Genomic DNA, 112,500 nt, shown 5'->3' with positions numbered 1-112,500 from the left:
CTCGTCGACTACCAACTGGCAGCCCAGCCCGCGCCCTGCCCCACGAGGTTCTTTACCTCCGAAGCCGAGGCAATGACTTGGCTCTTGGAACCGGAGCAGCAGGCTATCGATCCGCACCAGGGCCGTGCAGTTGAGTGAGAACTCCGTGACGCTCCATACCTCCAACAGGAGGTGTGGAATCATCGGCGAATGGACCAATATCTGTGGGTGTTGAAACAAGATCAACTTGATTTGATTCGCGAATTGGAGCCAGCAAGACTTGAGCTCCTCGACGAGGAAGGCCTGCTCCAACTCCATAAACGGGTGCGGAAGGCCCGGAACAAATACACCACGAACTATCGACGCAAAGCGGCAGACGAAGTACTCGAAGCCGGTGGTCGCGGAGCCGCAGCCAACAAGTCGGACAAAGCGCGTGCCCGGGCGCTGGTGTTCGAGGAAGCACTCTCCATCGTGAGCACCGAACTCGCCAGGGTGGCTCACGAGGCGGCAGAAGAACTCAAGGATGAGCGACTGGAACGCGCCGGCGCCGACAAGTCCACCGGGCCGAAGAGCTCCGGAACCGGCACCAAATCCACTACCACTTCCGGCCGGACCCGGTCTCACCAGAAGACCACCGGCGGAGTGAAGCGGGACGCTTCCAGCCGTTCGCAAGGTGCCCAGCGCCAAGCCAAAAAGGACGCCCGCTAAGATCCTTTGCCCCGCCGAGGTGGCACTTAATGACAATCGCGACGCGGAACATTGTCATCAAGTGCCACCTCGGCGGGGCGGACTCGACGCGCCGGGATTGAATCTTGAGGGAATCTTGAGATGACCCGGCGTCCTTCTTGAGGACCCCGTCCGATGGTTGAAACATCAGCCAATCAGCTGACGGGAACTTCCAGGAAGGACCACCGAAATGACTGACCAGATCTCCGCCAAGTCCGTGACTGCCGGCGCCGCCCACACGAAGTCCGAAGCCCTGGCAGGCGCCCCGGACGCCGCGGGCCACGCTGGGGAAACCGTTGGCCAGACCCGTGCAGTGGTGACCGTTCGTGAACAGTTCAACCCCCTTGGTGCGGGTCTTCGGAGCATCTGGCCGCAGTCGGTCGTCGGCTTCTAGGGCGCCAGGCTTTCACTAGGGCAGGCACCTCGTTATTCGGGCGAGTACCTGCCCGACGCCGTTTAAGGGACGATGGAGTTCAGCGCGAAAATAAGGAGGCTTGCCATCAAAGAAGAGATGAGGAAGGCCGCTGATGTGGCCGAGGAAGCCTCGAATTCGCAGGCTTTCGCAGCTGTTGCCCGGGCCGGTTATGCCGTGAGCGGGCTCCTGCACCTGCTCATTGGCGTCATCGCGATCCAACTCGCTGTGGGCCGCGGCGGTGAGGCTGATGTCAGCGGCGCGGTGACCGAGTTGGCCAACAAGCCAGCGGCCCCCCTCTTGCTTTGGGCTTGCTTTGGAGCCTGTGCGGCGTTGGCTCTATGGCAGTTGGGAAATGCCATCCTTGGCTATCGCATCCTCCCTGACAACAAACTGACCAAGCGGTTATCGGCTTTAGGTCAGGCGCTGGTGTTTGCTGCCTTGGCGGCAACCATCATGTCCTTCGTCGTCGGGCGGGGCCAGAACAGCCGGGAGTCCAGCAGCGACTTCACCGTCACTCTTATGAAGGCGCCGTTCGGGGTCTTCCTGCTGGTCGCCATCGGCGCCGGCGTCGCGATTACCGGCATCGTCTTCGCGGTGAGGGGTTTCCGTCGGAAGTTCACCAAGGACCTTGCCCTGTCGTCCAGCCAGGGCGTGCACAAGTTCCAACTCTGGGTTGGCGTGGCGGGCTACATCGCAAAGGGGATCGCCCTCTTCCTGGTGGGGCTGCTGGTGGTCATCGCCGCGGTTCGCGCGCAGCCCGAGCAATCAACGGGCCTCGATGGAAGTTTGAAAGCCTTGAAGGAGCAGCCCTATGGTCCGTACCTGTTGGCTGCCGTTGCACTGGGGCTCATCGCCTACGGGTTGTTCCTGATGGTCAAGGCAAGGACGCTCCGGACCTAATCCTGACTGCGTTTAGGAGATCGCGCGGCGGGGTACAGGGCAAAAGTACCGTGGAGTGAATAAAGCACCGTGCCGTGCAATGAAAAGGGGCAGAATCATGACTCAAGGTGATCCGAACCAGACTGACAAGCCGCAAACCGACGGGAACCGCCTCACCTCCGCACCATCAGACCCGCGCCGCGGGTACCACTCGGGCGAATTCCCCCAGCAGGAGCAGGAACAGCCGGGCCTCACCAGACCACTGGATCCGCAACCGGACCATGGCGAGAAGAGTTACGTGGGGCACGGGCGCCTGCAGGGTAAGACCGCGTTGATCACCGGCGGTGACTCCGGCATCGGCGCTGCGGTAGCCATTGCCTACGCGCGCGAGGGCGCCAACGTGGCCATTAGTTATCTTCCGGAGGAAGAGGAAGATGCGCAGTCGACGGCGGATTGGATCCGTGAGTGCGGAGCGCAAGCCCTGCTGTTGCCCGGCGATGCGCGGGATGAAGGCTTCGCGGCCGAGATTGTGGAACGTACAGTGCAGGAGCTTGGCGGGCTCAACGTGGTGGTTTTGAATGCGGCCTACCAGAAGAACCGCGAAGGCCTGGAAACCATACCCACGGAGGAGTTCGACCGTGTCTTCAAAACCAATCTGTACTCGCTGATCTGGACGGCGCAGGCAGCCATTCCGCATCTCCGGCCGGGCGCCTCGATCATTGTCACGGCATCCATCCAGGCGTTCAATCCGTCCGCCCAGTTGATCGACTATGCCATGACCAAAGCGGCCCAGGTGGCCTTCACCAAGGCCATGGCCGAGGAACTCGGGCCCAAGGGGATCCGCGTTAATGCAGTGGCGCCTGGCCCTATCTGGACTCCACTGATCCCAGCCACCGAATGGCCGGACAAGCTCCCCACCTTTGGGCAAGACACACCACTGGGTCGTGCCGGCCAGCCTGCCGAGCTGGCGCCAGCCTTCGTGTTGCTGGCGTCCGATGAAGGCTCCTATATTTCGGGGGCAGTCCTTCCGGTCACGGGCGGGAAGGGACTCTGATCTCTGCCCGGGCGGTTTGTTGAGGTTCAGGTTTAGGGAGTACAACGATGATCGCTGTTTTGGTGATCGACATGCAGAATGCCTACTTCGAGGACCCTGCTCTCAAGGGGCGCCAGGAAGAAATTGTTGCTGCCTGCAATTCGTTGACCAGCGCAGCGCTCCAAGCCGGGACCAAAGTGATCCTGGTAGGAACCGTGCATGAACGGGACAAATCCACGTGGAGCCTGAACATGCTCGACGATGATCAGGGATTTATCTTCAGGGGCAGTGAGCAGGCCGAGTTCGTTCCCGGGCTGCTCACTGCAGATCTTCCCCGGTTGATCAAGACCAGGGACAGCGCCTTTTTCGGAACAGATCTTGCCATGCGCCTGAGGAATTGGGGCGTCGACACCGTCATTCTTGCCGGAATTTCAGCCCATAACTGCATTGCCCAAACGGCCGCTGACGCCTTTGCCCACAACATCAAGGTGATTTATGCGGCCGAGGCCATTGGGACGGAGGACGCGGAAGCCGCAGAGTCCGTACTGCGTGTCCTCACCCGTGAATACCGGCAGAACGTGTTGCCCTTGGATGAAATTCGGCAGCTTCTGGGATCAGCTCCCTCAGCGTAGTTCTTCCCTTTCAATGGGGATCCACAGTTGCCCGCGGCCATGCGTGCCGCCGGGTTCCACCTGGACGCTGAGCATTTCCGGTCCCGGCGCCCACCTGTAGGGGTTGGCAGGAAACCATTCCGTGGCGGCATCAGCCCACATACCCTGCAGGACTTCCGGAAACTTTCCCTCGGCTTCAAAGACCACCCACAGGCCGGCCGGGACCTCCAGGGACTCGAAACCTTCCGGGACCGGTTTGGTAGAGGCCACTGCGTGCCAGTAGTCCAGTTCGCTTCCCTCGTTGCGCTGCTCTTCGATGTTGTCAGTGACTGAGAGCGGGCCGGCGGGATCCATGTCCGCAATCTCCACCAATTGCTTGGTGACAGCGGGGTCCAGTCCTCGCTGGAAGTCGATGATGGCTTGATTGGGTCCCTCGTGGACCAAAGGGACACGGGCTTTCAGGCCTATGAGGCGGAAAGCAGGTTGATCTTCTATGCGGTGCTTCATGTCGGCGTTTCCTTCAACTCGGAGGTGGAACCTCAATTGAGGTTGGGAATGGAGAACCGCGCCCGGCAATCGTGCCTCAGAGGGGCTCAACCCGTGCAGGGCTTTGAACGCGCGGGTGAATGCCTCTGCCGATCCGTACCCATAGCGGACGGCAACGTTCAGCACAGTCCCGCCCTCGAGGATTTCCGCAGTGGCTGCCGTCAGGCGCCGCCTGCGGATGTACTCAGATATGGGCAGGCCAGCCAGGGAGGAAAACATCCGGCGGAAGTGGTACTCGGAGGTCAGGGCAGCACGAGCCAAGGCACCCACCTCGATATCCGAGGTGAGGTCTTGCTCGATGAGCTCTATGGCCCGATTCCAACCCTGCATCATGCCTCCGTCCTGCACCCGGCGCTCCATCCTTTTCATCGACGCTACGCGGACTTCCGAGTCGATGCCCCAACAATCCATGCCCGAAAATATCAGGCCCCACAATGTATGAACCCGCACAACGCAAGAACCCGGAGACTGCATCTGCAGTTCTCCGGGTTCTTGGCTGTATTCAGTTGTTACGGTCGACTGGAGCCTGAAGCTTCTTCGTCCGGTTCGGAGGAGAAGGGCCGGTCCTTAGGGACGTCTTCCGTGTTCTTTTCATCCAGTTCGGCGTCAGCCGAAGGTACCGTCTTCTCGGCGTAGTCACCTTCGGTGTAGTCGCCTCCGGCATCGTCCTTCAGTGTTTCCGGGGACACACCTGTGTCTCCGTAGTCGCCTTCGGAATACTGGCCTTCGAGTTCGTCGCCGTTGGCGTCGCGGTTCTGGTTGTTAGCCATGGTGGGTCCTGCGGTTGGTGACCAGGCCGTAGATCAGCAGCACAATGATGGAGCCGCCGATAGCCAGGAGCCACGTGGTGAGGGAGAAGAATTCCTGCAGGCCCGTGTTAAAGATGAGCCCGCCAATCCAGCCGCCCAGGAGTGCGCCGACGACGCCCAACAGGAGGGTGACCAGCCAGCCGCCACCCTGGCGACCGGGAAGAATAAGCTTTGCGATAGCGCCGGCCAAAAGGCCGAGCAGAAGAAAACCAAAGAAACCCATTTTTGCTCCTACTTTCTTGTTGATGGAAATTCCATGAACGTGATGAAGCGAGTATGTTCATCGGGTGCCTGTTCCAAGGTGTAGGCACCGTAATGGGGCCCCTGAAGGCCCTATGGAATGTGGGGATTGGAACTTTTTATGCAATCCCGATGAATTTATGAAATGCAGCCAATAAAGCACTCCTGCCGATTGGGTCGGACTCGGTACTACACCAGCAACGCTAGCGGCTCCCGAGGCAAGTAGCAAGTAACCTGACTATTAGTCGGCCCTTGCTTGCGGGCTCCGAATGCTGCGGATTCGCGGCCTAGTGGCCCTTGAGGGAGTCTTTGACTCCTTGAGCGGCGTCCTTGACTTTCTCGCCGGACTGCTTGAGGTTTGCCTCAGATTGCTCGCCGACGCCCTCGGCCTGCAGGTTCCTGTCGCCGGTGGTTTCGCCGGTCTTTTCCTTGACCTTGCCGCCTGCTTCTTCGGCGGCATTACTAATCTTGTCACCCAGTCCCATGGTTTCACTCCTCGGGTTTCATGCGGTTACTTCCTGCGGTTATCCGCTGGTTGGCATAACAGTTTAGTCGAATGTTTTATTTCGGCAAATCACTATTAACCGGCCCGCAATCAATGGGCAGGTGACACGGCATGCCCGGCAGGGATAGTGTCGAGGAATAACACCTCGGAAGGAGTGATTGCTGTGAAAGGCAAAGCATTGTTCGCCGTTGGCGTGGCTGTCGGCTACGTATGGGGATCGAAGTCCTGGCCGGAGGTGTACCGGCGGGTCCGCGGAGGCACCGAGAAGCTTTGGAAGAACCCTGAGGTTCAAGAGAACGTGCACCAGGCCACGGAAGCAGTCCAGGAATCCGTGCCGGACATTCTGGACAACCTGTATGAGGCCGGCAAGAAGTTACTGGAAAAGGCAGAAGCGATGTTCCCTGGCATCACTTCCCCCAAGGCGGGTCAGCATGCTGACTCCTCTTCCAGCAGCAAGCCCACCGTCACCACCGTGCCCACTATCAAGTCGGACGTGGTGTCCGATCCTGCCTTGGATGACGCCACGGGAAGTGACTGGACAGGCGAGGGCGGCGCTGCGCCGGAAGGTCCGGCGACCAACACGCCGCCCAAGGCCTGAACTCTCCTCGCTGAGGGCGGCCGCGTCGGGTAAGTGCCGCCGTCGGAGGTCTATTTGGCGCGTTCGACCGCCGTCAGGATCGCCTCGCCCAGCTCTTTGGGTTTGGTGAACTGAGGCCAATGTCCGGTGGGGAGGTCGATGTACTCGACGTCCCGGATCCTGGCGAGTTCTGCCGTGAACGGGTGCCCGGCATCCATCCACTCCTTGAGGAGCGACGACGGGAACTGGCAGGCGATGATCGTGGCCGGTACGTCGTAGCGCCGGACGTCGCTCAGGTGTTGCTGGTCGAAGGAAACGCCCTTGGGCTCCGGGATGGCCCGTGCCCGGAACGCGTCCTTGAGGTCGTCAGTCAGGTCTACGAGGTCTTCTTCCTCGAACAATTCCCATGGCGGCAGCGGGACGTCGTCGCCGTCGTCGGGCAGTTCGTCATTGATGACACCGCCCTCACCGAGCGGACCGCTGTCAACGAAAATGGCGCGGGCCACTCGGTCCGGGCGGGCATCTGCTACGCCATGGATGATGGCGCCGCCACCTGAATGGCCCACCAGGATGACCTTGCCGTCGAGGGAGTCCACTTTCGCCACCACGGCGTCGATGTGCGTGCGAAGGCCGATGCCCGCGCGTGATGCGTCCACCGACTCCAGCCCCGGCAGCGTCAGCGGATGAACTGTGTGGCCGGCTGCTTCCAGCGGCGGCGTCACCTCCTCCCACGACGACGCGTCCAGCCAGAAACCGGGTACAAGGATGATGTCCATGCCGGTACCCTACGGGAGCCCACCGACAGTTTGTAAGAGCAGCTAGCTTCTCACCGCCAGCGTCTCCACCGCCTTCGCCAGGATCTTGGCGCGGGACTCTGTGGAGCGGGCTTTTAGCACCTGCAAAATGATGAGGTAGCGCTCTGTCTTGCCCAGATTTTCGAAGGTTTCCTTGGCGGCCCGGTTTCCGGCGAGTGCGGCCTGCAGGTCCTCCGGAACCTCTGCGTTGGCTTGCGAAACGTAGGCGGCTTCCCAGCGGCCATCAGCTTTGGCTGCATCTATTTCGGCGTACCCGGCAGGTTGCATGCGTCGTGCCCGTATCAGTGCTTCCACTTTGCCCACGTTCACTTGGGACCACGAGCTTCGGGCCCGACGTCGGGAGTACCTTTGCAGGAATGTCTTGTCGTCGTGGCCCTTGCGTTGGCCATCGATCCAGCCGAAGCAGAGGGCGCCGTCCAAGGCGTCCTGTATCTCAATGAGTCCGGCGCCCGAGTTCTTTTTCCCGATGACAAGCCAGGCTTCGGCCTTGGTGCTGTGGTTCGCGGAGAGCCAGTCTTCCCACTCCGCGCCGCTGGCAAATCTCAGCAGCTCCGGCTCACTCTTCTGCTCCATGCTGTTACCTCCCACTGCTCCTGGTTCAAGTACCAGCATCCCCCAAGTAGGTAGCAGCAGAGGCCGTTTTGGACGCTCAAAACGCCCTCAGCTGCTACTTAGTTGGGTTTTGGGGAGGGGGTTGACGCAGATCACGTTTCCGGTCCATAGTTATCGTATACGATTTCGTACTTGATGCAGCTCGAGGAAGAGGAGGCGCCGTGACACTGGAGTTCCGGACCCAGGAAGTCAGCCAGGAGATGCTGGCCCGGACGCGCAAAGTCATTGCGGTCCACATCAACTACCCCAGCCGCGCGGCCCAGCGCGGACGCACTCCCGAGCAGCCTTCGTACTTCCTGAAGCCGTCCTCATCCCTGACGCTCGGCTCCGCGGATGCTCCCGGCACGGTTGAGCGCCCGGCCGGCTGCGAACTGCTCGGCTATGAAGGCGAGATCGCGTTGGTCATCGGCAAGTCGGCCCGGCGCGTGGGGTTGGAGGATGCGTGGAGCCACGTCGAGTGGGTCACCGCGTCCAACGACCTCGGTGTGTACGACCTCCGCTACGCGGACAAGGGATCCAACGTCCGGTCCAAGGGCGGCGACGGCTTCACTCCCGTTGGCCCGGCACTCATTCCTGCCGACGCCGTGGATCCCACCCGGTTGCGGATCCGCACCTGGCACAACGGCTACCTGGTCCAGGACGACATCACCGAGGACCTGCTCTTCCCGTTCGCCCAACTCGTCGCGGACCTCTCCCAGTTGCTCACGCTCGAAGAGGGCGACATCATCCTCACCGGAACCCCCGCCGGTGCCTCCGTTGCCAAGCCCGGTGACGTCGTCGAGATTGAGGTCACCGGCGGTGACTTCAGCAGCGGCCGCCTGGCCACCAAAGTCACGGAAGGCACGACGCCGTTCGCGGACTTTGGTGCCCGTCCCAAGACCGATGACATCCAGCGGGAAGAGGCGTACGGATCGCGTGAGGCGGCTGGTCTGGAGGCTGCAGGACCGGAGGCTGCTTCCGTCCTGACGCCGGAGCTGAAGGCGAAGCTGGAGTCTGTCGCCACCGCCACATTGTCGTCCCAGCTCCGTAAGCGCGGGCTGAACAACGTGAGCATTGACGGCTTGCAGGCCACCCGCCCGGACCGCAAGGTGGTGGGCCTGGCCCGGACCCTGCGCTATGTGCCCAACCGTGAGGACCTCTTCAAGACCCACGGCGGCGGCTTCAATGCCCAAAAACGGGCCATCGACTCCGTGAATGAGGGCGAAATCCTGGTCATGGAAGCCCGCGGCGAGAAGGGCACCGGCACCGTCGGTGACATCCTGGCGCTGCGGGCCCAGGTCCGCGGGGCTGCTGCGATCATCACCGACGGCGGCGTCCGCGACTACTCGGCCGTGGCCGATCTGGAGATGCCCACTTACTTCGCCAACCCGCACCCCGCAGTCCTGGGACGCCGGCACATTCCGTGGGACACCGACATCACCATCGCATGCGGCGGCGCGACCGTTCAGCCGGGCGACATTATCGTGGCCGACTCGGACGGCATCCTGGTGATCCCGCCGGCCATTGCCGAGGAACTGGTGGACGACTGCATTCAGCAGGAGAAGGAAGAGACGTTCATCTTCCAGATGGTCCAGGAAGGGAACAGCGTTGATGGGCTGTACCCGATGAACAAGGAATGGCAGGCGCGGTACGCGGAGTGGTCGGCCAGCCAAAGCCCGGAAGGAGCCTCAGGTGACTGAAACCGCCGTCGGAAGTCCTGCCCTGAAAGCTAATCCCGAAAGCAAGTCCCAACAGGCGTATGCCGCTGTGAAGGCGCGCATCGTTGAGGGGACCTACACTCCGGGGTACCGGCTGGTGCTCGCCAAGATCGCCGAGGACCTGGGCTTCAGCGTGGTCCCGGTCCGCGAAGCGATCCGCCGTCTGGAGGCCGAAGGTCTGGTGAAGTTCGAGCGGAACGTGGGCGCCACGGTGGCCGGAATCGACCCCACCGAATACCTGTACACGATGCAGACCTTGAGCATTGTGGAGGGCGCGGCCACTGCGTTGTCCGCACCGCTGATCGACTCGGTAGCCATTGCCCGGGCCCGCGGGGTCAATGAGGAAATGCGCGAGTGCCTGGAGCACTTTGATCCCGTCCGATTCACCGCTCTTAATCAGGACTTCCACAGCGTCCTGTTTGAGCACTGCCCCAATCCGCACATTCTTGACCTGGTGCATCGGGGATGGAACCGGCTGGCCTCGCTTCGTTCGTCGACTTTCCGGTTCGTTCCCGGCCGCGCGCAGGAGTCGGTGCGCGAACACGAGGCCTTGCTGCAGCTTATTGAGGGCGCTGCAGACGCCGACACCATCGAAAAAGCAGCTCGCCAGCACCGCGCAGCCACCCTGGACGCCTACCTGGCCCAGGCCAAACAGTAATTACCAGCCACTGATCACTAGTTAGGACTTCAACGATGACGACCTCAGTAGAGACCGCCAAGCATTACATTCCCGAGAACCTTCCGTCCCATATCCAGCACTTCATCAACGGCGAGTTTGTTGACTCCCTGTCCGGCAAGACTTTCGATGTCCTGGACCCGGTATCGAACGGCAACTACGCCACGGCTGCTGCGGGACAGAAGGAAGACATCGACCTGGCCGTCGCCGCGGCCCGCGAAGCATTCGTCAATGGTCCGTGGCCGAAGATGAAGCCGCGTGAGCGTGCCCGGGTCTTGAACAAGATCGCCGATGCAGTAGAGGCACAGGAAGCCCGCCTCGCCGAGCTCGAAACCTTCGATACCGGCCTGCCGATTACCCAAGCCAAGGGCCAGGCCCTCCGCGCTGCCGAGAACTTCCGCTTCTTCGCCGACTTGATCGTTGCGCAGTTCGATGACGCCATGAAGGTCCCGGGTTCGCAGATCAACTACGTGAACCGCAAGCCGATCGGCGTCGCTGGCCTGATCACGCCGTGGAACACCCCGTTCATGCTGGAGTCTTGGAAGCTCGCCCCGGCTCTGGCCACCGGCAACACCGTGGTGCTGAAACCGGCCGAGTTCACACCGCTTTCTGCTTCACTGTGGGCGCAGATCTTCAAGGACGCAGGCCTGCCCGACGGCGTGTTCAACCTGGTCAATGGCCTGGGCGAAGAAGCCGGCGATGCCCTGGTGAAACACCCGGACGTTCCGCTGATTTCCTTCACGGGCGAGACCACCACGGGCCAGACGATCTTCCGCAACGCCGCAGCCAACCTCAAGGGCCTGTCCATGGAGCTCGGCGGCAAGTCCCCATGCGTCGTGTTCGCCGATGCAGATCTGGATGCCGCAATTGATTCCGCGCTGTTTGGTGTGTTCTCCCTCAACGGCGAACGCTGCACCGCCGGCTCCCGCATCCTGGTTGAGCGCGCCATCTACGACGAATTCTGCGAAAAGTACGCCGCCAGGGCCAAGAACATCGTGGTGGGCGATCCCCACGATCCCAAGACCCAGGTAGGCGCACTGGTCCACCCCGAGCACTACCGGAAGGTGGCGTCGTACGTGGAGATCGGCAAGTCCGAAGGGCGGCTCCTGGCCGGCGGAGGCCGACCCGCCCACCTGCCCGAAGGCAACTACATAGCACCCACGGTGTTTGCCGACGTCGCCCCTGACGCGCGGATCTTCCAGGAGGAAATCTTCGGTCCCGTCGTGGCCATCACGCCTTTCGAGAACGACGACGAAGCCCTCGCCTTGGCGAACAACACCAAGTACGGCCTGGCGGCCTACATCTGGACCCAGAACCTGACCAGGGCGCACAACTTCTCCCAGAACGTGGAGGCCGGCATGGTGTGGCTCAACAGCCACAACGTCCGCGATCTGCGTACTCCGTTCGGGGGCGTCAAGGCCTCCGGTCTTGGTCATGAGGGCGGCTACCGTTCCATCGACTTCTACACCGATCAGCAAGCCGTGCACATCACGCTCGGCTCCGTCCACACGCCCAAGTTCGGCGCCTAGTACCCGACTAGGTCGCAATAGTGCGCGTTTTGAGTCTCCAAAACGGCATCTACTGCTACTCAGTTGGGTTCCCACACCACCCTTTCAACGAAGAGAGAATCCCATGAGCAACTTCACCGGCCCCATCCCCACTCCCGCAGTCCCGGCTCCGGACATTGTCCGCTGCGCCTACCTGGAACTCGTGGTCACGGATCTGGCCAAATCCCGCGCGTTCTATGTGGACCTTCTGGGCCTGCACGTCACCGAGGAAGATGAGAACACCATCTACCTGCGCTCCTTCGAGGAGTTCATCCACCACAACCTGGTCCTCCGCAAAGGCCCGGTCGCGGCAGCCGCAGCGTTCGCGTACCGTGTGAAGTCCCCGGCCGAGGTGGACGCCGCTGAGGCGTACTACCGCGAGTTGGGCTGCCGGGTTGAGCGCCGCAAGGAAGGCTTCACCAAAGGTGTGGGCGACTCCGTCCGCGTGGAAGACCCGCTGGGCTTCCCGTACGAGTTCTTCTACGACGTTGAGCACGTCGAACGCCTCACCCAGCGCTACGACCTCTACTCCGCCGGAGAACTCGTCCGCCTGGACCACTTCAACCAGGTGACCCCTGACGTCCCGCGCGGCCGCAAGTACCTGGAGGACCTCGGCTTCCGCGTCTCGGAAGACATCAAGGATTCCGACGGCGTCACGTACGCCGCGTGGATGCACCGCAAGCAGACTGTGCACGACACCGCGCTGACCGGTGGCAACGGACCCCGCCTGCACCACATCGCGTTCTCCACGCACGAGAAGCACAACATCATCCAGATCTGCGACAAGATGGGCGCCCTGCGCATCTCCGACCGCATCGAACGCGGCCCCGGACGCCACGGTGTGTCCAACGCTTTCTACCTCTACATCCTTGATCCCGACGGCCACCGCGTAGAGATCTACACCCAGGACTACTACACGGGTGATCCGGACAACCCCACCGTCACCTGGGACGTCCACGACAACCAACGCCGCGACTGGTGGGGCAACCCGGTGGTTCCGTCCTGGTACACCGAAGCCTCCCTGGTCCTGGACCTCGACGGCAACCCGCAACCCGTGATCGAGCGTACCGACGCCTCGGAAATGGCTGTCACCGTGGGCGCCGACGGATTCTCCTACACTCGTCCGGACGGCGCCTCCGGCGAGGCTGCCGAGGGTTTCAAACTGGGAGCGCAGGTCTAAAGCCATGCTGGACGCGAAAACGATCGAAGCCATTGCCGACGAATTGCTCGAGGCCGGACGCAACCGCAAGCCGGTACCGCGCCTCACCGCCCGCTACCCAGACATGACGGTGGAGGATTCCTACTCCGTGCAGCAGTTGTGGATGCGGCGGAACGAGGAAGCGGGGCGCACGTTGGTGGGGCGTAAGATCGGCCTCACGTCCAAGGCCATGCAGGCCGCCACGGGCATCACGGAGCCGGACTACGGCGCCATTTTTGATGACATGGTCTTGGAGACCGGATGCTCCGTGGAATGGGACAAGTACACCCATCCCCGGGTTGAGGTGGAGCTGGCATTCGTGCTCAAGTCAGGTCTCAAAGGACCGGGCTGCACCATTTTCGATGTCCTCAACGCCACCGACTACGTGGTTCCGGCCCTCGAAATCCTGGACTCCAGGATTGAGATGGAGGGCCGGACCATCGTGGACACCATCTCGGACAACGCCGCGATGGGCGCCATGGTGGTGGGCGGACGTCCGGTGCGACCCGACGCCGTCGACCTCCGCTGGGTATCCGCCATCCTGTACAAAAACCAGACCGTGGAGGAGACCGGAGTGGCTGCCGGAGTGCTCGATCACCCGGCCAACGGAGTGCATTGGCTGGCCAACAAGATCGCTGCACACGGGGACTCAATGAAAGCTGGAGATATCATCCTCGCGGGCTCGTTTACACGCCCCTTATGGGTGTACAAAGGTGATACCGTACACGCGGACTACGGACCGTTGGGAGTTGTGACATGTCACTTCAGCTGAGCCCCACCTTCTATTCGGCCCTTGGTGACGCGGGGCGTCCGCTGGCCGGCATGTGGGTGTGTTCCGGAAGTCCGCTGGTTGCAGAGATCTGTGCCGGCTCGGGTTTGGACTGGCTGCTGATTGACGCAGAGCATAGCCCGAACGGCCTGGAATCCATCGTGGCACAGCTTCATGCCGTGAGCGGCTACCCTCTGCAGGTCATGGTCCGGCCGCCCGTGAATGACACAGTGGTAATTAAGCAGTATTTGGACCTCGGCGTGCAGAACCTGCTGATCCCCATGGTGAACTCAGCCTTTGAGGCAGCCACCGCCGTTGCCGCTGTTCGTTATCCGCCGCTTGGCGTCCGTGGTGTTGGCTCGGCACTTGCCCGAGCCTCGCGTTGGAACCGCGTCCCGGACTACTTGGCCAACGCCTCCGACTCGATCAGCCTCACCGTTCAGATTGAGTCCGAGGCTGCGGCATCCTCCGTTGAGGAGATCCTTGCCGTCGATGGCGTTGACGGCATCTTCCTTGGTCCCTCGGACCTCGCCGCTTCCATGGGCCTGCTGGGACAGCAGGAGAATCCTTTGGTGAGGGCCGTCGTCGAGCATTGCCTTGCAGCCGCGAAAGCAGCCGGAAAACCGGCTGGCGTAAACGCCTTCAACGAGGCAACTGCCCGCGCATACCTCGACGCCGGTGCCTCCTTTGTACTGGTTGGCGCCGATGTCGCTGTGCTTGCCCGCGCTTCCGAGGGCTTCGCATCAACGTTCATTCCGGTGCCTGAAACGGCTGAGCGCGAAAGCTACTGAGCCAGTTGCGCGGGCTAGCTGGCCGATGACTTCTTGCGGGCCATGTACCACTCCGTGAATTCGCGGGCGCGACCGTCCTCGGCGAAACGGATAACCCAGAGGTTGTCATAGGTGGGCTCGCCATTCAGGTACGTGGTGAGGCCCTGGACGAACACGGTGTCACCATCCTGTCCGAGCAGCGTCCATTCGAAGGTCCAGTCCTCGGGCTTGTCGCCGGCGTCTGCCCAGGCTTTGACGATCTCGTCGTGGCCGTTCCATTGTTTTTCGGTGTTCGGCCGATCGGAATAGACGGCATCTTCAGTAAAGAGGGCGCGGATATCGTCGGGGTCATTCGAGGTCCACGCGCGTACGTACTGATCCATCCAAGAGTTCACGTCGTTGGTCATTTATCCGTTCTACCCTCCGATTGCTTGGGGTTCAACGGTGGCCTGCGCTGTTTGCCCATCGTTCCTGATTGATTGGCGGGCTGGTTACACGCCGCCAAGCTGCGGGAACGCACGACGCCGGTTGGTTTAGTCCTCGTCCAAGGTTTCCGTGAGGTGGTGCGTGGGAATGCGGTCGCGATCGTACGTAATCTCCGTGTAACCGTGCGGCTGGGGGCGGCCATCGGCGCCGAGATTCACGAAGACGATTTCCTCGATGGTGAGGATCGCCTCCCGGGTGATCATATTGCGGACCTCGGCCCGCATGGTCAGGGACGTGCGTCCGAAGCGTTTCGCCGTCAGGCCCATCTCCACCAAGTCGCCCTGGACCGCGGAGCTCACAAAGTTGATCTCGGAAATGTACTTGGTGACGGCGCGGCCGTTGCCCAGTTGGAGGATGGCGTAGATCGCAGCCTCTTCATCGATCCACTTCAGCAGGCTGCCACCAAAGAGTGTGCCGTTGGCGTTAAGGTCCTCGGGCCGCACCCATTTGCGGGTGCGAAAGGTGATGTCTGCTTTTTCCATAATCCGAGATTATCGAACCGGCGCAACCTTCGCTTGATATTGCGCCCGTGACCTAGGCCATTGCAGTGTGCGACGCGCTGTGTGAGTCGATCCGCTTGGAATAGCAATACGACTCGCTAACGCCAACGTAGGGACCAAAATTTGGCACGGCGGCAAACCCCGCACTTTCATAGAAACTCCGCCCATCCGACTGGGCCGATCCTGCCTCAGCCGCGATCACACTGAACCCATGGGAATGAGCCTGCGCTTCGAGCGCTGCGAGGATCGAACTCGCCACTCCCGAGCCCCGGGCATAGGGGACAACGTAAAGCCGCTTGATCTCGGCGGTCTTCTCATCCAGCATTCTCAGGCCGCCGCAGCCGAGAGGTTGGCCGGAGCACTTCTCGTAGGCCACAACGAATACTGCGGTGTCGGCCTCCGACGGCGGGGGACCGGGCTCGTGATCAGTGGTTCCGAACCTGGCATCGAGTTCTGCCTGCTGTGCGGCGCGGAGGTCTGCGCCCACGGGGTTCGCCCAAGTTACCTGCCGGATGTTGAGCCGTGGGTTGGTCTGCATCTTGCCTCATTTCGCCGGGTTTCGGGGAGGTGTCTATGCGTCTTAAGCCTAGGGAACTGTGGTTACCGCGGTGTTTCCTGCGCGTAAGCGTCGGGAGAAATGCAGGCAGTTCTGGCGTTGCGGGGCCTGCTCTGCGCCCTCCGGAGTGGGTTTTGCGTGCAAAGCAGGCCCCGCAACGTACCGGAGCCCTGCAACATCCCTGAATCGCGCAACGTCGCTGAATGGGCCCAGTCTGGATCAGGGCTGAAGTGCCTCGCCCGTGGGATCCTCGGCGGTTTGGTCTGCCAGCGCCATGCCTCCAACCGGGATCTGGTCCCAATGCAGTACGCGCCATCCGCCTTCGGGATCGCCCTCCAAGGCCACAATCCCGGTGTTGGGGAGTTGATGGGTTTCTGCGAACACCGTATCTATGTCCGTTGCCCTGCGTCCTGCCCAGCAGCGGATTGCGGCACCGTGGCTGACGATTGCCGCTGTGGAGTGTCCAGCTTGGGCAACTTTCCGTACTGAAGCATCAAACCTGGCGAAGAAGTCGTGGCCGCTGAATGCTCCGGGCATGCGCACATCCAAGTCGCCGTCTGTCCAAGCGAAGACTGTGCTCATGTAGCGGAGGTGGGATTCGTGGTCGGTTTTCTTCTCCAGAGCCCCTGCCTCAATTTCATGGACGCCGTCCAGAATTGTCGGCTCCAATCCGGTGGCCTTCGCCAAAGGCGCGACGGTCCGGTGGGTGCGCAGCAACGTCGAGGTGTACAGGGCTTCAATGGCTTCGTCAGCCAAGGCCTCAGGCAGTGCGGCCGCTTGTCGTTCGCCGAGCTCGGTGAGCCCTGGCCCCGGGAACGCTGTGTCCAACTGGCCTGCGACGTTGCCGGGTGTCTGTCCGTGCCTGATCAACAGGAGCTTCATGCGTGCTCCGCTCCTTACGTTGGTAACTGTTCCGCGATTTGTGGTGGAAACACAATTCTGTTCACCAGCTTAAACGCCGACGGCGGACCGAGGCACTCAGCCCCGGCCCGCCGTCGTCGAGCATTCTGTCCTACCTGCAGGTGATCCTTACTGAAGGTGGTCCACCAGTTTGTCCGCGATGCCCGTGTACTTGCCCGGGGTAAGGGCGAGCAGGCGTGCCTCGGCGTCGGGGGAGAGGCCAAGACCCTGGACGAATTCCTGCATCCGGGCGCCGTCCACGCGCTGGCCGCGGGTCAGGTCCTTGAGGCGTTCGTACGGGTTTTCCATACCTTCGACGCCGGCGATGGCTTCGGCGCGCATGACCATCTGGATTGCTTCGCCCAGGACTTCCCAGTTGGTGTTGAGGTCACCGGCGAGGACTTCCTCCGCGACGTCCAGGGCCTTCAGGCCCTTGGCTACGTTGGAGATCGCGAGCAGCGAGTGGCCGAAGGCAACGCCGATGTTCCGCTGCGAGGAGGAGTCCGTGAGGTCGCGCTGCCAACGGGAGGTGACCAGTGTGGCGCCCAAGGTGTCCAGGAGGCCGTTGGAAATTTCCAGGTTGGCTTCGGCGTTCTCGAAGCGGATCGGGTTGACCTTGTGCGGCATCGTGGAGGAACCCGTGGCCCCGGCGACCGGGATCTGGCGGAAGTAACCGATTGAGATGTAGCTCCAGATGTCCGTGCACACGTTGTGCAGGATGCGGTTGAAGCGTGCGATGTCGGCGTAAAGCTCTGCCTGCCAGTCGTGGCTTTCGATCTGCGTGGTGAGCGGGTTCCAGGTGAGGCCCAGGCCTTCCACGAATGTCTTGGCGACAGCTTCCCAGTCAGCACTAGGGACGGAAGCGACGTGCGCGGCGTAGGTGCCGGTGGCGCCGTTGATCTTACCGAGGTATTCAGTCTTTGCAATGCGAGCCAGTTGGCGGTTCAAGCGGTGCGCTATGACAGCAAGTTCCTTGCCAAGCGTGGTGGGCGTTGCAGGCTGGCCGTGGGTGCGGGACAGCATGGGCACGGAGCGGTTCGCTTCGGCCATGGCTTCGATCTGCTTCACGAGGGCGGTGGCGTTGGGCAGCCACACGTTCTCCACGGCACCCTTGATACCCACAGCGTAGGAGAGGTTGTTGATGTCCTCGGAGGTGCACCCGAAATGCACCATGGCGGTGAGGTTCTCGATGCCAATGGCCGGCAGTCGGCGGCCGATGTAGTACTCAACAGCCTTGACGTCGTGGACGGTGACGGCTTCGATCTCGGCGAGTTCGTTGACAGAGGCGGCATCGAATTCGTTAACGATGGCACGCAGCTGGGCCACCTGCTCGTCGGACAGCGGCCCCGCGCCGGGCAATACGGACTGGCTGGTCAGGTGGATGAGCCATTCAACTTCGACGTGAACGCGATCGCGGTTAAGCGCAGCCTCGGACAAGTAGTCAACGAGGGGCGCGACGGCGGCACGGTAGCGGCCGTCAAGGGCGCCAAGGGCGAGAGGTTCGGAAGCGAGGGACACTCGGGTGGATTCAGCCATGTCGCCTATTCTTTCATGCTCCGTGCAGGGGTCGGGAGTCGATGACGAGCCTATGTGGACGGCCGATCGGGTTATCCACATAGCCGACGGCGGCCCTTCCGTTGGGTTTGGCCGCTGCGTAGCGTCGACCCTACCGATCAGCAGAACAATCAACGGAGTACACAGACAATGAGCGTCGGCTTGATGCCTGCACCCAGCCCGCCTACTTTTGATCCCTTGGAGTGTGCTTCCCGAAGCCACGAAGTCCAAAGGCTCGCGTGGCGGATGCAAGCGTGCGTAGACCAAGTGGACCAGGTTCTCACGTCCCTGCGGAGAGCACAGGTGGATGACTGGCTCTCTCCCGCGGGACGGGCCTACCGGACCACGCTTGCCCTGAATGCTTCAGCGCTGATGCGTGCACGTGAGTCGGTGGAAGCCTCCGTTGCCATGGTGCTCCGACACTCTCAAAACGTCTCCGTCTCAGGCGAACGGGGTCCGTAATGGCAGATGCAGCTCCCGTCGGGGCCGGCGCAGCACCACAGCCCTCTCGCCCAGCCAGTGACGGAATCCTCACTATTAGGGGAGGGGTGGGAGGAATGTCTTTTCAGCTCGAGGAGCTCCTGAGGGGTGCGGGCACGCTTGACGAACTGGTCCAGCAGCTCCTGGACATCGAAGAAGAAGCGCGGCAGGTTCAAGACTGCCTGGAACCCTTTCTCTACGATTCCTATGACACTGGCTGTAGCGCCCTCAACGCTGTGGCCGAGAGCCGGAAGGAAGTGGGAAAGGTTCGCCAGGAATTGGTGGAGATCAGTGGAAGTGTGCGGGCCAGCCACAGGGACTATGTGGAAGCGGAGGCCAAGAACGCTCTCCCGCGACTCCCGACCTTTGACGAGATGAAATTGGCCTGGCCGCCGACGCGGGACATGAGCCATTACCTGGCGGGTGCAGTTTTTCCTTATTGGACGAGTTCAGGGGGCGTCGCTCGCGGCGTCCTTGAATCGCCTCTCCGTCCGGACCTGCGGCCAAGACCCGTGAGCGTTGAAAGAGTGGACGAATCGGTGGCGGACGTGGATCCGTCCATGGCGGAAAGCCTCCGTCGTCTCGAGAGGCTCCACGCCCGCAACAGCGGAGAAATTGAAGTGATTCGCTTTGACAACAACGGCTCTGCTTCATGGATGGTGCTGATCCCTGGAACCCAGCCGGATTCACCCCCTACCAATCCTTTCGACATTCAAGGAATAGGTGAAGCACTGGGCTACGACTCCGAAGAAGTTGTCCCGGCTGTTGGCGCGGCACTGCGTGAAGCCGGGGCTGAAGCGGGCGATCAAGTGGTGGCAGTGGGACACAGTCAGGGAGGTGTCCACGCCATGAACCTCAGCCGGGACAAGGCGTTTCTCAGCGAATTCGATCTCAAGTATGTGCTGACGGCCGGGGCACCTGTCGGCGGCATCACCGCGGAGCCCGGCATCAGTTCACTCCACTTGGAGCAGGTTCAAGACTGGGTTCCAGGAGCAGACGGCCGGGTCAACGCCGATACTAAGGACAGGGTGACGGTCACGCTGACCAATGAAGTCAAGACACCCGAAGGCGAAGATCCCGGCATCGGCCCTGGACACGATCAGGAAAACTACGCGGCCGGTGCAGAACTCGTTGAGGCAAGCCGTGACGAGTCACTAGCGGCATCGACTGCCGCGTTTGCGGGTGTTGTCGGGGCTGGCGGGGTGGCCAAGGTGACGCGGTTCAAGCTGGAAAGAGCGCCGATCCCGGCTCTCCGTCCCGGAACGCCAGCCACTTCCGGATACGAGGGCTGGAGCCGGAACAAGGTAAAGCCCTGAACAAGGTAAGGCCCTGAAGAAGGAGACGACGAGTATTCGGAGCTGCTAGCGCTTCCTTGCACCCGGAATCAGGCCCGCCACCATGGAGATGATGCTGATGATGATCGAGGCCAGGATTGCCGTCCAGAAGAAGGAATCGATAGTGAGGTGCACGGGCGTGAAGGTGCTCAGCCATGCCGTCAGGTACAGCATCGCTGCGTTGATCACGATGGTGAACAAGCCAAGCGTCAGGATGGTCACAGGGAGGGACAACAGCCTGACCAGCGGACGGACAAAGGCGTTCACCACTCCAAAGATCAGGCCGATGAACAAATACGCCAGAATGATGCCGGCGGTGTCTGCCCCCTGCGTAAGTCCTGCGTTGGCTGCGGCCGACTCTGTGGCACTTGTGGAGATGTCCATGCCTTGCAGGAGCCAGGTTGCAACCCACAGGGCAAGCCCGTTGATCAGGACACGAATGATGAAGGAACCCATGGGCCCATGCTTTCACACGCGCCTGTTAAAGAGCTCGGCGGAAGCCGTAGATGGGCAAGTAGGCTTGAAGCCATGACTACTACTGACAACGTACCGGAGGGCGTACTCCCTCGTCCGGTCGTAGACAGGCTCCCCAAGTATGCGGCTGGAAAACCCCCTGCTGCGATTGAGGGCCTCACCAGCTACAAATTGTCGTCCAACGAAAACCCTCTGCCTCCGATTCCTGCAGTGTTGCAGGCAATTGCGGACCAGACAGACATCAATCGATACCCGGACCCCCTGGCCACGAAGCTACGGAACGCTTTGGCCGGCTTCCTGGATGTTCCCGCTGACGATGTCGTCACCGGCGCCGGGAGCCTTGGGGCGCTGAACCAGATTTTGGCCACGTTTGCCGGCCAGAATGAGGACGGCAAGCAGGACGAAGTGATCTACGCCTGGCGGTCCTTTGAGGCCTACCCCATCTGCGTTGGGCTCGCAGGGGCAGCCAGTGTGCAAATCCCCCTGTTGCCGGACGGGCGCCACGACCTCGAGACCATGGCTGCCGCAGTCACCGTACGCACCAAAGTGATTCTCCTGTGCACGCCCAATAATCCCACCGGACCGATCCTCACGGCTGAGGAAACGGAGCAGTTCATCCAAGCCGTGCCGCCCAATGTTGTGGTGGTCATCGATGAGGCCTACCAGGAATTTGTGCGGGACGCGGAGGCCGTGGACGGCATCAAGCTCTACCGCAAATACCCCAATGTGGTTGTGTTGAGGACCTTCTCCAAGGCGCACGGCCTGGCTGGCCTGCGCGTTGGCTACAGTGTCTCCGGCCCTTTGCTTACCCAGCACCTCCGGGTCACGGCCACTCCTTTTGCCGTTTCCCAAATTGCAGAACGTGCCGCCGTTACTTCACTCGAGAATTTCGATCAGGTTGTGGAAAGGGTACAAAGCCTGGTGGACGAACGGGATCGCGTGACGGCTGGCCTGAGGGAACTGGGCTGGTTCGTTCCCGAGGCTCAAGGCAACTTCGTCTGGTTGAATCTCGGGGAGCATAGCGGGGAGTTTGCTGCCTTGGCGGCAGGACAGGCCTTGTCTGTTCGTGCCTTTGGAAATGAAGGTGTTCGGGTCAGCATCGGCGAGGTGGAAGCCAACACCCGGTTCTTGGATCTCTGTGCAGGTTATACAAAGGCTCCGCAAGGTTCCTAGCGGTTAACAAATGCGCCATCGCTACTTACTGCCGATAAAGTAAGGGACGAAAGCCAAAATATATGCCTGTTCCGGAATGCATTCCGGAACAGGCATATATCCCAGCGACAGACATTGCCCGGCGCCTCGCCACGGCAAGCAAGGAGACGGAATGGGCTCGACACAACTGCCCCCCGGGACGGAAGAAAGTCTCGCGGCAACCACCGCGGCAGCAGCCGCACCAGGCGAACCAGTGGAAATGGTGCAGTTGCTCGGGCCCGACGGGAAACTGGGATCCGATCCCGTCTTCTCGGACTACGCCAAGCGGATCGATCCGGAGAAGCTCCGTGTTTTCTACACGGATATGGCGAGGATCCGTCGCTTTGACCAGGAGGCCACCGCGCTGCAGCGCCAAGGCGAGCTTGCGTTGTGGGTGCCGCTGACTGGCCAGGAGGCCGCGCAGATCGGCTCGGGCCACGCAAGTCAGGCCCAGGACTACATCTTCCCCACCTACCGCGAACACGGCGTCGCGCTGGTCCGCAATGTAGACCTCGCCGAGCTGCTCAAGCAATTCCGCGGTGTGTCCAACGGTGGCTGGGATCCGCGGGAGAACAACTTTCACCTCTATACATTGGTGCTCGCAGCCCAGACGCTTCACGCTGTTGGCTACGCCATGGGCATCCAAAGGGATCAGAAGCTCGCCTCGGCCTCCACAGACCCCAAAGCTGCAGTCATCGCTTACTTCGGTGACGGCGCCAGCTCCGAAGGCGACGTCCACGAGTCGATGGTTTTTGCAGCGTCGTACAACGCTCCGGTTGTTTTCTTCTGCCAGAACAACCATTGGGCCATTTCCGTGCCTACCGAAGTCCAGACGAAGGTTCCGCTGGCGAACCGCGCCAAGGGCTATGGCTTCCCGGGAATCCGGGTGGACGGCAACGACGTCATCGCCGTCCATGCCGTTACTGAGTGGGCACTCGAACACGCCCGGGAGGGCCGCGGCCCTGTGCTCATCGAGGCGTACACATACCGGGTGGGCGCACACACCACTGCCGACGACCCCACCAAGTACCGGGAATCCGCCGAAGAAGCTGCCTGGCGGGAGAAAGATCCACTGGACCGCCTGGAGAAGTACCTGCGCGCGGAGGGTTTGGCGGATGAAGCGTTCTTCGACCAGGTCAAGGCCGACGGCGATGAGCTCGCCAAGTACGTCCGCAGCACAACACATGGCCTTGAGGTCCCGGATATCCGCGAAGCCTTCGCCAGTGTCTACGCCGAACAACACCCGCTGATCGCGGAGGAACTGGCCTGGTTCGAGGAATACTCTGCCGGCTTCGAGAGCGACCAGGAGGCAGCTAACTGATGGCAACAATGACCATTGCGAAGGCCATCAACGAGGGTCTGCGGGCATCGCTGACGAACAACCCCAAGTCCTTGCTGATGGGCGAGGACATCGGACATCTGGGCGGTGTTTACCGTGTCACGGATGGCCTGATTAAGGAGTTCGGCGACGAACGCGTCGTGGACACCCCCTTGGCTGAATCCGGCATCATCGGAACCGCCATAGGCTTGGCGCTTCGCGGATACTCACCAGTGTGCGAAATCCAATTCGACGGCTTTGTTTACCCTGCCTTTAACCAGATCACCACCCAGCTGGCCAAGATCCACTCCCGCAGCCTCGGTAAGCTGACCGTTCCGGTGGTCATCCGCATCCCGTATGGCGGCGGCATTGGCTCCATCGAGCATCACTCAGAGTCGCCCGAAGCGCTGTTCGCCCACACCGCGGGCTTGCGCATCATTTCCCCTTCCAACGCCCATGACGCCTATTGGATGATCCAAAAGGCCATCGAATGCCAGGACCCCGTCATCTTCTTCGAACCCAAGCGCCGTTACTGGCTCAAGGGTGAGGTCGACGTCGAGAATGCAGGTCTTTCCGAGGACCCCTTCAAAGCTCACGTTGTCCGTGAAGGAACGGACGCGACCATCGTGGCCTATGGCCCGCTGGTGCCGGTTGCGCTGGCGGCCGCCAACGCTGCCACTGAAGACGGACGGAGCATTGAAGTCATTGACCTCCGTTCCATCTCGCCTTTGGACTTTGACACCGTGGAAGCATCGGTCAAGAAGACGGGCCGCCTGATCGTAGCCCACGAAGCCCCTACCTTTGGTGGCATCGGCGGCGAGATCGCCGCGCGCATCAGCGAGCGGGCATTCCTGCACTTGGAGGCACCCGTCATTCGCGTTGGCGGGTTCCATATGCCATACCCGGTGGCCAAGGTGGAAGAGGACTACTTGCCGGACATCGACAAGATCCTTGAGGCGCTCGACCGCTCCTTGTCCTACTAAACCGTCCTACCAACCGCCCTGATCCAGCCCGGCTTCGCTGCCGGGTGACCGGAAATCGAGGACCACTGTGACTGTAAAGAAATTCAACCTGCCGGACGTTGGCGAAGGCCTGACCGAGGCCGAGGTAGTGGCTTGGAAGGTCAAGCCAGGTGACGTCGTCGCCATTAACGACGTCTTGTGCGAGATCGAGACCGCCAAGTCCCTCGTCGAACTCCCTTCTCCTTTTGCGGGTACTGTCACGGAGCTGCTGGTTGAGGAAGGCATCACGGTTGAAGTCGGCACGGCGATCATCGCTGTTTCGGAAGGCCAGGAGGGTGAAGCTGCGCTGGTGACGCCTGCTGCGCCCAAGGCACCCGCCGTCGAGATGCCCCTGTATGGCAAGCTACCCGCCGACGATGACACCGACGACAACCGTCCGGCTGGCGGTCCGCTGGTCGGTTCAGGGCCCAAGGCCGACGCCGTGAAGCGTCGGGCGCGCAAACGTCCGGCCGGGGCAGTGGTTGAGGCAGCTACGGTCGCCGAGAGTGCCGAAGGTACTGTCCAGGACCACCAAGCAGCGGTGGAAGCCAAGGCAGCCGAATCGCCGGTTTCACACCGCACGACGGCGGGCCCCGCCGTCGTCGCACCCCTCACCCCTGCGACTGCCACCCCAGCGCAGTCCGTCGCGCCTCAACCCCAGGCGCCGCAAGCGGCGGCCTCCCGCGGTGCGGCGATCAGCGGAACCATCAGTGGATTGGTCAACAAGGTCCTGGCAAAGCCTCCGGTCCGCAAGTTTGCCCGTGACCTCGGCATCGATCTCGCTGACGTCGTAGCTACCGGTGAGCGCGGTGAAGTGACTCGCGAGGACTTGGTGAGCTACCAAGCCCAGCGCGACGCCGAGCATGACCAAGCAGATAGTTTTTGGGGTGCCTCGAAGAAACCGCAGGATCAGCGCGTGGAACGGATGCCCGTCAAGGGCGTTCGTAAGGCGACCGCCAAGGCCATGGTTGATTCAGCTTTCTCGGCTCCCCACGTCAGCATTTTCGTGGACGTGGATGCCAGCCGCACCATGGAGTTCGTGAAGCGGCTGAAGGTCTCCCGCGACTTTGAAGGCATCAAGGTATCGCCGCTGCTCATCCTTGCAAAGGCAGTGATCTGGGCTGCTGCCCGGAACCCCAGCGTCAACGCAACGTGGGTGGAGAACGCTGACGGTAAGGGCGGCGCGGAGATCCTGGTGAAGCACTACATGAACCTTGGCATCGCCGCCGCAACCCCGCGCGGACTCATGGTGCCCAACATCAAGGACGCCCAGGACCTTTCCCTCAAGGAACTGGCCCTTGCGCTTAATGAGTTGGCAACCAAAGCCCGGGCAGGGAAGACGCAGCCGGCTGAGATGCAGGGTGGAAGCCTGACCATCACCAACATCGGCGCGCTTGGCATTGATACCGGAACCCCTATTATCAACCCGGGTGAGGTAGCCATCATTGCCTTCGGAACCATCAAGCAGAAGCCGTGGGTGCTGGACGGCGAAGTCATCCCGCGCTGGATTACGACACTCGGTGGTTCTTTCGACCACCGCGTGGTTGACGGGGATTTGTCCGCACGCTTCATGGCGGACGTCGCATCAATTCTCGAAGAACCGGCGCTGCTGCTTGACTGACGAGCAAGCCGACCCAGGCGCTGGCCGTAACACGGAGACGATAACTGAGGAGCCGGGCCATGTGCCCCCTCAGTTGTTGACGGGGCCATGGCGCACGGTTGCCCGGGTGCTGACGGAAGTCTTCCAGCCACCGGTTGTTGTTCTTGTCCTGCTGCTGATCAGCCCTGCCATTGAACCCGGGTTCCCGGGAACCATGTGGTTTGGGCTGCTCGCGGCGATGTTCGTCTGCGTCCTGCCGCTGGCCTACGTGCTGGTGATGGTGAAGCTGGGCAGGATCACGGATCACCATGTCAGCGATCGACGCCAGCGGCCCGTTTTGCTTCTGATGACGTTGGCGTCAGTGCTGGTTGGCCTGCTCGTCCTGCATCTGCTCAGTGGTCCGGTGAGTGTCACGGTGATGGTCATCGCGCTCATCGGAGGAATTGGAGTTCTGGCCGTAGTCAGTGCCTTCTGGAAAATGAGCGGGCATGCATCGGCTCTTGCCGCGGCCGTCGTTATCTCCGTGATGATGTTCGGGCCGGAGTGGCTTCCCCTGCTGCTCCTCGTGCCGGCGGTTGGCTGGTCACGATTGGTATTGCGCGCCCACACCCTTCCTCAGGTTATTGCAGGCTCATTATTTGGAGGCATTGTCATCGCCGGCCTGTGGTGGCTGCTGCGGGAGTGGATGCTCTAGCAGCTAGAACGCCGGGTAACTGACCAGCAGCGCCTGCAGTTCCGTCGTCGACATGTGGTTTGCCATCTCCACACTGATACCCATCGCGACGGCGGCCACGGTGACCATGGCAACACATGCCACGGAAAGGAAGCGCCAATCCTTGCGGAATACGCTGCCCAAAGTTTCGGGCATTTCCAGGCGGGGGGCGATCATGTTGGGGGCGCTGTCCCAGGAGCCGTCGTCGAGCATGGCGATGACGCGGTCGTTGGTTCGGTCGTAGCGCATGGTGCTGATGTGGTTGCCGTGGCGGGCAAGAAGAATATCGTGTCCCACGCGCTGGCGCGGCTGCAAAGTAAGCACGTAAATGATCCCCTGAAGTCAGTAAGTGGAGGTGGCGCGCGCCATTGCGAGCATATCAATTTTATAACGATGACTTCAGGCAGCCGGCCCAAAAGACGCCAAACGCCGGGTGAGGCTCCCCACCCGGCGGCGTGATTCAGCTCGCGTTACGGCTGGTCGGTCTTGGCGATGTAGACGTCGCAGGGCGCGGTGTGCGCTACGGTGTTGGCCACGCTTCCAAGAACGCGACCCAAGCCCTGCATGCGACGGTTGCCCACCACGATCAAGCGGGCATCCTGCACCTCAGCCTCTTTGACCAAGGCTTCACCCGGTTTGCCGCGCGCAGCAGAGTAGGTAACCTCGAGCCGGTCATCCATCAGGCGCTCCGCCACGGCGCGAGCCACAGCTTCAGCTTCCGCGGCGTCGGAGACGATCCACTTGTCGGTGCCTATCTCAACCACCTCTGTCCGGTTGCTGTCGAAGGCACTGACCACGCGAAGGCTGGCTCCGAGGCCGATCGCCAACTGCTGGGCGGCCTGTGCTGCCCTCATTGCGGTCTCGCTGCCGTCTACTCCGACGATCACAACTCCGGTCATTGTGGTGCTCCTTCATTGGTAGCTTCAATGGCATCCGCCAGGACAGGGGCCAGGCGGCGGACACCTTCAGCTATCGTATCCGGCGGTACGGCGCTGAAAGCGAGACGGAGCTTGTTGGAAGGTCCGTCAGCCGGGGAGAAGGCGGCGCCCGGGATGAAGACGACCCCCGCGTCTATCGCCTTTCCGAGCAGGGGATAGGTATCCACGCCTTCGGGCAGCGTGACCCACACGAAGAAGCCGCCGTCCGGGCGTGTCCAGGTGAGGCCTGCCGGCATGTACTCGTCGAGTGCGGACAACAGGGCCCGGCAGCGTTCCGCGTAGAGCGCCCGGTAGGTTTCGATCTGCCCTTCCCAGTCGTACTCACGGAGGTATGCCGAGACGAGCATTTGATTCAGGGGAGGCGGGCAGAGTGTCACTGCCTCGGAGGCGAGGTAGAAACGACGCTGTAAGTGCGTGGGAACCAGGGCCCAGCCGATGCGCAGGCCGGGGGCAAAAATTTTCGAGAACGAGCCCAGATAGATGACGTCATCCGGGTTGGCCGCCCGCATCGGGGCGATCGGGTGGCCATCGAACCGCAGGAGTCCGTAGGGATTGTCCTCGAGGACAATAATATTAGCGCTACGGCATATATCGACGATTTGCTGCCTGCGTTCCGCGGCCAGCGTGATGCCTGAGGGGTTGTTGAAGTTGGGGATCGTGTAGAGGAACTTGATGTTCTTGCCCTCTGCCTGAAGTGCCGCGATTCTGGCCTCAAGAAGCTCGGGTACCAACCCGTCGTCGTCCATTTCGATGGGTTCCACCTGGACTTGGTACGCCTCAAATGTGTTCAGGGCGCCCACGTAGGTGGGGTTCTCCACCAGAACAACATCGCCCGGGTTGCAGAAGACCTTGGTGGCAACATCCTGCGCGGACTGCGATCCCGCAGTGATCACGATGTTCTCCGGGGCGGCGTCAACGATTCCCTCGGCGGCCATGATGGTGCAGATCTGCGCGCGGAGTTCTTCCGTGCCTTGGCCGCCGCCGTACTGCAGGGCGGTCATACCCTCTTCGGCGATGATGCGGGCCGCGGTTTGGCCCAGCTTCTCCAGAGGTAGCGACTGCAGGTACGGGTTGCCGCCGGCAAGGGAGACAAGGCCTGGCTGCATCGAGATGTCGAAGACGTCCCGGACAGCGGACTGTTTGATGTTGGCAGCCCGCGCGGAGAACAATTCCTCGTGCGGGTGAGCGGCCGTGGCGGCCCGCTCAATGGCGTCGATGGCTTCAGCGGGCAACGTTGCGCCGGCATCCAATGTTTCGTGGGTCACAGTGACAGGATACTCCTCGATGTTGCTAAAGAGGCAACAGTTGTTTTCGGATCACTTCATTTTCGCAGGCTATCCTTTACGCCGCGATCGTGAAGGGCTGGAATGTAGCTATGACAGCGCACAGGGGATCCGTGACCAAAGCAGAACTCTTCCATAAACTCCACGACGCCGGGCCAACGCCGCTTGTGCTCGTGAACGTGTGGGACGCAGCTTCCGCCCGCGTTGTGGAGGAGGCGGGTGCGACGGCGATTGCCACCTCAAGCTCGGCTGTCTCCTGGAGCCTGGGGTTCCGGGACGGAGACCACGTGCCGTGGGGCCTGGCAATGGCTGCACTGGGCCGAGTTGCCGGGGCAACCCGGTTGCCGGTTTCGGCGGACATCGAGACGGGCTACGGGCGCACCGACGACGAACTTCGTGCCACTGTCCACGCCGTCCTGGACGAGGGAGCCGTGGGCATCAACATTGAGGATTCCGCCACTGAGCCGCTCACGGACATCAACGAACAGTCGCGCCGGATTGCCTTGATCCGCGCAGTTGCTGACGATCGTGGAATACCCCTGTTCATCAATGCCCGCACCGACACCTACCTGTCGGGCCAGTTCGCGGACACTGCCTATGACGAAACCCTGCGCCGTGCCGAGGCCTACCTCACTGCGGGTGCGGACGGAATCTTCGTGCCCGGCGTCGTGGATCTACACGTTCTCCATGAGCTGTCCAGCAGGATTCCTGCACCGCTCAACGCGTTGGCGGGCGTCGGGGCGCCGTCGCCCCTGGAGCTCCACGATGCAGGGGTCCGTCGCGTCAGCATTGGCGGCAATACGGCCAAAGCAGCGTATGCCAAGGTGGCGCGGGTGGCGAAGGAAATCCTTGGTGACGGAAATTGGGCGGGGCTGGCTGGCACGCGCAGCCACGACGAAATGGACTCCCTCTTCGCGCCAGGGCCCAAATACAGCCTTTGAACGCGGTCCTTGCCAGCGGGCTGAAGGCACGACGCCGGCACCCGGCTTTAATGTCAGACCTCGCCGTTAGCGTGGGTCATGGAAAACGAGGGGAGGATCCATGGCACGGCGCAGTGTACAGTTCTGGCGGATCGAGCAGCTGAACGGGGACGAGCTCAGCCGGCCATTTCCAGCGCGCCGTCTGGCCGAGGTGCTGAAGAAGGCCCAGGACTCAGGGGTGAACCGGCACTTCACAAGTGCGGACGGGACTGTGCTGCTCGCCCAGGCTGTGGCATCGTCGCCCCTTCCCGTGCTGCTTTTGGACCGGGTGCGGGACACTAATCTTCCCAGCGTCGGCGATGCCCTCGGGCGGCGCAAGCCCCTGCCGTTGGCTCCGGGTGACCATTTGCTGGAGACCACCTACTTCGCCTTCTTGAAGAGGAATGTCATAGCGGTGCTGACCAGTGGCAATGGACCCCGCGCATCCAGGATGGGTGAGTACCTCGAAGGAATGCTGGGGCTTGAGCCAATCCTGGTGCCGGTTGTGCGCGAGGACATCGAAGAAATCCTTACCCGGCTGGAGGTGAGCCGTTTCGAGTTCGCGCTTCCTGCCGAACGTCTGTCCGGGAAGCTTATGGAGGGGGAGTGGGCTGACGTTCTGGACAGCGCCTCGCGGCTCATGAATGAGGGTACGTTCAGGATTTCCCTGAGCGTTGGCAGATCGGGCAAGGCCGAGGATAAGCAGCGGATTCGGGACCGGATCCAGCAACTGATCGATCTCTTCCGCAGGGCCGGGTCCGTGGAGCATTTCGATTATGTGGTGGCTGAGGGCAAGGACTCCCTGACGGGCGACCGTGAGGTGGTGGACCTGCTGAAGGAGCGGTTCATCTCGCATATCGAGGTGGATCCGGATGTCTTCAACGACCCCCAAAAGTCCACCACCGAGGCGATCGCCATCCTCAATAGACAGGCCAGGGACAACGAGGCATTTTTTGCCAAGACACTGCCGGACATCAAGGGTTCGGCTGATTCCGCGTTGGTTCCGGACATCGTTGCGGGCGGAATGGCCACTGTTCGGGCAGCCATGGCCGCGGCCGTGGAGAGCGCTGACAAGGCCGGTCAAGCATCCGAGGAGAATCAAGGCGGCGCAGATCATGAGCTTGTACGGGGTTGACGTTGAGCGAACCGGGCGCCGCAGGACTCTGTGGCGTTGGTTTCTGTTGCATCCCAGCGCAGACTTCGGATGGGCTGCGCTTGTCGTCCTGATCTGGCTGGGAATCGGGCTGCTTTCGCGTCAACCGCTGATGCTGGAAAGCGTGGACCCTGGTGCACGGCGAACCCTGTTCCAGACTCTCGCCACGCTGGCCGGCGCCACGGCTGGCCTGACGCTGACCAGTGTGTCCATGCTGATCAACGTGCTGGGAAAGAAGGCTGCCCCGGGTCAACGGGAACTTCCCTTGGAGAGACTCTCCGCCACTCATCGGCGCCAAATCGGCGAAGTCTTCCTTTTTGCCATCCCTGGGCTGGGCCTTTTGGTGGTTGCCGCCTTGGCCACGGTGGTCCTGGAAGGAGATGCCGTCACGGGCCTGTGGATCCCTGAAGCACTGGCCTTCGTGCTGACCTTCGCCTCAGTCCTTGCCCTGTTGCGTGTGGCTTGGGCACTTCGGAGGGTGCTGGCGATCGCAACGGCATGAACAGGCAAAGCCGCTACCCCGTGCCTGGTAACGCGCGCAGCAGGCCCCGCAATCACCGTACGCTCAGGGCCTCCGTAAGTGTCCGGCCGTTCACATAGATTTCGGCTCTCGATGCACCACTGGCGGACACGATTGTCTGCGTCAGTTGCGCCTGGATCCGTGGGATGTCGCACACGCCCCCGGGCCGCAGGGAGCCACTGAGGTTAACCACCACCGTCGCACCGCTCATGTAGCCCGAGAGGTAGCGCAGCGACGAATCAGCCAGGGAGTCGTAGAGGGCCGCATCACTGTCCACTGGCATTCCGGCCTCCAGCAGGCGCCCGAGTGCCACGGACAGCGGGTCGCCGGGCACGGCAACGCCCCTGATGGGTACCAGGCTGTCGTTGCAGCCGAACCGCACGCCGCGGGCGCCGCCGTCGTCGATTGCCACGTAGTAGACCGCCGGTCCGGAGTTTTCCGAATCCACGGGAATGACTGTTGCGGTGGCTGTTGGTTCCGGCGCGCTGGTGCCCGGTTGGGGTGAAGGCTCGACGACGGCCGCCGGCGGGGTGGGCGTGGCTACGGAGGAAGCGGGAGTGCTCTCGGACGGTGCTGGAGCCGGTATTGCTGCCGGGGGCGACGCGGCGGGGACGGCAACGGACGGAGTGCCCGGGCTCGAAGGCGCAGGAGTCGAGGCGGATGGCACGGGAGCAATAGGCGAAGCTGTAGGGGCAGGCGAAGTCATGGAAACTATGGGCAAGGGGCCTGCGGCCCCTGATTCGGAGGGTTCGGCCGGGACAGTAGTGCAGCCAGCCATCCACAGGCCGAAGATGAGGCAGGCAGCCGTGATCGCCGTCGTACTTTTTGGTCCCCGTCCGGCATGCATGACAGCCCAGCGCTCCTGTCCGTCCACCTGTATCTCCAACGTTAGGACGGGACGGCGGAACGCAACATGCCGTTACGGTGACGGTTCGGACAAGAGTTGGTCACGCCCCGTCCGCAGCGGCAGGAATGCGAATGCCCCCGCCCCGCGGAATGCGGAACGGGGGCAGCGAAAAGCGAGGAGGCTAGGCTGCTGCTTCTTCGTCCTGAACGGCGGTCAGGGGCTCGAAGATGCCCTTGATCTGCTCAACAACCTCGGCGTCGTCCTTCGGGTGCAGTTCAGCGAAACGGATCATGGAACCCGGGACGGCCAGCTTTACGTCTTCAAGTACCTTGGCGCCGGCGATGCCGGCAGCCTTGCGGGCTTCGTCCTGGGCCCATACTCCACCGAACTGGCCAAAAGCAGTTCCGACGACGGCGGTCGGCTTGCCGGACAGGGCGCCTGCACCGAACGGGCGGGACAGCCAGTCGATGGCGTTCTTCAGGGAGGCGGGCATGGTGCCGTTGTGCTCGGGTGTGACGAGCAGGATGGTGTCGGCGTCGGCTGCTGCAGCGCGGAGGGCGGCGGCTTCGGCGGGGACCTGGCCTTCGACGTCGATGTCTTCGTTGTAGAAGGGAATGCTGCCCAGGGAGCCGTGGATCTGCACATCAACATTCTCGGGTGCGTTCAGCTGGATGGCTTCGGCGAGCTTCTTGTTGTGGGAATCGGCGCGCAGGCTGCCGACGAGGGTAAGAACGGTGCTCTTTGACATGGTGTCTCCTTTTGTCTGGCCGGGTGAGGTGCCGGCCGTTCGATGTCTGGGCTTGGAGCCTTCATCGATATTAAACGGACTATGGTCCGCTTTCTATTCCCGGGGTCTAGAATATTTCTGTGAGCTCGATCCCCATTCGGCCGGACGTGCCCCTAGGCGCGCCCCACGAGCGCAGTGACGCAGCGAGGAATCGCGAGCGATTGCTCAATGCTGCCCGGGATCTGGTGGCCGAGTTCGGCGCCGAAGCGCTGACCATGGACGCGCTCGCCTGCAAGGCCAAGGTTGGCAAGGGGACAGTCTTCCGCCGCTTCGGTAGCCGCGCCGGGCTCATGATGACCCTGTTGAGCGACTCGGAGTCTGAGTTCCAGCACGGTTTCATGTTCGGGCCGCCTCCGCTGGGTCCAGGAGCCGCGCCAAAAGATCGATTGGTGGCCTTCGGCGAGGGGCGCATTTACTTCGTCCTGGAAAACGGCGAACTTTTGAAAGCGGCGGGCGCCGCTACCCGCAACCGGTTTGATGTTCCGGCAACCAAGCTTTCGCATCGACATATGGAAGTCCTGCTGAGGGAGGCGGGAATCGCTGATCCGTGGGTGATGGCGATGTCACTGACCTACGCCCTGGACCCCGAGCGAATAGTGGACGATGTCCGCGTTCGCGGCATTTCACCCACGCGGCTGGTGGACTCCTGGCGCGAGCTGGTCACCCGCCTCCTGGGCGCCGACTGAGTCGCGCCGCTACATCAGCCGCAACCAGCGCAGCCCAGGCAGGAAACCGCTGTTAGCGCCCTCATTCCCGGCGCAGTAGGCGCGACAGGGCTGCCGACGTCGTAAACATGACGCAACCTGCACATAACGATCTGGCTGCAGGCGCGAAACCGGACGCCTCGAAGCAAAACGTGAAGCAGTTATTGTGGTAGTTTCCTCTTGAATGTGACGCATGCCATACAGGGCTGGTGATCACTGAAGGGGTGCGGGGGGCCCAAGAACCCGCTGCGCCAATTCGTAGCTGACGCCGGCCACAGCCGGGAACCGCGGAAGGACGAGCATTGAGTTTTGCCACGATTCGGGGCAGCCGCCCGACATGCTGAAATATCTGATGAAGCGGTCGGGCATCTACCTGATCATGATCTTCCTGACCACGAGTGCGGGTTACTTCCTTGCGGTCTCGTCGTTAAAACCCGCAGTGCTCGAGCAGGAAAAGATCCCGAGGCCAACCCCCGAACAAGTAGCTGCTTCTTTCCGGGGACTCGGGCTGGATCCGGATTTGAACCCTTGGGAACGGTACATTCAGTGGCTATGGGGCATCGTCACCCGCTGGGACTGGGGCCGCAGCCCGAACGGCGCGTTCGTCAACGCCGAATTCGCGGACCGCGTGATGGTCTCCACCCGGCTGTTCATCGCCTCGATCATCCTCACCCTGGTCATCGGCGTAGCCCTCGGTGTCTACTCCGCCGCCCGCCAGTACAAGTTCCAGGACCGCGCCATCACGTCCTACAGCTACCTGGTGCACATCCTCCCTGCACCCATCGCGTACTTCCTGGTGCAGCTCGGTGCCATCAGCATCAACGAGGCGGTCGGTGAGCGCATCTTCTTCGTCACGGGAATTTCGACGCCGGGAATTGAGCCGGGCTGGCCGGCTTTCGTTGACCTGGTGGCCCACTACGCCGTGCCAACTTTCGCGATGACCATCTTCGGTTGGGCCGGTTACCAGATCGCGCAGCGGCAGTACCTCCTGGACAACGTGAATGCCGACTTCGTCCGCACTGCCCGCGCCAAGGGTCTGACGCGAAACCAAGCCATCAGGAAGCACGCCCTGCGCGTCTCCTTCATTCCGGTGGCGCAGAGTATCGCCTTCACCATCCCGGCCATCTTCACGGGTGGCTTCTTCGCGGAGGCCATCTTCGCCTGGCCCGGCATCGGTCTCTGGAGCATCCAGGCCATCAGCCTCCAGGACGTCAACGTCGCCACCGCCACGCTGGCCTATGGCTCAGTGATCTTCGCGATCGGCGCCATCCTTGCCGACTTCGCCACCACGCTGGTCGATCCACGAGTGAGGGTCCAGTAATGACCAACATCATTGATCCCATTGCGGAAATCGACGAGGCCCGGGTAGCTGACCAGGACGTCGTCATCGGGAAGTCACGGATCATCTTCCGTCGCTTCATGCGGAACCGGACCGCCGTCGCCGGCTTGTTCATCTTCCTTGCGCTGTTCCTCTTCTCGATCTTTGGCGGGTTCCTGACTTCGTGGGACAAAGACACCCTTGATCCGTTGAACATCGGCATGCCACCGTCGCCAGACCACTTGCTGGGGACCACCCAGGCCGGCATCGACCTCATGGCGCTCATTGTGGACGGCACCCGGACGTCCATTCTTATCGGCCTGATCGTGGGCGGCGTTTCCGTCCTCATTTCGGCGGTATACGGCTGCACCATGGCGTTCTTCGGGGGCAAGGTGGACGCCACTATGCTGTTCATCCTTGAAGCGCTCATCATGATGCCCGCCATCCTGGTGGTCGCCGTCGCCACCAGCGGAAGCGGCGGCCTGAAAGATCTCCCCAGTTGGCTCCTGCTGATCGTCGTGTTGCTCTTCTTCAGCTGGATGGGTACCGCCCGCCTGGTGCGCTCACTGTCCATGTCCCTGATGCAGCGTGATTACGTCAAGGCCGCCAAGTACATGGGTGTCCCGTCCCGGCGCATCGTGTGGCGCCACCTCGTCCCGAATATCGGCTCGCTGCTGGTCCTCGACTTCACCCGTGGCATCACCGGTGCGATCCTCGCCGAAGTCGCGTTCTCCTTCATCGGAATCGGCATCAAGCTCCCGGACGTCAGCCTTGGTGTCCTGATCGGCCAAGCGACGGGCCAGGTGTCCTCCTTCCCTTGGATGTTCTGGGTTCCGCTGACCGTCATGTTCCTGTTGACCGGTTCGCTGGCCATGATGAACGACGGACTCCGTGACGCTTTCGACCCAAGCTCCAGTTCAATTGGCCGGGCGAAGCAGGCCAAGCCCCAGACTGCGAAGAAGATCAACAAATGAGCACCAACATCACTCCCGTCGAGCGGCTCCGCGACGCTGGACTCTACGCTCCCGGCGACGCCGTCCTCAGCATTCGCGACCTCAACGTCCGCTTCAACTCCGAAAACGGTGTGGTCCATGCTGTCCGCGGCGTCGACTTCGACCTCATGCCTGGCAAGACCTTAGGCATTGTGGGTGAGTCCGGTTCCGGCAAGTCCGTCACGTCCATGGCCATCATGGGTCTCCTCCCGGAAACCGCGGACATCACCGGCTCCGTGCGCTTCAAGGGCAAGGAACTCCTTGGCCTCAGCGACAAAGCGATGTGCAAGCACCGCGGCAGTGACATCGCCATGGTGTTCCAGGACCCGCTGTCCTCGCTGACACCCGTCTACACGGTGGGCAACCAGATCATCGAGGCGCTGACGGTCCACAACCCCACGATGAGCAAGCAGGCCAAAGAAGCCCGCGCCGTCGACCTTTTGCGCATGGTGGGCATCCCGAGCCCCAAGGACCGCCTGAAAGCATTCCCGCACGAGTTCTCCGGCGGCATGCGCCAGCGCGTCATGATCGCCATCGCCATCGCCAACGATCCGCGGGTACTCATCGCGGATGAACCCACGACGGCGCTGGACGTCACCATCCAGGCGCAGGTGCTGGAAGTCCTGCACACCGCGCAGGAGGAGACCGGCGCCGCCGTCGTCATGATCACGCACGACCTCGGAGTCGTAGCCGGCATGGCTGACGACATCATGGTCATGTACGCCGGTAAGCCGGTGGAAACCGGAACTGTGGAGGACATCTACTACAACCCGCGGATGCCGTACACGCTGGGCTTGCTTGGTGCGGTTCCGCGCGTGGACACTGCCACCCGGCAGTCGCTGGTTCCCATCGAGGGAACACCGCCCAACCTGGCGTTGCCGGTGACTGGATGTTCGTTCGCGGCCCGCTGCCCGCTGGTCAGCGACGCCTGCCTGCACGGCGAGCCGGAGCTCGTCACCGTCCCCGGTGTTGAGGGCCAGACGCTGGGGCACAAGGCCGCCTGCATCAAAGCTAATGAACTGTCCGGCAACGCTGACGCCCACAAGATTTTCCACGCACCGCCCAAGCCGGTTTCAAAGTTCGACGGCGTCGCTCGCGTCGAGCGCGAAAAGGTCCTGGAACTCAAAGACGTGAAAAAGCACTTCCCGCTGCTCAAGGGTGCCTTGATCAAGCGACGGATCGGCACGGTGAAGGCCGTGGATGGCTTGAGCTTCGATATCCGCGAAGGCGAGTGCGTTTCGATTGTGGGGGAGTCCGGTTGCGGCAAGACCACCACACTCCTGGAAATCATGGAGTTCCACCCGGACCAGGTGGGCGAAGTGGTCATTGGCGGCGTCAGCAACAAAGTCGCCACGGACCATAAGACCAAGATGGCCATGCGCAAGGAAATGCAGATGGTGTTCCAAGACCCCACGGGTGCTTTGGATCCGCGTTTCACTGTGTACGAGGTCCTTGCTGAGCCGCTGGAAAACCTCGGGATGCCCAAGGCCGCCATCAGGAAACGCATCATGGAACTCATGAAGCTTGTGGGCCTGCAGCCTGACCACGTCAACCGCTTCCCCAACCAGTTCTCCGGCGGGCAGCGGCAGCGCATCGGTATCGCCCGGGCACTCGCGGTCAATCCGAAGCTCGTGGTGCTGGACGAACCGGTCTCTGCGCTGGACGTGTCCGTGCAGGCCGGAGTCATCAACCTGCTGGACAAGCTCCGCGCTGAGTTGGGCTTGAGCTACCTGATGGTGGCCCACGACCTCTCCGTTGTCCGCCACATCTCAGACCGTGTCGCCGTGATGTACCTCGGAAAAATCGTGGAAACCGGCGCTGTGGACGACGTCTTCGACAACCCGCGCCACCCTTACACGCGGGCCTTGCTGTCAGCGATCCCGGTTCCGGACCCCAATCTGGAACGGACCCGCGAACGCATCATCCTGCAGGGCGACCTACCCAGCCCGCTTGATGCTCCCAAGGGATGTAATTTTGCGACCCGTTGTCCCGTGTTTGCCGCATTACCTGCCGCAAAGCAGGAGAAGTGCCTTACTCTGGAGCCGCCACTGGCTTCGGAGAAGGGGGACACGCAGGACTTCGCATGCTTCTTCCCGGACGGAGAGATTGATGCCGACATGCTGGTGGTGCATGCCTGACGACATATGACGCATCGATTGAAACCCTGTTATTCAACTCGCAAAGATTTCCAGTCGTAAACATGAAGGGCAAACCATGAAGAAATACACGACGATCGGTGGCGTAGCGCTCGCAGCAGCGCTTACGCTGACCGCTTGCGGCGGGGGAACGCCGTCGGGTCCGGCCTCGCAGAAGGCCGAAGAAGCAGGCGGTGACATCAGCAAGCTGATCAGCGTCAACGCCAAGGAAGTGAAAGACCTGGAGCCGGGCGGCACCGTCACGCTGGCGGTGGGCAGCATCGGACCGGATTTTAATGGCTTCTCCAACGTGGGTAACAGCGCGGATACCTCAGCTGTCCTGACTCCGGTCAACACTGCTGCTATTAACAGTGGCGGCATCGGCGGTTGCTGGAAGCTGGATTTCAACGGCAAGGCGGAGCCCAACAAGGACTTCTGTGAAGAGGTCAAGAGCGAAGTCAAGGACGGCAAGCAGACCATCACCATCAAGGTCAACGAGAAGGCGGCCTGGAACGATGGGACGCCCATCGACGTCAAGACTTTCGAAAACACCTGGAACATGCTCAAGGGTGAAGACAAGTCCATCGACATCGTCACCGCCGGCAACTATGTTTTCGTAGATTCCGTGAAGGCTGGTGCCAACGACAAAGAAGTCATCATTACCACCACCCAGCCCATCTACCCGCTGGAATCGCTCTTCTTCGGCCTGATCCACCCTGCTATTAACAATGCTGAAACCTTCAACACCGGTTTCGCCGGCAACATGCATCCCGAATGGATGGCAGGGCCGTTCAAGGTGGAGAACTACGACACCACCGCCAAGACCGTCACCATGGTTCCCAATGACAAGTGGTGGGGCCAGAAGCCGGTCCTCGAAAAGGTCATCTGGCGCCAAATGGAACCGAGTGCAACGATCGCGGCCTTCAAGAACGGCGAAATTGATGCAATCGATGCTCGCACCCTCAGCCGCTACAAGCAGGTTGAAGGAACCAAGGACGCCGATGTTCGACGCGGCCAGCGCTTGTTCGCCGGTGGTTTGAACATCAACGCAAAGAAGCCTGCACTAACTGATGTTGCCGTCCGCAAGGCGGTCTTCGCCGCCGTCGACCGCAAGGCCATCCGCGACGTCCGCTTCAACGGCCTGAACTGGTCCGAGGAGAGCTCGGGCTCCATGATGCTCATGCCGTTCTCCGAGTACTACCAGGACAACTACCCCGTGAAGGAAACCGGCGCCGAGGCTGCCAAGAAGGTCCTGACGGACGCCGGTTACACGGCCAACGACAAGGGCATCATGGCAAAGGACGGCGTTCCCGTGTCCTTCAAGGTCACGTACTTCGGTGACGACCCCACCCAGGCTGCCACCGCCCAAACCCTGCAGAAGCAGCTTCAGGCCGCAGGCATGGACGTCGCTATCGACCAGCGAGGTGACGCAGACTTTGGCAAGGTTGTTGGAACCCGCGACTTTGACCTGACCATCTCCGGTTACACCGTAGGTGCTGATGCCACTGACGCTGTGAAGCAGTTCTACGATTCCACCACCAACGAGAATGGTCTGGGCGACGCTGAGCTCGACGCCGAGATCAAGCGTCTCTCCACTATTGCCGATGACACCGAACGCAACAAGGCCGCCATGGAGGTGGAGAAGAAGCACATGGAGAAGTACTACTCCATGGGAGTCCTTCTGAACGGCCCTGAGATCCAGTTCGTGCACAAGGGCCTGGCCAACTACGGCCCGTCCCTGTTCAAGAGCCTCTCGAACGTTCCGGACTGGACCACCCTCGGCTGGGAAAAGGGCGCCAAGAAGTAGCCCCTCAGCAGTAGTTTCCTGAAGTGTAGTTTCCTGAAGGCCGGGAACTTCCTTGAACCTGGAATGGGTTCGGGAGGTTCCCGGCCTTCGCCGTCCCCGACGCTCGCTCACCTCCCGCGTGTTTCACCCCGACGCTCGCTCACCTCCCGCGTGTTTCACCCCAACGCTCGCTCACCTCCCGGGTGTTTCACCCCGACGCTCGCTCACCCGGTGATAGGGGGTTGGCGTGAAAGGGCTATTACGTGAGAGAGGATCGGTAGCCTAGGGTCATGACTTCCCAGCCGATCCGTACCGCCGTTGCAGGTTTTGGCCTCTCCGGCAGCGTCTTCCACGCGCCCTTCATCGCCAGCAACCCCGCGTACGAGCTAGCCGTCATCGCAACTTCGGACGAGGCGCGCCAGACGAAGGCGAAAGAGCGCTACCCGGCAACGCAGATCGTCAACACCCCTCAAGACATCCTGGCGCGGGCCGACCAACTGGATCTCGTCGTCCTGGGCACCCCGCCCGCAACCCACTTCCCCCTGGCGAAAGCTGCGCTGGAAGCCGGGCTCGACGTCGTCGTCGATAAACCGTTCACGGTCCGCAGTGCCGAGGGCGAGGAGCTGATTCAGCTGGCTGCGAAGCTGGGCCGCGTCCTCACCGTGTACCAAAACCGGCGCTGGGACGGTGACTCGCTCACCGTGAAAAAACTGCTCGACGCCGGAACGCTGGGTACCGTGACCAGGTTTGAGGTGGGCATGGAGCGCTGGGCGCCGGAGATCGCCAAGGCCTGGAAAGCCAGTGCCACGGCGGAAGACGGCGGTGGTGTCCTGTTCGATCTCGGCACCCACGTCCTCGATCTCACTCTCCGGTTCTTTGGGCCGGCCACCGTCACCTTCGCAGAAATCACGGCCCGCCGCCCACAGGAAAGCGCCGACGACGACGTCTTCCTGGCACTCCAGCATGAGTCGGGCGTGGTCAGCCACGTCACCATCAACCTCAACAGCCACCTTCATGGCCCGCGCTTCCGCGTCCTCGGCACGGAAGGTGGCTTCGTGAAGTTCGGCACCGACCCACAGGAGCCCTACGTGCTGGGCGGTGGGTTGCCTACAGACGCGGAGTACGGCGTCGAGCCTCCAGAAAACCACGGTACGTTTGAAGCGAACGGGCAGCGCACCACCATCCCCACGGAGCGAGGCGCCTACCCCGAGTTCTACCGCATGCTGGCGGAAAAGCTCGACGGCGGCGGCACCGCCTCCGCACTTCCGGTACCGGTGGATCCGGCCGACTCCGTTGCGGTGCTGAAGCTGATTGAGCAGGCTAGGGCGCTGGCGTAACGTCCGCGCTGGCAACCAGCGAATAGATGGCCTTGAGATCGCCATTGTCTTCAATCGGCTGACAACTCCCGGTCAGCTGGACGACATCAGCTGCGGCGTCTTGGTGGACCACCGTGACGGCTGTGAACTGCGCCAGCGAACCTGCCTGTGGGTGCGTGTAGCGTGCCTCGCGCACGTGCCAATCCCGGCCATTGATAACCACTGGCTCCGTGGCGAGCAGGACGGCGTCCGGCAGGGCGTCCAGGAACGAGTCCACGGATGCCGCGATATCCCGCAGCTGGTAGCCAGGCAAGCGGCGGGACACGGAGATCACCACATTTGCCGTGTAGCGACCTTCGGCGGCCGGGGCCATCAGGGCACCCAAGGCATCGGGGACCACTTGATGTGTCCAACCGGATGGTGGATTGAGTTTGATGGTGGGGTAGGCGGGGAAAGATGCGGACGGGAAAACCTGTTGCGACATTGGAGCCTTTCCGGCGGTGGTGTGGTGGCGAAGGTCAGTTGTTCAGGAAGTCGACGAATCCGGTCACGGAATCCACTAGTCCTTTGGGGCTGAGGGTGATCTGGCCACCCGCACCCAGTCCCAGTTCGGCGGTGAGCTTGGCTCCCGCGCCCAGAGTGAGCCCGTCTTCATCCACGGAAGCCGTAAAGAAGTGCCCCTCACCCGCTCCGGCGGCCACCGTCGCGTTGAACGTCAGTGTTTGGCCCAGGACTTCGACATACCGGCTCCCTGTCAGCTCCGCACCCGCTCCTGCGCTGAACGCAGTGCCTGAGACATCGCGGCCTTTGACGCTGATTTCGCCTTCGCCGGCGCTGGCCCAGGCCCCGGCGCGGAATTCTCCACCTTGCCCCAAGGCGAACAGCCCGCCAGCGAACTCGGTCTTGTTGTCCACGGTGAGTTTTTGACCCGCGAAGCCTTCACCACCAGCCGAAAACAGAAAGGGGCTGCTCGCGTTGGCGTGTGCGCTCGCCTCGACTCCAGTCATTGCACGCGTAGTGGAGGTGTTGCTGACCCAGCCGTCAAAGAAGTCGGATCGTATTGTGGTGACGTTTTCCGCGCCAGCGAATGCTTCACCGTTAACGTGGGCATTGGGAAGTCCGAGTCCGAATGGCACACTGGCCTCGAACTCGCCATCCGCGCGAGCGCCGACGAACGTTTCGTTGGTGATAGTTGTCGTGCCGGGCCCGAACCCGGTCTCTGCCGTCCAGGTCATTTCACCTCCGGTGGACGCCTTGCCGGATCCTCCGAACGCGATGCCGCCGGGACCAACGGAGCCGTGGGTTTCGCCCGTTGCTTGACTGTCGATTGAACCGCTGCCTTCCACGGTGACAGGGCCGTAGCTGGTGGGATCAAAAGTAAACCCGGGTGCCCCAGGGGTGCTCTTTCCCTGCCCTGTGGAAGGTCCCCCCTTGAGCCCTCCTCCGGGGCTGCCCGTGGAGGCTTGTTCCTGCTGCTCGGCGTTGAGTTTCAGGGCGCGGGCGTTGGTCCGGAGGCAAGCAGCTGCTGCTCCCAATCGTCCCTGCAGGTCGCTCTGCCACCGGCTTCTGAACTGGTCGGCGTCATTCCCCCGCCAGAAGTTGCCGTTCTGAATCAGCGCATTGAGCTGTTGTTGAAGCTTGGTGATCTTCTCCGCCTCGGAGTCCATCACGGCCGAAAGTCGTCGGAGATCTCCGACGTCCGCGCCCACCAATCCCTGTCCCACTAGGTACCCAACCCCATACGTATCCCCTGACGTAGTGATATGTCGATCGCCGGGCATCCATCGGGCCAGGCGTTTCCTGAGCATAGTTGGCTACGTCGGACGCGGCCATGGGGACCTCTAACCAGTGTGGATAAAGAGCAGCACGCCAAAGCCCTGAAAAAGAATTTTGGACAACGCGTAACCTCACCGACGCCGCGAACGATGTAAGGGGAGTGCGGGCCACGTCCGCACGCTGATCATCCGGTCGCGACCCAACCGCGGCCGGGGCAATCCCAAAATCGTTTGTCGGAGGGTTTCATGTCCTTGTTCACTATCCTTGCCACCAGCAAAGTCGCCGCGGGCGTCCTGGCTGCCGGAGCTGTAGCTGCCGGTGGAACCGGCGTCGCTGCCTTCAATGGCGCGCTTCCCACCGGAATCCAGCAATCCGCGCATGACCTCGTTGGCGCACCGGCCCCTGTTGCTGAGAAGGCCGCTGAAGCAGCCGATGCAGCCGAAACCGCCAAGACCAAGGCAACTGACGCCGTCGAGACCGCGCAGGCAACTGCAACCGAGGCTGCTGAAGCCGGCCAGGCCAAGGCCGCCGACGCCGTGTCCGATGCCACAGCAACGGTGGAAGACGCCACCTCCCCGGAGGCTTTTGGCCTCTGCACCGCACTCCTCAATGGCGGCCTGAAGTCTGACGCCAAGGTCCCCGGCTTCGAGTCCTTGACCATTGCTGCCGGTGGCGAGGCCAAGGTGGAGGCGCACTGCGAGGCTGTGGTGGAGGCGGGTAAGGCTGCCGGCCTGAAGGCTGACGGCTCGGCGACGGCAGAGGCCGACGTCGATGCTGCCGTGACGTCCGAACTGCCGGCAACGCCTGCTGTTCCTGCAGTGCCCGCTGTGCCGGGAGTTCCTGCCGTCCCCGCGACGCCCGCTGTCCCCGCAGTGCCTGCCGTCCCCGCGACCCCTGAGCTGCCGACACAGGTACCCACCGACGTTCCGGCTGCACCCCTCGATTCTGTCCGCTAAGCAAGCAGCGGTTACGGTTTAAGGGCGGGGCTCCTTGGCTTAGGACAGGGAGCCCCGCTACGTAGTGTGTGGGACGGAGGCATCCACGGGTGCTTGACCCTTTGGCTGATGAATATGTGCAGGCGGATCAGGACGATCCCGCCCTGCTCTTCACGGCTGCCTACAATAACTTCGCCGGACCGGTGTTTGGCTACCTCCGGGCACGGGGCGTGGACGACCCGGAGGCCGTGACGCAGGACGTCTTCCTCGCCCTGTATCCGAAGCTGGAAGCGCTCCACGGCGGGCTGCAAGGGGCAAAAACCCTGTTGTTCTCCATCGCGCATGCGCGGATGGTGGATCACTATCGCAAACGCGAACGAACGCCCGACGCGACGCCGTATGAACCGGACCTGGACGCGCGGCGGTCGCCATCGGCCGAAGACCAGGCCTTCGGACGGGTTGCAGGCCTGGGCGTCACTGAAATTTTGGACGACCTCCCCGACGATTATCGGGAGGTTCTGGCCCTCCGGGTCGTCGCCGACGTGTCGGTGGAAGATACGGCGGCGATCATGGGCAAGTCCCAGGGAGCCGTCAAGCAGCTACAGCGCAGGGCATTGAGTGCACTGAAGAAGCGTGCACTACTAAGGAACGGCACATCATGAGCGAACAACATACGCCTCGCGGACGTCATGACCAGCAGGCAATCGACTTCCTGTTGGCCGACGCCGGCCTCACAGGCGACGCCGACCTCCGCACTGAACTCCTCGAGCTCCGTTCCCTGGCGAACACTGCCCCTTTGCCGTCCGCAGCAGTCCGCGCGCTCATGGTCAGCAGCCCGTCCGCAGCCACCCAGCAGAGTACTGCCACCCAGCAGATCACAGCCACTCAGAGGATCACGACGGCGGACGGTCCGGCGGCGTCAGGGGGTGCACCGACGGCGGTACTCGCCACGGTTGCTGCGGAATCCGCTCCTGCGAACGACCTGCCTGTGAACGACCTGCCTGTTGACGAACTTGCCGCCCGGCGTCGGAAGAAGCGTCGGACGGCCATCGCAGGCCTCGCCGTAGCTGTGTCCTTGGCTGGCGGCGCGACCGCTGCCGTCGCTTCCGAGGGCGGCCTGCCGGGTGCTTTCCAGCACCTCGGGGCAGCCATCGGTTCGGTGGTCTCGCAACTAAACCCCGGTTCCGGCAGTGCCCCCCAGCCCGATGCCCCAGCCGGTACCAGCCCAGAGCCCTTGCCTGTCGGGGAAGAGCCGCAGCAAGCTCCTGCGACGGTCGTACCCCAGCCGACGCCCGCCGCGCCGGGCATCCCGGTGGTTCCCGCTCCTGAGCCGCAGCCCGGTGGAGCGTCGCCGCACACACCTAAGGCTCCGTCGCACAGGGAGCCCGGCAACGGCGTCATCCCCACACCGCCCGGGTTGCCTGTGACCCCACCGGAGATCGACCCTTCCAAGATTGATCCCTCAAAGCTCGGCCCTTCGGGCGTCCCCGTCCCGGTTCCCTCGGAGCTGATCCCGTCGCTCCCCGGAAAGCCCTAGTCTCCAGGCCCCAAACCTCCCCGCGAGATGGCACATAATGCCAATGTTCTTCGCGAACATTGGCGTTAAGTGCCATCTCGGCGCGTTAAACCACGACGGCGGGGTGCGGCTTCGCGTGGAAGCCGCACCCCGCCGTCGAGCTTGAAGCTATGCGGAGACCAGCGTGTGCCAGTCGTTGACGAGGGGCAGGTTGTGCGCCTCGGAAACGGAGTGGTGCGCCACGTGGCCTGCGGCGATATTGAGGCCGGCAGCCAGGGCGGGGTCGCGGTCGAAGGCGGCCTTGACGCCCAAGTTGGCCAGTGCCACGGCGTAGCGCAGGGTGACGTTGGTCAGTGCGTATGTGGAGGTGTTCGGAACAGCGCCAGGCATGTTGGCAACGCAGTAGAAGATCGAGTTGTGGACCTTGTACGTCGGTTCCTGGTGGGTGGTGGGGTGCGTGTCCTCGAAGCAGCCGCCCTGGTCAACAGCGATGTCCACCAGAACCGAGCCGGGCTTCATGCGGGCAACCAGTTCGTTGGTGACCAGCTTGGGAGCCTTGGCGCCCGGGATCAGGACGGAGCCGATCACCAGATCTGCGTCGATAACTGACTTCTCGATCTCGTAGGCGTTGGAGGCAACGGTCTTCAGGCGGCCCTGGTAGAGGGCGTCCAGTTCGCGCAGCCGGTTGATGTTGATGTCCATGATGGTGACATCAGCACCGAGGCCCAGCGCCATGGCGGCAGCGTTGGTTCCCGCAACGCCTGCGCCAAGGACAACAACCTTTGCCGGGCGCACGCCCGGTACCCCGCCGAGGAGGACGCCCTTGCCGCCGGCCGGAGCCATCAGCGAGGAAGCGCCAACCACGACGGACAGGCGGCCTGCGACCTCGGACATTGGGGCGAGCAGCGGAAGGTTGCGGCCTTCCTGAACGGTTTCGTAAGCGATGGCCGTGACGCCGGAGTTGATGAGCTCGGCGGTGAGCTCGGGCTCTGCGGCGAGGTGGAGGTAGGTGAAGAGGATGAGGCCCTTGCGGAAGCGGTGGTACTCGGCCGCGATGGGTTCCTTGACCTTCATGACCATGTCCGCGCGGGCCCAGACGTCATCTGCTTCGTTGACGATTTCGGCGCCGGCGATCGAGTATTCCTCGTCGGTGATGCCCGAGCCGAGGCCTGCGCCGCGTTCAACCAGAACGGTGTGTCCGTGGGTGCGGAACTCGTGGACACCGGCTGCCGTGATGGCTACGCGGAACTCGTTGTTCTTGATTTCTTTGGGGACACCGATGATCATGTGTGGGCTCCATCGTTAGCGGCCTCTTCGGCCGAAAAATGTGTTGCGGGCTGTGATTCCAGAATAGATCCGGCTGTGAGGCAGGCGACATGGACCCGGGGCCGCCCTCATGCGGAAAGTCCGGAAATCCAGGGATCTTTTGCCAGCCAGCTCGACATTTGTCGAGCACTGGAGCGTCAAGTGTCGCCTGCTGTTGGTACGCTTTACAGATGCTGCAGGACGTGGAACAGATCGTTGAACGCGTTGCCTTGAAGCTGGGCCGCGGACTGTCCCTGGAAGATCTCGACGGCGTTCTTCTCGCCTATAGCTCCAACCAGTCCCACGCCGACCGCGTTCGCGTGAACTTCCTCCTCAGCAAGCGGGTCCCCGGCGACGTCAGCGCCTGGCAACTCGCTCATGGCATCGCCACGGCGGTGCGACCCGTCGTCGTTCCTGCCAACGACGAACTCGGCATGCTGGGCCGCGTCTGCGTGCCACTTTTGGTCCGCGGTTTCCGTGTGGGGTACTTGTGGGTGCAGCTGGACCTTGAAGAGCAGAGTGCGACGGCGATACTCGCCGAACTGCCCGGCGTGCGGGACGAGCTGGACCTGTTGGCGGGCTTGCTCCTTGATTCCAATACGGCCGAATCGGAGTTCCGGCGAAGGCGTGAACAGGAGTTTCTGTCAGCCTGCGGGGGCGAATCGAACGCTGTGGCCGCCGTCGCGGGTTGGAAGGAAATCCAGGGGCGCGGTCCGTGGCAGTTGGTCACCATACTCGACCCGGATGGTGCGAGGTCCGACGTCGATCCTATTGCCGCTACCCTGACGCATCGATCAGCGGCGCTGCAGTCCACTATCGGCGTCAACGCCGCCTTGTTCAGCGCCGGAACGGAGACGCATTCGGTGGTCCTGTTCCGCGAGTCGGGCGGCCGGGCAGACCATGCCCAGGTGCTGGTGCATTATCAACTGGAGCTTGCGAAGCGCGCTGGCCGCAAGGTGGACAGGGTGATCCTGGGCATCAGTGAACCCTTCCAAGTCATCCGGCAGCTATCGGACGCTTACCGTCAATCGAAGGTTGCTGCGCAGGCGGCCGCCGTGGACCTCCCGCTAGGTGAGCTCGTGGACAGCCGGACCGTTGGTGTCTATCAACTTTTCGATCGTCTGGTGGCACCCGGAGGCTGGGATGACACAGGATCGGTGCATTTTCAGGCCCTTGAGGACCAGGACAAAAACGGCGAACTCCTGCCTGTCCTGGAACTGCTCTATGACAATGACGGCTCGGTGCAGGACGTCGCCGCCAAACTTCACCTCCACCGGAGCAGCATCTACAACCGGCTCGGCCGGATCCGCCAACTCATCGGTGCTGATCCGTTGAGTGGCGCGATCCGGCTCGAGTTACATGCGGCCTTGAAGGCGCGGCGCTGGGCCGGGCGGCCGCGGATCTGAGCCTACGAGCGCCGCAAACGCTGGCAGCTCCAACGTCCCATCCGGCGACGGAAAGCGGCAGTCCTGCTGCTGCTGCAGTACCGGCTATGCCACCCCGCGTGAGTGGAGGTACGGGGCAGGCGGGTGCTCAACCGAGGACCTTCTGGGCTGCGTCCAGGATGTCTTGAAGCGCAGATTCGCTGGGCTGGGGAGCCGAGGCGGCCTGCGGCTTGCTCGGCCGGGGCTTGGACGTCGGGGTTGCAGTTTCCGTTGGTGTGGGCGTCGGCGTCGGCGTTGGTGTGACCGTCGGGGTCGGTGAGGTTGTGGGCGTCGGAGTCGTGGGCGGTGTGGTGACCGTGTCCGACGGCACCTCGCTCGGCGCGGGAGCTGGCTGGGTGGGGGCTGGGCTTGTCACCCCAGGGACGGCCGGGACTGAGGAGGGGACAGCCGATGGAACCCAAACCGGGTTGGCAAGGGACACCTTCGGGGTCGGAGCCGGCGACGACGACCCGGCCGTGGGTGCCTCGGCTAATGTCGCGGGCTGGCCGGCTTCCGAGGACGCTGTGGCAAGTGACGAGGCTGATGGCGACGACGCTGATGGTGCGGAAGCCGTGGAATACGAGGCACTGGGTGCAGGGGCTGCGGAGCCCGAATTCCTGTCGGCACCGCTGGCTTCATGCGCAGGAGTTTCCTGACCGAAGAACGGAAGCTCAAGGGCTTGCCCGAGCGTCCCGGCCGTCAGTACTAGTCCAAGCGCGCCCGCAACCACGGCCATGCGCTGGCTCATGTGCTTCACCGACGCTGCTTTCCGAAGGGCGGCGTGGGGTTCGCGGCCGAAGGAAGAGGTGGACCCCACGCTGGACCTGGCCCCGGAGGGTGCCGCAGCGGGTGCGGCAGCCTGCCGGCGAACATCCTTGCGGCTTGCCAGTGCTGCCGACGCCGTTGCCGCGGCAGCAAGCTGCGCCTGAGACTTACCCCGAGGTGACTCGGTTTGCAGGGACTCGGTGCGGGGCGAGTCGTTGCTCGGTGACTCGGCGGCTTCGGGGGTGCTCGTGGATGCTTCGCGGGAAGGCACTACCGGAATGGCCGTCGTGGCAGGTTCCGGCGTTGAAGCCTGCACCACTGGAATTGCTGCGGTTGCGGGCTCCTGGGCGCTCAGCTCCTGAGGATCCGGCTCCACACCAGCAGGAGGCGCAATGGCAGGGGGCGCACTTGCCGGGGCCACAATGGGGATCGCCGCGGTAGGGGGTCCCGGTGTGGTCGACCTCCGAGCCGCTGGCTGAACAGTAGGTATCGCGGCAGTCATGGGTTCCGCCTGCTCGGACGGTTCGGGCGACGGCTGTGGGGCCGAGGCCTCAGGCGCAATCACGGCAAGGGCTGCACGCTCCCGCTCGGCTGCACGAATTTCCGCACGAGTGGCAGGCGCCGCCGTGGTGGGCATGGCCGCGGTGGCGGGTTCCGGCGTCGTGCCTGTGATAACCGTGCCTGTAACAGCAGCTTCAGTGTTAGTCGCGCCAGTGTCATCTGGGTTTCCGGTGGGGAATCCGCTGGCTTGGGCCCGACGGCGTCCGGTTGGCTTGGTGCGCTCGCCTTCAGTGTGGGCGCGGCGCGGCTGATCCATGGTTGGGGACATGGTGGTTGCCTCTCAACGCCTTCGAGGTTAGCTGTCGGGTTCGGACGAGGCCGTCCGGCCGCCTAAGCGGCTTCACCCCGAGGACTTGGATACCAAGCCCGGGAACTGTGGGTCCCCCGCCTCTGCCGCGGGTCTGGCGGATCCCGGATTGCGGCAGAGCTCGGCGTCAATCCGGAAGCGGCCCAGCGGACATACGGGTCGCTCTACGACGGTACATGAGCCGGAAAGTAAAGTCACATTAATGTAACGGGCGGTAGGGCCTGCCCAACCGAGGGGTTTCTATGACTTAGGCTTCGGTGCCGGTGAGGGAGTCGGCAACTCATGCTGGATCCTCTGGATCGAGCGAGATATCCATGGCCTAACACTAGCTTCGCGGTGCACCGGCAGGTAGACATTGTCTATGGACCTGCCTGTGATGCCACCCGTCTCGCCCATGCTCGCCAAATCCGTTCCGACCATCCCGGATGTTGGGCACTACGAACCCAAGTGGGACGGATTCCGGACCATCGTCTTCAAGGATGGCGACGAGATCATCCTGGGCAGCCGCAACGAGAAGCCAATGACCCGCTACTTCCCCGAAGTGGTGGAGGCTCTCAGGAAGAACCTGCCGGACAAATGCGTGATCGACGGCGAGATCGTGCTGATCGAGGGCAAGAGGCTCGAATTCGAGGTACTCCAGCAAAGGATCCATCCCGCCGACAGCCGCGTGAGGATGCTCGCCGAGAAGACTCCGGCTTCCATGATTGCGTTCGACATCCTGGCGCTGGGCGACGAGAACCTCATGGACAAGCCGTTCTCCGAGCGCCGCGCCATCTTGGAGCGTGCGCTCGCCAAGGCCGAGCCGCCTGTCTATGTGACCCCCGCAGTGACGGATCTCGAGCGGGCGCAGGAATGGTTCGTGCAATTGGAAGGCGCGGGACTGGACGGGGTGCTGTCCAAGCCGTTGACCGGGGCCTATCAACCCAACAAGCGCGTGATGTTCAAAACCAAACACGAGCGCACGGCGGATTGTGTGGTGGCCGGATTCCGCTGGCACAAGACCGCGAAGGTTGTTGGCTCGATGCTGCTCGGCCTTCACGATGACACTGGCCGCCTGCATCACGTGGGAGTGGTGGCATCGTTCCCCATGGCCCGGAGGGAGGCCCTGGTGGCCGAGCTTGAGCCGTATCAAGTCGAACTCAGCGAGCATCCCTGGGGTGAGTGGGCCAACCAGGACGAAGCTGCCGGGGGTTCACGCATGCCCGGCGCGCAAAGCCGGTGGAGCGGGGGCAAGGATTTCTCGTTCGTGCCCCTGCGCCCCGAACTCGTGATCGAAGTGAAGTACGACTACATGGAAGGCGATAGGTTCCGGCACACCACGCAGTTCCGTAGGTGGCGGCCGGACAGGACCCCCGAGAGCTGCACGTACTCGCAACTGGAGGAGCCCGCTGAATACGATCTCGGGGAGATCCTGCAGCTGCCGAACAGCTAGGACGTTGCCAACCCGCTGCTATGTCGCTGGGTACCAACGGAGCCGCGGGTTGGCGACTGTGTTACTCCTCGTGGCCTTGATCGCTGCTCATGCTGCCCTCGGCCGGCGGGGTTTCTCCGGGAGGGACTCCGCCGCCCGGCTCCAGGCCAGTGACGTTGCCGTCGAGGGGATCGGGGTTGGCGGATGCGGCGGGGTCCTCGTCCTCATCCTGGCGCATGTCGGGATCCTCGTGGATGCTGTCGGCATCGGACGTAGTGTCGTACGGTCCCGTAGCGCCGGTGGCGCCGAAGCCCTGGGTTTCCTCATTCGAGTCTTTGTCGGTCACGATCAGCCCTTTCGTAAGCAAACTTACTAATGTGCATGCTCCGCCAGCCTAACCGGGACCGGCTAACCCAACAAGATGAGCCAACAAACCGAGCCCGCAACCCAACCCAACAAGGGACCCCAACTCAGGGGCCGGCGTCGTGCCTCAGTGCTCAACGGTGGGCCGTCGTGGCGGTGACAAAGCTCCGGATGGCATCCGCCACAGCCTTGGGGCGCATGTGCTGCGCCACGTGCCCGACCCCCGGAATCTCCACCAAACGCCCCTGCGCGACTGCCCTTGATAGCCGCAGCGCCCAGTCCGGTCCTGCCACATGGTCGCGGCTGCCCCGCAGAATCAGCACTGGCACGTGGACGCCGGCGAGCCGTTTCTCCGTGGGGTAGCTCATCATGACCGGCAATTCGGTGAGGTACCAGCGCGGGCCGCAACGGATGTAGTCGGAGATGACTATCAAGTTGGACGTGGGGCTTTCGCGGAGTACTCCGTCGAGGGACAGGGCAAGCGACTGCCGCCACACATTCTTGTGCCGTGAATCGACCACCGGCCCCATCAGCACCAACTGCCGGACCTGCTCCGGGGCATGCAAGGCCGCTTCTATGGCGAATTGGGCGCCCATCGAGTGGCCCACCAGCACATAGGAATCGATGCCGCAGCTTTTGAGTGCCTCGGCAATGAAAGCGCCGTAATCCTCCACGGACAGCTGGCGGCCGGGCTTGGGTGTGCCGCCAAAACCGGGCAGGTCCAACGAATAGGTAGGCGCGTTCGAGGCCAGGACTCCATGCAAGCGCGCCAGGTACCGATGCGACACGCCAATGCCGTGAATCAAGATGTATGCCGGCTCATTCCGGGGCTCTGCGCCCTGTTCCGGCAGAGGCGTGCCCTCGGTCCAGAGAATCCGTCCGGTCAGGCCCATCACGTCGACGTCGGCGGACAGGAGTGTTGCCGCTTTGGAGCGCGCCTTGCCCAGCGCGTTCACTGGTTCTCCAAGCGCTGCAGGAACACGGGAGCCCCTGGCCCGCTCACTTCGTGGGCTCCGATGGGCCGACCGGAGACGGCTAACAGCAGGGCCAGGGCGGAGCCTTCAACAACCGGACCGTTGCCATGGCGGAATGACGTGTCAGTTGCTACCAAGCGCCAGCCCTCAGCGATTTCCTTACCGCCACCCATTTTGGTGGCGGTCTTCACTTGGTAGCTAAGGGCGGTGGCCACGTGCTCGGCGGGGTAGTCGCGGTGGATCCCCAAAGGGCGCCGGATATCCTCTCCGTGGACGAACGCCTCAACCAGCCGGGTAGCCAAGCTTGCCGGCGGGCCCGAGGTCCGCGAAAGCACCGCGCGCAGCCCGTTCAACGTCTGCGCAGGTTCTCGTGTCTTTTCGCGCTCCACACCTACGGCGTTATCACGGTCAAAGTCCATTCGGGAGGCAATCAGCCGGCGGATGAAGTTCAACCTCGTCGTCTTGGCGCTGTCGATTACATGAGCAAGGACGTCGTGCACGTTCCAACCGGCACACAACGACGGCGTCTGCCATTGTGCTGCCGGAAGCGGATCCAAATCCTGCAACAGGGCACGGCGTTCATGGTGCACCACGGGCCAGACGGTGGAAGGTTTGCTTGAAGCCATACCGCTATTGAACAGCATGCTGGCGACTCGGGGCGGCTAGCCGTGGGAATCGGTGGATTCGTCAGCTCCTGCGCTCGCCTCGGCCTGCTGCCTCTTCTTCTGCGTTTCCAGCCAAGCCATGATGGCAGCCTGCCGGATCCGACGATGCGTTCCCCGGTACTCCACGGGGATCTCGCCGCGGTCGGTCATGTTGCGCAGATAGGTGTGAGAGATGCCCGCGAGCTCTGCGGCCTGCGATGTGGTGAGCATTTCCTCGACGCTGCTCACCGTCACCGTTTCGCCGCGGCTCAGTCTCGCGAGGAGATCGACGACGGCGTCCCTCGCCTGGGTCGGTAGGCGGTGGACCGTGCCATCCACGAACACGGTGATGTCGTTGCTGTCCTCAAGGGAGCGCGCCAGATTCCGGGCGTCATCGGCGGGGAGGCCAGCCGTGACGCGGGGAGCTATCAATGCCATGGCAGAAGCCTAGCCTGTGCGGGTGGGCTGCCCATTTCGGGGGTTCCCTGCGGGCAGTGCCGTGCGCACGGCACTATTGGCAGGGAACCATCGAAACGGCCGCCCGGCAAAAACTACTCCGCGTCCAGGTCCGTCTCCAGCAGCTTCACCAGTGCGTCCAGCGCAGCGTCGGCTCCGTCGCCCTCGGCCCGCAGCACAACGACGTCGCCCTTAGCGGCGCCGAGGGTCATGAGCGAAAGGATGCTGGCGGCGTCGAGCGCGTCATCGGCAGGTTCGCCTTGCATGGCAATGGTGACCTCCACGGGCTGCTCGCCGGCGGCTTCCGCGAACAGGGCGGCAGGCCGGGCGTGCAGGCCGGAGCGGCTGGCGATGGTGGCTGTGCGTTCGGGCATGGTTTCTCCTTCGACGGAAACAAACAGAGGTTAGAGGCCGAGTTCTTCGAGGACGGGGAGCTTGGCGCGGACCCAGTCGCGGGCTTCGAGGGCACTCGGCGCAGACAAAGCGAGCTGTGCGAGTTCCTGCGCCTGCTCAAGGGTGACGGTTTTCAGCACAGTCCCGACGGCGGCCAAGGAGCGCGCGGTCATCGACAGTGTGGTGACGCCCAGGCCGGTCAGTACGACGGCGAGGGCCGGGTCGGCGGCTGCCTCACCGCAGACACCCACGGGCTTGGCAGTACCTTCGCGACCAGAGCTTTCCTGCTCCGCACCTTCGACGGTGAGCTGCACGAGCCGAAGCACGGCAGGCTGCCACGGAGTGTTGAGTTCGGCGAGGGGGCCGAGTTGGCGGTCGGCGGCCATGGCGTACTGGGTGAGGTCGTTGGTGCCCAAAGAGGCGAAACCGACTTCGCGCAGCACGGTGGCGGCGGTCAGCGCGGCAGAGGGAACTTCCACCATGACACCCGGCGTTTGGATTCCGGCGGCGGCACACAGGGAGGCGAACCGTCCGGCTTCGGCGGCCGTGGAGATCATGGGGGCCATGACCCAAACGTCTGCCTCGGACTCCCCGGCTGCCCGGGCGATGGCCTCGAGCTGCCGCTCCAGGACGCCTGGCGTGGTGAAATCGGTGCGATAGCCGCGGACACCCAGTGCTGGGTTGGGCTCGGTGGCATCCGTGAGGAAGGGGAGTGGCTTGTCGGCGCCCGCGTCAAGCGTGCGGAGGACCACCTTCTTGCCCGGGAACGCGTCGAAGACGGCTTTGTAGGCTGCGGCTTGCTCGTCCACGGAGGGTTCGGTGTCGCGCTCCAGGAAGCAGAACTCCGTGCGGAACAGGCCCACTCCCTGGGCACCCAAAGCGGCAGCTGCCACGGCGTCCTTGGCTCCACCGACGTTGGCGAGGAGCGGCACCAAGTGGCCGTCCGCCGTCGTGCCGTTTCCGTCGAATTCGGCGAGGGTGGCGGAGGTTTCCGCCCAGGCCGTAGCGGCCGCACGGTGCTCGTCGGTGGGCGAAACGGCAATGAAGCCAGCCGCGCCGTCCACGTACACTTCGGTTCCATCCGCGATGTCGTCAACACCATGGGCTGCAACCACGGCGGGCAGGCCGAGCGAACGCGCAATGATGGCCGTGTGGGACTGTGGGCCGCCGCCTGAGGTCACCAGCGCCTGAACCACCGCGGGATTCAGTGTTGCGGTGTCGGCGGGAGCGAGGTCCTCGGCCACCAGGATGAAGGGCGTGTCGGAGGCAGGAATGCCGGGAGCGGGAACGCCGCGAAGTTCGGCCACGATGCGGGCGCGGACATCGAGCACGTCGGTGGCACGCTCGGCCATGTAGCCGCCCAGGTTGTGCAGCATTTCGGAGACGGACGCGCCGGCTTCCCAGATGGCCCTCTCTGCAGAGGAGCCGGCGTTGATGAGCTTGCTCGCGGATTTCAGGAGCATGGTGTCTTTGGCCATGAGGGCTGTGGCTTCGAGGACGGCCTTGCCGTCGCCGGAAGCGCTGTCCGCACGTCCCTTGAGTTCGTCATGGACGGCTTGCGCAGCCGCTTTCAAGCCCGCGACGGCGTCTTCCGGGCTCACGTCCGCAGCCAATCGATCTCCCGACGGCGGCTCACTCACCGGCTTGGGCATCTGGCGGACGGAACCAATGATACGGCCAGGGCTTACCCCTACTCCTTGGAAATTCTGCACTGAATCCTCTGTTCCTGCTTGTTGGTTCAGGCCCTCCGGCGACGGCACCGGGAGCCTCGAAAACTAGCCTACAAAATTCCTTTGTGAGCCACTTCATATAGCAACGCTATAGGTGCTAGGGTAGCGGTTATGAGTTTCGATGACCAGCTTCCGCCTAAAATTCGGTTGCTTCGCGCAGCTGCCGAATTGCTGGCGAATTCGGAGGGGTCAGCAGTCTCGACGCGCCAGATCACCAAGCTTGCCGGGGTTACGGCGCCAACGCTCTACCACCACTTTGGCGACAAAGAAGGCCTGTTCGACGCCGTCGTATCAGCCGGATTTGAAGAGTATGTGGCGGGGGAGCGGGATTTTGCGCCGTCCGGGGAGCCCTTGGAAGACGTCCGGCGAATGTGGGATAACCACGTTCAGTTCGGGCTGAGCCAACCCCATCTTTACCTGGTCATGTTCGGCAACATCAGGCCGGAGAGTCGCCCGGCAATCGTGGCCGATGCTGAAGCGCTTCTGGAGGAGATGCTGAACAAGGCCGCCATCGCCGGTCAGATCAACGTGCCGCCCCGGGAAGCAGCGCGGAGCATCCTTGCGGCCAACGTGGGCGTCACGCTCATGCTGATCGCTGAACCGGTGGAGGAACGGAATCTCGAGCTCTCAACCATGACCCGGGATTCCATGATTTTTGCCGTCTCCACGGACACCGCCCGTGGCGCCGCAGCGGAGGACTCCGGTAAGTCCTCGGTAGTTGTTGCGGCAATCGCCCTGAATGCGGCACTGCAGGCCTCGCATTCGGACCAACTTTCCAGCTCTGAACTGAAGCTCTTCCTTGAATGGCTTCACCGCATTTCCAGCAGCTCCTAAGGCTGCGCTCTCTCGATCTATATCGACTGACCCCGCGCCGCCGCGGGACACACGTTAGGAATTCACATGGCAACAGAGACAGTTGCGAAGCCCCGCACCAGCGTGCGCGTTGGTGTCCAAAAGTTCGGAACATTCCTGTCCGGCATGATCATGCCCAACATCGGCGCCTTCATAGCCTGGGGCCTCATCACGGCCCTGTTCATCGAGAAGGGCTGGATTCCAGTCGCGGAACTGGGCGGTTTCGGCACGAACGCCGAGGGTGATCCCAACGTGGGCATTGTCGGTCCAATGGTCACGTACCTCCTTCCGATCCTGATCGCCTACACAGGCGGCCGGATGGTTTACGACGTCCGGGGCGGCGTGGTCGGTGCCATCGCAACCATGGGCGTCATCGCAGGTACTGACGCGCCGATGTTCATCGGGGCCATGATCATGGGCCCGCTGGGTGCCTGGACCATGAAGAAGATCGATGCCCTGTGGGACGGCAAGATCCGCCCCGGTTTCGAGATGCTGGTCAACAACTTCTCTGCCGGCATATGGGGCGCGTTGTTGGCTTTGGGCGGCTTCTACGGCCTTTCCTGGGTAGTCCAGCGCTTCACTGACGGCGCCGGTGCCGTTGTGGGGTTCCTGGTCAACAACGGTCTGCTGCCACTGACCAGCATTTTCATCGAGCCGGCCAAGGTCCTCTTCCTCAACAACGCCATCAACCACGGCGTGCTCACTCCACTTGGCATCCAGCAGTCGCTGGAACAGGGCAAGTCCATCCTGTTCCTGCTCGAAGCCAACCCCGGGCCCGGCATGGGCATCCTGCTGGCCTACATGTTCTTCGGCCGCGGCGCCGCGAAGGCGTCGGCTCCCGGTGCTGCGATCATCCACTTCCTCGGTGGTATCCACGAGATCTACTTCCCGTATGTCCTGATGAAGCCCATCCTGATCCTCGCTGCCATTGGTGGTGGCATGACAGGCATCGCGACCCTGGCCATCACCAATTCCGGCCTGGTTGCTCCTGCCGCGCCGGGTTCCATCATCGCGGTGCTGGCCCAGACGTCACGTGACAGCTACGTTGGTGTGATTCTTGCCGTCATCCTGGCCACGGCCGTGTCCTTCCTCATTGCCGCAGTCATCCTGCGCACGTCCAAGAACAAGGGTGAGGACGACCTCTCCGCAGCTACGTCCCGCATGGAGGCCATGAAGGGCAAGAAGAGCTCCGTCTCCTCGGCACTTACCGGTAACAACGCTGGTGCCCAGGCCGGTACCGTCCTCACTCGCCCCGTCCAGAACATCGTGTTCGCTTGCGACGCCGGGATGGGTTCCAGTGCCATGGGCGCCTCGGTCCTGCGCAATAAGATCAAGGCGGCCGGCTTCCCGGAGGTCAAGGTCACCAACTCGGCCATCGCCAACCTCAACGACAGCTACGACGTTGTGGTCACGCATCAGGACCTGACCGAACGGGCGCAGCCGAGGACGGCCAGCGCCGTTCACTTCTCGGTGGACAACTTCATGAACAGCCCCAAGTACGACGACATTGTTGAGCTGGTTCGGAGCAGCAACAGTGAAGGCGCTGCAGCTGAAACAGGCACGACGGCGGAATCCACCGCCGGAGCCCAGCCCACCGCCGCCGCCACTTCAGTAGCCGCCGGCCACGGTGCGCATGTCGCCGAGCCGGTTGCCGCCGTCGAAGGTCAAGCCGCCGAAGGTAAAGGTGTCCTGCTCCGCGAAAGCGTGGTCCTGAACGGCTCTGCAACCGACCGTGATGCAGCGATCGACGAGGCCGGCAAGCTCCTGCTGGATCGCGGTGCCGTTGATGTCAGCTACGTCCACGCGATGCACGAGCGCGAAGAATCCGTGTCCACGTACATGGGCAGCTTCCTGGCGATCCCGCACGGCACCAACGATGCCAAGGAGCACATCAACCACTCGGCGGTGTCCATCATCCGTTACCCGGAGGGCATCGACTGGGGCGGCAAGCAAGTGAAGTTCGTGGTCGGCGTGGCTGGCCTCAACAATGAGCACCTCCACATCCTGTCCTCGATTGCGAAGATCTTCACCAGCAAGGCACAGGTGGCCCAGTTGGAGGAAGCGACCACGGTTGATGAAGTTTTGGAGCTGTTCGGAAAGGTCAACGCATAGTGAAGGCAGTTCATTTTGGGGCAGGCAACATCGGGCGTGGCTTCGTGGGGCTGCTGCTTCACGAGGCCGGCTATGAGGTGGTGTTCGCGGATGTTGCGGACGCGCTGATCAGCCAGCTCGCCTCGGCAAGCAGCTACGACGTCCACGAGGTGGGCGAGAACCCGGCGGTCAAGACCGTTAGCGGCTTCCGTGCCTTCAATTCCGCTTCGCAGGAAGCTGCTGTTGTGGAGGAAATCTCGACGGCGGATGTGCTCACCACTGCTGTGGGGCCGCACATCCTGAAGTTCGTGGCACCGGTGATCGCCCGCGGGCTGGCCGCCCGGCCCGCGGACTTGCCACCCCTTCAGGTCATGGCCTGCGAGAACGCCATCAACGCCACGGACCTCCTCCACACGGAGATCCGGGCGGCCTGGGACGACTCCGCCGGCGAGCTGGACACCGTCGCGGTTTTTGCCAACACCGCAGTGGACCGCATCGTCCCTAACCAAGCACCGGGCCAGGGCCTGGACGTCACGGTGGAGACGTTCTACGAGTGGGTCATCGACCGTACGCCGTTCGGTGGCAACGCGCCGAACATCCCCGGAGCCACCTTCGTGGATGAGCTGGGCCCGTACATCGAACGCAAGCTGTTCACGGTCAACACCGGTCACGCGTCGGCGGCGTATTTCGGTTACCAGGCCGGGCTGGCGAAGATCTCCGATGCCATGGCGGATCCGACTGTTGCCGCGAAGGTCCGGGCGGTGCTGGAGGAAACCAAGGAACTGCTGGTGGCCAAGCACGGGTTCGTTGAGGCCGAGCAGGAGGCCTATGTGCAGAAGATCCTGTCCCGTTTCACCAACCCGCACCTGCCGGACACCGTAAATCGAGTGGGCCGGGCGCCCTTGCGGAAGCTCAGCCGACACGAGCGGTTCATCGGTCCCGCCGCGGAGTTGGCCGAGCGTGGCGTGACGCCGGTGGCCCTGCTCGAGGCGATGTCCGCGGCCCTTCGTTTCGACGACGGCAACGACGACGAAGCCGTGGAGCTCGCCAACATGCTGACCGACTTGGACCCGGCTGCCGCCGTCGAGCGCATCACGGAACTTACGCCGTCGCACCCGCTGTTCCCGGCCGTCCAAAAGCTCGTGGAGGATCGTCAGGCCGAAGCGTAAGCGCCACCCGAAAGTAACAAAGGCTCTCCGGCGGGAGAAAAACAAGTGAGTTCCGTCACTTTTGCTCGCTGGAGAGCCTTTCGGTTTTGAAGTTAGCCTCACCTTACTAATAGAGTCAAAAAGCAATTAGGCAACACATCTATGACTTATTAGTGAGTGGAGTACTGGCGTGAAAAAGAGGCTGTCGAGCTACATTGGGGCACTGGCTGCAGGCGCAGCCCTGCTGACCGTTACGGCGTGTGGCGGCGGGGCCACCGCATCCTCGCAGACCGAGGAAGCCAACACCATCACCATTGAGCACGCCCAAGGCTCCACGTCCAACGTTCCTGTGAACCCGGCCAAGGTTGTCACGTTCGACCTCGGCGTTCTGGACACCATGAACGCGCTCGGGGTCGAGCCCACCGGTGTTCCCGAAGCAAGGTACCCGGAAGCGCTCAAGAAGTTCTCCGAGGCCAAGTACACCAAGGTGGGCTCGCTCAAGGAGCCGGACTTCGAGGCCGTCAGCTCCGCCGCGCCGGATCTCATCATCGTCTCCGGCCGCACCGCCGGCGCCTATGAGGAATTGAGCAAGATCGCACCTACGATCGACCTCTCCGTGGATGCCGCCAAGCCCTTGGAAAGCTTCAAGGCACAGACGGAGAAGCTCGGCAGGATCTTCAAGAAGGAAGACGAGGTCGCCTCCAAGCTCGCAGAGGTGGACAAGACCGTTGCGGACACCAAGACCAAGGCGGCCTCGGCTGGCAAGGGCTTGATCGTCCTCACTTCCGGCGGCGAAGTTACCGCATACGGCGCTGGTTCCCGCTTCGGCATCATCCACGACGTCCTGGGCGTCCCCGCCGCTGCCGACGTCAAGTCGGAGGGCTCCCACGGCGAGGCTGTTTCCTTTGAATACATCAAGGAGACCAACCCGGACATCCTCTACGTCATCAACCGCGACACCGCGATCGGCACCGCAGGCTCCACCGCCAACCCGATCCTGGACAACGAGCTCGTGAAGTCCACCAACGCGGCCAAGAACAACAAGATCGTCAACCTGGATCCCGCCGGCTGGTACATCGTTGGCTACGGCTTGAACAACGTTCAGGCCATGGTCACGGCAGTGGCCGATTCGGTCGCCTGATACCGCCTCACCTGAAATCCTGACGTGACAACTACAGCCGTGCGCCCCACGGCACCAGCAAGCCGCAACCGGACTGGCGAGACCGCCCGCCTGGTTGCGGCTGCTGCCGTTGTGCTGGTGATCGCGGTCGGAAGTATCTTCGTTGGGGTCAGTGATGTCTCGCTGTCCGCATTGCTGGCGAACGACGCCGGTGCTTGGGAAATCTTCTGGGTCTCCCGGGTGCCGCGCACCTTGGCCGTGGTCCTGGCCGGGATGGCCGTCGCTGTTGCCGGGCTAATCATGCAGCTCATGGCCCGGAACCGCTTCGTTGAGCCGTCCACCGTGGGCACCGTTGAGTCAGCGACGCTCGGGATCCTGGTGGTCACTGTGTTCGCTCCGGACACTCCGATTCTCACCAAGATGCTGGTGGCTTCTGTGTTCGCCGTGCTGGGCACGGCGCTCTTCCTGGCCATTCTCCGCAGACTGCCCGCCCGCAACACCCTGCTGATTCCGCTGGTAGGCATCATGCTGGGCGGCATCATTGCTGCCGTCACCACGTTCTTCGCCTACCGCTTCGATCTCCTCCAGACCCTGAGTAACTGGATGATCGGCGACTTCTCCGGCGTGCTCCGTGGACGGTATGAACTGCTGTGGATCGTGGCTGTGCTGGTTCTGGTGGGCCTGTTTGCTGCCGACCGGTTCACCGTGGCCGGCATGGGGCAGGACTTCACCACCAACCTCGGCCTGAACTACGCCCGCACCATGCGGCTCGGCCTGATGATCGTCTCGTTGATTTCGGCTGTTGTGGTCACCACCGTGGGGGCCGTGCCGTTCCTCGGCCTGGTGGTTCCCAACATCGTCTCCCTGCTGTTCGGCGACAACCTCCGCCGTGCGGTTCCTTGGACAGCCCTTTTTGGAGCGGCATTCGTGTTGGTCTGCGACATTATCGGCCGGACCATCCGCTTCCCCTACGAGGTTCCCGTGGGCATGGTCATGTCCGTCCTGGGTGCCATCCTCTTCCTCTTCCTGCTTTTGAGGAAACGCAATGCCTGAAACGCTCCTGGCCACACCCCGCCTCTCCGCCCGCACCCGAATGCGCGACGCCATCCGAAGTACCCCGCCGGGACTGGTGATCGCCGTTTTGGCGATTGCCGCCGTCGTGCTCGTTGCCGTTTTCCTGACGATCGACCTCAAAGGCAACATCGCCTACATCCTGCCGCGGCGGGCCATCAAGGTGTCAGCGATGCTGCTGGTGGCTGTTGCGGTGGGTGTTTCCACGCTGCTCTTCCAGACCGTGACGGCCAACCGGATCCTGACGCCTTCCATCATGGGCTTCGATTCCCTGTACATCCTGGTGCAGACCGCCCTGGCGTTCGTTGCCGGTGCCGCGACGCTGGCGACCGCTCCTTCCACGCTCAAGTTCGGGTTGGAGATCCTGCTGATGGTGGGGTTCAGCGCATTCCTGTACCGGTGGATGTTCACGGGTGCCACGCGATCGCTGCACCTGCTGTTGCTCGTGGGAATCGTGCTCGGTACCTTGTTCCGTGGTTTCTCCTCGCTCCTGCAGCGGCTGATGGAACCGAGCGAATTCATCATCCTGCAGGACTTGTTCTTCGCCAGCTTCAACAACGTGGATCCAGGGTTGCTGGGGGTTTCCGCTGTGCTGATTGCCCTTGTGTGCGTTGCTGTGTGGCGCATGCGGCACACTTTGGACGTGCTGGCGCTCGGCCGCGAAGTGGCCATCAACGTGGGCGTCGACCACAAGCGTGTAGTGATGCGCGTCCTGTTGGCGTGCTCCCTGCTGGTAGCGATATCCACGGCCCTGGTGGGGCCGGTGACGTTCTTCGGACTCCTGGTGGTCAGCCTTGGCTACCAGCTGTGCCGCGGCTTCCGGCATGCGTGGCTGCTACCGATGGTGGTGCTCATTGGTGCCATTGCGTTGGTGGGCGGCCAGTTGTTACTGGAACGGGTGTTCGGTTTCGCCACTGCCTTGAGCGTCATCATCGAGTTCACCGGCGGCATCCTCTTCCTTTACCTGCTGCTGAAAGGCTCGTTGAAATGACAGCTGACATGACTGCTCACATGACGAAGGTCCGTCCATGATTACCGTCCGCAACGTGACCAAGCGCTTCGGCGGCACCACCGTGCTGGATGACGTGTCCTGCGATATTCCACGCGGCGGCATCACGTCCATCATCGGTCCCAACGGGGCCGGCAAGTCCACGTTGCTCTCACTGATTAGCCGGCTGCAGCCCATGGACGCCGGGGGAGTGTCCGTTGCCGGCTTGGACGTCACCGCGACGCCCAGCAAGGAACTCGCCAAGACCATGGCCATCCTCCGGCAGGAAAACCACCTCACGATGCGGCTCACGGTCCGCGACCTCGTGGCATTCGGGCGCTTTCCGCACAGCGGCGGGCGGCCAACGGTTGAGGATCTTGAGCACGTTGACGAGGCCATCCGCCAGCTGGACCTCACATCCATGGCTGACAAGTTTGTAGACGAGCTCTCCGGCGGACAGCGTCAGCGTGCCTACATCGCCATGGTCCTGGCCCAGGACACGGAATACCTGTTGCTGGACGAGCCGCTCAACAACCTGGACATGAAGCACTCCGTGGAAATGATGCGGCTGCTGCGGCGTTTGTCCGATGAGCTCGGAAAGACCATCGTGCTGGTGGTGCACGACATCAACTTTGCATCCTGCTACTCGGACACCATCCTGGCCATGAAAAGCGGGCGCCTCATCCATCAGGGCACGCCCGCGGACATCATGCGTGCGGGGATGCTGCGCGACGTCTACGACATCGATATCCGCATAGAGGAAATCGACGGCAACCGCATCGGCGTGTACTTCGCCTGACGCTCCTGCCTACAGAAGAAAGCGCGACGTCGGCACCCAAGCCCGGGTGCCGACGTCGTCAATTCTGCTTGCTTCAGCGTTAGCGCGCTGCCGCGGTTTCGCCTTCGGACATTGCTTTCCACTCGGCCACGCGGGCCTGATGCAGGGGCGACTTGCGGACCACAGCGTAGGCAACGCCGAGGATGGCGAACCAGATTGGCGTCACCAGCAGCGCGGTGAGCGTATCCGGCTGCGTGGTCAGTGCCCACACGAGGAACGCGAAGAACGCGAACACCACCCACACCATGGGGATGCCGCCGGGCATCTTGAACGGTGAGGCCGCGTGCTGCTCGGGACGGCGTTTGCGGTACACGAGGTAGCTGGCCAGGATGATCGACCAGACGAACATGAAGCAGACGGCGGACACGGTAGTCACCATGTCGAATGCCACGCCAACGTCCTTGCCTGCGTACAGAAGTGCGACGCCGGCCAGCAGCAGGACGCAGGAGAGGAACAGTGCGTTCTGGGGTACTTTGCGGCTGGAGAGGCGGCCGAAGAGCTTGGGTGCGTCGCCGTCGTGGGCCAGGCCGTACACCATGCGGGACGTGGAGTAGATGCCCGAGTTGGCCGACGACATAGCCGAGGTGAGCACTACGAGGTTGACCACGGTAGCTGCCATGCCAAGGCCGGCGAGCGAGAACATGGCGATGAACGGGCTCTGGCCCGCCTTGAATTCTGTCCATGGGGTGACGGACATGAGGATGATAAGGGCGCCTACGTAGAAGAGCATGACGCGCAGGGGAATGGCGTTGATGGCGCGGGGGAGGTTGTGCTCCGGGTTCTTCGTTTCAGCGGCGGCGGTGCCCACCAATTCGATGCCCACGAACGCGAAGACGGCAATCTGGAAGCCGGCCACGAAGCCCATGAATTCCTTGGGGAAGAAGCCACCGTGGCTCCAGAGGTTGGTGAAGCTCGCGGTTCCTGCGTTGGACTGGAAGCCGGTGAAGATCATCACCAGGCCCACCACGATCAGCGCCACAATGGCCACGATCTTGATGAGGGCGAACCAGAATTCGGTCTCACCGAAGGCCTTCACGGTGGGCAGGTTCAGGAGCAGCAGGATGATGATGGTGGCGATACCCGGGATCCAGAGTTGGATTCCCGGCCACAGTTCGTTGGCGTAGCCAGCAATCGCAATGACGTCTGCCACGCCGGTGACTACCCAGCAGAACCAGTAGGTCCACCCGGTGAAGAAGCCTGCCCAGGGACCCAGGAGATCGCCTGCGAAGTCGCTGAAGGACTTGTAGTTCAGGTTGGACAGCAGCAGCTGGCCCATGGCCCGCATGACGAAGAACAGCATGAATCCGATGATCATGTACACAAAGATCACGGAGGGGCCGGCGACGGAGATGGTTTTGCCGGAGCCCATGAAGAGGCCGGTTCCGATGGCGCCGCCGATGGCAAGGAGCTGGATGTGGCGGTTGCTGAGCGAGCGTGACAGGTGGGGCTCGCTGTCCCTGCTGGAGACGTGGAGCTTCCCCTGTGTTGTCTGATCGGACATTAGTTCAAGAACCCTTCGAAGGACCCGTCAAAATGGTGACGGCCGTTACAAATCTGTTCGATAACGCTATAGCTAATGCCTGGCTCATGGCGAATCGGTCTGCATGGCGAAAGCTCCCGCCCTGGTTGGAGGGGGAGCTTAGGCCGTGATCAGCGCCGTATTTTGGCTGCGGCGGCTAGGCGATCTGGCGCTTGTAGGCAGCTGTGGCAAAGGCGTAAGAGACGATGAGGATCCCCACGCACCAAGCCAGGGCCACCCAAATATCGCCACCCACCGGGCGTTGGGCGAACAGGTCCTGGATGGTGTTCACGATTGACGTTACCGGCTGGTTTTCGGCGAACCAGCGGACCGGGCCGGGCATGGTCTCCGTCGGAACAAAGGCCGAGCTGATGAAGGGCAGGAAGATCAGCGGATAGGAGAACCCGCCGGCGCCATCCACCGATTTCGCTGAGAGGCCCGCGATGATCGCAATCCACGTGAGCGCCAAGGTGAAGAGTGCCAGGATGCCTGCGACGGCCAGCCAGTCCAGCACGTTGGCCGAAGTGCGGAAGCCCATGAGGAGTGCCACCAGGACGATGATCACCAGCGAGAGTCCGTTGGCCACCAGCGACGTCAGCACGTGCGCCCAGAGAACCGAAGAGCGTGCGATCGGCATCGACTGGAACCGCTCGAAGATGCCGCTCTGCATGTCCGTGAACAGCCGGACTGCCGTGTAAGCGATGCCGGAGGCGATCGCGATCAACATAATGCCCGGGAGCAGGTAGTTTACGTAGTTCTCGGTGTCGGTCCTGATGGCTCCGCCGAACACGTAAACGAACAGCAGCATCAGGGCGATCGGGGTGATCGCAGTGGTGATGATGGTGTCAACGCTCCGGAAGATGTGCCGCATGGAACGGCCCAGCAGGACCGAGGTGTCTGCGAAGAAATGGGTGTTCATGACCTGTCCTTTACTGACTCGTTGGTACCTGTTCCCACCAGGGCCAGGAAGATGTCCTCCAGGCTCGGCTGCTTCTCCACGTACTCCACCTTGGCCGGTGGCAGCAGCTGCTTGAGCTCGGAGAGGGTGCCATTGGCGATGATGCGTCCGGCGTGCAGGATGGCAATCCGGTCCGCAAGCTGCTCGGCTTCGTCCAGATACTGCGTGGTGAGCAGGACCGTGGTTCCTTGCTTGGCGAGATTCTTGACAATCTGCCATACCTCCAGCCGGGCCTCCGGGTCGAGGCCGGTAGTGGGTTCGTCCAGGAAGATCACCTTCGGGTCGCCGATCAGGCTCATGGCAATGTCCAGGCGCCGACGCATACCGCCGGAGTACGTCGCCACCTTTCGGGACCCTGCCTCGGTGAGGCTGAACTGCGCCAGCAGCTCGTCCGCGATTCCGCCCGGGTTCTTCAGGTGACGCAGCTTGGCCACCAGGACCAGGTTCTCCTTGCCGGTCAGGACTTCATCCACGGCCGCGAACTGCCCAGTGAGACTGATGGACTGTCTCACCCGAAGCGACTCGGAGGCGACATCAAAGCCCTCGACGGCGGCCGAGCCGGCATCCGCTTTGAGCAGTGTGGACAGGATCTTCACCATGGTGGTCTTGCCCGCTCCATTGGAGCCCAGCAAGGCAAAGATACTGCCGGAGGCTACCTCAAAGTCCACACCCCGGAGCACGTGGAGATCCTTGTAGGACTTCTCAATGCCCTCTACGCGGATTGATGCAGCGGTCATGATTCCGCCTCCTTCGCTTTATCGATTGCCTTGGTAAGGCGCTCGCGTTCCTTGTCGATCCAGCGCTTACCGCCGTAGGCCTGGGCGAAGCTCTCGGCGAATTCGATGGGATCTCCGCCCACGATTTCGCCCACGGGCGTACCGTCGATTGCGGCCCGTTCCCATAGGTCAGCCAGGTCGGTAAACATCTGCACCATGGTGTCGCCCTCAGTGACGCCGCCGTAGTACATCAGGTACCGGTTGAAGGCGGTGGCCACGGTCAGATAGGGCTCAGGCAGGGCATTCATCCTTGCCTTGGCTTGCTTGTACTGCTTCTTCTGTTCGAGTGATCCGGTGACCAGTTCGATCCATTTCGCTGCCATGCTATTTTCCTTCCTTGCGGAGCTCTTCAATCCGTCCGGACAAGAAGCTCCATGTGTTCCAGAATTCGTTCAGTTCCTTTTCGCCCTGTGTATTGAGCGTGTACACCTTGCGGGGCGGCCCTTTTTCGGACGGACGCTTCTCAACGTCCACCAGCCCCTTTTGCTCGATCCTGACCAGCAGCGCATACACGGTGCCTTCAGCGATCTCAGTAAATCCCTGCTCCCGGAGCAGCGTGGTGATCTCGTATCCGTACGCTGCCTTCCCGGTCAGGAGGGCCAGAACGATGCCCTCCAATGTGCCTTTGAGCATCTCCGTCATTTGCTTGCCCATCGGACACCTCCCTCGCTACTCAGTATTACTAGCTACCACTACATAGTAGAACTAAGTACCGGTACTTAGCAATACTGAGTTCTGGGTTTGTTCTGTCGGATGGCAGGCTGGGGTGGTGACTTCTCAATCCGGTGCCGTGCCCGCTTTGTTTACCGCCGCCGTCGAACGTGGAACCTTCACCCTCAGGCGTGCACGGAAAGGCGACCTGCCGCGGATCCTCGCGTTACTGGCCGACGATCAGCTGGGCGCTACCCGCGAAAGTGCCGACAATTTAGTGCCGTACGAGCGGGCTTTTGGCGCGATCGACGCCGACCCCGCACACCTTTTGGTGGTGGGCGAACTCGACGGCGATGTTGTGGCTACCTTCCAGCTCAGCTACATCCCGGGCCTCTCGCGCAAGGGGTCCTGGCGGGCGCAGATCGAGGCGGTTAGGGTTTCTGAGGTGTTGCGGGGGCAGGGCGTGGGTGCGCTCATGATTCAGTGGGCTATTGACCAGGCCCGGGAGCGGGGCTGTTCGCTGGTGCAGCTCACCACGGATAAGTCCCGCGTTTCGGCTCATCGTTTCTATGAGCGGCTGGGCTTTGTCGCGAGCCACGAGGGCATGAAGCTCACGCTGTAGGAGAGTGGCTTGTCCCTGTTTTCCACATAGGGAAATTCCCGCCTTACCGTGCCCCTGACCCCGCTGGAAGGGTTGGGCCATGGAGACGATTCAGGAGCAGCAAGCGATTGATTCGGCCGCAGTTGCCCGCGGGGAGAGGGCTGGGTCTGATGGTGACTCCGTACCTTGCGTTTCTCAACTCAGCACCCTCCTGGGCGCTGTCCCTCTCGGCGTCGGCAGCGGAGAGCTGATCGACCAAATCCGTGGGCTCGAAGACTTGAAGTGGGCCGTTACCGGCCTGCAGGCCCGTGCTGCGGTGGCTTTGGATCTTGCGCAACGGCGTGAGCAGACAGTTGCTGGTGTTCCCGCTTCGGAGCAGGGGCAAGGTGTCGCCGCTCAGCTTGCGTTGGCCCGTCGTGAATCGCCGAACCGCGGCTCCCGTCTCCTTGGACTCGCGAAGGCGTTGGTCACCGAGATGCCACGCACCCTGGCCGCGTTGGAATCGGGCCAGCTCAGTGAATGGCGCGCAAACTTGCTCGTAAGAGAGACGGCTGGCCTTTCCGCGGAAGATCGGTGCGCCGTGGACGAGGAACTTGCACCTGATGCGGGCACCTTCGAGGGCGCCGGTGACAAGGCAATCATCGCCGCCGCGAAAGCCGCCGCCTACCGGCGCGATCCCCGTTCCGTTGCCCAGCGTGCCAGTCATGCCGCCACGGAGCGAACAGTGACCCTGCGCCCGGCGCCGGACGCTATGACTTACCTGACTGCACTGCTTCCTGTAGCCCAAGGGGTTGCCGTCTATGCCGCGCTGACCCGCAAGGCAGACTCTGCACGTTCCGGTGGGGACTCCCGGACCCGCGGACAAGTCATGGCAGATACCTTCGTCGAACGCATCACCGGGAGGCGCGGCGGGATCAGCGGTGTCGACCTGGAGGTCATCATGACGGACCGCACGCTATTGCAGGGGGACGCCGAGCCGGCCCGGATCAAGGGCTACGGGATAGTCCCGGCGGCGTGGGCAAGAGGCCTTGTTGGCGCTGGAGGAGCTGCTGCGACGGGCGGTGGTCCGGCGCCAAAGCAGGACGAGGAGTTCGCCGTGTGGCTTCGCCGACTCTATACAGCGCCGTCCACGGGGGACCTCATCACCATGGACTCCAAGGCGCGACTCTTCCCGCCGAGGTTGAGGCGTTTTATCGAAGTCCGGGACGACACCTGCCGCACGCCCTACTGCGACGCGCCCATCAGGCATATCGATCATGTCGTCCCGTGGCGTTCAGGTGGCACCACAACCGTTGACAACAGCGCAGGACTCTGCGAAGCATGCAATCAGACCAAGGAAAACCCAGGCTGGACGGCGAAGCAGGTGGTCGAAGATGTCCACACGCTGGAGGTCGGCACGCCAACAGGGCATAGCTACCGATCGTCCGCACCGCCCCTGCCCGGGCATGTGCGCAGACCACCTTCACCAGTCGGAACTTGACTATTAGGTACCCTAACTATTAGGGTACCTAAATATGAGCTCTTTTGATCCGCGGCTACTTGATCTCGCACAGGAATTTCGTGAGTCACTACGACTCGGCGTGTACATGTTCCGTCGCCTTGATCCTGAAGGTGACCTTACCGCCGCGCAACTCAGCCTGCTGTCCATGATTTCCGACGGCGGCCTCCGCGTGGGCGATATCGCCAAGAACCTGGGCATTAAAGTCCCCAGCGCTACAGAGCAAATCATCAAGCTAGAGCGTGCAGGCCTGGTCACCCGCAAGCAGGATCCCGACGATTCGCGAGCTGTCCAAGTGGTCATCACCGAAGTCGGGACGGCCGCCGTCGCCTCTGCCAACCAGCGGCGCAACGCCATGGTGGCTGAGCTGCTGCAGGACCTCAGCCAAGACGAAATTGAACATCTCGCAGCCGCCTTGCCCGTGATCGCCAAGCTCAACAGCTCGTTCCAAAACTAAGAAACCAGCACGACTAAGAAAACCCGCACCGACAAGGAGCCAAAGAATGTCACGCCAGTTGGCTGACGCTTCAGCAAGCGCCGAAACAACCACTGAAACTGTCTTGGAAGCTGAGAAAGCTTCCTTCCTCAAACAGCCCAAGGCGGTGTGGGCCACTGCGCTCGCGGCCGTTTTCGCCTTCATGGGCATCGGGCTCGTCGATCCGATTCTTCCGGCTATCGCTAAGAACCTTGAGGCATCCACAAGTGAAGTCTCGCTGCTTTTCACCAGCTACTTCCTGGTGACGGCGATTGCTATGTTGATCAGTGGATTCGTGTCCTCAAGGATCGGTGGAAAGAAGACCCTGTTGATCGGGTTGGCGATCATCGTAGTGTTCGCGTCGTTGTCGGGCCTTTCCGGCAGCGTTGAACAACTGGTGGGGTTCCGGGCAGGCTGGGGTCTTGGTAACGCATTGTTCGTTGCAACTGCCTTGGCAGTGATCGTGGGGGTGGCCAGTGGTGGCACCGGGACGGCCATCATCCTTTACGAGGCAGCACTGGGTTTGGGCATCTCGCTCGGCCCGCTGCTAGGGGCCCTCTTGGGTGGCTGGCAGTGGCGCGCACCCTTCTTCGGCACCGCAGTGCTGATGGCTGCGGCCTTCATTGCACTTCTCGCATTGTTGCCTAAGACAGCCGCTCCCGCCAAGAAGTCCCGCCTCAGGGATCCGCTGCTGGCGCTCGGGCATAGGGGCCTCCGCACTACTGCCGCCAGCGCGTTGTTCTACAACTACGGCTTCTTCACCATCCTCGCCTTTACTCCCTTCATCCTCGGCATGGATGCCTATGGCATCGGGGCAGTCTTCTTCGGTTGGGGTGTTGCCGTGGCCGTGTTCTCGGTGTTCGTGGCGCCGGTGCTCCAGGAGCGGTTCGGGGCCGTCAAAGTCCTGACCGGAACACTAGCGGCGCTGATGCTCGACTTGATCGGCTTGGGAGTGGCCGCTGGGCACTCGGTGACAGCCGTCGTCGTGCTTGTCATTGCGGCAGGTGCCCTTCTGGGCATCAACAACACGGTTTACACGGAACTGGCCATGGGTGTCTCTGATTCACCGCGCCCCGTTGCATCCGCCGGCTACAACTTTGTGCGCTGGATGGGTGGCGCGCTTGCACCATTCGCAGCAGCCCAGCTGGGTGAGCACTTTGGCCCGCAGGTGCCGTTCTTCGCGGGTGCCGCTGCCATGGTTATAGCTATCCTGGTCGCTTTCGGAGGACGCGGCTACCTAATATCCCACGAACCACACTTGGTGTGATCCTCCCGTGAACCACAAAAAGCCCGGCGAATTGGACCAGTTCCAATCCGCCGGGCTTTTCCTGCGCTACTTTGCTTCGTCGGAGGGCACGGGCAGCGGTGCTACGGGTGCGCCTTTCGGAACGAACAGCGTTTCGGCCTGTTCCAGGGACATGCCGTTCGTTTCGGGCACCTTGAACATGACAAAGAAGAACGACGCCGCAGCGAAGGCTGCGTACATGGCGTACGTCAGCGGCAGCGATCCTGCCGCCATGATGGGGAAGCTAAGCGTGATGGCAAAGTTCGCGATCCATTGCGCTGCGGCTGCGAGGCCAAGGGCCCGGGCCCGGATGCGCGACGGGAAGATCTCTCCCAGCAGCACCCACACGAGCGGACCCCATGAGGCACCAAAGCTGATGACGAAGACGTTGGCAGCCACGAGGGCCACAGGACCCCAAGCGCCTGGAAGACTGATTTCGGAGCCGGTACCAACAGCGGAGGAGAAGGCCAGCGCCATGACGCCGAGGGACGCGGCCATGCCGATGGAGCCGGTCAGAAGGATGGGGCGGCGGCCGATCCGGTCCACCAAAGCGATGGCCACCAGGGTCACCAGGATGTTCGTGACGGACGTGGCGACGGAGATCGTCAGGGAGTCCTTTTCCTGGAACCCGACTGCCTTCCACAGTGTGGTGGAGTAGTAGAAGATCACGTTGATGCCAACAAACTGCTGCAGCACAGACAGGATGATGCCGATCCAGACCACTGGCAGCAGGCCGAACCTGTTACCACGCAGCGAGCCCTTCTTGGTGGAGAGCTTTTCCTGTTGGATGGATTCCTGGATCTCGCGGATGTGGCGTTCGATGTCATCGCCGGGGATCAGTTTATTGAAGATGGTGCGGGCTTGGTCTTCTTTGCCGTTGAGCACGAGGAAGTGTGGGGACTCCGGCAGGCGGAAAGCGATCCAGCCGTACACCGCGGCGGGCAAGGCACAAGCGATGAACATCCAGCGCCAGGCTTCAATGCCCAGCCACAACGTGCCGTCCGCACCACCAGCCGAATTAGCGAGCACCGCGTCGGAAAGCAGGGCTGCGAAGATACCCGTCGTGATGGCGAGCTGCTGAAGCGATGCCAAACGGCCACGTACGTGCCGTGGTGAAATTTCCGAGATGTAAGCCGGGGCAATAACCGAGGCAAGCCCAATGCCCAGGCCGCCCACCAGGCGCCAGAAAATGAGGTCCCAAACGCCGAACGCAAGCCCGGTTCCCACTGCGCTCACCAGGAAGAGCAGTGCGCCGATTTTCATGGCGGGAATGCGGCCGTACCTGTCCGCGATCTTGCCGGCGAAGTAGGCGCCGGCGGCGCAGCCCAACAGGGCAACGGCGACGGCGAAGCCTGTTAGTGCCTCGCTCATGACGAACTCGTCCGCCATCGCATCCACGGCACCGTTGACCACGGACGAATCGAAGCCGAAGAGGAACCCGCCCACGGCACCGGCGACGGCCAGGCCGATCACCTTCCGTGAAACAGGGGGCGCGCCTTCGGGGCTGGAACTGGACATGGGTCTCCCTTGGGGAATGGGGTTTGGTAAGCGAAGTGCGGGTCGTCGTCGGCTGTCCGACGGGGACGCCGGTGCACTCGCGCTACACAGTGTGGCACGTCATATCCGCCAAGTTCCAGTCAAGTGACGGACGTGACATGCATTCAGATCATTAACGCAGTACCGCCTGTCTGGTGGCTGGGAGTTAACTGTAAGCGTCTGTAACGCGCTCTGAGTCCGGTATGCAGGTGCTTGAGTCCAACAATTGAACACAAAGCACGACGGCGGTCGGTGACTCATGTAGCCAAGCGGGGTGCCGCCGTCGTCAGGCTGCGGGCGCTGAAGGTGCGGCTAGGAGAACTCCTTGAGTGCTGCAGTCAGAAGGTCTCCAGGTGCGCCGAGGCGCGTGTGCAGTCCGTAGGAAGCAATCAATTCACCGGCGATGACTACCTGCGTTACATCGCTGGCCGTCGCACTGAAAGCCAATTGCAGGGGACGGGAACCGGCAGTCCGGGTGGACGCGGGATCGACAACCATGAGGTCGCAGATCGCGCCGACCCTTAGTGCGGACGAGGCGACCGGTGTAGCCATGGAGCGCGCTGCTCCTTCCGTTGCGGCCAGCAGCAGTTCCCTCGGTGAGAACCTTCCACGCTGACCGCTGCCTAGCCGCTCTCCGTGTTCCAAAGTGCGCATTTCAATCCAAGGATCGATCACCGCGTGCTGGTCGGTGCCCAAGGCGATAGTGGCTCCGGCGTCGGAAAGTTCACGGGCGGGCCCGATCCCGTCCGCAAGGTCGGCTTCCGTGCTGGGGCACATCACAACGGTGGTTGATGCTGCGCCGAGCATGGAAATATCCTGCTGAGTCAGATGCGTGGAATGGACTGCTGAAAGCCTGGGAGACAGGAGGCCGTGGCGTTCCAAAAGACCCGCTGGAGTGGTGCCGTAGGCCTCCAAGCAGGCTTCGTTTTCGGCAGGCTGTTCGCTCAGGTGAATGTGAAGGGGAATGTCGCGAGGTAGCTGCTTGGCAACAACCTTCAGTGCTTCTTCGGGCACGGCGCGGACGGAATGCAGGGCAGCTCCTACGGACACCTTCTCGGGCGGAAACTCCTGCGCTATGGCGGTCCGGAGGGAACGCAAGCGGTCCAGCCACGCTTCCACATCCGTGTCCCCGAACCTTGCCTGCCCGGGACTGAGCGAGGTGCCTATTCCGCCGGACAAATACAGGGTGTCCAGAAGTGTCAGGCGGATCCCTGCCGACATTGCTGCGCGGGCAAGGGCCAACTCCATGGCGTGCGGCTCTGGGTACGCCGCACCACCGGGTTGGTGGTGGACGTAGTGGAACTCGGCCACGCTGCTGAAACCTGTCACCACCATCTCAGCGAACACTGCAGCGGCGAGCTTCTCGTACTTCTCAGGAGTCAGCTCCGACGCGCTCCGGTACATCTGCTCCCGCCACACCCAGAAATCTCCGCGTCCGTCGTGCGTTCTTCCGCGGAGGATCCTGTGGAAGGCGTGCGAGTGTGCGTTGGCAGCCGCAGGGAAGACGACGCCCATCAGTTTCGTGTCGCCGGGTTGGGACTGCGCGCCGCTTTCCATGGCGGAGATTCGGCCATCGATAGTTTCCACGCGCACGCCCGTAGCTACCTCCGAAAGGCCAGTGTCGTCGTCGCCACCGCCCGCGATAACGGCGGTCTCGCACCAGAACGTGCTCATAGGAGTCCCTCCAGAACATCTGCCAACGCAACAGCACCCGCGGAGGCGTCCTCATCGGCTACGTACTCCTCGGGAGAGTGTGAGATGCCGCTCGGGTTGCGGACAAAGAGCATCGCCGAGGGGACGTGGCCAGCGAGTACACCGGCATCATGCCCTGCGCCCGTTGCCAGTACTGGAGCTCCCGGCAGAAGGTTGGTCAGGCGACGGCTGAGGTTGGCATCAAAGTGCACAGTGTCGCTGTAGGACTCTTCAGTGAGGGTCGCGGTGCAACCTTCCGCCGCGGCGACGCCCTGGGCTGCACGGTAGATCGCTTCGATGAGTTGGGCGGTCACGGCGTCGTCGGGGTGGCGGGCGTCCAACCAAAGGTCCACGCGCGAGGCGATCACATTGGTCCCGCCCGGAACGGGCGTCAAGCGCCCCACTGTTGCACGGGCGTCGGGTTGCTTGGCAGCTGTTTCCCGAACGGCCAAGACGATCTGTGCGGCTGCAACCATCGGATCGGCGCGGTCTGCCATGAGCGTGGTGCCCGCGTGGTTGCCTTGGCCGTTGACGCTGATCTTCCAGCGGCCGTGGCCCAGGATCGAACTTCCTACGGCGATGGCAGGACCGTCTTGCCCCAGGCCCTTTCCCTGTTCGACGTGCAGTTCAACGAAGTCGCCGATGCGCGCCATGGCTTCCGGATCCGGGCCTATATGGCGGGGATCCAGCCCATTGGAGCTGGCGACGTCAGCGAAGGAGTCGCCGTTGATATCGCGCAAGTTCAGGGCCTTCCCGACGTCGATCGCGCCGGTGAGGAGCCGCGAACCCAGGCACGCCACGCCAAAGCGCGACCCTTCTTCCTCCGGAAAGACGGTGACTGCCAGCGATCGTGGCGGCTGGACTCCGCGGGCTTTAAGGATGTCGACGGCGGCCAGCGCGGAAGCGACGCCGAGCGGACCGTCGAATGCGCCCCCGCCGGGCACCGAATCGAGGTGGCTCCCGGTGACGAGGGCGCCGTCATGGGGCTTGCCCCACCATGCCCAGATAATGCCGTTCCTGTCCGTTTGGACATCGAGGCCGCGTTGCTGGGCTTGCTCGACGAACCACTCCCTGAGATCGAGTTCGGGTGTTGTATAGACGGGCCTGGAGTAGCCTCCGCGCACCGCGTCGCGGCCCACATCCTGGATTGAGGCAAGGAGCTGATTGACGGTTTCCACGTTTTTCCTCCGATTGAAGACTGCCACCCAGTAAAAACCAGATGCCGCCACATGACAAGGGCTTCGGCGACTATTTACGTGGTGGAAACATGCCCGGCTCCATTTGAGGAAACCACAACGTCTTATAACTGGAACTTCCCGCCAATTTCAGAAAACTCTTGCCATTTGGTGAAAAGTGATTTTTACTAAGTGGCAAGACATGGTGATGTAGACCACTTGAAAGCAGGTCAGGCAGTGGCAGCTGATTCTTCCACCCGAACAGTCGAGAGGGCCCTGGCCCTCCTCAGTGCGGTCTGTACTGACGGCTCCATCAGCCTCAGTGACGCAGCGCGGGTGGTAGACCTGTCGGCCAGTACCGCGCTCCGCCTCCTCCGCACCTTGGAAGGCAGCGGCTTTGTGACGCGGGATCCCGGGGGCAACTTTCGCCCGGGCGCAAGCGTCATTCAGCTGGGAGCGCTGGCATTAGGCCAGGAATCCTTGGTGTCGCTTTGCACGCCGCATATGAAGCGGCTTGTGGCTGAGACTGGCGAGTCCTGCTACTTGAGTATTCCCGGTCCTGGGGAAACCGGAATCTACATAGCCATCGTCGAAGGTACCCGCTCTGTCCGGCACACCAGTTGGGTCGGCAGGAGCATCCCGCTGGACGGGTCCGCCGCTGGCAAGGTGCTGACAGGCGGACAAAACGGCCGCGGTTACGCCATCGTGCGCAGTGGCGTTGAAGACGACATAACGGCCGTCGCCGCACCCATTGTGATCGGCGGCCGAACAGTGGCAGCCCTCAGCATCGTGGTGCCCAGCTACCGCTTGGACGAGGCGAAGGCCCACACATTTGGCGAGGAACTGGTGAAGGTAGCCGACACCATCCTCGTGGAACCCGACGAAAACCATGAAGTGCCCCAGGAAAGCATGGAAAAGTAAATGATCAAATTTGAAAATGTCACCAAGGCCTACCCTGACGGGACGGTGGCAGTCGATGGCCTCAACCTGGAAGCCCCCACCGGAAAGCTGACCATCCTTGTTGGTCCTTCCGGCTGCGGCAAGACCACCTCCCTGAGGATGATCAACCGCCTCATCGAACCCACCAGCGGCACCATCTACCTGGATGATCAGCCCACCTCCGGCATGGACGCAGCGTTGCTCCGCCGCAGGATCGGATACGTCATTCAGCACGCAGGACTCTTCCCGCACAAGACCATCGTGGACAACGTCTCCACCATGCCGCTACTGCTCGGGGAAAGCCGGCAGAAGGCCCGGACCAAGGCGCTCGAACTGATGGAGCGTGTTGGGCTGCCCACGAGCTTCGCCAAACGTTATCCCTGGCAGCTTTCCGGTGGCCAGCAGCAGCGTGTGGGTGTTGCCCGCGCGCTCGCATCTGACCCGGCGTTCATGCTGATGGATGAGCCTTTCAGTGCCGTTGATCCTGTAGTACGCGCCCAGCTTCAGGAGGAGTTCCTGCGCCTGCAGCGCGAAATCGGCAAAACCATCATCATGGTTACCCACGACATCGACGAAGCCCTCAAGCTCGGGGACCAGGTTGCCGTGATGCGCGTGGGCGGCAAGCTTGCACAGATGGCGTCCCCCTCAGAGCTACTCACTGCGCCCGCAGACGAGTTCGTGGCCGATTTCGTGGGCCGTGACCGCGGTTACCGCTCCCTCGGCTTTACGAAAACCGCTGGCGCCGTGGCTATCGGCGAAGAAGCCGTGGTTCACCTGGGTGCTTCTGCGGATGAGGCTCGCGCCAAGGCGCTGGGTGCTTGGGTGTTGGTGGTCGACGGCGGCCGGAAGCCTCTCGGTTGGGCTCAGACACAGCTTCTCAATGGTGAAGTGAAGCGGGAGAACCTGAATCTCAGCGGGATCCCCGCAGCAGCATCAGGAACCATGCGGCAGCTGCTCGACGCTGCCCTCTCCTCACCTAGCCGCCGCGGCGTGGTTGTCAACGAGCATGGCGAATTGATTGGGACCGTGTCTGCAACGGACGTGGTCAAGGCTATCGAGGCCGAACCACACATGGAGACGATCTGATGAACTTCGAGTGGCTGGGCCGCCAGTTCGACAACATTGTGTTCCTGCTGGGCTGGCACGTTCTGCTGGCCGTCACCCCGCTGATCCTGGGGCTGCTCATCGCACTGCCCCTTGGCTGGTGGGCGCACCGCAGCCGGCGGATCTACCCGCTCTTGGTGGGTGTTGCCGGGCTGCTCTACACAGTCCCCTCCCTGGCGCTCTTCGTGCTCCTTCCCCTGGTCCTGGGTACCAAGATCCTGGACCCTCTCAACATTGTGGCCGCACTGACCATCTACACCGTGGCTCTGCTGGTCCGTGTGGTGGCAGATGCCCTCGATTCCGTTCCGGAGGATACCGTCCAAGCCGCCAAGGCCATGGGTTATCGCGGATACCAGAGCCTTCTGAAAGTTGAACTTCCCGTGGGTGTCCCGGTGATTTGCGCAGGCTTGCGCGTCGCCGCCGTCTCCAACGTCAGCCTCGTATCTGTCGCCGCCCTGCTGGGTATACCGCAGCTCGGCTCCCTCTTCACACAGGGCTTCCAGCTCCGTTTCTACACTCCGATCATCGCCGGCATTGTGCTTTGCGTGGTCCTCGCCATGATCCTTGACGGGCTGATTATCCTCATCAACCGGTGGCTGACACCGTGGACCCCCAAGGTGGTGGCATCGTGAATTACTTGTTCGACCCCGCACACTGGAGCGGCGCAGACGGCATTCCAACGTTGATCGCTGAGCATCTCCTGTACTCCCTTATTGCCTTGGCAATTGCCGCCATCATTGCCGTGCCGCTGGGTATCTACATCGGTGTGACCGGCAAAGGTGTGTTCATGATCGCCGGCCTTGCCAACGCGCTCCGGGCACTTCCCAGCGTTGGCTTGTTGATCTTGCTGGTCCTGCTCATTTCGCCAGCTTTCCCATCCCGCATGGGCTACATACTTCCAAGTCTCATCGTGCTGGTTCTTCTGGCAGTTCCGCCCATCCTGACCAACACCTACGCCGGCGTGCGCGCTGTGGATGCTGCCGCCGTCGACGCCGCAAAAGGCATGGGGTTCCGCACCATGAAGATCCTCACGGACGTCCAGCTGCCCTGCTCTCTTCCGCTGGTTTTGTCCGGTGTCCGCAGCGCACTGTTGCAAATCATCTCGACCGCGACCATCGCCGCATACATTTCGCTTGGCGGTCTGGGCCGCCTCCTCATCGACGGCAAGGCCCAGAACGACTACGGACAAATGGTCGCCGGCGCCGTTCTGGTCGCCCTGCTGGCACTGTTCTTCGACCAGCTTCTCGCTTTCATCACCCGCCGCGTTGTCTCACCCGGATTGACCCGGCGCACCATCAAGTCGGCCACTGTGGCCGAACCCGTGAAGACCCCCGTCACGGTCTAACCAACACCGGCGCCGGTGGTTCGGCGCACAAGATTCACCTCCACCCACCCCAACCTGGCCGCTGCATGCCTTGCAGCACCCATTTCAGGAGAGTTGACATGAAGAAGTACCTCACTGGATTCACCTTGGCGGCCGTCGCTGCCATCACCCTGAGCGCCTGTGGCGGCGGGGACCCCATGAGCTCATCCAACACAGCCGCAGCAGGGGGTTCGGGCGAGAGCATCATCGTAGGTTCCGCGGACTTTCCCGAGAGCCAGCTGATCGCCAAGATCTACGCCGAAGCCTTGAAGGCCAAGGGCGTCGAGGTAACTGAGAAGCCGAGCATCGGCAGCCGTGAAGTCACCATCCCTGCGCTCAAGGACGGTTCCATCGACCTCATGCCGGAATACGGCGGCGCGCTCCTGCAGTACCTCGACTCCGCCACCAAGGCAGTGTCGTCCGAGGACGTTGCCAAGGAATTGACCACAAAGATCCCGGCCGGCCTGACCGCACTGACTGCTTCCGAAGCGGAGGACAAGGATGTCCTCACCGTCAAGAAGGAAATCGCTGACCAGTACAAACTGAAGACCATCGAAGACCTCCAGCCCGTTGCCAAGGAACTTGTGTTGGGCGGCCCGCCGGAGTGGAAGACCCGCCTCAACGGCGTTGCCGGCCTGAAGTCCGTCTACAACCTTGAGTTCAAGGAATTTTCAGCGCTCGACGCCGGTGGGCCGCTCACGCTGAACGCCCTCCTTTCCGGTCAGGTACAGGTAGCCGACCTCTTCAGTACCGATCCTGCGTTGGCTGAGAACAACCTCGTGGCGCTTGAGGACAACAAGAACCTCTTCCTTTCCGAGAACATCGTGCCGGTCATCAATGAGAAGAAGTCCACGGACACCGTCAAGGAGACACTGGACAAGGTCTCTGCTGCGCTCACCACTGAGGACCTGATCAAGATGAACGGTCGTGTGGCCAAGTTCGAGGACATCGGCGAAATCGCCAAGGAATGGCTCAAGACCAAGAACCTGGGCTAAATCCCTGCTGGTTCATTTAGCTGGCTGCTCTAGAGGAGTAAAGAATGACTGCCGATTTCACTACTGGTGCCCGTCCGGTTAAGGCCGCGCGGGGTACTGAGCTTACTGCCAAGTCGTGGCAGACCGAGGCGCCGTTGCGCATGTTGATGAATAACCTGGATCCGGAGGTTGCTGAGCGTCCGGATGATCTGGTGGTTTACGGCGGCACGGGTCGTGCTGTCCGTTCGTGGGCTGCGTTTGATGCGATTACCCGGACCCTGGAGACGATGGAGAAGGACGAAACGCTCCTGGTGCAGTCGGGCAAGCCGGTGGGTGTGTTCCGCACCCATGAGTGGGCTCCGCGGGTGTTGCTGGCCAACTCGAACCTGGTGGGGGATTGGGCGACGTGGCCTGAGTTCCGCCGTCTCGAGGCCGAGGGTTTGATGATGTACGGGCAGATGACGGCCGGGTCGTGGATTTACATCGGCACGCAGGGCATCCTGCAGGGCACGTATGAAACCTTCGCCGCGGTGGGGAACAAGCTCGCTGCGGAGGGCCGGCACCCGGCACCCGCCGCGGAGGGTTCCACGGAGGGCCCGTTGGCCGGGACGCTGACGTTGACCGGTGGTTGTGGTGGCATGGGCGGGGCGCAGCCGCTGGCGGTGACGTTGAACGACGGTGCGTGCCTGATTGTCGACGTCGACGAAACCCGCCTGCGTCGCCGGGCCGGTAAGCGGTACCTGGACGAGGTCGAAACCGATCTGGATGCTGCGATCAAGAAGGTCCAAGCCGCGAAGGACGAGCGCCGCGGCTGGTCCGTGGGGTATGTGGGCAACGCCGCTGAGGTTTTCCCGGAACTGCTGCGTCGGCATAAGGCCGGGGAGGTGACCTTTGATGTGGTCACGGACCAGACCAGTGCCCATGATCCTCTGTCCTATCTGCCGGAGGGTATTACCGTGGCGGAGTGGCATGTTGAGGCCGCGGCGGATCCGGAAGGGTTCACCAAGAAGGCCCAGGCCTCGATGGCACGGCAGGTCCAGGCGATGGTGGAGTTCCAGGACGCTGGTGCTGAGGTGTTCGATTACGGTAACTCGATCCGTGACGAGGCCCGCACGGGCGGGTACGAGCGTGCGTTTGAGTTCCCCGGCTTCGTTCCGGCCTACATTCGGCCGTTGTTCTGCGAGGGCCTTGGCCCGTTCCGCTGGGTCGCGCTCTCCGGGGACCCGGAAGACATCGCCGTCACGGACAAGGCCATCAAGGAGTTGTTCCCGGAGAACAAGCACCTGCACAAGTGGTTGGACGCTGCGGCGGACCGGGTGGAGTTCGAGGGCTTGCCGGCGCGTATTTGCTGGCTTGGGTACGGCGAACGCGCCAAGGCCGGGCTGCTGTTCAACCAGCTCGTGAAGGAGGGCAAGGTCAAGGCCCCGATCGTGATCGGCCGTGACCACCTGGACTCCGGCTCGGTGGCGTCCCCGTACCGGGAGACCGAGTCCATGGCCGATGGTTCGGACGCGGTTGCTGACTGGCCGTTGCTGAACGCCCTGATCAACACCTCTTCGGGTGCTACCTGGGTGTCGATCCATCACGGCGGCGGTGTCGGTATCGGCCGGTCGCTGCACGCCGGGCAGGTCTCCGTCGCTGACGGCACGGACCTGGCCGCGGAAAAGCTCGAACGGCTCCTGACCAACGACCCCGGCATGGGCGTCATCCGCCACGTCGACGCCGGCTACGACCGCGCCGTCGAGGTCGCCAACGAACGCGGCGTCCGCATCCCCATGAACGAGACCGCAAGCACGCGCTAACTGCATCTCGAAGGACATCCCGGGACGGCTATGCAACGCATTCTTGCCTGGCCGTCCTGGGGCAACCTAGGCATCAGTTCGAATAACAAACGATCAGCACACGCATCGGAGAGCGAGGAAACGCACCATGGACAGGGAAAGCCCGGGAACGTGGGCATCAGTCGCTATCGGAACACGGGTGACAATGACAAAAGGTGGCCACAATCCGTTTCGGGGGACTGTGGACGATAGAACCGCGGATGGCACAATTCTCTGGATCCTTTCCAGGACAGGGATTCGGAAGCTCTTTCACACTGAGGACGGGTTTCAGTTGACCCCTGGTGAACGATGACGGCACAACTCTCCCCACTGGCCTTCCAGCCTGACATCCGAGATAGTGCAGGTGTCGAACAAAACCAGTTGTCTTGTCCGGAGGACTGCTTCTACTGCGCTGCCCCGGAAACGGATTAGTGCCGGAAACTGACTGGAAAGGACCGGTTTATGGTCACGATTGATGGCTTGACGCTGGACTTGGCCGATGTCGTCGCAGTAGCCGACGGCGAAGACGTCGCGCTGGCTCCGGAAGCTTTGGTCCGAATGGACGAATCACGGAAGTCTGCTGAAGCTACGGCATTGCGGCGTCCGGTCTACGGCCGATCGACCGGCGTTGGAGCGAACCGCACCGTGTCGCTGACGGCAGCCGAGGGCCGGGATACTCACGGGCTGAAGCTTCTGCGCAGCCACGCTGTGGATGCGGGCAGAGCACTGGATCGCAGGACCGTTCGTGCGATGTTGGTTGTCAGGCTCAGCCAATTGGCGGCCGGCGGATCTGGGATCAACCCCTCCATTGCCGAACAATTGGTGGAACTCATCAATAGCGATGTCGTTCCGGAAATCCGGGAGTTCGGTGGCATCGGAACTGCGGACCTGCAGGCATTGGCCGGTACGGCGCTCACTTTGCTGGGCGAACGCCAGCCATTGGGTGGCGGTAACGTTCCCGTTCGCCTAACGGCGTGGGCAACTGCCGATGCCCTTCCGTTCATCAGCTCCAGTGCGCTGACTATTGGTCAAGCAATCCTGGCTCAGCAAAAACTGTCGAGTCTCTTGGACAACGCAGCGTCATCGGCTGCACTGTCCTTCATTGCGATGTCCGGCAACTCCGAAGCCCTGAGCCCCGCAGTAGCGGCGGCTGCGGATACCCAAGAGGTGGCCTCGGCCGCAACGATGTTCCATGGCATGGTTCACGGCAGCGGCGAGCCTGCCCGCATTCAGGATCCATACTGCTTGCGGACCTTGCCGCAGATTTTTGGCTCCCAAGCCGAGGAACTCGCGGGCTTGCATGCTCTGCTGAGCCGTCTTGTCATAGTGGGCAATGAGAATCCGCTCGTTCACGGCTCGCCGTCCGATGGCACGAACGACGTCGCTCACCACGGGCTCTTCCAGATGACTAACCTTGCCCGCCGCGTGGATACGTTGCAGCTGGCCATCGGCGCGGCGTGCGCCACTCACCTTCGGAGGATCGACCTCCTTTGCGACCCGAAATACACGGGCCTGCACCCCTTCCTGGCTGAGGACGGTTCAGGTCAGTCAGGGGTGATGATGCTCGAATATGTGGCTGCTGCCGCCGTCGGCCGGATTCGGGCCAACGCCCAGCCGGCAAGCCTGCAAACTGTGGTGCTGTCACTCGGGGCTGAGGAGGATGCAAGCTTCGCAAGCGTGGCCACCGCCCAGTTGGAATCGACGGCGGACGCACTGGCTACCGTTGCCGCCGTCGAGCTTGTTTGCGCTTCCCGTGCCCTGCGGCTGCAGGGGCGGCGACCCGAAGAGTTCGCCAGCGCACGGCTGCGCGCGATGATGCGGGCAGGTTTCACGCTGCCGTCCGATGTGGAGGATCGAGACCTTCGCGGTGACCTGGAGATGGCCATCGAGCTCATGAAGGGTTCGTACTGGAAGTAAAAGGTCCGTACTAGAAGCTGTCGACCGAATGACACCGATGACAATGACCCAAAGGAAAACGGCAGGCGGTCCGGAGACTGCCTGCCGTTCTCTACGAACCAGCTATTAATGAGCCGTTTGTCTATGAACTGGGTCTTTAGTAGCCGGCTCAATCTGTCCAGGTATCAGTGCGCCGGAACGGATTCCTTAGCTGCTGTCTTGGGATCCGTCAGCTTCTTGTTGGGCAAGGCAAAGCTGATCAGGAAGGCAATCAGCATGAGCCCCGCAGCCGTGAGCATGACGATATCGATCGCTTGGGCAAAGCCTTCAGTGATGGGCCGTGTCAGTGTGCTGTTGGCCGTGTGAAGCCAGCTGGTGTCGTTCAGCGATTCGTTGTTGGCGCCATTCTTGAAGAAGTCGAAGAGCTTGGCGTTTGCCGGGTCCGATGCCACAGCCGGGTCCGTCATCACGGCTTGGTAGTCAGGGCTGGAAGCGGCGGTCTTCATGCCTTCGGCGATCTTGTCGGCCGCCGTGCTGAACAACATGGAAATGAACACCGCCGTTCCCACAGCCCCGCCCATGGAACGGAAGAACGCCGCGGTGGAAGTGCCTACGCCCATGTCCTTGGGCGGGACGGACACCTGCATGGCGAGCGTGAGCGGCTGCATGCAGAAGCCCAATCCGACGCCGAAGAACACTGCTATCAGGCCGGGAACCCACAGGCCGGTATCGACGCCGAGCACCAAACCCATGACGGTGGCTGAAGCGGTCAGGATGGCCGTGCCCAGAATCGGGAAGATCCGGTATACGCCGGATGAGGAGATGGTTCGGCCGGCAGAGATCGACCCGAAGAGGATGCCCACGGTAAAAGTGATCATCATCAGGCCAGCCTCGGTAGGAGTCAGCCCCTTCACGAGCTGCAGGTACATAGGCAGCATTGCGATTGCGCCGAACATGCCGATGCCGATGATGAAGTTCAGCAGCGAGGACAACCCGAAAGTGGTGTTCTTGAAAAGGCGCAGCGGGATCAATGCGTAGTCCCCGGCACGCTTCTCAGCGAGCAGGAACGCCACAATGCCGATCACACCAAGTCCATAGCAGAGCCAGGATGCGCCGGAGGCCCAACCCCAAACGCGGCCCTGTTCTGCAACCAGCAGCAGGGGCACAATCGCCAGCGTGATTGCCGCCGCACCCCAGTAGTCGATCTTTTGCTTCACGTGCCGTGCCGGCAGGTGAAGGTACATGAAGACAACTACAAGGGCGGCGAGCCCGATGGGGAGGTTGATGAAGAAGACCCAGCGCCAACCTTCGAAGCCCAGGATGTTGGCCGAGCCAGCGAAGGCCCCGCCGATGACCGGGCCGAGGACGGATGAAATACCGAAGACTGACATGAAGTAGCCCTGGTACTTCGCCCTGTCCTTCAGCGCCACGATGTCACCGATGATGGTCAGCGCCAATGCCAGTAGGCCACCGGCGCCGAGGCCTTGGATGCCGCGGGCAATGGCGAGCTCCGTCATGGAGTGGACCGAGCCCGCGTAAAGGGAGCCAATCAGGAAGATCACAATGGCCACCAGGTAGAGCGGGCGGCGGCCGAATATGTCGCTGAGCTTGCCGTAGAGCGGGGTGCTTACCGTCGATGTGATGAGGTACGCCGTGGTGGCCCACGCCTGGAGGGACAGGCCATCGAGATCATTGGCAATGGTGTAGATGGACGTGGACACGATGGTTTGATCCAGCGAGGACAGGAACATGCCGAGCATGAGCCCCACCATGACGGTGAGTGTCTGACGATGCGTCAGGACCTCACCGGCGGCCCGTGAGGGCGCAGTTTTGGACATATCTTCTCCAGAGGTGGCAGAAAAGTGGGATAAGCAGGATAGTTGCTTTCAGTAACTATCTTACGACCCGATTGATTCCCGCCGAGAGAATGTTTCTTCGACTTTTCTTCCAAGTCGGCGCCTTCAAAAGGTTTAGCGCTCCACCAAAATGCCGTCCGTGTCGCAGAAAATCATCACGCCGGGCTGGATCCGCACGCGGTCGATCACCAGTTGAACGTCCACCTCACCCACTCCTGTCTTGGCACTCTTTTTTGGGTTGCTGCCCAGAGCTTTGACACCCAGGGGCAGGCGGGCGATGGCCTCGCGGTCGCGAATGGCTCCGTTGATTACTACTCCGGCCCAGCCGTTTGCTACGGCACTTTCCGCGATCATGTCACCCATAAGTGCAGTCCTCAGCGACCCTTGGCCGTCAATGACCAGAACGGCTCCGTCCCCGGGAGTGCTCAGGACGGTCTTCACCAAGGCGTTGTCCTCGAAGCATCGAATAGTGCGGACAGGCCCACTGAAGTGTGTGTGGCCACCCAAATTCTGAAACTGAACAGCGATGGACTCCAGTTCCTCGCCGCGTTCGTCGTAGAGATCGGCGGTATTTACTTGCTCGCTCATAGTGCTGCTCCTCTGTCGGTTTGAGGCCACACTAACGCGTGCGTCACGGCTGCCGCAGGAGATGTTTCGGCCTATGTGGAAAAAGGCGTGACGGCGGTTCAGTGTCGCTCCACCGCGCTAGGCTGAGTCCAAACATTGAAATGAGGGGGAACCTGCTATGAGCTTGTCCGATCTACCGGGCCCGGTGCCGGATCCAGCCGTAGTCCGCGGAGGTACGGCAACGGCACTGGCTGAACCTGTTACCCGGGTTCGGCCGATCTGGGTCACCGGCGTTGTGCTGGTCAACCTTGGTATCAACGCAGCGTTCTTTGGCCCCCTCCAAGTTCTTCTCGGACAGCAGGCGGCCCACTTCGATGAAGGCCAAAAGGAAGCAATCCTTGCTTTGGTCACTGGCTGCGGTGCCGCTGTTTCCATGGTTGCGAATCCCTTGTTTGGCGCCTTCAGCGATCGCACGACGTCGCGATTTGGACGCCGTGTCCCTTGGGTCCTGATGGGCGCCATTCTGGGGGCGGTGGCCCTAGTTGCCTTGGCCGGCGCTCCCAACGTCGCAGCCATGACGGTGCTTTGGTGTCTGGTGCAGGCGGGAGCGAACGCCATGTACGCGGCGATCTTCGCTGCTATACCGGACCGTGTTCCCGTGCCGCAGCGCGGAACTGTGGGCGGCCTGGCAGCCATGGGTCAGACCGTGGGCATCCTTGTTGGAGCAATAATTGCTGCCGTCGTAGCCGGAGACTTTGCCGCCGGTTACTGGGTATGCGCCGCGGCGCTGCTGGCCGGCGTCGTGCTTTACCTGCTGAAAAGCGACGATCAGCCCCTGCCGCCCGGCGAGCGTCCCGCTTTCAAAATGGTGAGTTTCCTCCAGGGCTTCTGGGTTTCGCCTAAGCGCTACCCGGATTTCGCTTGGGCCTGGCTGACCAGATTCCTGGTCAGCACGGGCAATCACATGGTGACGATCTACTTGCTCTACTTTCTCAGCGACGCAGTCCGGCTCAAGGAAACGGAGGGAATTGAGCCGGAGTTCGGGGTCTTGGTCGTCACAGGGCTGTATGCCGTCACTGTCATCATCACCAGCGTCCTGGGTGGGCGGCTGAGCGACAGGATGGGCAAGCGAAAACCCTTGGTTATCGCCTCGTCCGCCATCATCGCTGCGGCCTCGCTGATTCTTGCTTTTGCGCCTACCTGGATCGGTGCGATTGCAGGAGCAACGGTGCTGGGGATTGGATTCGGAGCCTACTTGGCTGTGGACTTCGCCCTGATCACGGAGGTCCTGCCCGCCGCCATGGATCGAGGAAGGCACCTTGGGGTCATCAATATCGCCAACTCACTGCCGCAGGTTTTGGCTCCAGCCATCGCCTTTCTCTTTGTCAAGAACTTGGGCGGCTACGTCTCGCTCTACGTAGCCGCCGCAGTGATTGGTCTTTTGGGAGCAGTGTTCGTGGTGAAGATCAAGAGCGTCGCATAGACCTAGAACAGGTCCGTGAACCCGCCCCAGCCCCAGCCCACCACTTCAGCGCCGGCCCAGCCGGCATGGCCGTTGCCGTAGTAGGCGCGCAGTTGGCCTGAGCCGTCCACGGCAAAGACATCGAGGCTGCCGTCGGCGTTGATGTCGCCTGCGCTGCCGATCTTGCTCATGCCGTTCCAGCCTTGACCAACAACGGTCATGCCGTTCCAGCCACCGATTCCGTTTCCGCTGTAGAGCCTCAGGTAGCCGGAAGCATCGCGTGCCAGGACGTCAACGTTTGTGTCGCCGTCGAAGTCGCCGGGGGTGATGATCGCGTTCAGTGCGTTCCAGCCTTGGCCGGCCACGGACCTTGGCAGCCATCCGCCCTCCCCGTCCCCGGGGTAGAGGTAAAGAATTCCGTTGGCATCGCGGGCCAGGATGTCGTTGGTGCCATCGCTGTTGAAGTCCCCGGGGGCCACCAACGACGTGAAGATGTTCCAACCGGTGCCGACTTTCCTAGGACCGTTCCAGCCGCCTGAACCATCGCCGCTGTACAGGTAAAGGCCGCCGGCCGAGTCCCGTCCCAGGACGTCGTTGCTGCCGTCGCCGTCGAAGTCGCCGGGGGAGAGCACTGTGGGGAAGATGTTCCAACCGGTGCCGACGGTCCGAGCCGGTTCCCAGCTGTTGAACACGCGCGGGTACATCACCAAGGCGCCGTCGCTGCGGCGGGCCAGGAGCTCGAATGCGCCGCGGCTGGTGAAGCCATTGGGGCGGTTCGAAGCGGAAATCGGCGCAGTTTCCTCGCTGGCAACTTCCAGGCCCTCGCAGGGATGGTTTGCCACCAGGTGCGCTGCGATGGTTTTGCCGCGGTCTTCTTCGCCGAGGAGGTAGTGGGGCCAGGTTGTATGGTCGGCGGCCAACTCGCCGTCGCGAGTCCAGTAGATGCGTGTATCGGGCCCGGACGCCTGGGCGCAGCCCTTATAGGCCATAGGATCCCATGAAACCGTCAGCGTGGAACCAACATAAGGAGCGCCTGTAATTACTGGAGGTTCAGGGTCCATGTTGGCCATAGCGGGAGCGGGGGCAAGTACTACTGCTGCAAAGATCGCAGCCGCTACTCCGGCAATTGCCCGGCGCATGCCGGACGTAGGGCGTGATGAAGCAAACATTGTGTCCTCCCCAGACTTTATGCGGTTAATGGTACCGCGTCTGGGATTTTCCTAGAAGATTGCTGTGAACCATCCAAAGCCTGCGCCTACAACCTCGGTGCCCTTCCAGCCGGTCTTTCCGTCGCTGTAGTAGGCAAGCAAGCGGCCTTGCTGGTCCACCCCGTAAACATCGGGGAAGCCGTCCCCGTTGAAGTCGCCGGCGCCGCCTATGAACCTGAGCGCGTTCCATCCGACGCCGATCATCCAGGACCGTGACCAGCCGCCTGCACCGTTGCCTCCGTAAAAGAACAGGTACCCACTGCGGTCACGCGCCAGGATGTCTACATTGCCGTCGCCATTGAAGTCGCCAGGGGTTGCCAATGCGTCCATAACGTTCCAGCCGGTCCCGACGGCGGTTCGAGCCAACCATCCGCCGGCGCCATTGCCCGGGTAGAGGTAAAGGGCGCCGCCGGGTTCCCTTGCCAGGACGTCGTTGTGGCCATCACCGTTGAAGTCGCCCGGGCCGATGATGGAGTCGAACACGTTCCATCCATTGCCGATTGACTTGGCCGGCTTCCATCCCCCGGCCCCGTCTCCGCCGAAGAGGTAGAGCCCGCCGACGGAGTCGCGCACGATCACGTCGCTTTTGCCGTCGCCGTCGAAGTCGCCCGGGGAGAAGGCCGTGTTGAAGATGTTGAAGCCATACCCCACTGTTCGTGCAGGGTCCCAGGTACTGCCATTTCGCCCGTAGAGCAACAGCGAGCCGTCATTGGCGCGGGTTAAGAGTTCGAAGCTGCGTCCCGTGAATCCTGCCGCCCGGTTCACGGCGCCAACAGGCTTGGTTTCGTTGCTATGTAGGGACTCTCCGCCGCAGGCCGTTCTGCTGGCCGTGACGTGGGCGGCCATCCGGGCGCCTGTGTCATCGGGCTCAAGGAGGTAGCTCCGGGTTGTTTCGCCGGCCACGAGGAAGCCATCCCGGGTCCAGTACACCGTGAAGTCCGGGCCTTTGCCACCCCCGCAGCCATAAAAAGTGTAGGCACCTATGTCAGCGGTCAGCTTTTTGCCCACAAACGCTTCGCCGTTGAGTATGGGGTCTGGTCCGTTGCTGGGCGCGGCCGACGCCGGCAGGGGACAAAGGGCCATGGCCGCCACAGTGGCGGTCAGCAGCGCGGCTGCAATCCGACGTCGTAATGTCCCCATGCGTGTTCCTCCCGGTGCGCCATCAAACCTGCATGAAGTGTATGTGTCTGCAGGGTCGATAGCCGGGAGCGGCGTGGCTCATGGGCGCAAAGGGAGCTCTCAGCAAACGGTCATTTTGCTCCCGTATCATTGATGCGATCGGCCAGCCGCGGTCCTTGACCCAGCCGGCCGTTTCCTTGTCAGCCTGCCAAGAGATCGCCGGAAATGCCCGCATCAAACTCACTGGAACCCTACTCCCTTGACCTGACCACGGGGCTGCCCCGTATGGCTGCCGCACCCACCACGCCGCGGCAGCAGCTGCGCTATGCCCGCATCCTGAAGACTGCCGAAGGATTTGCCCAGCGGCAATTCGATACCTTGAGCTTGTCTGACGTTGCTGCCCGCGCTGACATTCCACTTGGCACGCTCTATCGCTACTTTCCCTCTACGGCCCACCTCATGCTGGCCGTCTATCGGCAGCAGCTGCGGGAACTTCGCGACGGCGTCCGACTGCGGGAAGGCAAAGGCCACGCCCTCGCGGGTTTGATGATGGAGATCTTCCATCTGAGGGTCATGCAGCCGGGAGTGGAACACTGCCTCATCCGGCCCGCGGGCAAGGACAACGACACTGCACAGCTACTGCGGGAAATAGATGCCCTGTCCGAGGAAGTGGTTGGGTCGCTGAGCAGGGACCCTGGGAAGGACGCCGTCAGGGCCCGGATCCTGTTGCACCTGGTGAGCGGGTTGGTACAAGCCGTCCGCTGTCGCAGGCTGTCTCTGTTTGAGGCCGAGAAGGATCTCAAGAAAGCGTGCACGCTCCTCACTGGCGAGGAGTGAAATGCTGCTGGTCTAGACCGGCAAGGCGTAAGAACACGTTTTTGGAATGACGTAGATCACATTTGCTGGTGGTTGAACGTTTTACTCTCGAATCGTCTCTCTTGGTATTGAATCTTGTACCCTCGGCGCTTCCCTAGGCTGGAAACACCGAAGCGGCTAGCAGCCCCCTATCTGCAGAAGCAATGCCGGACCAGTCACCCTTGGTCCGCACCAGCAGTTCTGTTCCTGCCCGAATCGTGCCGTGGGTTCACGGCTAGCCTGAGGAGACAAAGACGTGTCCATTGAGACAATTGCAACTGATAACGACGCCCTGGTACTGAGCGAAGAAGAGATCTTCGCGGCACACGAAGGCGGCAAGCTGACCATCTCCAGCACCGTTCCGCTCAATAACAAGCGGGACCTTTCCATCGCATACACCCCGGGCGTCGCCCAGGTCAGCCGCGCGATCCACGCCAACCCCGAACTTGCCCGCACGCACACTTGGGCTGAACGCCTGGTTGTTGTGGTCAGCGATGGCACTGCCGTTCTGGGTCTTGGCAACATTGGCCCCAGCGCCTCATTGCCGGTCATGGAGGGAAAGTCGGCCCTGTTCAAGTCCTTCGGCGATCTCGACTCCATCCCGCTGGTGCTCAACACCACCGACGTGGACGAGATCATCGAGACCCTGGTCCGTCTCCGCCCGAGCTTCGGCGCCGTGAACCTTGAGGACATCTCGGCTCCGCGCTGCTTCGAACTCGAAGAGCGCCTGATCGAAGCCTTGGACTGCCCGGTCATGCACGATGACCAGCACGGCACCGCCGTGGTGGTTCTTGCCGCCCTGACCAATGCTGCCAAGGTGACTCAGCGCGAACTCTCCGGCCTTAAGGTTGTTGTATCGGGCGCAGGTGCCGCAGGCATCGCCATTGCCGAGATTCTCCTTGCTGTTGGCATCAAGGACGTCATCCTGCTCGACTCCAAGGGTGTGGTCAACGCTGACCGTGCCGACCTCGTGGCCGACCCCGGAAGCGTCAAGGCCCGTATGGCCCAGCGGACGAACCCGCGCGGCATCACCGGTGGTCCGGGTGAAGGTCTGACGGGAGCCGACGTCTTTGTGGGCGTCTCCTCTTCCAAGTTGGACGAAGAACACCTGAAGCTCATGAACGACCAGTCGATCGTGTTCGCCCTGTCCAACCCGGACCCGGAAGTTCTTCCCGAGGTTGCCCGGAAGTATGCAGCAGTAGTTGCCACCGGCCGCAGCGACTTCCCGAACCAGATCAACAACGTGCTGGCCTTCCCCGGCATCTTCCGCGGCGCACTCGACGCCAAGGCCCGCCGCATCACGCCGGCCATGAAGATCGCCGCAGCCAACGCCATCGCTGAACTGGCCGCAGAAGACCTCTCGGCGGACTACATCGTGCCGAGCCCGCTGGACGCCCGAGTGGCGCCGGCCGTCACAGCGGCAGTCGCTGCCGCAGTGACTGAATAGCGGTTACCGACTTCGAACCAACGACGGCGACGCTTCCCCTGCTGGGGAGCGTCGCCGTCGTTTGTGGTTAAGCCGGTCTGGCTGCGCCGCTGGCCGGCCAAGGGGCCCATAGACTTGGGGCCATGAATGCCGAACTTATCGTGACCATCCTGTGCGGCCTGGCTATTGCGGTAGGTGTCGCCGGAACCATCATTCCCGTACTTCCCGGGAGCATCCTCATTGGTGCGAGCCTGCTGGCTTGGGCCATCTGGGGAGGTGCAGGTCCGCTCGGCTGGGTGATCTTCGCCGTCGGAATGGTGTTCGTGGTGGCGGGAATGGCGGCCAGTGCCGTGCTCACCGGAAGGAAACTGAAACAGCACGGTATCCCCAACAGGTCTGTGCTGATCGGCGTGGTCCTGGGTGTTGTGGGAATGTTCGTCATTCCCGTGGTGGGGCTCTTTGTTGGGTTCGCCGTCGGACTTCTCCTCAGTGAAGTCCAGCGGACCCGTGACTTCCGTGCAGCTGTGCGTTCGAGCGGCGCTGCGCTGAAAGCGACCGGCATCGGCATCCTGGTGGAGTTCGGACTCGCCTGTGCTGCGGCCAGTACGTGGATCATCGGCGTCTGGATCAACGCCGTGAACGGCTAAACCCCAAAAAACCTGCGTCGAGATGGCAGCTCACCCCCATGTTGCCATTCAACATGGGGGTGAAGTGCCATCTCGGCGGGAGGGCTAGTGGTGCGCGGGGACGTGGACCTGCGCGGGGCGGAAGCTTGCGCCGGCTCCCGGGAACAGTGGAACCTCGATTCGCGCGTGGGTGTGGATTTCCTGCACGGTGTCCTTGGTGTGCTGCGCAATCTCAGCCAGCGTGGTGACCCACATGCCGTCCAGCTCCTTGACCCTCTCGATCAGCTGCTCCAAGGCGACGGCACGGGACGGTCGGCCTGAAATGAACGGGTGGTTGGTCAGGACGAAGCAGCTGCCCTGGGAGTGGTGAGCCTGAGCTTCGAGGGTCCACATTTCCAGCGCCTTGGCCGGGCTCTCGATGACCCCGCTGCCGGTGACTCCCGGGTAGAACCCGTACTGCTCCCAGTCATCCAATGCCCAGTCCACGGGGATCTCCACGATGTCCCGGGAATCGCCTTCGGCGACCGCCATGCGGTAGGGGGCATCGCCGTCGAGCAGGCTTGAATCATAAAGGAAGCCACGGTCCGCAAGCAGGGCCGGCGACTGCCAATTCAACTCCCACCAAGGTGCCCGATAACCAACCGGCCGGATCCCCGCGACGTTGGCCAGAGCCTCGAGTCCCCGGTCCAGGTAACTGGCCTCGGTTGCCGTGTCGATGCCCTGCATTGGCTCGTGAAGGTAGCCGTGGTGGGCGATTTCGTGCCCTGCATCAGCGATCCTGCGGACGACATCCGGATAGCTTTCAGCCGTGAAGCCCGGAACGAAGAACGTCCCCTTGATGTCCTGGCGGTCCAGGATCTGAAGCAAGCGCGGCACCGCGATCTTGGGGCCATACGACTGGTGGCTCATGAGGGACATGCGCCGGGTGCTGGAAGGATCGTGCGCGATGGTGCAGGACTCTGCGTCGACGTCGAAAGTGAAGGACGCTGCAGCTTGGTAGCCCTGCGGCCACGTGATCGGGTGGAGCGAATCAGCGAAAGCGGGCTGGTTCATGCTGTGGTCCTTTCGGAAACCACGGGTGCGGGTGCGGCCGGCTGCGTGACAGAGACGTGGTTCGAATCCGCTAGAAGGTATTTCTTGTGTGCCCGCGGGCCGAGGACTGCGTAACTCGCAGCGCTGGTGAGGCCACCAGCCAGCCACGAGAGGTCCCAGCCGCCGAGGGCCACGGCGATGGGGCCTTGCATGGCAGGAACCAGCCCGTACATGAACAGCCAGGTGGAAAAGATCCCCACCAGGAGGGACACGATTCCGGCCCAGTTGATGACGGGCAGGCGGTGCGTTCCCACGGCATCGAAGAGACGGTCAACCTTGGCGGGCCAGCGCTTTTCCAGCCAGAAGTAGTGCACCAGCATGACGCCACCCCAGGCGGCCACCCAGGCGACCAGCCCGATCAGCCAGGCGTCGAGCACCGCGGCGAAGTCCTCCTGGAAGATGAAGAATACGACGGCAATCAGCGAGAAGACGCCGACGAACAGGTTGAGTTTGCGGCGACTGATCTTGATGTCCAGGGCTTGGGTGGCCACAGAGAAGGTGTAGATGTTCAGGATGTTGGTAGCGATGGGGCCGTGCAGCACCATGAGGAGGACGGGGAGGGCCAGGACGCCGAAGTTCTGGACAATCAGTTTTCCGGGGTCGATCTCGCCGCTGTTGGTGGCCAGGCTTGCGCCGAGGACGCCCAACCACACTACGGGGATGAACTGGCCGAGAACCGAGGCGAGGTAGACCCTGCGCTTGGGAACCGAAGTGCTGACGAAGCGGGAGTAGTCGGCGGCGTACGTGAACCAGGTAATGCCCCAGCCGATGCCGATGGCGGTCATCACTGCGCTCATGGCGGCGATGCGCTCGGACCCCTCGAGGATGTTGCCTGCGGGTCCTGCATAGCCCCAGTCGATCTTCATGCCGAACCATGCCACGCAAGACATGACGGCCAGAATGATGATGGTGGGCGGGACCGTCCACTTCTCAAAGGCTGCAATGGCCTTGTAGCCGAACCAGGCGATGGCAACCTGCGCTGCCATGATGGCCGTGGCTACGCCGATCTTCCAAGCGTAGTTCTTGGCCTCGGGATCCACCCAGCCAAGGGTTCCGAACAGGGCCATGACCAGGTCCAGGATGATCCAGGTGTTGACTGCGCACCAACCGATCACCAGCAGGGCTTGGATGGCGGCCGGGAGGTAGTTGCCTTGACGACCGAAAGCGGCGCGGGCGAGCACCATGCCAGTGGCGCCGGTCTTCTGGCCAAGGAGAACGAAGCAGCCGAACAGCAGCATGCCGATCAGGTTACCCAGGACCAGGACGATCACTGTGTCAGCGAAACCGAGGCCGAGGTGGATGCCAAGGGCGCCGAGCACCCAGTTGATAGGTGCGAGGTTGGCGCCCGCCCAGATCCAGAACTGTCCGGAGACTTTCCGGGTACGGTCTGCTTCGGGAATGGGCTGAAGCCACGCTTCGCTGTCATGACCCGGCGCCTTTGCCGGACCTGACTGCGATGGGCTTGAAGGCGCAGGGGAGAGGTTGTCTTGCATGGGGAGAGCCTCCGTGTTTGAAAGGGACTCTTTCAGCGTATGTGCCCCGCATCACAGCAACAAGATACGATGTGTATAAGCAAATGCTGAGCAACCATACGGAGTGTCATGTCCATAGAGTTGGGTGCGGCTTTGGAGTACCAAAGTCTCATATCCGCAGAACCCCGGTTCCTTAATAACGTGCCGGAAGCGCTGAACCGGCCCGTCCGTTGGGTGCACTCCAGCGAGGTATTGGACATCGCACCGCTCCTCAGTGGCGGCGAGTTGTTGCTGAGTGGAGGCCAGGCTCTCGCCGGCGTCACTGGAGAGCGGCAGGCCCACTACGTTCGTGAACTCGCAGCACGAGGGATCGCGGCATTGGCCCTGGAGACTGGTCCGGCACTGCCGGAAGTTCCGGCGAGCATGCTGGGGGTTGCCGAGACCGCCGGCTTGCCGGTCATAGAGCTACGCCAGGTGGTCCCGTTCGTTGGAATCATGCAGGAGATCAATTCGCTCTTGGTGAGCGAATCCGTGGAGCACCTTCAGCGCGGTGACCAGGCAAGCCACGCGATGGCCGCTGAACTTGCCCACGGGGGCGGGCTCGACCAACTCCTGGCTGTCTTATCCGAAAGGACAGGTGCCAGCGCCCGGCTCGTCTCGCCGTCGGGCCTCACCCTGGGCGCCGCCGGATCGTTCGACGACCGTGGCACCGTCACCACGGTGGATGTGCCGGTGCGCGGCGTCCTCGCCGCGAGACTTGAACTGCACATGCCCGACGACGGCGATGGCGGCCTCGCGCGGGTGGCGGGTGAACGTTCCGTGGACATCCTCGGGCTGGCGTTGCTGCAACGCATGCCGCCCGGGCTGAAGGAGTTGGCGGGCATCGAGCTCATGCGTGCCATCAATTCCGGGACCCAGCAGTGGCAGCTGCAGCAGCTCGGACCGGCCTCGGGATTCCCAGTCAAGGGCGCGGTGGCGGCGGTAGTGATTCGGTCAACCGGCGCCGGGCATCTTCGTCCGGCAGTGGACGCGCTGCTTCGAGAAGGTGTGCCGCACAGCGCCAGCTACGCCAACAATGCGGAACTGATCGCACTCGCGTCGTTGGCCGGAGGTGCGGCGGGGGATGGGGCGGCCACCCGGCGTGCGCTCATGGAATCACTGCGTCAGCTGGACGTTCCCGCCGGGTCCTTGGTAGCCGTCGGGCCGTTGGGGAGCGGTATTGGAGATGCGCCGTGGTCCTTGGCTGAGGCGCGTCGCGCGCTGGATTTGCCCTCGGGCGGCGGCGGTGTTGTGGACGCTGACACGCTGGCCGTGGAGCTCCTTGCCCAAGAGTCGCTGGACCCGGCCACGCGTGAAGGGTTCGTACAGCGGCAGCTGGGTGCCGTCGTCGAGCATGATCGCTTGAAGAAGTCCGAACTGATGCGGACCCTGGCCGTCTGGCTGGATACCGGGTGCAACACTGCCCAGGCTGCGAGAGAACTGCACCTGGAAAGGCAGTCCCTGCATCACCGGCTCCAACGGATCTTTGAACTGTGTGGCGGGGATCCGCGGGGAACCGGCCGGCTGGCTGCGCTGCATCTGGCAACGCGACTGGCTCGGTTGTAGGTCCTTAAACGCCAATTCGATGGTTCCCTGCACACACCGCCGTTCGCAACAGCGTCTGCGCAAGGAACCATCGAAATGGGTGCTTGCAGGGCCCTACTTCAGCACGATCGTCCTGTTCCCATTCAGGATGATCCGCCCCTCGCAGTGCCAGCGAACGGCGTTGCTGAGGGCCTTGCATTCGGTGTCCCGGCCGGCGGCTACGAGATCGTCCGGCCCGAACGTGTGGTCCACTTCCACTACCTGCTGGGCGATGATGGGACCTTCGTCCAACTCGCCGTTGACGTAGTGGGCGGTGGCGCCCACAGTTTTCACTCCACGCGCGTACGCCTGGTGGTAGGGCTTGGCGCCCTTGAAGCTAGGCAGGAACGAGTGGTGGATGTTGATGGCGCGGCCATCCAGCTTTCGTGCCAGATCGTCGCTGAGCACCTGCATGTACCGGGCCAGGACAATGAGTTCCACGTCCAGTTCGTCGATGATCTCCAGCAGGCGGCCCTCGGCCGCGGGCTTGGTGGCAGCCGTGACAGGGACATGGAAGAACGGGATCCCGTGCCACTCCGCCAAACCCTGGTGGTCCGTGTGGTTGGAGACGACGCCCACCACATCGATGGGAAGCTCTCCGATCCGTGCGCGGAACAAGAGGTCATTCAGGCAGTGCCCGAACTTGGAGACCATGATCAGCACGCGGCGCTTGTAGCCCTGTTGCTCCAGTTGCCAGTTCATGCCGTACTTCTCGCCAACGGGAGAAAACGCAGAACGAAGCTCGTCAACAGTGGATTCATCACCGGTCGACGCGAAGTGGACCCGCATGAAGAAGTGGCCCTCAGCGCGATCACCGAACTGCTTGTTGTCGATGATGTCGCAGCCGTGTTCCAGCAGGAAGCCGGACACAGCGTGAACGATTCCGGGACCTTCGGGACAGTCGAGGGTGAGCACGTGCTCCACCGTGGTTTCAGGAGAGGAATCGACGGTTGTTTCAGTTTGGATGGCAGTCATGGCTAGCACTCCACTACGTTGACGGCGAGGCCTCCACGGGAGGTCTCCTTGTATTTGGATTTCATGTCTGCGCCTGTTTCGCGCATGGTCTTGATGGCTTTGTCCAGGGACACTTTGTGGCTGCCGTCGCCGTGCAGGGCAAGGCGGGCGGCGTTGATGGCCTTGACGCTGGCGATCGCGTTGCGCTCGATGCAAGGGATTTGCACCAGCCCGCCCACGGGATCGCAGGTGAGGCCCAGATTGTGCTCGATGCCCACTTCGGCGGCATTCTCCACTTGTGCGGGCGTTCCGCCAAGGACTTCGCAGAGACCGGCGGCGGCCATGGAGCAGGCGGAACCCACCTCACCTTGGCAGCCCACCTCGGCGCCTGAAATGGACGCGTTGATTTTGAACAGGATTCCGACGGCGGCCGCCGCCAGCAGGAAGCGCACGACACCGTCGTCGTTGGCTCCTGGAACAAACTTTGTGTAATAGTGCAGCACTGCCGGGACAATTCCGGCGGCACCATTGGTGGGTGCTGTGACGATCCTGCCGCCTGCGGCGTTCTCCTCGTTCACAGCCAGGGCAAACAGGTTCACCCATTCCATTGCGAGGAGTGGATCGGCAGAGTGCGCACCGTTCAGGTCTGCGTCAGTTTCGGAGAGCTTCTTGAACAACGACGGCGCCCGTCGCCGGACCTTCAGGCCTCCCGGCAGGATTCCCTCGGCAGAGCAGCCGTTGTCAACGCATTCCTGCATGACGGCCCAGATGCCCAGCAGCCGTTCGCGGAGCTCTTCCTCAGAACGCCATACGAGTTCGTTGGCCAGCATGATGTCCGAGATCGACTTGCCTTCCCGGAGGCAGATGGCCAGCAGTTCGTCGGCAGTGGTGAAGGGGTAGGGCAGGACGGTGTCATCGGCTACCACTTTGTCTGCTCCGGAGACGTCCCCGTCCACCACGAAGCCGCCCCCAATGGAGTAGTAGCTGCGTTCCCGCAGCACGGTGCCCGTGTGGTCCAGAGCGCGGAACGTCATGCCGTTGGGGTGTGCCGGCAAAGACTTGCGGCGGTGCAGGACCACGTCCTCGTCCCAGTTGAAGTCCACCCGGTGGTTGCCGCCCAATCGAAGTTCCGCGTCGAGCGCTGCGGCTGCCACCTGGTCATCCGCGGTGTGGGTATTCACGGTTTCCGGGGAGTGGCCTTGCAGCCCCAGTACCACAGCCTTGTCTGAGCCGTGGCCCCGGCCGGTGGCGCCCAGGGAGCCGAAAAGCTCAGCCTGGACGCGCACCGTAGCCGGGAGCTGGCCGGACGATTCGAGACCGTCCGTGAACTGCTTTGCCGCACGCATGGGGCCTACCGTGTGTGAAGACGACGGCCCGATGCCAACAGAAAACAGGTCAAGCACACTTAGTGCCATTAGGGGACCTCTGGTGAGGCGTACTCCCGCATGGCGTCGAGGAGCCAGCGTCCCAGGAAGTCGGCAAACGAGGCCCTGGGAAAGATCCGGTAGGAATCGTCCGAGGTCTTCCAGAGCATCACCGGAATGTGCGCGAGCTCTGTGGAGACAGCGGTGCCGGCCTTGAAGACGCGAGGGTGGAGGTCTAATGCGCAGGTCTTTTCCAGCACTGCGCGGGCGTGGCTACCGGAGAGCTCGAACGTGGTGCGGTTGGCGGACAAGTCCACCACCTGGCCGGCGTCATTGCCCAGGGCGGTGGTCAGATCGCTGACCAAGGATCCGCCCAGCGAATCGTGGGCTTCCTCCGGGGCCACCACCATGAACTCGGTGGGGCCCAGCCATAGGGTGTTCACGGAACCCGTCCCCGCCACGTCACCGCAAGTGGCAGGCAAGCCGCCGGTCACGGACGCAACGCGGGCACCGGCGTCGGACGTTCGGTCAACCCGAATGCCCACCATGGCCTGGTACGGGATTTCGGTGAGCGTCACCGTGCCCGGCACGGAGCCGGAGGTGAAGGCCTCAGCCAGGTGTTCGGCCGGGCTGCGGCGGGCGCCCCGTACGCGGTTGACTGTTTCTGATGGTGTTGCTGTTTCAGCCATCTTTGCGGGTCCCTTCAGCATCGAAAAGTACGGTTTCGCCGACAACCACGTCCACCAGTTGGTCTCCCAACGAGGCCACCAGGGTCTCGCCGATGCGGTTGCGGCCGTTTTGAATGAGTGCCAGGGCGAAGGAACGGCCCAATGCGGCGCTGTGGTAGCTGGAGGTCACGAAGCCCTCCATGGGAACGGGTCCATAAGCCGGGTTGACCGGAATGCCCTTTTCCACGAGTTGCGTGCCTTCCGGCAACCTCAGCGAGTGGTCCACGGGAAGCACGCTGACCAGGTGCTTGCGGTCCTCACGGCTTGCGTCCTGGCGGAGGTAGGAGCGCTTGCCGATGAAGTCCTTGGCCTTGGAAACGATCCAGTCCATGCCGGCGTCCTGCGGTGTGACCGTGCCATCGGTATCCTGCCCGACAATCGGGTAGCCCTTCTCGGCGCGGAGAACGTGCATGGTTTCAGTGCCGTAAGGGGTGATGTTGAACTCGGCGCCTGCGGCAGCGACGGCTTCCCACGTGTTGAGCCCATACCAGGACGGGATGTTGATTTCGTACGCCAGTTCGCCGGAGAAGGAGATGCGGCAAACACGAGCCTGCACTCCGGAGGCCAGCGTGGTCTCGCGGAATGTCATGAACGGGAAGGCTTCAGCATCCAGGCCACCGTTTTCGGCTAGCTGGGGAGCAACCTTGGCGATCACGGCGCGGGACTTCGGGCCAACAACGGCGATGGTGCTCCACTGTTCCGTGACGGACGTGCAGACCACATCGAGGTCCGGCCACTCCGTCTGGTGCCACTCTTCCAGCCAGTCCAGCACCTTGGCTGCGCCGCCGGTGGTGGTGGTCATGAAGTAGCGGTCATCGTCCAGGCGGAGAGTCACGCCGTCGTCGAAGATCATGCCGTCCGGGGTGCACATGACACCGTAGCGGGCGGACCCCGGTGCGAGCTTCTTGAACGCGTTGGTGTACACGCGGTTCAGGAATTCGCCGGCATCCTTGCCACGGATTTCGATCTTGCCCAGCGTGGTGGCGTCCATGAAGCCCACGGAATCGCGGACGGCGGCGCATTCGCGCAGGACAGCCGTGTCCATGTCTTCCCCGGCCTGCGGGTAGTACCAAGGGCGCTTCCATTGTCCAACGTCTTCGAACAGTGCGCCTTGGGCAACGTGCCACGGGTGGATGGAGGTCACTCGGGCGGGATCAAACAGCTCGCCTCGCTGGCGGCCGGCCAATGCTGCGAAAGCCACGGGCGTGAAGGGAGCACGGTAAGCGGTGGTTCCGATCTCACCGACGCCCGGAATGTTCTCGGCTCCGCCGAACTTCAACGCTGCGGCGATGACGCCGATCGCGTTGACGCCGGACGTCTTGCCCTGATCGTTGGCCGTGCTGATGGAGGTGTACCGCTTGACGTGTTCCACGGACCGCATGCCTGCTCCAGTGGAGCGGAGGACATCGGCCACGGACTGGTCGCGCTGGAAGTCGACGAAGTGATGGTGCCACTCGCCCGGTTCGCCGGTCTGGCCAGGAACCAGCCAGAGCTGGCGGCTCGGTGCGCTGGCCACGGGTGCCTGCAGCTCTACGGGAGTGGTGGCGGATTCGAAACCGGCCGCGATGGACGCTGCTGCTCCCGCCGAGATGCCCTCTGCCAGGCAATCCTGGAGTTCGAAGCTGCCACGGCCTGCGCCCACAACGTGCTGGTCCCTTACAGGAGCGGTGGGAATGAACGCTGCGAGCTCGTCATCCCAACGCAGCTTGCCCTGGCGCTGGCTGTGGAGGTGAACCACCGGGCTCCAGCCGCCGGAAACTGCAAGCAGGTCGGCAGCCAGCTGTTCGACGCCCGAGGTGAGTTCGCCGTCGTCGTTGATACTGCGGATGGTGACGCCATCCAGGCGGCCGTTTCCGTCAGCGGAAGTGTCAGCCACGGCACTGCCGATGAGGACCCGGATACCGGACTCGACGGCGGCGGCAGCCTTCGCGCTGATCTGCGGACGGGCATCGACGACGGCGGCAACCGCCACGCCTGCCGCCTTCAGGTCCGAGGCAAGAGCGTAAGCGGAGTCGTTGGTGGTGCTGATGACCACTCGCGAACCGGCTGCCACGGCGTAACGGTTCAGGTAGGTGCGGGCGGCCGAGGCGAGCATGATCCCCGGACGGTCATTGTTCTCGAACACCAGGGGACGCTCGTGGGCGCCCGGTGCCAGGACAACCTGCTTGGCACGGATGTGCCAAATACGCTGGCGGGAGACACCCGAAGCTGCCGGAACGCTCAAGTGGTCCGTGCGGTTCTGGGCTGCAATGAAGTAGTTGGAGTCATAGGAGCCGAATGCGGTGGTGCGGTTCAGCACCGTGCATTCGCCGGCGGAAACCAGCTCGGCTTCCACGTCGGCAACCCATTCCAGGGCCGGCTTGCCTTCGATCTGTTCGGCCAATTCCGGGGCGGTGGAACCGGAGAGCAGTGCGCCGCCAAGTTCGGGCTGGTCGTCGATCAGGATGACGCGGGCGCCGGTGCGGACTGCTTCGCGTGCTGCAGCCAGGCCGGCGATACCGCCGCCGACCACCAGGACGTCGGTGTGGACGTACTTCTTGTCGTACTCGGCCTTGTCCTCGTTGGGATCCAGTTTGCCCAGGCCGGACAGGAGCTCAATGTTCATGCCGTCCACCAAGGACACTGCGGTGGCGGGAAGCATGGACTCGGCGACATGTCCGCGGAAGCGGGGAGCGATCTTGACCAAGGCGTTGGACTCTTCCACGCCGGCCGCCATGATGCCGCGGGGTCGGTCCTCATAGAGTGAGTTGCCGGCGTTGATGTGGCCGTTGGCCAGCAGCGCCGATGCGATGGTGTCGCCCGGGTGACCAGTGAATTCCTGACCGTCCACGGTGAAGCGCCAAGAGATGCTGCGATCAATGCGTCCGCCGGTGGCGAGGCGTGCGTTCTTGCTGGTCACTTCTAGACTCCTTCCGAGGAGGTGGGTGCTGTGGCGCCTGTTGTTGCGGTGCCGGGTGCGAGGCCTGGTCCGCCGGCCTGGCCGAAGTCCCCGCTTTGGGTGAACTCGCCCGGCTGGGCCGGTCCGTTCTTCGGGCTTCCGCCTGTTCCTGCCGCCGTGCTCTTTGCGAGCTCGGGACGGGGCTGGCCCATTGCGTAGATGGAGTGGATTTCGTAGCTCACGGTGTCGCGGAGCATGTTGAACCACTGGCGGCAGCCGGTGCTGTGGACCCAGCGCTCGGCGAAGGTGCCCTTGGTGTTCTCCCGGTAGAACAGGTACTCAGCCCATTCGCGGTCCGTGAGGTCGTTGGGGTTCTCCGGGTAAGCGATGTGTGCCTGGCCGCCGTAGTGGAATTCGGTTTCGTCGCGGGGCCCGCAGTTGGGGCATGAAATGAGGAGCATGTCTTTCCTGTCCTGTCCTGGCTAGTGGGCCACGGCTGCGGCGCCGTGTTCGTCGATCAAGGCGCCTGTTTCGAAGCGTTCCAAAGCGAAGGGCTTGTTCAGCTTGTGCGGTTCGCCCGTGGCAATGGTGTGCGCGAAGGTCAGGCCCGCTGCAGGAGTGCCCTTGAAGCCGCCCGTTCCCCAACCACAGTTGACGAACATGTTCTCCACCGGGGAAAGACCAACGATCGGCGAGGCATCCAACGTGGTGTCCACAATGCCGCCCCAAGTCCGGAGCACGTGGGCCCTTGCGAAGATCGGGAAGAGCTCCACGGCTGCTGCCATCTGCTCCTCGATGACGTGGAACGAACCGCGCTGGCCGTAGCCGTTGTAGGAGTCCACGCCGGCGCCCATCACCAGTTCGCCCTTGTGTGCCTGGGAGACGTACACATGCACGTGGTTGGACATGACCACCGTGGGGTGGACCGGCTCGTGCAGTTCGGACACCAAGGCCTGGAGCGGGTGCGACTGGATCGGCAGCCGGAAGCCTGCCATTTCTGCCAGTACCGAGCTGTGGCCAGCGGCGCAGAGGCCCACCTTTTCGGTGTTGATATTGCCGCGGCTGGTCTTGACGCCGGTGACCCGGTTGCCGTCCTTGATGAAGCCGGTGACTTCACAGTTCTGGATGATGTCGACGCCGAGTTCATCGCATTTGCGGGCGAAGGCCCAGGCCACGTGGTCGTGCTTGGCGATGCCTGCGCGCGGCTGGTAGGTGGCGCCCATGACGGGGTAGCGGATGTTGTCGCTGATGTTCAGGATGGGGCAGAGTTCCTTGACCTGCTGCGGGTCCAGCCATTCTGCGTCTACGCCGTTGAGCCTGTTGGCACCTACGCGGCGGACACTCTCGCGGACATCGCCCAGCGTGTGGGCCAGGTTCATGACGCCACGCTGGCTGAACAGGAAGTCGTATTCCAGCTCTTCCGGGAGGATCTCCCAGAGCTTGAGGGCGTGCTCATAAATGGCGGCGCTCTCGTCCCAGAGGTAGTTGGAGCGGATGATGGTGGTGTTGCGGGCCATGTTTCCACCGGCCAGCCAGCCCTTTTCCAGGATGGCGATGTTGGTCATGCCGTGGTTCTTCGCCAGGAAGTACGCGGTGGCCAGGCCGTGCCCGCCGCCGCCCACAATAACGGCGTCGTAGCTCTTCTTCGGTTCCGGGTTGCGCCAGAGGAAGTCCGGGTGTTCGGGGAGGTGGTCTGCACTCACTGGGCTGCTCCAATCAGTTCTGCTTCGGTTCCGGCGCCATTGCCGTTGTTGTTCAGGTGGGGGTAGAGCGGGAACTTCTCCGCCAGCGCCGTCACGCGGCGGCGAAGCTCGACGGCGGTGGCGTCGTCCAGGGTGACGTCAGCTTCGGTGCCTGTTTCAGTTCCTGCCTGGGTGCCGCTGTTCGCTGCGGCGATCAACGCCGTCGCAATGATGTCCGAAACTTCGGTGAAGTCCTCAGCCTTGAAGCCCCGTGCGGCGAGGGCCGGGGTACCGATGCGCAGACCGGATGAAACCATCGGAGGACGGGGGTCGAACGGGACAGCGTTGCGGTTGACCGTGATGCCGATGCGGTGCAGGGTGTCCTCGGCCTGCTGGCCGTTGAGGACGGAGTGGCGGAGATCGGCGAGGACCAGGTGGACGTCTGTTCCGCCGCTGACAACCGAGATGCCGGCTGCAGCTACGTCGTCTTGGAGAAGCCGCTGCGCAAGGATCTTTGAACCCTCGAGGACGCGGACCTGGCGTTCCTGGAATTCCGGCTCGGCGGCCATCTTGAAGGCAACCGCCTTGGCGGCGATGACGTGCTCCAGCGGACCACCTTGCTGGCCGGGGAAGACGGCGGAGTTCACCTTCTTGGCGATGTCGGCGTCGTTGGTGAGAATCACGCCACCGCGAGGGCCACCAAGGGTCTTGTGGGTTGTGCTGGTGACGATGTGGGCGTGCGGCACCGGGCTGGGGTGGAGACCTGCGGCGACGAGACCCGCGAAGTGGGCCATGTCCACCATGAGGTAGGCGCCCACCAGGTCCGCGATGCGGCGGAATTCGGCGAAGTCCAGCTGGCGGGAGTACGCGGACCAGCCGGCGACGATCAGCTGCGGCTTGCTCTCGAGGGCGAGGCGTTCAACTTCTGCCATGTCCACGGTGTGGGTGTCCTCGCGGACGCCGTAGGGGACAACCTTGTACAGCTTGCCCGAGAAGTTGATGCGCATGCCGTGGGTCAGGTGTCCGCCGTGGGCGAGGTTCAGGCCCATGATGGTGTCGCCCGGGGTGATCAGCGCGTGCATGGCCGAGGCGTTTGCCTGTGCGCCGGAGTGCGGCTGGACGTTGGCGAATTCTGCGCCGAACAGGGACTTCAAGCGGTCAATCGCCAGCTGCTCGATCACATCAACGTGTTCGCAGCCGCCGTAGTAGCGCTTGCCCGGGTAGCCCTCGGCGTACTTGTTGGTCAGAACCGATCCCTGGGCTTCCATGACGGCCGTTGGGGCGAAGTTCTCGGAGGCGATCATTTCCAGCGTGGACTGCTGGCGGATGAGTTCCTGGGCGATCGCCTGATCGACCTCCGGGTCCGCCTGGGCGAGCGGGCGGATCAGCGGTTCAACCATGGTGTTCTCCTTCAAAAGCTTGTCTAGTGGCCGACTGTTAGGCAACTGATATATTAGAACTATTGCCATAGTATGTTGAAGATCACATGGTCGTCAACAGGTCTGCGGTAACTCATCCAGCAGACTGAAGTACGACGACGGGAGAGAGCAATGAGCGCTGCATTGGAAGCACTGGAATCAGCTCCGCAGGGAACATCCCTGGCGGAGAACGCCTACCTGCTGCTGCGCGACAGGCTCATCATGCTGGACGTCAAACCCGGCGACCCCATCAACGACGGCCAAATCGCCGCCGAACTGGGGATCGGGCGCACTCCAGTCCGGGAAGCCATCAAGCGACTTGAAAGCGACCACCTGGTGGTCTCCTATCCGAGGCGCGGCACGTTCGCCACCGGCGTGGACATTACCCAGCTCGCCGAAGTCTCCGAGATCCGCGAACTCCTGGAGCCCCTCGCCTCCCGGAAAGCTGCCCGCATGGCAAGTCCCGCCATGCGTTCGGAGCTCCGCGCCGTCGCTGCTGCAATCCGTGATCTTGAAGGCCAGGACAATTCCTCCCAGGAACTCATGCGGTACGACATCCAAGTGCACCGGCTCATCTACAAAGCCTCCGCCAATGCCCACCTCGAAGACGTCCTCATTCGCTATGACAACCTGGCCACCCGAATCTGGTGCCACATGCTTGAGAAAATGCCCTCCGTTTCCGGCCACATCTCCGAGCATGCCGACCTCCTCACTGCCATAGCCGACGGCGACGAAGACCGCGCCGCTGAGCTCGCCCTGCACCACGTAGTCAGCTTCGAAGAGACGATCCGCAAGGTCCTCTAAGGCCGCTTGCCCGTCCGTCGTTCGACGGCCGGGTCATCCTGTGGCGTGCGCCTCCGGGGGTGGGGTCATCCTGTGGCGTGCGCCTCCGGGGGTGGGGTCATCCTCTGCGCGCTCGCTCGTTCCTCGCTTAGACGCGCGCTGCCGGATAACCCCACCCCTCCCGACCCTCTCTCACTTCCCGCGGGTTTGGGCGGGTCGCTCTCTCATGTCCCGCGGGTTTGAGCCCAACCCTTCTCCCCTTTTTGGTGCTTTGGGGTGCTGCCGCAATCGCCCGTGGGCCCATTTGGGCTGTGGCGTCGATGCTGCCGTTGCCCACCGACGGCGAACTTTCTTCAAAGAGTGAGAGAGCGTTCGAGTGAAGGGGTGGGGACGCGAGAGAGCGTCGAGGGGGGGTTGAGATGCTTTGAATGCAACTTAAATGCAACGAGTGCAACAGCCGCATCGCGCATCCAAATGTCCAGTCCTGCATTATCAACCTCAAAAATCTCTACATCCAACCCTTGACCGTGGCGTCGCTCACACATACTCTGGTGCAACAGCGTTGCGTTGAATGCAACCCCAATGATTTTGGTGGACACATGAGCAATGAATCCTCTGTGGCAGCCGAGCAAGGTATTTCACCCGCCTCCGGCTCAAACCACACCCTCAGCCCCAACAACACAGTCAGCAAAGACACTCGAAGGCGAGTGGTCACCGCCAGCTTCATCGGCAACTTTGTTGAGTGGTTCGACTACGCCGTTTACGGCTACCTGGCCGGCATCATCTCAACTGTCTTCTTCCCGGAGTCAGACCGGCAGACAGCCCTCCTGGCAACCTTCGGCGTCTTCGCCATCAGCTTCTTCGTGCGGCCCCTTGGTGGTTTCATCTGGGGCCATATTGGCGATCGACTCGGCCGAAAGCAGGCGCTCTCGCTCTCGATCGTGTTGATGTCAGTGGCCACGTTCTGCATCGCACTGATACCGGGCTACGCCACCATCGGTGTAATGGCGCCGATTCTGCTCCTGCTCGTAAGAGTTGTCCAAGGATTCTCCGCGGCCGGCGAGTACGCAGGGGCGTCCGCCTTCCTGGTGGAATATGCGCCGGCGAATCGCCGCGGACTGTATGCCGCCGTCGTGCCTGCCAGTACCGCAGCGGGACTGCTGCTGGGATCCTTGCTTGCCGCCCTGCTGACGTCAGTACTTACCGCGGAGCAGCTCAACGAGTGGGGCTGGCGGTTGCCGTTCCTGCTCGCAGCGCCCATGGGCCTGATCGGACGGTACATCCGGACCAAACTGGAGGACACTCCGGCGTTCCGTGAACTGGCCGAGAAGGACGACGGCGTCAAGGCTCCCGCGTTGGCCATGTTCAAGACGTACCGGAAGCAACTCGTTATCGCCACGGGCGCGGTGCTGCTCAACGCGGTGGGCTTCTACGTGATCCTCAGCTATATGCCCACGTATTTGTCGGAGGAGCTGGGCTTCGGCGCCACGGAGTCGTTCCTCGCCACCACCATTGCCCTGGCCAGCTACATCGGCTTCATCTTTCTGACGGGCATCGCCTCGGACAAGTTCGGCCGCAAGCGCATGCTGATCACCGCGTCGGTCCTGTTCATCCTGCTCACGGTGCCAGCGTTCATGCTCCTGGACACCCGCAACTTCCTGGTGATCGTGTTGGTTCAGATCCTTCTGGGCGGCATGCTCACGCTCAACGACGGCACCCTGCCCAGTTTCCTGGCCGAACTCTTCCCCACGAAGGTCCGGTACACGGGCTTCGCCGTCAGCTTCAACCTCTCCAACGCCTTGTTCGGCGGCACCGCGCCGTTCATGGCCACCCTCCTGATCGGCATGACCGCCAGCAAGCTGGCACCCGGCTGGTACCTCGTGGCCGCCGCCATAGTTTCCCTCATCGCAGTCCTGTTCGCCACGGAGACTTCCAAGAAGCCCCTGCTGCAGGACTAGTTCAACCCACCCATTGAAAGGAACCACCATGACCATCACCCAGAACGAGGCCGTCATTGATGTCGCCAAGCTTGAGCGCACCAAGGTCCTCAACAACGGCGAAAAGGTTTCGCTGACCTTCTCCGACGCGGAGTTTGAGCGCCGCCTCAGCGGCCTCCGCAGCATCATGGCCGAGAAGGACCTCGACGCCGTCATCCTCACCAGCTACCACTCCATCAAGTACTACTCGGACTTCCTCTTCACCTACTTCGGCCGCTCCTACGGCATGGTGGTCACCGCGGAAGACACCGTCACCATTACGGCGAATATCGACGCCGGTATGCCTTGGCGCCGCAGCTACGGCGACAACCTGGTGTACACGGACTGGCGCCGGGACAACTACATCCACGCCATCCAGGAAGTGCTGCGTACTCGCGGTATCAACCCGCGCCGCATCGGCGTCGAAGATGACTCGCTGCCGCTGGACAACCGCAACAAGATCCAGGCAGCCTTCTCAGGAGCCACGCTGGTGGACGTCGCGCAGGCTGCGATGCGTCAGCGCATGATCAAGTCTGACGAGGAAATTGCGGTCATCAAGCATGGTGCCCGCATTGGTGACCTCGGCGGCGAGGCCATCCGCAACGCCATCACAGCCGGGATCACCGAGTATGAGGTTGCCTTGATCGGCACTGAAGCAATGGTCCACGAGATCGCCCGAACGTTCCCGGACTCTGAAATCCGTGACACGTGGGTTTGGTTCCAGTCCGGCATCAACACTGACGGCGCCCACAACTGGGCCACCACGCGCAAGATTCAGGAACACGACATCCTGTCCCTGAATTGCTTCCCCATGACCAGTGGCTACTACACCGCCCTGGAGCGCACCCTGTTTTACGGCGAACCGGATGCCCGCTCCCTGGAGCTGTGGAACATCAATGTGGAGGTCCACAAGCGCGGGCTGGAACTCATCAAGCCCGGCGCGGTCTGCAAAGACATCGCCGCCGAGCTGAACGAGATCTACGTCAGCCACGGACTGCTGGCCAACCGCACCTTCGGCTACGGCCACTCGTTCGGCGTGCTGAGCCACTACTACGGACGCGAAGCGGGCCTGGAACTGCGCGAGGACATCGACACCGTTCTGGAGCCGGGCATGGTGGTATCCATGGAACCGATGATCACGGTCCTGGACGGCCAGCCGGGCGCCGGCGGCTACCGCGAGCACGACATCCTGGTGGTTGGAGCTGACGGGGCAGAGAACATCACCAAGTTCCCGTTCGGCCCCGAGTACAACATCATCGGAGCCTAGTGACCCGGCCGGTGGGCACAGCGTGGTGTCCACCGGCCGGTGCGCCTGCCCAAGCGAAATATAGTGAACCCATGACTCCCTCGGAATCCAACGACGCTCCAGATAACAGCAACGGCAGTGGCGACAGCAAAAGTACCTCCGTCATCGTCAACGCCATCGCCGTGTTGAGGAGCTTCAGCGCCGACGAGCCGCTCCTGGGAGTCACCGAAATCGCGGGCCGCGTTGGCCTGCACAAGAGCACGGTCTCCCGAATCCTCGCGACGCTGGAACAGGAAAACCTTGTAGAGCGCGACGTCGATTCGCGCAGGTTCCGCTTGGGGCTGGGAATGATCGCCATGGCGGGTCCACTCCTGGCGGAACTCGAAGAACGCCGCGTCGCCTACCCCGTGCTGCGCGAACTCACTGAGCGCACAGGGGAGACGAGTGCGCTCATGGTGTGGAACGGTAACGAATCCATGTGCGTGGAACAGATTCCCAGCCGGCATCAGGTCAAACACCTCGCTCCGTTGGGGGCGCGATACAACGAGGCCCTCAGTTCGTCGGTGCAGGTGTTCCTTGGCGCGGAGAACGAAGATCGGGTGCGTCAACTGTTGCGCAGCGGCTCGATTACCCTCCCTGGTCTGGACGAGGACGCAATTGAGGGGTACTTCGAGCGGATCGGGGAGTCCTTGAAGCGCGGCTGGGCAGTGAACTTCGGGGAGACCTCTATTGAAGAAGTGGGTGTGGCCTCGCCCGTTTATGACCACCGTGGCGACATTGTGGCGTCCGTCCTGATCCCCGCGCCGAAATTCCGCGTTTCGCAGGACACCCTGGACAGCCTCGGTGAAGCCTGTGCCGCAGCTGCGGCCAAAGTAACCACGCGCCTGGGTGGCCGCGCCCCGATGTAGCCGGGCAGCCCGTCGTCGAGCCCTCGAAACCCTCCGCCGAGATGGCAGCAGATGACCATCACGAGCGCGAACATTGTCATTAAATGGCATCTCGGCGGGACCAAAACGGCGGCCGTTCCCGCATGGGGACAGCCGCCGTCGTTGATTTACAAGCCGTGCGGAAGGTCTACATCTTCCGTCGTGCTGTGGTTGTTTCGTCCATGGCATCCCTGCCCAGCCAGGCGCCCAGCCCGATCATGGCAATGCCGAGGATCAGGTGCAGCCAGTTGTCAGCCGTATTGAACGGGACGAAGTTGGCAGCTGTTTCCTGGTTGATGACCAGGCCATAGATCCAAAGAACGATGTACACGGCGCCGCCGCCCAGGAGGAACAGGCGAGCCATGCGTGCATTCCTTGCCATGGCCAAGCCGGCCACGCCAAACAGCAGGTGAACGATGTTGTGGAGTATGGACACTTGGAAGATTCCAAGCAGCATGGCGCCGGATTCATGTCCCGCAAAGGTCATGGCGCCGAAATTGGTGGTGATTCCCGGGATGAAGCCCAGGATGCCTACCAGCAGAAATACAATGCCAACGCCCATGGCGGTGTTGCGAAGCGTCAACCCCATCATGTGGTGGTGTTCGGCGGGGTGCGAAGCGGTGGTCATCAAGTCCTCCCTTTCACGCTGTTACCCGGCTCTTCTCATGGAGAGCCGACCTGCGGCAAGGGGTGTGGCAAAACCTTGCCGACGCCGCCATAATACTCCTGAAATGCCTCCGATAGCAGTGGATGGGCCCAGTTCAGCGGCGGTTAGCATGGATTTATGAGCCAAGCTCCCAACGGACGTGTGCACACGATCTTCCATGACACCCGCGATCTCACGCCTTTCCGCGAGGGGTACGTCCGCACGCCGGTGCGTGGCCTGGCCGACGGCGTCAATGACGTGCTTTCCGGGGTCCTCAGCGGCCGCGACCACGCGAGGTTGTCCGTGGTGGGGAACGTCCCTAGGCTCAGGATGCTGTCCTCCAAGACGGCGAAGGCCATGCATGAGGCCGTGTTCACTTCCACGGAGCCCGACCGGCTCCTTGCTTTCGGCCGCA

The 112,500-nt window shown here is 62.5% G+C and carries 111 protein-coding genes and 1 riboswitch (2 of these 112 cut by a window edge); of the genes, 62 read left to right on the top strand and 49 right to left on the bottom strand.

The annotated features are described in order from the left end of the window. The 6 genes from KCX59_RS20945 to KCX59_RS20920 all read left to right on the top strand — a co-directional run. Positions 1-138: the final stretch of a DUF7793 family protein gene (locus KCX59_RS20945; RefSeq protein ID WP_179016792.1), read on the top strand. Its footprint begins 270 nt before the window's first position; 138 of the gene's 408 nt are visible here — the last part of the coding sequence; its start codon lies off the left edge, out of view; the stop codon is at positions 136-138. Between the two features lie 51 nt (positions 139-189). Further along, positions 190-687: a hypothetical protein gene (locus KCX59_RS20940; protein ID WP_091463803.1), complete on the top strand. Its 498-nt coding sequence runs from the start codon at positions 190-192 to the stop codon at positions 685-687. Between the two features lie 208 nt (positions 688-895). Continuing rightward, positions 896-1,099 carry a hypothetical protein gene (locus tag KCX59_RS20935; protein WP_179016793.1) on the top strand — a complete coding sequence of 68 codons (204 nt, stop codon included), beginning with the start codon at positions 896-898 and terminating at the stop codon, positions 1,097-1,099. 117 nt (positions 1,100-1,216) lie between these two features. Then, positions 1,217-2,020 carry a DUF1206 domain-containing protein gene (locus KCX59_RS20930; protein WP_256871340.1) on the top strand — a complete coding sequence of 268 codons (804 nt, stop codon included), beginning with the start codon at positions 1,217-1,219 and terminating at the stop codon, positions 2,018-2,020. Between the two features lie 97 nt (positions 2,021-2,117). Continuing rightward, a complete protein-coding gene (locus tag KCX59_RS20925) occupies positions 2,118-3,053 on the top strand; it encodes an SDR family oxidoreductase (RefSeq protein ID WP_179016797.1) in 936 nt (311 codons plus the stop codon). Between the two features lie 47 nt (positions 3,054-3,100). Further along, positions 3,101-3,664, top strand: coding sequence for a cysteine hydrolase family protein (locus KCX59_RS20920; protein ID WP_178993731.1), 564 nt, complete (start codon positions 3,101-3,103; stop codon positions 3,662-3,664). On the opposite strand, the gene KCX59_RS20915 is transcribed toward KCX59_RS20920, so the two are convergent. The 4 genes from KCX59_RS20915 to KCX59_RS20900 all read right to left on the bottom strand — a co-directional run bounded on the left by KCX59_RS20915 (position 3,656) and on the right by KCX59_RS20900 (position 5,723). Beyond that, positions 3,656-4,600, bottom strand: coding sequence for an AraC family transcriptional regulator (locus KCX59_RS20915; RefSeq protein ID WP_256871341.1), 945 nt, complete (start codon positions 4,598-4,600; stop codon positions 3,656-3,658). The two genes, KCX59_RS20920 and KCX59_RS20915, sit on opposite strands and share 9 nt — an antisense overlap. 98 nt (positions 4,601-4,698) lie before the next feature. Beyond that, positions 4,699-4,959 (bottom strand): hypothetical protein, encoded by a 261-nt coding sequence (locus tag KCX59_RS20910; protein ID WP_179016799.1) that lies wholly within the window; start codon positions 4,957-4,959, stop codon positions 4,699-4,701. Next, entirely contained in the window at positions 4,952-5,221 is a 270-nt protein-coding gene (locus KCX59_RS20905) for a GlsB/YeaQ/YmgE family stress response membrane protein (RefSeq protein WP_178993727.1), read from the bottom strand. The genes KCX59_RS20910 and KCX59_RS20905 overlap by 8 nt, the downstream gene beginning before the upstream one ends. 304 nt (positions 5,222-5,525) lie before the next feature. Further along, on the bottom strand, positions 5,526-5,723 hold the full coding sequence (locus KCX59_RS20900) for a CsbD family protein (protein ID WP_091463788.1): 198 nt from the start codon (positions 5,721-5,723) through the stop codon (positions 5,526-5,528). A 183-nt stretch (positions 5,724-5,906) separates the two neighbouring features. Between KCX59_RS20900 and KCX59_RS20895 the strand changes: the two genes are divergently transcribed. Beyond that, positions 5,907-6,341, top strand: coding sequence for a hypothetical protein (locus KCX59_RS20895; protein WP_091467377.1), 435 nt, complete (start codon positions 5,907-5,909; stop codon positions 6,339-6,341). A gap of 50 nt (positions 6,342-6,391) precedes the next feature. On the opposite strand, the gene KCX59_RS20890 is transcribed toward KCX59_RS20895, so the two are convergent. Next, complete coding sequence (locus tag KCX59_RS20890) at positions 6,392-7,096, bottom strand: alpha/beta fold hydrolase (RefSeq protein WP_179016800.1); 705 nt, start codon at positions 7,094-7,096, stop codon at positions 6,392-6,394. 42 nt (positions 7,097-7,138) lie between these two features. Beyond that, positions 7,139-7,708, bottom strand: a complete 570-nt coding sequence (locus KCX59_RS20885; RefSeq protein WP_179016801.1) for a YdeI/OmpD-associated family protein — start codon at positions 7,706-7,708, stop codon at positions 7,139-7,141. A 239-nt stretch (positions 7,709-7,947) separates the two neighbouring features. Between KCX59_RS20885 and KCX59_RS20880 the strand changes: the two genes are divergently transcribed. From KCX59_RS20880 to KCX59_RS20855, 6 genes are all read left to right on the top strand, one after another. Next, a complete protein-coding gene (locus KCX59_RS20880) occupies positions 7,948-9,426 on the top strand; it encodes a fumarylacetoacetate hydrolase family protein (protein WP_218648899.1) in 1,479 nt (492 codons plus the stop codon). Next, positions 9,419-10,102, top strand: a complete 684-nt coding sequence (locus KCX59_RS20875) for a GntR family transcriptional regulator (protein WP_179016803.1) — start codon at positions 9,419-9,421, stop codon at positions 10,100-10,102. The genes KCX59_RS20880 and KCX59_RS20875 overlap by 8 nt, the downstream gene beginning before the upstream one ends. A 35-nt stretch (positions 10,103-10,137) precedes the next feature. Further along, complete coding sequence (gene hpaE, locus KCX59_RS20870; RefSeq protein ID WP_091463774.1) at positions 10,138-11,649, top strand: 5-carboxymethyl-2-hydroxymuconate semialdehyde dehydrogenase; 1,512 nt, start codon at positions 10,138-10,140, stop codon at positions 11,647-11,649. Positions 11,650-11,752: 103 nt separating this feature from the next. Then, positions 11,753-12,847 (top strand): 3,4-dihydroxyphenylacetate 2,3-dioxygenase, encoded by a 1,095-nt coding sequence (gene hpaD / locus KCX59_RS20865; protein WP_178993717.1) that lies wholly within the window; start codon positions 11,753-11,755, stop codon positions 12,845-12,847. 4 nt (positions 12,848-12,851) lie between these two features. Then, positions 12,852-13,637 carry a 2-oxo-hept-4-ene-1,7-dioate hydratase gene (hpaH, locus tag KCX59_RS20860; RefSeq protein ID WP_179016804.1) on the top strand — a complete coding sequence of 262 codons (786 nt, stop codon included), beginning with the start codon at positions 12,852-12,854 and terminating at the stop codon, positions 13,635-13,637. Further along, positions 13,622-14,425 (top strand): HpcH/HpaI aldolase family protein, encoded by an 804-nt coding sequence (locus KCX59_RS20855; protein ID WP_179016805.1) that lies wholly within the window; start codon positions 13,622-13,624, stop codon positions 14,423-14,425. The genes hpaH and KCX59_RS20855 overlap by 16 nt, the downstream gene beginning before the upstream one ends. 14 nt (positions 14,426-14,439) lie before the next feature. Here KCX59_RS20855 and KCX59_RS20850 read toward each other — a convergent pair whose 3' ends face one another. The 5 genes from KCX59_RS20850 to purB all read right to left on the bottom strand — a co-directional run bounded on the left by KCX59_RS20850 (position 14,440) and on the right by purB (position 18,382). Continuing rightward, positions 14,440-14,811, bottom strand: a complete 372-nt coding sequence (locus KCX59_RS20850; protein WP_179016806.1) for a nuclear transport factor 2 family protein — start codon at positions 14,809-14,811, stop codon at positions 14,440-14,442. A 126-nt stretch (positions 14,812-14,937) separates the two neighbouring features. After that, positions 14,938-15,372, bottom strand: a complete 435-nt coding sequence (locus tag KCX59_RS20845) for an acyl-CoA thioesterase (protein WP_017198826.1) — start codon at positions 15,370-15,372, stop codon at positions 14,938-14,940. A gap of 52 nt (positions 15,373-15,424) precedes the next feature. Then, on the bottom strand, positions 15,425-15,928 hold the full coding sequence (locus KCX59_RS20840) for a GNAT family N-acetyltransferase (RefSeq protein WP_017198825.1): 504 nt from the start codon (positions 15,926-15,928) through the stop codon (positions 15,425-15,427). A 237-nt stretch (positions 15,929-16,165) separates the two neighbouring features. Continuing rightward, positions 16,166-16,828, bottom strand: a complete 663-nt coding sequence (locus tag KCX59_RS20835) for a histidine phosphatase family protein (RefSeq protein WP_178993712.1) — start codon at positions 16,826-16,828, stop codon at positions 16,166-16,168. Between the two features lie 147 nt (positions 16,829-16,975). After that, entirely contained in the window at positions 16,976-18,382 is a 1,407-nt protein-coding gene (gene purB / locus KCX59_RS20830) for an adenylosuccinate lyase (RefSeq protein WP_178993709.1), read from the bottom strand. A 183-nt stretch (positions 18,383-18,565) separates the two neighbouring features. Between purB and KCX59_RS20825 the strand changes: the two genes are divergently transcribed. Together KCX59_RS20825 and KCX59_RS20820 are read left to right on the top strand one after the other, a co-directional pair. Next, positions 18,566-18,862 (top strand): hypothetical protein, encoded by a 297-nt coding sequence (locus KCX59_RS20825; protein ID WP_434122541.1) that lies wholly within the window; start codon positions 18,566-18,568, stop codon positions 18,860-18,862. A gap of 95 nt (positions 18,863-18,957) precedes the next feature. Further along, positions 18,958-20,196 (top strand): hypothetical protein, encoded by a 1,239-nt coding sequence (locus KCX59_RS20820; RefSeq protein WP_256871342.1) that lies wholly within the window; start codon positions 18,958-18,960, stop codon positions 20,194-20,196. A gap of 45 nt (positions 20,197-20,241) precedes the next feature. Here KCX59_RS20820 and KCX59_RS20815 read toward each other — a convergent pair whose 3' ends face one another. Next, the gene (locus tag KCX59_RS20815; RefSeq protein WP_017198820.1) at positions 20,242-20,670 is read right to left on the bottom strand and encodes a phage holin family protein; all 429 of its coding nucleotides are present in this window, start codon (positions 20,668-20,670) and stop codon (positions 20,242-20,244) included. A gap of 72 nt (positions 20,671-20,742) precedes the next feature. Here KCX59_RS20815 and KCX59_RS20810 point away from each other — a divergent pair, with 72 nt between their 5' ends. The 5 genes from KCX59_RS20810 to KCX59_RS20790 all read left to right on the top strand — a co-directional run bounded on the left by KCX59_RS20810 (position 20,743) and on the right by KCX59_RS20790 (position 26,492). Further along, a complete protein-coding gene (locus KCX59_RS20810) occupies positions 20,743-21,861 on the top strand; it encodes a histidinol-phosphate transaminase (RefSeq protein ID WP_179016808.1) in 1,119 nt (372 codons plus the stop codon). Between the two features lie 151 nt (positions 21,862-22,012). Next, positions 22,013-23,200, top strand: coding sequence for a pyruvate dehydrogenase (acetyl-transferring) E1 component subunit alpha (gene pdhA, locus KCX59_RS20805; RefSeq protein WP_179016810.1), 1,188 nt, complete (start codon positions 22,013-22,015; stop codon positions 23,198-23,200). After that, on the top strand, positions 23,200-24,180 hold the full coding sequence (locus tag KCX59_RS20800; protein ID WP_091463755.1) for an alpha-ketoacid dehydrogenase subunit beta: 981 nt from the start codon (positions 23,200-23,202) through the stop codon (positions 24,178-24,180). Before pdhA ends, KCX59_RS20800 begins: the two co-directional genes overlap by 1 nt. Positions 24,181-24,247: 67 nt before the next feature. Then, on the top strand, positions 24,248-25,819 hold the full coding sequence (locus KCX59_RS20795) for a dihydrolipoamide acetyltransferase family protein (RefSeq protein ID WP_091463752.1): 1,572 nt from the start codon (positions 24,248-24,250) through the stop codon (positions 25,817-25,819). Positions 25,820-25,895: 76 nt separating this feature from the next. Beyond that, the gene (locus KCX59_RS20790; RefSeq protein ID WP_179016869.1) at positions 25,896-26,492 is read left to right on the top strand and encodes a phosphatase PAP2 family protein; all 597 of its coding nucleotides are present in this window, start codon (positions 25,896-25,898) and stop codon (positions 26,490-26,492) included. Positions 26,493-26,495: 3 nt separating this feature from the next. Here KCX59_RS20790 and KCX59_RS20785 read toward each other — a convergent pair whose 3' ends face one another. From KCX59_RS20785 to KCX59_RS20775, 3 genes are all read right to left on the bottom strand, one after another. Beyond that, positions 26,496-26,807 carry a hypothetical protein gene (locus tag KCX59_RS20785; protein WP_091467374.1) on the bottom strand — a complete coding sequence of 104 codons (312 nt, stop codon included), beginning with the start codon at positions 26,805-26,807 and terminating at the stop codon, positions 26,496-26,498. A 173-nt stretch (positions 26,808-26,980) separates the two neighbouring features. After that, positions 26,981-27,409 carry a universal stress protein gene (locus tag KCX59_RS20780; protein WP_178993701.1) on the bottom strand — a complete coding sequence of 143 codons (429 nt, stop codon included), beginning with the start codon at positions 27,407-27,409 and terminating at the stop codon, positions 26,981-26,983. Further along, positions 27,406-28,713: a PLP-dependent aminotransferase family protein gene (locus tag KCX59_RS20775; protein ID WP_091463749.1), complete on the bottom strand. Its 1,308-nt coding sequence runs from the start codon at positions 28,711-28,713 to the stop codon at positions 27,406-27,408. Before KCX59_RS20775 ends, KCX59_RS20780 begins: the two co-directional genes overlap by 4 nt. A gap of 131 nt (positions 28,714-28,844) precedes the next feature. Here KCX59_RS20775 and KCX59_RS20770 point away from each other — a divergent pair, with 131 nt between their 5' ends. From KCX59_RS20770 to KCX59_RS20760, 3 genes are all read left to right on the top strand, one after another. Continuing rightward, positions 28,845-29,672 (top strand): isocitrate lyase/PEP mutase family protein, encoded by an 828-nt coding sequence (locus KCX59_RS20770; RefSeq protein ID WP_370628879.1) that lies wholly within the window; start codon positions 28,845-28,847, stop codon positions 29,670-29,672. 100 nt (positions 29,673-29,772) lie between these two features. Continuing rightward, positions 29,773-30,825 (top strand): hypothetical protein, encoded by a 1,053-nt coding sequence (locus KCX59_RS20765; RefSeq protein ID WP_179016811.1) that lies wholly within the window; start codon positions 29,773-29,775, stop codon positions 30,823-30,825. Further along, the gene (locus KCX59_RS20760; protein WP_179016813.1) at positions 30,806-31,345 is read left to right on the top strand and encodes a hypothetical protein; all 540 of its coding nucleotides are present in this window, start codon (positions 30,806-30,808) and stop codon (positions 31,343-31,345) included. Before KCX59_RS20765 ends, KCX59_RS20760 begins: the two co-directional genes overlap by 20 nt. Positions 31,346-31,397: 52 nt before the next feature. On the opposite strand, the gene KCX59_RS20755 is transcribed toward KCX59_RS20760, so the two are convergent. Beyond that, a complete protein-coding gene (locus tag KCX59_RS20755) occupies positions 31,398-32,237 on the bottom strand; it encodes a hypothetical protein (protein WP_256871347.1) in 840 nt (279 codons plus the stop codon). Positions 32,238-32,391: 154 nt separating this feature from the next. After that, positions 32,392-32,958, bottom strand: a complete 567-nt coding sequence (locus KCX59_RS20750; protein ID WP_091463742.1) for an NAD(P)H-dependent oxidoreductase — start codon at positions 32,956-32,958, stop codon at positions 32,392-32,394. 119 nt (positions 32,959-33,077) lie between these two features. Here KCX59_RS20750 and KCX59_RS20745 point away from each other — a divergent pair, with 119 nt between their 5' ends. The 6 genes from KCX59_RS20745 (at position 33,078) to KCX59_RS20720 (ending at position 41,269) form a co-directional block, all read left to right on the top strand. Beyond that, on the top strand, positions 33,078-33,683 hold the full coding sequence (locus KCX59_RS20745; protein ID WP_178993691.1) for a TetR/AcrR family transcriptional regulator: 606 nt from the start codon (positions 33,078-33,080) through the stop codon (positions 33,681-33,683). Between the two features lie 355 nt (positions 33,684-34,038). Further along, a complete protein-coding gene (locus KCX59_RS20740) occupies positions 34,039-35,022 on the top strand; it encodes an ABC transporter permease (RefSeq protein ID WP_091463741.1) in 984 nt (327 codons plus the stop codon). After that, positions 35,022-35,993, top strand: coding sequence for an ABC transporter permease (locus KCX59_RS20735; protein ID WP_178993690.1), 972 nt, complete (start codon positions 35,022-35,024; stop codon positions 35,991-35,993). The genes KCX59_RS20740 and KCX59_RS20735 overlap by 1 nt, the downstream gene beginning before the upstream one ends. Further along, positions 35,990-38,149: a dipeptide ABC transporter ATP-binding protein gene (locus KCX59_RS20730; protein WP_179016815.1), complete on the top strand. Its 2,160-nt coding sequence runs from the start codon at positions 35,990-35,992 to the stop codon at positions 38,147-38,149. The genes KCX59_RS20735 and KCX59_RS20730 overlap by 4 nt, the downstream gene beginning before the upstream one ends. Before the next feature lie 76 nt (positions 38,150-38,225). Then, positions 38,226-39,953 (top strand): ABC transporter family substrate-binding protein, encoded by a 1,728-nt coding sequence (locus tag KCX59_RS20725; protein ID WP_179016817.1) that lies wholly within the window; start codon positions 38,226-38,228, stop codon positions 39,951-39,953. Positions 39,954-40,222: 269 nt separating this feature from the next. Then, complete coding sequence (locus KCX59_RS20720; RefSeq protein WP_179016819.1) at positions 40,223-41,269, top strand: Gfo/Idh/MocA family protein; 1,047 nt, start codon at positions 40,223-40,225, stop codon at positions 41,267-41,269. On the opposite strand, the gene KCX59_RS20715 is transcribed toward KCX59_RS20720, so the two are convergent. Further along, a complete protein-coding gene (locus tag KCX59_RS20715) occupies positions 41,253-41,732 on the bottom strand; it encodes a hypothetical protein (protein WP_178993682.1) in 480 nt (159 codons plus the stop codon). The genes KCX59_RS20720 and KCX59_RS20715 overlap by 17 nt on opposite strands. Positions 41,733-41,766: 34 nt before the next feature. Beyond that, positions 41,767-42,972, bottom strand: a complete 1,206-nt coding sequence (locus KCX59_RS20710; protein WP_179016821.1) for a WXG100 family type VII secretion target — start codon at positions 42,970-42,972, stop codon at positions 41,767-41,769. Positions 42,973-43,269: 297 nt separating this feature from the next. On the opposite strand from KCX59_RS20710, the gene KCX59_RS20705 reads away from it, so the two are divergent. From KCX59_RS20705 to KCX59_RS20695, 3 genes are all read left to right on the top strand, one after another. Further along, on the top strand, positions 43,270-43,980 hold the full coding sequence (locus KCX59_RS20705; protein ID WP_179016823.1) for a hypothetical protein: 711 nt from the start codon (positions 43,270-43,272) through the stop codon (positions 43,978-43,980). 89 nt (positions 43,981-44,069) lie between these two features. Further along, positions 44,070-44,621, top strand: coding sequence for an RNA polymerase sigma factor (locus tag KCX59_RS20700; protein WP_179016825.1), 552 nt, complete (start codon positions 44,070-44,072; stop codon positions 44,619-44,621). Then, positions 44,618-45,496 carry a hypothetical protein gene (locus tag KCX59_RS20695; RefSeq protein ID WP_179016827.1) on the top strand — a complete coding sequence of 293 codons (879 nt, stop codon included), beginning with the start codon at positions 44,618-44,620 and terminating at the stop codon, positions 45,494-45,496. The genes KCX59_RS20700 and KCX59_RS20695 overlap by 4 nt, the downstream gene beginning before the upstream one ends. A 147-nt stretch (positions 45,497-45,643) precedes the next feature. On the opposite strand, the gene ald is transcribed toward KCX59_RS20695, so the two are convergent. Next, a complete protein-coding gene (gene ald, locus KCX59_RS20690) occupies positions 45,644-46,762 on the bottom strand; it encodes an alanine dehydrogenase (RefSeq protein WP_179016829.1) in 1,119 nt (372 codons plus the stop codon). A gap of 209 nt (positions 46,763-46,971) precedes the next feature. Here ald and KCX59_RS20685 point away from each other — a divergent pair, with 209 nt between their 5' ends. Continuing rightward, positions 46,972-48,186 (top strand): PucR family transcriptional regulator, encoded by a 1,215-nt coding sequence (locus KCX59_RS20685; protein ID WP_179016831.1) that lies wholly within the window; start codon positions 46,972-46,974, stop codon positions 48,184-48,186. Between the two features lie 127 nt (positions 48,187-48,313). Here the strand turns inward: KCX59_RS20685 and KCX59_RS20680 are convergent, their stop codons facing one another. Continuing rightward, complete coding sequence (locus KCX59_RS20680) at positions 48,314-49,798, bottom strand: hypothetical protein (RefSeq protein ID WP_179016833.1); 1,485 nt, start codon at positions 49,796-49,798, stop codon at positions 48,314-48,316. Between the two features lie 2 nt (positions 49,799-49,800). Continuing rightward, positions 49,801-49,947: riboswitch (cyclic di-AMP (ydaO/yuaA leader) on the bottom strand. Positions 49,948-50,198: 251 nt separating this feature from the next. Between KCX59_RS20680 and KCX59_RS20675 the strand changes: the two genes are divergently transcribed. Then, a complete protein-coding gene (locus KCX59_RS20675) occupies positions 50,199-51,269 on the top strand; it encodes an ATP-dependent DNA ligase (protein WP_091463708.1) in 1,071 nt (356 codons plus the stop codon). 61 nt (positions 51,270-51,330) lie between these two features. On the opposite strand, the gene KCX59_RS20670 is transcribed toward KCX59_RS20675, so the two are convergent. From KCX59_RS20670 to ptsP, 6 genes are all read right to left on the bottom strand, one after another. Further along, positions 51,331-51,594 carry a DUF6480 family protein gene (locus KCX59_RS20670; protein ID WP_370629160.1) on the bottom strand — a complete coding sequence of 88 codons (264 nt, stop codon included), beginning with the start codon at positions 51,592-51,594 and terminating at the stop codon, positions 51,331-51,333. Positions 51,595-51,745: 151 nt separating this feature from the next. Next, a complete protein-coding gene (locus KCX59_RS20665) occupies positions 51,746-52,504 on the bottom strand; it encodes an alpha/beta fold hydrolase (protein ID WP_179016873.1) in 759 nt (252 codons plus the stop codon). Positions 52,505-52,563: 59 nt separating this feature from the next. After that, the gene (locus tag KCX59_RS20660) at positions 52,564-53,229 is read right to left on the bottom strand and encodes a maleylpyruvate isomerase family mycothiol-dependent enzyme (protein ID WP_179016837.1); all 666 of its coding nucleotides are present in this window, start codon (positions 53,227-53,229) and stop codon (positions 52,564-52,566) included. 18 nt (positions 53,230-53,247) lie between these two features. Beyond that, positions 53,248-53,667, bottom strand: coding sequence for a helix-turn-helix domain-containing protein (locus KCX59_RS20655; protein ID WP_178993664.1), 420 nt, complete (start codon positions 53,665-53,667; stop codon positions 53,248-53,250). Between the two features lie 113 nt (positions 53,668-53,780). Further along, the gene (locus KCX59_RS20650; protein ID WP_089596564.1) at positions 53,781-54,059 is read right to left on the bottom strand and encodes an HPr family phosphocarrier protein; all 279 of its coding nucleotides are present in this window, start codon (positions 54,057-54,059) and stop codon (positions 53,781-53,783) included. A gap of 30 nt (positions 54,060-54,089) precedes the next feature. Beyond that, entirely contained in the window at positions 54,090-55,790 is a 1,701-nt protein-coding gene (gene ptsP / locus KCX59_RS20645) for a phosphoenolpyruvate--protein phosphotransferase (protein ID WP_179016839.1), read from the bottom strand. A gap of 129 nt (positions 55,791-55,919) precedes the next feature. Between ptsP and KCX59_RS20640 the strand changes: the two genes are divergently transcribed. The 7 genes from KCX59_RS20640 (at position 55,920) to KCX59_RS20610 (ending at position 63,877) form a co-directional block, all read left to right on the top strand. Beyond that, positions 55,920-56,642 carry a TetR/AcrR family transcriptional regulator gene (locus KCX59_RS20640; RefSeq protein ID WP_017198635.1) on the top strand — a complete coding sequence of 241 codons (723 nt, stop codon included), beginning with the start codon at positions 55,920-55,922 and terminating at the stop codon, positions 56,640-56,642. A 66-nt stretch (positions 56,643-56,708) separates the two neighbouring features. Beyond that, the gene (locus KCX59_RS20635; RefSeq protein WP_178993658.1) at positions 56,709-58,772 is read left to right on the top strand and encodes a PTS mannitol transporter subunit IICBA; all 2,064 of its coding nucleotides are present in this window, start codon (positions 56,709-56,711) and stop codon (positions 58,770-58,772) included. After that, positions 58,772-59,920, top strand: coding sequence for a mannitol-1-phosphate 5-dehydrogenase (locus tag KCX59_RS20630; protein WP_179016841.1), 1,149 nt, complete (start codon positions 58,772-58,774; stop codon positions 59,918-59,920). The genes KCX59_RS20635 and KCX59_RS20630 overlap by 1 nt, the downstream gene beginning before the upstream one ends. A 169-nt stretch (positions 59,921-60,089) precedes the next feature. Next, a complete protein-coding gene (locus KCX59_RS20625) occupies positions 60,090-61,040 on the top strand; it encodes a siderophore ABC transporter substrate-binding protein (protein ID WP_179016843.1) in 951 nt (316 codons plus the stop codon). Between the two features lie 24 nt (positions 61,041-61,064). Further along, positions 61,065-62,072, top strand: a complete 1,008-nt coding sequence (locus KCX59_RS20620) for an ABC transporter permease (protein ID WP_370629161.1) — start codon at positions 61,065-61,067, stop codon at positions 62,070-62,072. After that, a complete protein-coding gene (locus tag KCX59_RS20615; RefSeq protein WP_218648892.1) occupies positions 62,065-63,081 on the top strand; it encodes an iron chelate uptake ABC transporter family permease subunit in 1,017 nt (338 codons plus the stop codon). Before KCX59_RS20620 ends, KCX59_RS20615 begins: the two co-directional genes overlap by 8 nt. A gap of 37 nt (positions 63,082-63,118) precedes the next feature. Beyond that, on the top strand, positions 63,119-63,877 hold the full coding sequence (locus KCX59_RS20610; RefSeq protein ID WP_179016845.1) for an iron ABC transporter ATP-binding protein: 759 nt from the start codon (positions 63,119-63,121) through the stop codon (positions 63,875-63,877). 79 nt (positions 63,878-63,956) lie between these two features. Here KCX59_RS20610 and cycA read toward each other — a convergent pair whose 3' ends face one another. From cycA to KCX59_RS20585, 5 genes are all read right to left on the bottom strand, one after another. Then, positions 63,957-65,417, bottom strand: a complete 1,461-nt coding sequence (gene cycA / locus KCX59_RS20605; RefSeq protein ID WP_178993650.1) for a D-serine/D-alanine/glycine transporter — start codon at positions 65,415-65,417, stop codon at positions 63,957-63,959. Between the two features lie 175 nt (positions 65,418-65,592). Continuing rightward, positions 65,593-66,354, bottom strand: coding sequence for an ABC transporter permease (locus KCX59_RS20600; protein WP_179016847.1), 762 nt, complete (start codon positions 66,352-66,354; stop codon positions 65,593-65,595). Next, positions 66,351-67,130, bottom strand: a complete 780-nt coding sequence (locus KCX59_RS20595; protein WP_178993646.1) for an ABC transporter ATP-binding protein — start codon at positions 67,128-67,130, stop codon at positions 66,351-66,353. Before KCX59_RS20595 ends, KCX59_RS20600 begins: the two co-directional genes overlap by 4 nt. Then, positions 67,127-67,492: a DUF1048 domain-containing protein gene (locus KCX59_RS20590; protein ID WP_091463690.1), complete on the bottom strand. Its 366-nt coding sequence runs from the start codon at positions 67,490-67,492 to the stop codon at positions 67,127-67,129. Before KCX59_RS20590 ends, KCX59_RS20595 begins: the two co-directional genes overlap by 4 nt. A gap of 1 nt (position 67,493) precedes the next feature. Further along, a complete protein-coding gene (locus KCX59_RS20585) occupies positions 67,494-67,823 on the bottom strand; it encodes a PadR family transcriptional regulator (RefSeq protein WP_141283837.1) in 330 nt (109 codons plus the stop codon). 112 nt (positions 67,824-67,935) lie between these two features. Here KCX59_RS20585 and KCX59_RS20580 point away from each other — a divergent pair, with 112 nt between their 5' ends. The 4 genes from KCX59_RS20580 to KCX59_RS20565 all read left to right on the top strand — a co-directional run bounded on the left by KCX59_RS20580 (position 67,936) and on the right by KCX59_RS20565 (position 71,661). Beyond that, positions 67,936-68,442 carry a GNAT family N-acetyltransferase gene (locus KCX59_RS20580; protein ID WP_179016849.1) on the top strand — a complete coding sequence of 169 codons (507 nt, stop codon included), beginning with the start codon at positions 67,936-67,938 and terminating at the stop codon, positions 68,440-68,442. A gap of 79 nt (positions 68,443-68,521) precedes the next feature. Then, the gene (locus tag KCX59_RS20575) at positions 68,522-69,901 is read left to right on the top strand and encodes an HNH endonuclease (protein ID WP_179016850.1); all 1,380 of its coding nucleotides are present in this window, start codon (positions 68,522-68,524) and stop codon (positions 69,899-69,901) included. Positions 69,902-69,935: 34 nt separating this feature from the next. Beyond that, positions 69,936-70,376, top strand: coding sequence for a MarR family winged helix-turn-helix transcriptional regulator (locus tag KCX59_RS20570; RefSeq protein ID WP_178993638.1), 441 nt, complete (start codon positions 69,936-69,938; stop codon positions 70,374-70,376). A 46-nt stretch (positions 70,377-70,422) separates the two neighbouring features. Then, positions 70,423-71,661 carry an MFS transporter gene (locus KCX59_RS20565; RefSeq protein ID WP_179016852.1) on the top strand — a complete coding sequence of 413 codons (1,239 nt, stop codon included), beginning with the start codon at positions 70,423-70,425 and terminating at the stop codon, positions 71,659-71,661. Positions 71,662-71,727: 66 nt separating this feature from the next. On the opposite strand, the gene KCX59_RS20560 is transcribed toward KCX59_RS20565, so the two are convergent. The 3 genes from KCX59_RS20560 to KCX59_RS20550 form a co-directional block, all read right to left on the bottom strand. Then, positions 71,728-73,197, bottom strand: a complete 1,470-nt coding sequence (locus KCX59_RS20560) for a sugar porter family MFS transporter (protein WP_179016854.1) — start codon at positions 73,195-73,197, stop codon at positions 71,728-71,730. Positions 73,198-73,527: 330 nt separating this feature from the next. Further along, positions 73,528-74,889, bottom strand: a complete 1,362-nt coding sequence (locus KCX59_RS20555; RefSeq protein WP_179016856.1) for a formimidoylglutamate deiminase — start codon at positions 74,887-74,889, stop codon at positions 73,528-73,530. Continuing rightward, positions 74,886-76,085 (bottom strand): allantoate amidohydrolase, encoded by a 1,200-nt coding sequence (locus KCX59_RS20550; protein ID WP_179016858.1) that lies wholly within the window; start codon positions 76,083-76,085, stop codon positions 74,886-74,888. Before KCX59_RS20550 ends, KCX59_RS20555 begins: the two co-directional genes overlap by 4 nt. 189 nt (positions 76,086-76,274) lie before the next feature. On the opposite strand from KCX59_RS20550, the gene KCX59_RS20545 reads away from it, so the two are divergent. The 7 genes from KCX59_RS20545 to KCX59_RS20515 all read left to right on the top strand — a co-directional run bounded on the left by KCX59_RS20545 (position 76,275) and on the right by KCX59_RS20515 (position 84,199). Further along, complete coding sequence (locus tag KCX59_RS20545) at positions 76,275-77,003, top strand: IclR family transcriptional regulator (RefSeq protein WP_178993631.1); 729 nt, start codon at positions 76,275-76,277, stop codon at positions 77,001-77,003. After that, positions 77,004-78,107, top strand: coding sequence for an ATP-binding cassette domain-containing protein (locus KCX59_RS20540; RefSeq protein ID WP_178993629.1), 1,104 nt, complete (start codon positions 77,004-77,006; stop codon positions 78,105-78,107). Then, entirely contained in the window at positions 78,107-78,757 is a 651-nt protein-coding gene (locus KCX59_RS20535; protein WP_014923069.1) for an ABC transporter permease, read from the top strand. Before KCX59_RS20540 ends, KCX59_RS20535 begins: the two co-directional genes overlap by 1 nt. After that, a complete protein-coding gene (locus tag KCX59_RS20530; protein ID WP_370628875.1) occupies positions 78,754-79,470 on the top strand; it encodes an ABC transporter permease in 717 nt (238 codons plus the stop codon). The genes KCX59_RS20535 and KCX59_RS20530 overlap by 4 nt, the downstream gene beginning before the upstream one ends. 98 nt (positions 79,471-79,568) lie before the next feature. Continuing rightward, on the top strand, positions 79,569-80,483 hold the full coding sequence (locus tag KCX59_RS20525; RefSeq protein ID WP_179016860.1) for an ABC transporter substrate-binding protein: 915 nt from the start codon (positions 79,569-79,571) through the stop codon (positions 80,481-80,483). Between the two features lie 44 nt (positions 80,484-80,527). Further along, a complete protein-coding gene (locus tag KCX59_RS20520) occupies positions 80,528-82,264 on the top strand; it encodes a urocanate hydratase (RefSeq protein ID WP_434122540.1) in 1,737 nt (578 codons plus the stop codon). Positions 82,265-82,744: 480 nt separating this feature from the next. Next, positions 82,745-84,199: an aromatic amino acid ammonia-lyase gene (locus KCX59_RS20515; protein ID WP_179016764.1), complete on the top strand. Its 1,455-nt coding sequence runs from the start codon at positions 82,745-82,747 to the stop codon at positions 84,197-84,199. 164 nt (positions 84,200-84,363) lie between these two features. Here the strand turns inward: KCX59_RS20515 and KCX59_RS20510 are convergent, their stop codons facing one another. Then, positions 84,364-86,016, bottom strand: a complete 1,653-nt coding sequence (locus tag KCX59_RS20510; RefSeq protein WP_179016763.1) for an MDR family MFS transporter — start codon at positions 86,014-86,016, stop codon at positions 84,364-84,366. Between the two features lie 132 nt (positions 86,017-86,148). Then, positions 86,149-86,622 (bottom strand): ribonuclease E activity regulator RraA, encoded by a 474-nt coding sequence (rraA, locus tag KCX59_RS20505; RefSeq protein WP_054809070.1) that lies wholly within the window; start codon positions 86,620-86,622, stop codon positions 86,149-86,151. 157 nt (positions 86,623-86,779) lie between these two features. On the opposite strand from rraA, the gene KCX59_RS20500 reads away from it, so the two are divergent. Continuing rightward, a complete protein-coding gene (locus KCX59_RS20500; RefSeq protein ID WP_179016762.1) occupies positions 86,780-88,084 on the top strand; it encodes an MFS transporter in 1,305 nt (434 codons plus the stop codon). A 2-nt stretch (positions 88,085-88,086) separates the two neighbouring features. Here the strand turns inward: KCX59_RS20500 and KCX59_RS20495 are convergent, their stop codons facing one another. After that, complete coding sequence (locus KCX59_RS20495) at positions 88,087-89,232, bottom strand: FG-GAP-like repeat-containing protein (RefSeq protein ID WP_179016761.1); 1,146 nt, start codon at positions 89,230-89,232, stop codon at positions 88,087-88,089. 51 nt (positions 89,233-89,283) lie between these two features. Further along, positions 89,284-90,411, bottom strand: a complete 1,128-nt coding sequence (locus KCX59_RS20490) for an FG-GAP repeat domain-containing protein (protein ID WP_178993536.1) — start codon at positions 90,409-90,411, stop codon at positions 89,284-89,286. 204 nt (positions 90,412-90,615) lie between these two features. Between KCX59_RS20490 and KCX59_RS20485 the strand changes: the two genes are divergently transcribed. The 3 genes from KCX59_RS20485 (at position 90,616) to KCX59_RS20475 (ending at position 93,318) form a co-directional block, all read left to right on the top strand. Then, on the top strand, positions 90,616-91,227 hold the full coding sequence (locus KCX59_RS20485) for a TetR/AcrR family transcriptional regulator (RefSeq protein WP_179016760.1): 612 nt from the start codon (positions 90,616-90,618) through the stop codon (positions 91,225-91,227). Between the two features lie 274 nt (positions 91,228-91,501). Then, complete coding sequence (locus KCX59_RS20480; protein ID WP_179016759.1) at positions 91,502-92,692, top strand: NAD(P)-dependent malic enzyme; 1,191 nt, start codon at positions 91,502-91,504, stop codon at positions 92,690-92,692. A gap of 122 nt (positions 92,693-92,814) precedes the next feature. After that, on the top strand, positions 92,815-93,318 hold the full coding sequence (locus KCX59_RS20475; RefSeq protein ID WP_091463635.1) for a DUF456 domain-containing protein: 504 nt from the start codon (positions 92,815-92,817) through the stop codon (positions 93,316-93,318). A gap of 84 nt (positions 93,319-93,402) precedes the next feature. Here KCX59_RS20475 and KCX59_RS20470 read toward each other — a convergent pair whose 3' ends face one another. Together KCX59_RS20470 and KCX59_RS20465 are read right to left on the bottom strand one after the other, a co-directional pair. Further along, positions 93,403-94,350 (bottom strand): polysaccharide deacetylase family protein, encoded by a 948-nt coding sequence (locus KCX59_RS20470; RefSeq protein WP_179016758.1) that lies wholly within the window; start codon positions 94,348-94,350, stop codon positions 93,403-93,405. Continuing rightward, complete coding sequence (locus KCX59_RS20465; protein ID WP_179016757.1) at positions 94,347-95,882, bottom strand: purine-cytosine permease family protein; 1,536 nt, start codon at positions 95,880-95,882, stop codon at positions 94,347-94,349. Before KCX59_RS20465 ends, KCX59_RS20470 begins: the two co-directional genes overlap by 4 nt. Positions 95,883-95,990: 108 nt before the next feature. On the opposite strand from KCX59_RS20465, the gene KCX59_RS20460 reads away from it, so the two are divergent. Then, positions 95,991-97,466, top strand: a complete 1,476-nt coding sequence (locus KCX59_RS20460; protein ID WP_179016756.1) for a PucR family transcriptional regulator — start codon at positions 95,991-95,993, stop codon at positions 97,464-97,466. Between the two features lie 93 nt (positions 97,467-97,559). Here KCX59_RS20460 and purU read toward each other — a convergent pair whose 3' ends face one another. From purU to glyA, 7 genes are read right to left on the bottom strand one after another with little or no spacing between them, the layout of a single operon-like run. Next, positions 97,560-98,459 carry a formyltetrahydrofolate deformylase gene (gene purU / locus KCX59_RS20455; RefSeq protein ID WP_091463620.1) on the bottom strand — a complete coding sequence of 300 codons (900 nt, stop codon included), beginning with the start codon at positions 98,457-98,459 and terminating at the stop codon, positions 97,560-97,562. Between the two features lie 2 nt (positions 98,460-98,461). Further along, positions 98,462-99,853 carry an L-serine ammonia-lyase gene (locus KCX59_RS20450; RefSeq protein WP_091463615.1) on the bottom strand — a complete coding sequence of 464 codons (1,392 nt, stop codon included), beginning with the start codon at positions 99,851-99,853 and terminating at the stop codon, positions 98,462-98,464. Then, positions 99,853-100,491, bottom strand: coding sequence for a sarcosine oxidase subunit gamma (locus KCX59_RS20445; protein WP_179016755.1), 639 nt, complete (start codon positions 100,489-100,491; stop codon positions 99,853-99,855). The genes KCX59_RS20450 and KCX59_RS20445 overlap by 1 nt, the downstream gene beginning before the upstream one ends. Further along, positions 100,484-103,429 carry a sarcosine oxidase subunit alpha family protein gene (locus tag KCX59_RS20440; protein ID WP_179016754.1) on the bottom strand — a complete coding sequence of 982 codons (2,946 nt, stop codon included), beginning with the start codon at positions 103,427-103,429 and terminating at the stop codon, positions 100,484-100,486. The genes KCX59_RS20445 and KCX59_RS20440 overlap by 8 nt, the downstream gene beginning before the upstream one ends. A 2-nt stretch (positions 103,430-103,431) precedes the next feature. Beyond that, positions 103,432-103,869 carry a sarcosine oxidase subunit delta gene (locus tag KCX59_RS20435; RefSeq protein WP_179016753.1) on the bottom strand — a complete coding sequence of 146 codons (438 nt, stop codon included), beginning with the start codon at positions 103,867-103,869 and terminating at the stop codon, positions 103,432-103,434. 21 nt (positions 103,870-103,890) lie between these two features. Then, the gene (locus KCX59_RS20430; protein WP_178993528.1) at positions 103,891-105,111 is read right to left on the bottom strand and encodes a sarcosine oxidase subunit beta family protein; all 1,221 of its coding nucleotides are present in this window, start codon (positions 105,109-105,111) and stop codon (positions 103,891-103,893) included. After that, positions 105,108-106,490, bottom strand: coding sequence for a serine hydroxymethyltransferase (gene glyA / locus KCX59_RS20425; protein WP_218648889.1), 1,383 nt, complete (start codon positions 106,488-106,490; stop codon positions 105,108-105,110). Before glyA ends, KCX59_RS20430 begins: the two co-directional genes overlap by 4 nt. 150 nt (positions 106,491-106,640) lie before the next feature. On the opposite strand from glyA, the gene KCX59_RS20420 reads away from it, so the two are divergent. The 4 genes from KCX59_RS20420 to KCX59_RS20405 all read left to right on the top strand — a co-directional run bounded on the left by KCX59_RS20420 (position 106,641) and on the right by KCX59_RS20405 (position 111,421). Next, positions 106,641-107,312: a GntR family transcriptional regulator gene (locus tag KCX59_RS20420; RefSeq protein ID WP_091463598.1), complete on the top strand. Its 672-nt coding sequence runs from the start codon at positions 106,641-106,643 to the stop codon at positions 107,310-107,312. Positions 107,313-107,890: 578 nt separating this feature from the next. After that, positions 107,891-109,249, top strand: coding sequence for an MFS transporter (locus tag KCX59_RS20415; RefSeq protein ID WP_179016752.1), 1,359 nt, complete (start codon positions 107,891-107,893; stop codon positions 109,247-109,249). Positions 109,250-109,277: 28 nt separating this feature from the next. After that, positions 109,278-110,534 carry an aminopeptidase P family protein gene (locus KCX59_RS20410; RefSeq protein WP_179016751.1) on the top strand — a complete coding sequence of 419 codons (1,257 nt, stop codon included), beginning with the start codon at positions 109,278-109,280 and terminating at the stop codon, positions 110,532-110,534. Positions 110,535-110,605: 71 nt separating this feature from the next. Next, positions 110,606-111,421 carry an IclR family transcriptional regulator gene (locus KCX59_RS20405; RefSeq protein WP_179016750.1) on the top strand — a complete coding sequence of 272 codons (816 nt, stop codon included), beginning with the start codon at positions 110,606-110,608 and terminating at the stop codon, positions 111,419-111,421. Between the two features lie 166 nt (positions 111,422-111,587). On the opposite strand, the gene KCX59_RS20400 is transcribed toward KCX59_RS20405, so the two are convergent. Beyond that, complete coding sequence (locus KCX59_RS20400) at positions 111,588-112,067, bottom strand: DUF4383 domain-containing protein (protein WP_091463589.1); 480 nt, start codon at positions 112,065-112,067, stop codon at positions 111,588-111,590. 156 nt (positions 112,068-112,223) lie between these two features. Here KCX59_RS20400 and KCX59_RS20395 point away from each other — a divergent pair, with 156 nt between their 5' ends. Beyond that, on the top strand, positions 112,224-112,500 hold the 5' end (the start) of the coding sequence (locus tag KCX59_RS20395) for a hypothetical protein (protein WP_179016749.1). Its footprint extends 695 nt past the window's final position; only the first 277 of its 972 coding nucleotides appear in the window; its start codon is at positions 112,224-112,226; the stop codon falls past the right edge of the window.

Origin of the sequence: Paenarthrobacter nitroguajacolicus (assembly GCF_051027655.1) — a bacterium.
GTDB classification, from domain to species: domain Bacteria; phylum Actinomycetota; class Actinomycetes; order Actinomycetales; family Micrococcaceae; genus Arthrobacter; species Arthrobacter nitroguajacolicus.
This window is presented reverse-complemented; position numbering and strand designations above follow the sequence as displayed.

Excerpts from the sequence above, each read along its gene's own strand:
- KCX59_RS20460 (WP_179016756.1), top strand. The coding sequence starts at position 95,991 with ATGTCCATAGAGTTGGGTGCGGCTTTGGAGTACCAAAGTCTCATATCC.
- KCX59_RS20635 (WP_178993658.1), top strand. The coding sequence starts at position 56,709 with ATGGCAACAGAGACAGTTGCGAAGCCCCGCACCAGCGTGCGCGTTGGT.
- KCX59_RS20685 (WP_179016831.1), top strand. The coding sequence starts at position 46,972 with ATGCTGCAGGACGTGGAACAGATCGTTGAACGCGTTGCCTTGAAGCTG.
- KCX59_RS20660 (WP_179016837.1), bottom strand. The coding sequence starts at position 53,229 with ATGCTGTTCAATAGCGGTATGGCTTCAAGCAAACCTTCCACCGTCTGG.
- KCX59_RS20450 (WP_091463615.1), bottom strand. The coding sequence starts at position 99,853 with ATGGCACTAAGTGTGCTTGACCTGTTTTCTGTTGGCATCGGGCCGTCG.
- KCX59_RS20510 (WP_179016763.1), bottom strand. The coding sequence starts at position 86,016 with ATGTCCAAAACTGCGCCCTCACGGGCCGCCGGTGAGGTCCTGACGCAT.
- KCX59_RS20575 (WP_179016850.1), top strand. The coding sequence starts at position 68,522 with ATGGAGACGATTCAGGAGCAGCAAGCGATTGATTCGGCCGCAGTTGCC.
- KCX59_RS20825 (WP_434122541.1), top strand. The coding sequence starts at position 18,566 with ATGCCTGCACCCAGCCCGCCTACTTTTGATCCCTTGGAGTGTGCTTCC.
- KCX59_RS20420 (WP_091463598.1), top strand. The coding sequence starts at position 106,641 with ATGAGCGCTGCATTGGAAGCACTGGAATCAGCTCCGCAGGGAACATCC.
- KCX59_RS20595 (WP_178993646.1), bottom strand. The coding sequence starts at position 67,130 with ATGACCGCTGCATCAATCCGCGTAGAGGGCATTGAGAAGTCCTACAAG.
- KCX59_RS20610 (WP_179016845.1), top strand. The coding sequence starts at position 63,119 with ATGATTACCGTCCGCAACGTGACCAAGCGCTTCGGCGGCACCACCGTG.
- KCX59_RS20845 (WP_017198826.1), bottom strand. The coding sequence starts at position 15,372 with ATGGAAAAAGCAGACATCACCTTTCGCACCCGCAAATGGGTGCGGCCC.
- KCX59_RS20735 (WP_178993690.1), top strand. The coding sequence starts at position 35,022 with ATGACCAACATCATTGATCCCATTGCGGAAATCGACGAGGCCCGGGTA.
- KCX59_RS20555 (WP_179016856.1), bottom strand. The coding sequence starts at position 74,889 with ATGAGCACGTTCTGGTGCGAGACCGCCGTTATCGCGGGCGGTGGCGAC.
- hpaH (WP_179016804.1), top strand. The coding sequence starts at position 12,852 with ATGCTGGACGCGAAAACGATCGAAGCCATTGCCGACGAATTGCTCGAG.
- KCX59_RS20910 (WP_179016799.1), bottom strand. The coding sequence starts at position 4,959 with ATGGCTAACAACCAGAACCGCGACGCCAACGGCGACGAACTCGAAGGC.
- KCX59_RS20560 (WP_179016854.1), bottom strand. The coding sequence starts at position 73,197 with ATGTCCAGTTCCAGCCCCGAAGGCGCGCCCCCTGTTTCACGGAAGGTG.
- KCX59_RS20570 (WP_178993638.1), top strand. The coding sequence starts at position 69,936 with ATGAGCTCTTTTGATCCGCGGCTACTTGATCTCGCACAGGAATTTCGT.
- KCX59_RS20905 (WP_178993727.1), bottom strand. The coding sequence starts at position 5,221 with ATGGGTTTCTTTGGTTTTCTTCTGCTCGGCCTTTTGGCCGGCGCTATC.
- KCX59_RS20855 (WP_179016805.1), top strand. The coding sequence starts at position 13,622 with ATGTCACTTCAGCTGAGCCCCACCTTCTATTCGGCCCTTGGTGACGCG.
- KCX59_RS20850 (WP_179016806.1), bottom strand. The coding sequence starts at position 14,811 with ATGACCAACGACGTGAACTCTTGGATGGATCAGTACGTACGCGCGTGG.
- KCX59_RS20410 (WP_179016751.1), top strand. The coding sequence starts at position 109,278 with ATGACCATCACCCAGAACGAGGCCGTCATTGATGTCGCCAAGCTTGAG.
- KCX59_RS20885 (WP_179016801.1), bottom strand. The coding sequence starts at position 7,708 with ATGGAGCAGAAGAGTGAGCCGGAGCTGCTGAGATTTGCCAGCGGCGCG.
- KCX59_RS20740 (WP_091463741.1), top strand. The coding sequence starts at position 34,039 with ATGCTGAAATATCTGATGAAGCGGTCGGGCATCTACCTGATCATGATC.
- KCX59_RS20925 (WP_179016797.1), top strand. The coding sequence starts at position 2,118 with ATGACTCAAGGTGATCCGAACCAGACTGACAAGCCGCAAACCGACGGG.
- KCX59_RS20445 (WP_179016755.1), bottom strand. The coding sequence starts at position 100,491 with ATGGCTGAAACAGCAACACCATCAGAAACAGTCAACCGCGTACGGGGC.
- KCX59_RS20715 (WP_178993682.1), bottom strand. The coding sequence starts at position 41,732 with ATGTCGCAACAGGTTTTCCCGTCCGCATCTTTCCCCGCCTACCCCACC.
- KCX59_RS20840 (WP_017198825.1), bottom strand. The coding sequence starts at position 15,928 with ATGCAGACCAACCCACGGCTCAACATCCGGCAGGTAACTTGGGCGAAC.
- KCX59_RS20600 (WP_179016847.1), bottom strand. The coding sequence starts at position 66,354 with ATGAACACCCATTTCTTCGCAGACACCTCGGTCCTGCTGGGCCGTTCC.
- KCX59_RS20780 (WP_178993701.1), bottom strand. The coding sequence starts at position 27,409 with ATGACCGGAGTTGTGATCGTCGGAGTAGACGGCAGCGAGACCGCAATG.
- rraA (WP_054809070.1), bottom strand. The coding sequence starts at position 86,622 with ATGAGCGAGCAAGTAAATACCGCCGATCTCTACGACGAACGCGGCGAG.
- KCX59_RS20720 (WP_179016819.1), top strand. The coding sequence starts at position 40,223 with ATGACTTCCCAGCCGATCCGTACCGCCGTTGCAGGTTTTGGCCTCTCC.
- KCX59_RS20930 (WP_256871340.1), top strand. The coding sequence starts at position 1,217 with ATGAGGAAGGCCGCTGATGTGGCCGAGGAAGCCTCGAATTCGCAGGCT.
- KCX59_RS20415 (WP_179016752.1), top strand. The coding sequence starts at position 107,891 with ATGAGCAATGAATCCTCTGTGGCAGCCGAGCAAGGTATTTCACCCGCC.
- hpaD (WP_178993717.1), top strand. The coding sequence starts at position 11,753 with ATGAGCAACTTCACCGGCCCCATCCCCACTCCCGCAGTCCCGGCTCCG.
- KCX59_RS20940 (WP_091463803.1), top strand. The coding sequence starts at position 190 with ATGGACCAATATCTGTGGGTGTTGAAACAAGATCAACTTGATTTGATT.
- KCX59_RS20730 (WP_179016815.1), top strand. The coding sequence starts at position 35,990 with ATGAGCACCAACATCACTCCCGTCGAGCGGCTCCGCGACGCTGGACTC.
- KCX59_RS20725 (WP_179016817.1), top strand. The coding sequence starts at position 38,226 with ATGAAGAAATACACGACGATCGGTGGCGTAGCGCTCGCAGCAGCGCTT.
- KCX59_RS20475 (WP_091463635.1), top strand. The coding sequence starts at position 92,815 with ATGAATGCCGAACTTATCGTGACCATCCTGTGCGGCCTGGCTATTGCG.
- KCX59_RS20615 (WP_218648892.1), top strand. The coding sequence starts at position 62,065 with ATGCCTGAAACGCTCCTGGCCACACCCCGCCTCTCCGCCCGCACCCGA.
- KCX59_RS20495 (WP_179016761.1), bottom strand. The coding sequence starts at position 89,232 with ATGTTTGCTTCATCACGCCCTACGTCCGGCATGCGCCGGGCAATTGCC.
- purU (WP_091463620.1), bottom strand. The coding sequence starts at position 98,459 with ATGACTGCCATCCAAACTGAAACAACCGTCGATTCCTCTCCTGAAACC.
- KCX59_RS20815 (WP_017198820.1), bottom strand. The coding sequence starts at position 20,670 with ATGGGTTCCTTCATCATTCGTGTCCTGATCAACGGGCTTGCCCTGTGG.
- hpaE (WP_091463774.1), top strand. The coding sequence starts at position 10,138 with ATGACGACCTCAGTAGAGACCGCCAAGCATTACATTCCCGAGAACCTT.
- KCX59_RS20935 (WP_179016793.1), top strand. The coding sequence starts at position 896 with ATGACTGACCAGATCTCCGCCAAGTCCGTGACTGCCGGCGCCGCCCAC.
- KCX59_RS20810 (WP_179016808.1), top strand. The coding sequence starts at position 20,743 with ATGACTACTACTGACAACGTACCGGAGGGCGTACTCCCTCGTCCGGTC.
- KCX59_RS20675 (WP_091463708.1), top strand. The coding sequence starts at position 50,199 with ATGGACCTGCCTGTGATGCCACCCGTCTCGCCCATGCTCGCCAAATCC.
- KCX59_RS20820 (WP_256871342.1), top strand. The coding sequence starts at position 18,958 with ATGTCTTTTCAGCTCGAGGAGCTCCTGAGGGGTGCGGGCACGCTTGAC.
- ald (WP_179016829.1), bottom strand. The coding sequence starts at position 46,762 with ATGATCATCGGTGTCCCCAAAGAAATCAAGAACAACGAGTTCCGCGTA.
- glyA (WP_218648889.1), bottom strand. The coding sequence starts at position 106,490 with ATGGTTGAACCGCTGATCCGCCCGCTCGCCCAGGCGGACCCGGAGGTC.
- KCX59_RS20490 (WP_178993536.1), bottom strand. The coding sequence starts at position 90,411 with ATGGGGACATTACGACGTCGGATTGCAGCCGCGCTGCTGACCGCCACT.
- KCX59_RS20525 (WP_179016860.1), top strand. The coding sequence starts at position 79,569 with ATGAAGAAGTACCTCACTGGATTCACCTTGGCGGCCGTCGCTGCCATC.
- KCX59_RS20565 (WP_179016852.1), top strand. The coding sequence starts at position 70,423 with ATGTCACGCCAGTTGGCTGACGCTTCAGCAAGCGCCGAAACAACCACT.
- KCX59_RS20835 (WP_178993712.1), bottom strand. The coding sequence starts at position 16,828 with ATGAAGCTCCTGTTGATCAGGCACGGACAGACACCCGGCAACGTCGCA.
- KCX59_RS20900 (WP_091463788.1), bottom strand. The coding sequence starts at position 5,723 with ATGGGACTGGGTGACAAGATTAGTAATGCCGCCGAAGAAGCAGGCGGC.
- KCX59_RS20405 (WP_179016750.1), top strand. The coding sequence starts at position 110,606 with ATGACTCCCTCGGAATCCAACGACGCTCCAGATAACAGCAACGGCAGT.
- KCX59_RS20650 (WP_089596564.1), bottom strand. The coding sequence starts at position 54,059 with ATGCCCGAACGCACAGCCACCATCGCCAGCCGCTCCGGCCTGCACGCC.
- KCX59_RS20695 (WP_179016827.1), top strand. The coding sequence starts at position 44,618 with ATGAGCGAACAACATACGCCTCGCGGACGTCATGACCAGCAGGCAATC.
- KCX59_RS20485 (WP_179016760.1), top strand. The coding sequence starts at position 90,616 with ATGCCCGCATCAAACTCACTGGAACCCTACTCCCTTGACCTGACCACG.
- KCX59_RS20435 (WP_179016753.1), bottom strand. The coding sequence starts at position 103,869 with ATGCTCCTCATTTCATGCCCCAACTGCGGGCCCCGCGACGAAACCGAA.
- KCX59_RS20920 (WP_178993731.1), top strand. The coding sequence starts at position 3,101 with ATGATCGCTGTTTTGGTGATCGACATGCAGAATGCCTACTTCGAGGAC.
- KCX59_RS20515 (WP_179016764.1), top strand. The coding sequence starts at position 82,745 with ATGGTCACGATTGATGGCTTGACGCTGGACTTGGCCGATGTCGTCGCA.
- KCX59_RS20880 (WP_218648899.1), top strand. The coding sequence starts at position 7,948 with ATGCTGGCCCGGACGCGCAAAGTCATTGCGGTCCACATCAACTACCCC.
- pdhA (WP_179016810.1), top strand. The coding sequence starts at position 22,013 with ATGGGCTCGACACAACTGCCCCCCGGGACGGAAGAAAGTCTCGCGGCA.
- KCX59_RS20400 (WP_091463589.1), bottom strand. The coding sequence starts at position 112,067 with ATGACCACCGCTTCGCACCCCGCCGAACACCACCACATGATGGGGTTG.
- KCX59_RS20800 (WP_091463755.1), top strand. The coding sequence starts at position 23,200 with ATGGCAACAATGACCATTGCGAAGGCCATCAACGAGGGTCTGCGGGCA.
- KCX59_RS20890 (WP_179016800.1), bottom strand. The coding sequence starts at position 7,096 with ATGGACATCATCCTTGTACCCGGTTTCTGGCTGGACGCGTCGTCGTGG.
- KCX59_RS20470 (WP_179016758.1), bottom strand. The coding sequence starts at position 94,350 with ATGAACCAGCCCGCTTTCGCTGATTCGCTCCACCCGATCACGTGGCCG.
- purB (WP_178993709.1), bottom strand. The coding sequence starts at position 18,382 with ATGGCTGAATCCACCCGAGTGTCCCTCGCTTCCGAACCTCTCGCCCTT.
- KCX59_RS20750 (WP_091463742.1), bottom strand. The coding sequence starts at position 32,958 with ATGTCAAAGAGCACCGTTCTTACCCTCGTCGGCAGCCTGCGCGCCGAT.
- KCX59_RS20680 (WP_179016833.1), bottom strand. The coding sequence starts at position 49,798 with ATGTCCCCAACCATGGATCAGCCGCGCCGCGCCCACACTGAAGGCGAG.
- KCX59_RS20540 (WP_178993629.1), top strand. The coding sequence starts at position 77,004 with ATGATCAAATTTGAAAATGTCACCAAGGCCTACCCTGACGGGACGGTG.
- KCX59_RS20655 (WP_178993664.1), bottom strand. The coding sequence starts at position 53,667 with ATGGCATTGATAGCTCCCCGCGTCACGGCTGGCCTCCCCGCCGATGAC.
- KCX59_RS20585 (WP_141283837.1), bottom strand. The coding sequence starts at position 67,823 with ATGGGCAAGCAAATGACGGAGATGCTCAAAGGCACATTGGAGGGCATC.
- cycA (WP_178993650.1), bottom strand. The coding sequence starts at position 65,417 with ATGTCCGATCAGACAACACAGGGGAAGCTCCACGTCTCCAGCAGGGAC.
- KCX59_RS20465 (WP_179016757.1), bottom strand. The coding sequence starts at position 95,882 with ATGCAAGACAACCTCTCCCCTGCGCCTTCAAGCCCATCGCAGTCAGGT.
- KCX59_RS20705 (WP_179016823.1), top strand. The coding sequence starts at position 43,270 with ATGTCCTTGTTCACTATCCTTGCCACCAGCAAAGTCGCCGCGGGCGTC.
- KCX59_RS20760 (WP_179016813.1), top strand. The coding sequence starts at position 30,806 with ATGAGCTTGTACGGGGTTGACGTTGAGCGAACCGGGCGCCGCAGGACT.
- KCX59_RS20665 (WP_179016873.1), bottom strand. The coding sequence starts at position 52,504 with ATGGGCCTGACCGGACGGATTCTCTGGACCGAGGGCACGCCTCTGCCG.
- KCX59_RS20535 (WP_014923069.1), top strand. The coding sequence starts at position 78,107 with ATGAACTTCGAGTGGCTGGGCCGCCAGTTCGACAACATTGTGTTCCTG.
- KCX59_RS20915 (WP_256871341.1), bottom strand. The coding sequence starts at position 4,600 with ATGGATTGTTGGGGCATCGACTCGGAAGTCCGCGTAGCGTCGATGAAA.
- KCX59_RS20500 (WP_179016762.1), top strand. The coding sequence starts at position 86,780 with ATGAGCTTGTCCGATCTACCGGGCCCGGTGCCGGATCCAGCCGTAGTC.
- KCX59_RS20640 (WP_017198635.1), top strand. The coding sequence starts at position 55,920 with ATGAGTTTCGATGACCAGCTTCCGCCTAAAATTCGGTTGCTTCGCGCA.
- KCX59_RS20765 (WP_179016811.1), top strand. The coding sequence starts at position 29,773 with ATGGCACGGCGCAGTGTACAGTTCTGGCGGATCGAGCAGCTGAACGGG.
- KCX59_RS20590 (WP_091463690.1), bottom strand. The coding sequence starts at position 67,492 with ATGGCAGCGAAATGGATCGAACTGGTCACCGGATCACTCGAACAGAAG.
- KCX59_RS20520 (WP_434122540.1), top strand. The coding sequence starts at position 80,528 with ATGACTGCCGATTTCACTACTGGTGCCCGTCCGGTTAAGGCCGCGCGG.